General features: G+C 36.7%; 99 protein-coding genes, 6 tRNA genes and 1 other RNA gene (2 of these 106 cut by a window edge). 47 read left to right on the plus strand and 59 right to left on the minus strand.

The annotated features are described in order from the left end of the window. Together IPI31_18370 and IPI31_18375 are read left to right on the plus strand one after the other, a co-directional pair. On the plus strand, nt 1–521 hold the 3' portion of the coding sequence (locus IPI31_18370) for a T9SS type A sorting domain-containing protein (GenBank protein ID MBK7569790.1). Its footprint begins 2,344 nt before the window's first position; 521 of the gene's 2,865 nt are visible here — the last part of the coding sequence; its start codon lies off the left edge, out of view; it ends in the stop codon at nt 519–521. A 178-nt stretch (nt 522–699) separates the two neighbouring features. Next, on the plus strand, nt 700–1,317 hold the full coding sequence (locus IPI31_18375; GenBank protein ID MBK7569791.1) for a YdeI/OmpD-associated family protein: 618 nt from the start codon (nt 700–702) through the stop codon (nt 1,315–1,317). 364 nt (nt 1,318–1,681) lie between these two features. On the opposite strand, the gene IPI31_18380 is transcribed toward IPI31_18375, so the two are convergent. Further along, nucleotides 1,682–4,735 carry a M1 family metallopeptidase gene (locus IPI31_18380; protein ID MBK7569792.1) on the minus strand — a complete coding sequence of 1,018 codons (3,054 nt, stop codon included), beginning with the start codon at nt 4,733–4,735 and terminating at the stop codon, nt 1,682–1,684. A 176-nt stretch (nt 4,736–4,911) separates the two neighbouring features. Here IPI31_18380 and IPI31_18385 point away from each other — a divergent pair, with 176 nt between their 5' ends. The 4 genes from IPI31_18385 to IPI31_18400 all read left to right on the plus strand — a co-directional run bounded on the left by IPI31_18385 (nt 4,912) and on the right by IPI31_18400 (nt 8,915). Next, nucleotides 4,912–6,327, plus strand: a complete 1,416-nt coding sequence (locus IPI31_18385) for a tetratricopeptide repeat protein (protein ID MBK7569793.1) — start codon at nt 4,912–4,914, stop codon at nt 6,325–6,327. 417 nt (nt 6,328–6,744) lie between these two features. Beyond that, entirely contained in the window at nt 6,745–7,503 is a 759-nt protein-coding gene (locus IPI31_18390; protein ID MBK7569794.1) for a phosphosulfolactate synthase, read from the plus strand. Nucleotides 7,504–7,515: 12 nt separating this feature from the next. Beyond that, nucleotides 7,516–8,178 carry a DedA family protein gene (locus IPI31_18395; protein MBK7569795.1) on the plus strand — a complete coding sequence of 221 codons (663 nt, stop codon included), beginning with the start codon at nt 7,516–7,518 and terminating at the stop codon, nt 8,176–8,178. Beyond that, nucleotides 8,175–8,915: a shikimate dehydrogenase gene (locus IPI31_18400; GenBank protein MBK7569796.1), complete on the plus strand. Its 741-nt coding sequence runs from the start codon at nt 8,175–8,177 to the stop codon at nt 8,913–8,915. Before IPI31_18395 ends, IPI31_18400 begins: the two co-directional genes overlap by 4 nt. Nucleotides 8,916–8,942: 27 nt before the next feature. On the opposite strand, the gene IPI31_18405 is transcribed toward IPI31_18400, so the two are convergent. Continuing rightward, entirely contained in the window at nt 8,943–9,860 is a 918-nt protein-coding gene (locus IPI31_18405) for a hypothetical protein (GenBank protein MBK7569797.1), read from the minus strand. Between the two features lie 189 nt (nt 9,861–10,049). Next, nucleotides 10,050–10,361 carry a DUF3467 domain-containing protein gene (locus IPI31_18410; protein ID MBK7569798.1) on the minus strand — a complete coding sequence of 104 codons (312 nt, stop codon included), beginning with the start codon at nt 10,359–10,361 and terminating at the stop codon, nt 10,050–10,052. A gap of 81 nt (nt 10,362–10,442) precedes the next feature. Between IPI31_18410 and IPI31_18415 the strand changes: the two genes are divergently transcribed. After that, nucleotides 10,443–12,131 carry a L,D-transpeptidase family protein gene (locus IPI31_18415; GenBank protein ID MBK7569799.1) on the plus strand — a complete coding sequence of 563 codons (1,689 nt, stop codon included), beginning with the start codon at nt 10,443–10,445 and terminating at the stop codon, nt 12,129–12,131. A 759-nt stretch (nt 12,132–12,890) separates the two neighbouring features. On the opposite strand, the gene IPI31_18420 is transcribed toward IPI31_18415, so the two are convergent. The 24 genes from IPI31_18420 to IPI31_18535 form a co-directional block, all read right to left on the minus strand. Beyond that, nucleotides 12,891–15,290, minus strand: a complete 2,400-nt coding sequence (locus IPI31_18420; GenBank protein MBK7569800.1) for a T9SS type A sorting domain-containing protein — start codon at nt 15,288–15,290, stop codon at nt 12,891–12,893. 189 nt (nt 15,291–15,479) lie between these two features. Next, nucleotides 15,480–19,805, minus strand: a complete 4,326-nt coding sequence (gene rpoC, locus IPI31_18425) for a DNA-directed RNA polymerase subunit beta' (GenBank protein ID MBK7569801.1) — start codon at nt 19,803–19,805, stop codon at nt 15,480–15,482. Between the two features lie 30 nt (nt 19,806–19,835). Continuing rightward, complete coding sequence (gene rpoB, locus IPI31_18430) at nt 19,836–23,657, minus strand: DNA-directed RNA polymerase subunit beta (protein MBK7569802.1); 3,822 nt, start codon at nt 23,655–23,657, stop codon at nt 19,836–19,838. A gap of 110 nt (nt 23,658–23,767) precedes the next feature. Next, complete coding sequence (rplL, locus tag IPI31_18435; GenBank protein ID MBK7569803.1) at nt 23,768–24,151, minus strand: 50S ribosomal protein L7/L12; 384 nt, start codon at nt 24,149–24,151, stop codon at nt 23,768–23,770. A 44-nt stretch (nt 24,152–24,195) separates the two neighbouring features. After that, nucleotides 24,196–24,729 (minus strand): 50S ribosomal protein L10, encoded by a 534-nt coding sequence (locus IPI31_18440; GenBank protein ID MBK7569804.1) that lies wholly within the window; start codon nt 24,727–24,729, stop codon nt 24,196–24,198. Nucleotides 24,730–24,753: 24 nt separating this feature from the next. Continuing rightward, nucleotides 24,754–25,452 carry a 50S ribosomal protein L1 gene (locus IPI31_18445; protein MBK7569805.1) on the minus strand — a complete coding sequence of 233 codons (699 nt, stop codon included), beginning with the start codon at nt 25,450–25,452 and terminating at the stop codon, nt 24,754–24,756. Between the two features lie 21 nt (nt 25,453–25,473). Beyond that, nucleotides 25,474–25,920 (minus strand): 50S ribosomal protein L11, encoded by a 447-nt coding sequence (gene rplK / locus IPI31_18450; GenBank protein MBK7569806.1) that lies wholly within the window; start codon nt 25,918–25,920, stop codon nt 25,474–25,476. Between the two features lies 1 nt (nt 25,921). Then, a complete protein-coding gene (gene nusG, locus IPI31_18455; GenBank protein MBK7569807.1) occupies nt 25,922–26,470 on the minus strand; it encodes a transcription termination/antitermination factor NusG in 549 nt (182 codons plus the stop codon). A 20-nt stretch (nt 26,471–26,490) separates the two neighbouring features. Next, nucleotides 26,491–26,685, minus strand: a complete 195-nt coding sequence (gene secE / locus IPI31_18460) for a preprotein translocase subunit SecE (protein ID MBK7569808.1) — start codon at nt 26,683–26,685, stop codon at nt 26,491–26,493. Nucleotides 26,686–26,700: 15 nt separating this feature from the next. Continuing rightward, a tRNA-Trp gene (locus IPI31_18465) sits at nt 26,701–26,773 on the minus strand. Between the two features lie 43 nt (nt 26,774–26,816). After that, on the minus strand, nt 26,817–28,004 hold the full coding sequence (gene tuf / locus IPI31_18470) for an elongation factor Tu (protein MBK7569809.1): 1,188 nt from the start codon (nt 28,002–28,004) through the stop codon (nt 26,817–26,819). 76 nt (nt 28,005–28,080) lie between these two features. Beyond that, nucleotides 28,081–28,153, minus strand: a tRNA-Thr gene (locus IPI31_18475). A gap of 104 nt (nt 28,154–28,257) precedes the next feature. Further along, a tRNA-Gly gene (locus IPI31_18480) sits at nt 28,258–28,330 on the minus strand. Between the two features lie 123 nt (nt 28,331–28,453). Beyond that, a tRNA-Tyr gene (locus tag IPI31_18485) sits at nt 28,454–28,536 on the minus strand. 6 nt (nt 28,537–28,542) lie between these two features. Further along, nucleotides 28,543–28,618: transfer RNA gene (locus tag IPI31_18490), tRNA-Thr, on the minus strand. Nucleotides 28,619–28,756: 138 nt separating this feature from the next. Beyond that, nucleotides 28,757–29,056 carry an HPF/RaiA family ribosome-associated protein gene (locus IPI31_18495; GenBank protein MBK7569810.1) on the minus strand — a complete coding sequence of 100 codons (300 nt, stop codon included), beginning with the start codon at nt 29,054–29,056 and terminating at the stop codon, nt 28,757–28,759. Between the two features lie 37 nt (nt 29,057–29,093). Next, entirely contained in the window at nt 29,094–29,999 is a 906-nt protein-coding gene (locus IPI31_18500; protein MBK7569811.1) for a tyrosine-type recombinase/integrase, read from the minus strand. Nucleotides 30,000–30,060: 61 nt separating this feature from the next. Continuing rightward, on the minus strand, nt 30,061–30,258 hold the full coding sequence (locus IPI31_18505; protein MBK7569812.1) for a 30S ribosomal protein S21: 198 nt from the start codon (nt 30,256–30,258) through the stop codon (nt 30,061–30,063). Nucleotides 30,259–30,333: 75 nt separating this feature from the next. After that, the gene (locus IPI31_18510) at nt 30,334–31,473 is read right to left on the minus strand and encodes an acyl-CoA dehydrogenase family protein (protein ID MBK7569813.1); all 1,140 of its coding nucleotides are present in this window, start codon (nt 31,471–31,473) and stop codon (nt 30,334–30,336) included. A 30-nt stretch (nt 31,474–31,503) separates the two neighbouring features. Then, complete coding sequence (locus IPI31_18515) at nt 31,504–32,034, minus strand: adenine phosphoribosyltransferase (protein MBK7569814.1); 531 nt, start codon at nt 32,032–32,034, stop codon at nt 31,504–31,506. Further along, a complete protein-coding gene (locus tag IPI31_18520; GenBank protein MBK7569815.1) occupies nt 32,031–33,002 on the minus strand; it encodes a helix-hairpin-helix domain-containing protein in 972 nt (323 codons plus the stop codon). Before IPI31_18520 ends, IPI31_18515 begins: the two co-directional genes overlap by 4 nt. Nucleotides 33,003–33,154: 152 nt before the next feature. After that, on the minus strand, nt 33,155–34,660 hold the full coding sequence (locus IPI31_18525; GenBank protein MBK7569816.1) for an amino acid permease: 1,506 nt from the start codon (nt 34,658–34,660) through the stop codon (nt 33,155–33,157). Nucleotides 34,661–34,881: 221 nt separating this feature from the next. After that, complete coding sequence (locus tag IPI31_18530) at nt 34,882–35,025, minus strand: hypothetical protein (GenBank protein ID MBK7569817.1); 144 nt, start codon at nt 35,023–35,025, stop codon at nt 34,882–34,884. Further along, complete coding sequence (locus IPI31_18535) at nt 35,022–36,668, minus strand: sodium-dependent transporter (GenBank protein MBK7569818.1); 1,647 nt, start codon at nt 36,666–36,668, stop codon at nt 35,022–35,024. Before IPI31_18535 ends, IPI31_18530 begins: the two co-directional genes overlap by 4 nt. A 223-nt stretch (nt 36,669–36,891) precedes the next feature. Between IPI31_18535 and IPI31_18540 the strand changes: the two genes are divergently transcribed. From IPI31_18540 to IPI31_18555, 4 genes are all read left to right on the plus strand, one after another. After that, nucleotides 36,892–39,012, plus strand: coding sequence for a sodium-translocating pyrophosphatase (locus tag IPI31_18540; GenBank protein MBK7569819.1), 2,121 nt, complete (start codon nt 36,892–36,894; stop codon nt 39,010–39,012). Between the two features lie 152 nt (nt 39,013–39,164). Next, a complete protein-coding gene (locus IPI31_18545; protein MBK7569820.1) occupies nt 39,165–40,862 on the plus strand; it encodes a gliding motility-associated C-terminal domain-containing protein in 1,698 nt (565 codons plus the stop codon). 167 nt (nt 40,863–41,029) lie between these two features. Continuing rightward, the gene (locus IPI31_18550) at nt 41,030–42,727 is read left to right on the plus strand and encodes a gliding motility-associated C-terminal domain-containing protein (protein MBK7569821.1); all 1,698 of its coding nucleotides are present in this window, start codon (nt 41,030–41,032) and stop codon (nt 42,725–42,727) included. A gap of 241 nt (nt 42,728–42,968) precedes the next feature. Continuing rightward, complete coding sequence (locus IPI31_18555) at nt 42,969–44,291, plus strand: T9SS type A sorting domain-containing protein (protein MBK7569822.1); 1,323 nt, start codon at nt 42,969–42,971, stop codon at nt 44,289–44,291. 750 nt (nt 44,292–45,041) lie between these two features. Here the strand turns inward: IPI31_18555 and IPI31_18560 are convergent. The 4 genes from IPI31_18560 to IPI31_18575 all read right to left on the minus strand — a co-directional run bounded on the left by IPI31_18560 (nt 45,042) and on the right by IPI31_18575 (nt 51,301). After that, a complete protein-coding gene (locus tag IPI31_18560; protein ID MBK7569823.1) occupies nt 45,042–48,026 on the minus strand; it encodes a T9SS type A sorting domain-containing protein in 2,985 nt (994 codons plus the stop codon). 334 nt (nt 48,027–48,360) lie between these two features. Continuing rightward, nucleotides 48,361–49,680: an IS110 family transposase gene (locus IPI31_18565; protein ID MBK7569824.1), complete on the minus strand. Its 1,320-nt coding sequence runs from the start codon at nt 49,678–49,680 to the stop codon at nt 48,361–48,363. Nucleotides 49,681–50,264: 584 nt separating this feature from the next. Then, on the minus strand, nt 50,265–51,026 hold the full coding sequence (locus IPI31_18570; GenBank protein MBK7569825.1) for an MBL fold metallo-hydrolase: 762 nt from the start codon (nt 51,024–51,026) through the stop codon (nt 50,265–50,267). Then, entirely contained in the window at nt 51,023–51,301 is a 279-nt protein-coding gene (locus IPI31_18575) for a hypothetical protein (GenBank protein MBK7569826.1), read from the minus strand. Before IPI31_18575 ends, IPI31_18570 begins: the two co-directional genes overlap by 4 nt. A gap of 15 nt (nt 51,302–51,316) precedes the next feature. On the opposite strand from IPI31_18575, the gene IPI31_18580 reads away from it, so the two are divergent. After that, nucleotides 51,317–52,003 carry a PorT family protein gene (locus IPI31_18580; protein ID MBK7569827.1) on the plus strand — a complete coding sequence of 229 codons (687 nt, stop codon included), beginning with the start codon at nt 51,317–51,319 and terminating at the stop codon, nt 52,001–52,003. 148 nt (nt 52,004–52,151) lie between these two features. Here IPI31_18580 and IPI31_18585 read toward each other — a convergent pair whose 3' ends face one another. From IPI31_18585 to ruvB, 3 genes are all read right to left on the minus strand, one after another. Beyond that, on the minus strand, nt 52,152–52,304 hold the full coding sequence (locus IPI31_18585) for a hypothetical protein (protein ID MBK7569828.1): 153 nt from the start codon (nt 52,302–52,304) through the stop codon (nt 52,152–52,154). 307 nt (nt 52,305–52,611) lie between these two features. After that, nucleotides 52,612–53,949, minus strand: coding sequence for a T9SS type A sorting domain-containing protein (locus IPI31_18590; GenBank protein ID MBK7569829.1), 1,338 nt, complete (start codon nt 53,947–53,949; stop codon nt 52,612–52,614). 124 nt (nt 53,950–54,073) lie between these two features. Next, nucleotides 54,074–55,102 (minus strand): Holliday junction branch migration DNA helicase RuvB, encoded by a 1,029-nt coding sequence (gene ruvB / locus IPI31_18595; GenBank protein MBK7569830.1) that lies wholly within the window; start codon nt 55,100–55,102, stop codon nt 54,074–54,076. A 190-nt stretch (nt 55,103–55,292) separates the two neighbouring features. Here ruvB and IPI31_18600 point away from each other — a divergent pair, with 190 nt between their 5' ends. Beyond that, nucleotides 55,293–56,189, plus strand: a complete 897-nt coding sequence (locus IPI31_18600; GenBank protein MBK7569831.1) for a hypothetical protein — start codon at nt 55,293–55,295, stop codon at nt 56,187–56,189. Nucleotides 56,190–56,346: 157 nt separating this feature from the next. Here the strand turns inward: IPI31_18600 and IPI31_18605 are convergent, their stop codons facing one another. After that, nucleotides 56,347–57,747 (minus strand): amino acid permease, encoded by a 1,401-nt coding sequence (locus IPI31_18605; protein MBK7569832.1) that lies wholly within the window; start codon nt 57,745–57,747, stop codon nt 56,347–56,349. A gap of 111 nt (nt 57,748–57,858) precedes the next feature. On the opposite strand from IPI31_18605, the gene icd reads away from it, so the two are divergent. Together icd and IPI31_18615 are read left to right on the plus strand one after the other, a co-directional pair. Next, on the plus strand, nt 57,859–59,160 hold the full coding sequence (icd, locus tag IPI31_18610) for an isocitrate dehydrogenase (NADP(+)) (GenBank protein ID MBK7569833.1): 1,302 nt from the start codon (nt 57,859–57,861) through the stop codon (nt 59,158–59,160). 417 nt (nt 59,161–59,577) lie between these two features. Beyond that, complete coding sequence (locus tag IPI31_18615; protein MBK7569834.1) at nt 59,578–60,888, plus strand: amino acid permease; 1,311 nt, start codon at nt 59,578–59,580, stop codon at nt 60,886–60,888. A gap of 4 nt (nt 60,889–60,892) precedes the next feature. Here the strand turns inward: IPI31_18615 and IPI31_18620 are convergent, their stop codons facing one another. The 6 genes from IPI31_18620 to IPI31_18645 all read right to left on the minus strand — a co-directional run bounded on the left by IPI31_18620 (nt 60,893) and on the right by IPI31_18645 (nt 67,029). After that, nucleotides 60,893–62,017 carry a glycosyltransferase gene (locus IPI31_18620; protein ID MBK7569835.1) on the minus strand — a complete coding sequence of 375 codons (1,125 nt, stop codon included), beginning with the start codon at nt 62,015–62,017 and terminating at the stop codon, nt 60,893–60,895. After that, nucleotides 62,014–62,970 carry a glycosyltransferase family 2 protein gene (locus tag IPI31_18625; GenBank protein ID MBK7569836.1) on the minus strand — a complete coding sequence of 319 codons (957 nt, stop codon included), beginning with the start codon at nt 62,968–62,970 and terminating at the stop codon, nt 62,014–62,016. The genes IPI31_18620 and IPI31_18625 overlap by 4 nt, the downstream gene beginning before the upstream one ends. Next, a complete protein-coding gene (locus IPI31_18630; GenBank protein ID MBK7569837.1) occupies nt 62,971–63,510 on the minus strand; it encodes a DUF4199 domain-containing protein in 540 nt (179 codons plus the stop codon). 1 nt (nt 63,511) lies between these two features. Beyond that, a complete protein-coding gene (locus tag IPI31_18635) occupies nt 63,512–64,780 on the minus strand; it encodes a dihydroorotase (protein ID MBK7569838.1) in 1,269 nt (422 codons plus the stop codon). Nucleotides 64,781–64,792: 12 nt separating this feature from the next. Continuing rightward, nucleotides 64,793–66,823: a BatA domain-containing protein gene (locus IPI31_18640; GenBank protein ID MBK7569839.1), complete on the minus strand. Its 2,031-nt coding sequence runs from the start codon at nt 66,821–66,823 to the stop codon at nt 64,793–64,795. A gap of 132 nt (nt 66,824–66,955) precedes the next feature. Continuing rightward, nucleotides 66,956–67,029: transfer RNA gene (locus IPI31_18645), tRNA-Pro, on the minus strand. Nucleotides 67,030–67,236: 207 nt separating this feature from the next. On the opposite strand from IPI31_18645, the gene IPI31_18650 reads away from it, so the two are divergent. Beyond that, on the plus strand, nt 67,237–67,650 hold the full coding sequence (locus tag IPI31_18650) for a hypothetical protein (GenBank protein MBK7569840.1): 414 nt from the start codon (nt 67,237–67,239) through the stop codon (nt 67,648–67,650). A 54-nt stretch (nt 67,651–67,704) separates the two neighbouring features. Here IPI31_18650 and IPI31_18655 read toward each other — a convergent pair whose 3' ends face one another. Further along, entirely contained in the window at nt 67,705–68,313 is a 609-nt protein-coding gene (locus IPI31_18655; GenBank protein MBK7569841.1) for a hypothetical protein, read from the minus strand. Nucleotides 68,314–68,372: 59 nt separating this feature from the next. Here IPI31_18655 and IPI31_18660 point away from each other — a divergent pair, with 59 nt between their 5' ends. Continuing rightward, entirely contained in the window at nt 68,373–68,894 is a 522-nt protein-coding gene (locus tag IPI31_18660) for a hypothetical protein (protein MBK7569842.1), read from the plus strand. Nucleotides 68,895–68,947: 53 nt separating this feature from the next. After that, nucleotides 68,948–69,781: an SDR family oxidoreductase gene (locus IPI31_18665; protein MBK7569843.1), complete on the plus strand. Its 834-nt coding sequence runs from the start codon at nt 68,948–68,950 to the stop codon at nt 69,779–69,781. A gap of 154 nt (nt 69,782–69,935) precedes the next feature. Here IPI31_18665 and IPI31_18670 read toward each other — a convergent pair whose 3' ends face one another. Both IPI31_18670 and IPI31_18675 read right to left on the minus strand, forming a co-directional pair. Then, complete coding sequence (locus IPI31_18670; protein MBK7569844.1) at nt 69,936–70,415, minus strand: hypothetical protein; 480 nt, start codon at nt 70,413–70,415, stop codon at nt 69,936–69,938. A gap of 274 nt (nt 70,416–70,689) precedes the next feature. Continuing rightward, nucleotides 70,690–73,248 (minus strand): ATP-dependent Clp protease ATP-binding subunit, encoded by a 2,559-nt coding sequence (locus tag IPI31_18675; GenBank protein MBK7569845.1) that lies wholly within the window; start codon nt 73,246–73,248, stop codon nt 70,690–70,692. 221 nt (nt 73,249–73,469) lie between these two features. On the opposite strand from IPI31_18675, the gene IPI31_18680 reads away from it, so the two are divergent. From IPI31_18680 to IPI31_18695, 4 genes are all read left to right on the plus strand, one after another. Continuing rightward, the gene (locus tag IPI31_18680; GenBank protein ID MBK7569846.1) at nt 73,470–73,841 is read left to right on the plus strand and encodes an STAS domain-containing protein; all 372 of its coding nucleotides are present in this window, start codon (nt 73,470–73,472) and stop codon (nt 73,839–73,841) included. A gap of 3 nt (nt 73,842–73,844) precedes the next feature. Further along, a complete protein-coding gene (locus IPI31_18685; GenBank protein MBK7569847.1) occupies nt 73,845–74,765 on the plus strand; it encodes a ribonuclease Z in 921 nt (306 codons plus the stop codon). Nucleotides 74,766–75,266: 501 nt separating this feature from the next. Beyond that, on the plus strand, nt 75,267–75,461 hold the full coding sequence (locus tag IPI31_18690) for a hypothetical protein (protein MBK7569848.1): 195 nt from the start codon (nt 75,267–75,269) through the stop codon (nt 75,459–75,461). 1 nt (nt 75,462) lies between these two features. Continuing rightward, nucleotides 75,463–76,935: a T9SS type A sorting domain-containing protein gene (locus IPI31_18695; GenBank protein MBK7569849.1), complete on the plus strand. Its 1,473-nt coding sequence runs from the start codon at nt 75,463–75,465 to the stop codon at nt 76,933–76,935. A gap of 183 nt (nt 76,936–77,118) precedes the next feature. Here IPI31_18695 and IPI31_18700 read toward each other — a convergent pair whose 3' ends face one another. From IPI31_18700 to IPI31_18725, 6 genes are all read right to left on the minus strand, one after another. Beyond that, entirely contained in the window at nt 77,119–77,289 is a 171-nt protein-coding gene (locus IPI31_18700; protein MBK7569850.1) for a hypothetical protein, read from the minus strand. Between the two features lie 6 nt (nt 77,290–77,295). After that, complete coding sequence (locus tag IPI31_18705) at nt 77,296–78,651, minus strand: sigma-54-dependent Fis family transcriptional regulator (protein ID MBK7569851.1); 1,356 nt, start codon at nt 78,649–78,651, stop codon at nt 77,296–77,298. 126 nt (nt 78,652–78,777) lie between these two features. Continuing rightward, entirely contained in the window at nt 78,778–79,569 is a 792-nt protein-coding gene (locus tag IPI31_18710; GenBank protein MBK7569852.1) for a toxin-antitoxin system YwqK family antitoxin, read from the minus strand. After that, on the minus strand, nt 79,556–79,777 hold the full coding sequence (locus IPI31_18715; GenBank protein ID MBK7569853.1) for a hypothetical protein: 222 nt from the start codon (nt 79,775–79,777) through the stop codon (nt 79,556–79,558). The genes IPI31_18710 and IPI31_18715 overlap by 14 nt, the downstream gene beginning before the upstream one ends. 415 nt (nt 79,778–80,192) lie before the next feature. Continuing rightward, nucleotides 80,193–80,630, minus strand: an RNA gene (gene rnpB / locus IPI31_18720) — RNase P RNA component class A. 28 nt (nt 80,631–80,658) lie between these two features. Continuing rightward, complete coding sequence (locus IPI31_18725) at nt 80,659–81,645, minus strand: Smr/MutS family protein (protein ID MBK7569854.1); 987 nt, start codon at nt 81,643–81,645, stop codon at nt 80,659–80,661. 159 nt (nt 81,646–81,804) lie between these two features. Here IPI31_18725 and IPI31_18730 point away from each other — a divergent pair, with 159 nt between their 5' ends. Next, entirely contained in the window at nt 81,805–82,458 is a 654-nt protein-coding gene (locus tag IPI31_18730) for a methyltransferase domain-containing protein (GenBank protein MBK7569855.1), read from the plus strand. Nucleotides 82,459–82,475: 17 nt separating this feature from the next. On the opposite strand, the gene IPI31_18735 is transcribed toward IPI31_18730, so the two are convergent. The 3 genes from IPI31_18735 to IPI31_18745 all read right to left on the minus strand — a co-directional run bounded on the left by IPI31_18735 (nt 82,476) and on the right by IPI31_18745 (nt 86,712). Next, a complete protein-coding gene (locus IPI31_18735; GenBank protein ID MBK7569856.1) occupies nt 82,476–83,390 on the minus strand; it encodes a DUF2279 domain-containing protein in 915 nt (304 codons plus the stop codon). A gap of 232 nt (nt 83,391–83,622) precedes the next feature. Then, a complete protein-coding gene (locus IPI31_18740; GenBank protein MBK7569857.1) occupies nt 83,623–85,023 on the minus strand; it encodes a phosphoglucomutase/phosphomannomutase family protein in 1,401 nt (466 codons plus the stop codon). An 828-nt stretch (nt 85,024–85,851) separates the two neighbouring features. Continuing rightward, nucleotides 85,852–86,712, minus strand: coding sequence for an alpha/beta hydrolase (locus IPI31_18745; protein ID MBK7569858.1), 861 nt, complete (start codon nt 86,710–86,712; stop codon nt 85,852–85,854). Between the two features lie 283 nt (nt 86,713–86,995). Here IPI31_18745 and IPI31_18750 point away from each other — a divergent pair, with 283 nt between their 5' ends. The 3 genes from IPI31_18750 (at nt 86,996) to IPI31_18760 (ending at nt 89,341) form a co-directional block, all read left to right on the plus strand. Next, nucleotides 86,996–87,619 (plus strand): protein-L-isoaspartate(D-aspartate) O-methyltransferase, encoded by a 624-nt coding sequence (locus IPI31_18750; GenBank protein ID MBK7569859.1) that lies wholly within the window; start codon nt 86,996–86,998, stop codon nt 87,617–87,619. 170 nt (nt 87,620–87,789) lie between these two features. After that, the gene (locus IPI31_18755) at nt 87,790–88,602 is read left to right on the plus strand and encodes a hypothetical protein (protein ID MBK7569860.1); all 813 of its coding nucleotides are present in this window, start codon (nt 87,790–87,792) and stop codon (nt 88,600–88,602) included. 163 nt (nt 88,603–88,765) lie between these two features. After that, nucleotides 88,766–89,341: a hypothetical protein gene (locus IPI31_18760; protein MBK7569861.1), complete on the plus strand. Its 576-nt coding sequence runs from the start codon at nt 88,766–88,768 to the stop codon at nt 89,339–89,341. Nucleotides 89,342–89,694: 353 nt separating this feature from the next. Here the strand turns inward: IPI31_18760 and smpB are convergent, their stop codons facing one another. Together smpB and IPI31_18770 are read right to left on the minus strand one after the other, a co-directional pair. Then, nucleotides 89,695–90,168 carry an SsrA-binding protein SmpB gene (smpB, locus tag IPI31_18765; GenBank protein MBK7569862.1) on the minus strand — a complete coding sequence of 158 codons (474 nt, stop codon included), beginning with the start codon at nt 90,166–90,168 and terminating at the stop codon, nt 89,695–89,697. A gap of 647 nt (nt 90,169–90,815) precedes the next feature. After that, on the minus strand, nt 90,816–91,217 hold the full coding sequence (locus tag IPI31_18770) for a hypothetical protein (GenBank protein ID MBK7569863.1): 402 nt from the start codon (nt 91,215–91,217) through the stop codon (nt 90,816–90,818). 104 nt (nt 91,218–91,321) lie between these two features. Between IPI31_18770 and IPI31_18775 the strand changes: the two genes are divergently transcribed. The 6 genes from IPI31_18775 to IPI31_18800 all read left to right on the plus strand — a co-directional run bounded on the left by IPI31_18775 (nt 91,322) and on the right by IPI31_18800 (nt 97,136). Beyond that, on the plus strand, nt 91,322–92,242 hold the full coding sequence (locus IPI31_18775) for a zinc ABC transporter substrate-binding protein (protein MBK7569864.1): 921 nt from the start codon (nt 91,322–91,324) through the stop codon (nt 92,240–92,242). 21 nt (nt 92,243–92,263) lie between these two features. Further along, nucleotides 92,264–93,058, plus strand: coding sequence for a metal ABC transporter ATP-binding protein (locus IPI31_18780; protein MBK7569865.1), 795 nt, complete (start codon nt 92,264–92,266; stop codon nt 93,056–93,058). Nucleotides 93,059–93,062: 4 nt separating this feature from the next. After that, nucleotides 93,063–93,851, plus strand: a complete 789-nt coding sequence (locus IPI31_18785; GenBank protein MBK7569866.1) for a transporter — start codon at nt 93,063–93,065, stop codon at nt 93,849–93,851. Continuing rightward, nucleotides 93,848–95,131 (plus strand): metal ABC transporter permease, encoded by a 1,284-nt coding sequence (locus IPI31_18790; protein ID MBK7569867.1) that lies wholly within the window; start codon nt 93,848–93,850, stop codon nt 95,129–95,131. Before IPI31_18785 ends, IPI31_18790 begins: the two co-directional genes overlap by 4 nt. 241 nt (nt 95,132–95,372) lie before the next feature. Beyond that, on the plus strand, nt 95,373–96,224 hold the full coding sequence (locus IPI31_18795) for a metal ABC transporter permease (protein ID MBK7569868.1): 852 nt from the start codon (nt 95,373–95,375) through the stop codon (nt 96,222–96,224). Between the two features lie 459 nt (nt 96,225–96,683). Then, nucleotides 96,684–97,136 (plus strand): RDD family protein, encoded by a 453-nt coding sequence (locus tag IPI31_18800; GenBank protein ID MBK7569869.1) that lies wholly within the window; start codon nt 96,684–96,686, stop codon nt 97,134–97,136. A gap of 327 nt (nt 97,137–97,463) precedes the next feature. Here IPI31_18800 and IPI31_18805 read toward each other — a convergent pair whose 3' ends face one another. Together IPI31_18805 and IPI31_18810 are read right to left on the minus strand one after the other, a co-directional pair. Further along, nucleotides 97,464–98,126, minus strand: coding sequence for a metal-dependent transcriptional regulator (locus tag IPI31_18805; protein ID MBK7569870.1), 663 nt, complete (start codon nt 98,124–98,126; stop codon nt 97,464–97,466). Between the two features lie 296 nt (nt 98,127–98,422). Next, nucleotides 98,423–98,782 (minus strand): CoA-binding protein, encoded by a 360-nt coding sequence (locus IPI31_18810; GenBank protein MBK7569871.1) that lies wholly within the window; start codon nt 98,780–98,782, stop codon nt 98,423–98,425. 83 nt (nt 98,783–98,865) lie between these two features. Here IPI31_18810 and IPI31_18815 point away from each other — a divergent pair, with 83 nt between their 5' ends. Next, on the plus strand, nt 98,866–99,156 hold the full coding sequence (locus tag IPI31_18815; GenBank protein MBK7569872.1) for a hypothetical protein: 291 nt from the start codon (nt 98,866–98,868) through the stop codon (nt 99,154–99,156). Between the two features lie 1,584 nt (nt 99,157–100,740). Here the strand turns inward: IPI31_18815 and IPI31_18820 are convergent. Then, on the minus strand, nt 100,741–102,105 hold the full coding sequence (locus IPI31_18820; GenBank protein MBK7569873.1) for a pyruvate dehydrogenase complex dihydrolipoamide acetyltransferase: 1,365 nt from the start codon (nt 102,103–102,105) through the stop codon (nt 100,741–100,743). A 613-nt stretch (nt 102,106–102,718) separates the two neighbouring features. Between IPI31_18820 and IPI31_18825 the strand changes: the two genes are divergently transcribed. The 12 genes from IPI31_18825 to IPI31_18880 all read left to right on the plus strand — a co-directional run bounded on the left by IPI31_18825 (nt 102,719) and on the right by IPI31_18880 (nt 112,599). Continuing rightward, on the plus strand, nt 102,719–103,852 hold the full coding sequence (locus IPI31_18825; protein MBK7569874.1) for a hypothetical protein: 1,134 nt from the start codon (nt 102,719–102,721) through the stop codon (nt 103,850–103,852). Between the two features lie 187 nt (nt 103,853–104,039). After that, entirely contained in the window at nt 104,040–104,669 is a 630-nt protein-coding gene (locus tag IPI31_18830; GenBank protein ID MBK7569875.1) for a hypothetical protein, read from the plus strand. Between the two features lie 163 nt (nt 104,670–104,832). Further along, entirely contained in the window at nt 104,833–105,546 is a 714-nt protein-coding gene (locus IPI31_18835; protein MBK7569876.1) for an endonuclease/exonuclease/phosphatase family protein, read from the plus strand. Nucleotides 105,547–105,548: 2 nt separating this feature from the next. Further along, nucleotides 105,549–106,412: a GIY-YIG nuclease family protein gene (locus tag IPI31_18840; GenBank protein MBK7569877.1), complete on the plus strand. Its 864-nt coding sequence runs from the start codon at nt 105,549–105,551 to the stop codon at nt 106,410–106,412. A 54-nt stretch (nt 106,413–106,466) separates the two neighbouring features. Beyond that, nucleotides 106,467–107,303, plus strand: coding sequence for a Bro-N domain-containing protein (locus IPI31_18845; protein MBK7569878.1), 837 nt, complete (start codon nt 106,467–106,469; stop codon nt 107,301–107,303). 396 nt (nt 107,304–107,699) lie between these two features. Continuing rightward, nucleotides 107,700–108,425 (plus strand): hypothetical protein, encoded by a 726-nt coding sequence (locus tag IPI31_18850; GenBank protein ID MBK7569879.1) that lies wholly within the window; start codon nt 107,700–107,702, stop codon nt 108,423–108,425. 582 nt (nt 108,426–109,007) lie between these two features. After that, entirely contained in the window at nt 109,008–109,217 is a 210-nt protein-coding gene (locus IPI31_18855; GenBank protein MBK7569880.1) for a helix-turn-helix transcriptional regulator, read from the plus strand. Then, complete coding sequence (locus tag IPI31_18860) at nt 109,214–109,549, plus strand: HipA N-terminal domain-containing protein (GenBank protein MBK7569881.1); 336 nt, start codon at nt 109,214–109,216, stop codon at nt 109,547–109,549. The genes IPI31_18855 and IPI31_18860 overlap by 4 nt, the downstream gene beginning before the upstream one ends. Then, a complete protein-coding gene (locus IPI31_18865; GenBank protein ID MBK7569882.1) occupies nt 109,536–110,486 on the plus strand; it encodes a HipA domain-containing protein in 951 nt (316 codons plus the stop codon). Before IPI31_18860 ends, IPI31_18865 begins: the two co-directional genes overlap by 14 nt. Nucleotides 110,487–110,567: 81 nt before the next feature. Continuing rightward, nucleotides 110,568–111,215, plus strand: coding sequence for a hypothetical protein (locus IPI31_18870; GenBank protein MBK7569883.1), 648 nt, complete (start codon nt 110,568–110,570; stop codon nt 111,213–111,215). A 179-nt stretch (nt 111,216–111,394) separates the two neighbouring features. Then, the gene (locus IPI31_18875) at nt 111,395–111,742 is read left to right on the plus strand and encodes a heavy-metal-associated domain-containing protein (protein MBK7569884.1); all 348 of its coding nucleotides are present in this window, start codon (nt 111,395–111,397) and stop codon (nt 111,740–111,742) included. 104 nt (nt 111,743–111,846) lie between these two features. Beyond that, nucleotides 111,847–112,599 (plus strand): YcxB family protein, encoded by a 753-nt coding sequence (locus tag IPI31_18880; protein ID MBK7569885.1) that lies wholly within the window; start codon nt 111,847–111,849, stop codon nt 112,597–112,599. Between the two features lie 61 nt (nt 112,600–112,660). Here IPI31_18880 and IPI31_18885 read toward each other — a convergent pair whose 3' ends face one another. Beyond that, nucleotides 112,661–113,722: a hypothetical protein gene (locus IPI31_18885; protein ID MBK7569886.1), complete on the minus strand. Its 1,062-nt coding sequence runs from the start codon at nt 113,720–113,722 to the stop codon at nt 112,661–112,663. 140 nt (nt 113,723–113,862) lie between these two features. On the opposite strand from IPI31_18885, the gene IPI31_18890 reads away from it, so the two are divergent. Together IPI31_18890 and IPI31_18895 are read left to right on the plus strand one after the other, a co-directional pair. Next, complete coding sequence (locus tag IPI31_18890; protein ID MBK7569887.1) at nt 113,863–115,212, plus strand: 1-acyl-sn-glycerol-3-phosphate acyltransferase; 1,350 nt, start codon at nt 113,863–113,865, stop codon at nt 115,210–115,212. 53 nt (nt 115,213–115,265) lie between these two features. Then, on the plus strand, nt 115,266–115,343 hold the 5' end (the start) of the coding sequence (locus IPI31_18895; protein ID MBK7569888.1) for a bile acid:sodium symporter family protein. The gene runs 834 nt beyond the window's last position; 78 of the gene's 912 nt are visible here — the first part of the coding sequence; its start codon is at nt 115,266–115,268; its stop codon lies off the right edge, out of view.

A 115,343-nucleotide genomic window follows, 5' to 3' on the forward strand; every position in this document is an offset into this window, starting at 1 on the left:
TAATACTAGATGCAGATCAGTTATATTCAACGGCAGGAAACGGTGCAATATTTAGAATTAGCGACGCATACGATGATTGTACAGAATCGATTGGACAGGTAAACAGATTTGAATTACGAGATCTTGAAACCTTATTGGATGCAGATGTTTCTTGTCCAGGCCCATTTGTTGGAGCGGCGTATGGAGGGGTGTGTGTTCTTGTTCCTCCGGTTTCAATGGGATATTTTATTATACCATTTGAAGTAGATACACCACGTTTAGGAAATGTTCATGACATTTATTCCATTTATCCTAATCCTGCATCCACATATTTTATAGTGCAACAAAAAAATATCAATAATCAGGAAATTCACGACATAAATATTGAGATTTACAGCATGTTTGGCAACCTGCTTCAAAAAACCATAGTTTCAGAGGGACAATCCATTGATATTTCAAAATTACCTGTTGGTGTTTATAACGTTTTGATAAAAACCGATGGTTTAAAAACAGAGACAGAATCACTGATTAAAATGAAGTAACAAAAATTAACGTACAGTTTTAAATAATAACCCGTTGCAAAATGCAGCGGGTTATGTATTTTAAATTTTACCGCAATAATACGCATACTAATTTAAATATTTAAAATTGATGATCTTTGCTTATATTAAAGTCTTTATTTTAAACCTAAGTCATCATTATAATAACAAATATGCAACTATGCCAATCAAACCAAACCCAATCGATCTCTACATCTCCAAAGCACAACCCTTTGCTCAACCCATACTCACACACTTCCGCAAACTGGTTCACGATACCTGTCCAGATGCAGAAGAAAAAATGAAATGGGGAATGCCATTTTTTGATTATAAAGGACAGATGTTGTGTAACATGGCATCCTTTAAACAACATTGTGCCTTTGGATTCTGGAAGGCTTCATTAATGAAAGACGCCCAATTATTGGAAAATGCAAAATCAGAATCCGCCATGGGACATTTAGGCAAAATTACTTCCATGAAAGATATGCCTTCCGATAAAAAAATAATTGGCTGGATAAAAGAAGCGATGAAATTAAATGACGAAGGCAAAAGTGTACCCAAACCAAAACCCACAGAAAAAGATAAAAAAGAATTGATCGTCCCAAAACAATTACAAGCTGCACTCAATAAAAATAAAAAAGCAAAATCCACCTTCGAAAATTTCGCCTACTCCCATCGCAAAGAATATATTCAATGGATAACAGAAGCAAAAACAGAAACGACCAGAGATAAAAGAATTGCAACAACTATTGAGTGGTTGACAGAGGGTAAGGGAAGACATTGGAAATATCAGGGATGAAGTTCGGGGTTCTGAGTTCTGGGTTCTGGGTTCTGAGTTCTGGGTTCTGAGTTCTGGGTTCTGAGTTCGGAGTTCGGAGTTCTGAGTTCGGAGTTTGGGGTTCTGTGTAGCCAGATGTTTACAAGGTTTGCAAAAGTTTCAGGGTTGAGTTCCGATTAAAATTTTTTATTTTTTGATTGTTATTTTTTATTAATCATGGTTTAGATGGTTTGCAAAAGTTTGCAAGGTTGTGATCCGATTAAAATGAGTTTTAATTGTAGAGACACAATGCATCGCGTCTCTACAATTAAAAATGTTCAACCAACTAAATCCTATGTCCCATTTCCAATGTCCTATATCAGTCCTATATCGTATGTCCTATTTCCTAAATCTCTAGTTTCCGCATTAATTCAAACACATTCCCAATATCCAAATTCAACATAAAAGAAATTTTCTCTCCGTAGGGACCACCTTCAATTTGAGTTTTAATATCATCTGACCAAAGTAATGGGAAATATATTTCGAAAATATTGTTTGGCAAACGGATCATTACTCCGGCATCGTATAATAATTTTCCGGAAATATCGGGATCAATTGACCCTAAGGTTCCGAGATCAGCAAATAATGCAACAGGGATATTAAATGGCAATGGCACTTCAATATTTGCAGCAAATAATTTATCGTTGCTTGTAGCAATTCCACCGTTTAATCCGGGGGTTTTGAAAAATCCATCTGTCATGGAAATTTGTTGTGATTTAATTCCATTGTCGCTGTTGCGCGCAAAATAAATTTCATCATAAAGGTCGTCGTTGAAACCATTATTACCGGATAAGGTAAATACATCCTTTGCGTAATCACCATCAACAGAATAAATATTCATCAATCCTGCAAACAATCGCAGATCAACTCCATATTTCTTTTTTGGATATGTGTAAGTAATATTAAATTCCGTATAAAATTTAAAGGCATCGTCATTCATTTCACCCACCACTCTTAGTGAATGTGGCAATCTGGTAATTTGATTGGAAAGCCGATACGACAATTCCTGAACAAAAAAGGAAGAAAACCCGGTTGTATTTATTAATCCTGCATCATCCACAAAAAAATATTTATCCTCTTCCATAATAAATAAATTTCGGAATTGAATAGTATGTTTTAATTTGCTTTTAAATTCTTTTTTAGCAAGGTCAACTTCAATTTTTGTTTCAAATTTTCTAAACTGTGGAATTATATCCAGCGTATCATTTGGAGAAGTTACAGTAAAATCATCGTAACTGTAACTCATCACAGATTCTGAAATACGCAACCTATCGATAAATCCACTTTTCGGATAAATGTTTAATCCTATACTCCCCTGCCCTACTAAAGTTTCTGCGTTAAATGAGTACATAGGAGCAGCAACAAAATCAATTAAGGGTGTTGGCAAGATCATATTCCAAACACCCAGTCCCAACATAAATCCATCGTTTTCGTTGGAACCAAAAATGGGTAAATAATTTATCGTAGTTCGAGTTGGATCATCCACCCCAAAGCCGGCAAATTTTAATTGCAGGGGTTCAATTGTTTTAAATACACCTGAAGTTTTTATTGTATTATTTTCTCTTTCAGTTTCGGGAATTGTTTGTTGCGCATCAATTTTTAAATGCGTTACATTCCATTCACTTTTATAATTTACATAAATGGTCTGACTATTCGTAAATCCTCTGAACCAATCCGTTCTTAAAATACTGTCGCCATCCATTAAACTTAATGAAAAGGGAGCCGGGATATCAGATTTATTTTCAATATCCACTGCCATTGCAGTTTTTCCTTTTTGGAATTTTCCTATGCTATAATCAGGACCTCTATCTGAGTTAATTAATTTTTCGAAGAACCATGCATAATTTTCACCTGTTTCTGCTTCAAATAATTTTTGCATGTCACCGGGATACACATGTTTAAATTCGTAGGTATCATAATACGTATGCATTATGCGATCGAATTCATCTTTTCCTAAAACATCAGTTAAATAACGGAAAAAATATGCGGTTTCCATGTACATTACCAAACCATAATTAATTGGCGTAAATGCAGTAGATGGTGTATTAACTGCTTGCGATTTATTTTGTTTTATACACACCTGATTTATATTCCAAACTATATTATCATCTGAACTTGTATCCACACCAATTAAATTTGCAAGTACGGGTGGTACGCCAATAGCATTTCTTTCAGTGTAATAGGTATCCATATACCGATTTTCATAATAGGTATTTATTCCCTCATCCATCCAACCGTGAACACGTTCATTGCTTCCTATAATTCCGTAAAACCAATTATGTCCAACCTCATGCGTAATTACATTATCCAAAGATTCTGCATCCAGATCACCTGATAATACTGTTATAGTTGGATATTCCATTCCACCTGCACCTTCCACTTCCAGCGAACCATCAACTGCTTGTGCAACATTCCATGGATATTCACCAACATTTTCTGAATAAAATAAAACTGCGCGATTAATATATTCACAGGCTTTTTTCCATTCATCGGCATGTTCATCATTAAAATATGCATAAGTAGTAACTGTTCTTTCCGACTCCGGTAAAACAATTCCACTTTTCATTACATTAAATCTTTTGTCAGCAAACCACGCAAAGTCATGCGAATTTTTTAATTGATATTCAATTGTTTTTGTTTTTTCTGAGGATGGAGGAAATGAAAGATCGGTAGTATCAAATTTATTTCTTTCTGTTTCTCTTGCAATTTTATCTAAAAATGCAACTTCACTTTTTGTTTGCAGATCACCACTTGCCCCCACCACATAATTTTCGGGAACGGTAATAAAAACATGAAAATTTCCGAATTCACTGTAAAATTCACCCTGATCCAAATACGGTATCGGATGCCATCCCTGCGCATCATACACAGCCGGTTTAGGATACCACTGCGAGATCTGGTATTGTTGTCCGGTATGTCCCATTCTCGAAAAACATTTTGGGATCTTTACATGAAAAGTGGTTTTAATGCTAATTGTTTCGCCTGATTTAACCGGAGAGTTGAGTATTAATTTGGCGATATCGGGATTTTCTTCATCATATTCCAGTTTAACATCATCACCACCAACTTTAAAATTCAAATTATCAATATACCCTCTATCCTCCTCTTTTGCATATTGAAAAGTTTGGCTTCCCTGTTCAAATTTTTGTCGGGCGAAAGCCGTTTTGGTGTTTTTATAGGCATTTGGCCATAAATGTATCCAGATAAAAGCCAGGTCGTCGGGCGAATTATTAGTATAACGTATTGCCAATGAGCCATTCAGCGCATGGTTTACGTCATCCAGGGTAACATTTATCTCATAATCCACATTTTGCTGCCAATAACTCGTTGTTTGAGCTGAGACAGAACGCTGTAAATTAACGGTCAATATCGCTATAAGTAGTAAAACCAGTTTGTTCATCAAATAAATTTTGGGTTAAAGATAGAAGGAATTGTTTTTGCAGTGTTAATGTTATAGGTAGGCAAAAGGTTACAAATTGCCTGTTCTTTTCAATTTTGGGTCAGTTTTGTTTTATTTGGATTAAAGTTTTACAAAATCAACGAAACTTATTTTTGAAAAACTAAATTTGCATTAATATGATGAATGAGGATTTTAACGAAAGGGAAAACACAGAGATTGCGGAGTTGATTGAGTTGTTTGAAAAATGTTTAAGCAGCAACGAGCAGCACTATTTCGATGAAGACAGCCTGGAGCGCATTCTGGAATATTATGAAATGCGCAACCTCAGCGACCGTGCGGAAGCTGTGGTGGATTATGCCATTATGCAAAATCCTAACTCCTCAGACTTTCTTGTGCGCAAAGCAGAATTTTTACTCAACAGGAAAAAATACAAGGAATCACTGGAATTATTGGATAAGGCTTACCTTTTTGATACACGAGAAATTGACATTTTTCTTATTCGTTCCGACATCTATCTCGAAACAAATGAACCGGAAAAGGCAGCAGAAACACTTTTTGAGGCACTGAAAATTGCGGATAAGGAGGAACAGGATGTTATTTATGCCGAACTCAGCGATATTTACGAAATTCAGGAAGATTTCGAAAAAGCCTTTGATTGTCTTTCCAAAGCATTGGATATCAATCCAATAAATGAGGATGCACTTTTCAAACTTTCACATATTGTCGACATGACCGACAAATACGACGAAAGTATATCCATACATACCGCTATTACCGAAAAAGAACCTTATGCCTGGTTGGCGTGGTATAATTTGGGTAAGGCATATATGGGATTAAGCCTCTTTGAAAAAGCAATTGAAGCTTTTGAATTTGTGATGGCAATCGACGAAAATTTCGACCTTGTTTATCGCGATGCAGCAGATATTTATTATCGCCTTGACGATTTTAAGAAGGCAATTGAAATGTTTGAAATTGCGCATGAAAAATCGGGAGGATATGAAGATTATAGTTTCCGTATAGGTTTATGTTATGAACGCATGGAAAATTATAAATCTGCACGTTTTCAATTTCGCAAAGCTGCGCGTCAGGATCCATTTATGCATGAAGCATATTTTCGCATAGGGGAAACTTACCGCATTGAAGATCGTTTTGATGCCGCTTTGGTGAATTATAAAAAAGCATTAAAACTCGATGAGAGCAATGAGGATTATATCTGCACTATTATCAGTATTTATAAAATGCTTGACAGAGATCCAGAGGTAATTAATTATTTAAATTGGTTGGTTAATGTGCGTCCTGATATTTTAACTTACTGGTTGGATTATATTATTTATCTTCTTGATATTGAAAAATATGACCAGGTGATTGAAGTGACTGCCGAAGCAATAAACCGCTCAGGACATTATGCCGAATATTTTTATCTGCAAAGTGCCGCTTTATTCCTAACAGGTAAAGAACGCGAATCCATTTCCGTTCTCGAACATGCATTAACTTTAGATTATGTTCGTCACGCAATTTTATATGAAGTATGTAAAGATTTTGTGATGAACAAAAAGGTGCAGGATGTGATTAATCTTTATAATAATAATTAGGGAGTGGTGAGTGGTGAGTGAGTGAGTAGTATGGGAAAAAGGGGTGAGTGGTGAGTAGTGAGATCGACAGCCGAATGATTATGCTCCGCATTAAACTCCTTCAGACCTTTTAACCCCTACGAACGAACCCTGTCAACCCTGTAAACCTTGCCAACCCTGTAAACCTTGCCAACCCTGTAAACCCTGCCAACCCTGTAAACCTTGCCAACCCTGGCTTTCCCCCCTCAATTGATAGCCACACTGAAAAAGTGAGACCATCAAGTCGCTTGATTTTCGCACTAAACCCATTCAACCCCTTCAACCCTGCAAATACTCGGTTGCCTCAATTTTTTGGCGGTTTCATTCTCAATTCTCAACGCTCCATTCTCAATTCCTCTTGTTTATCACTATTTTTGCACCGCACTATTTTAACCGTGAATGAACTTTGAACTAAGCAGTCTTCCCCAGAGAAACGCGAAACCCCGCACACATGGCATTACAATGGTAATGGACAAGGGATTAAGCATCAGGGAAGCAGAAGACCTTTTAACTGTTTCTGAACCTTATATCGACTTACTTAAACTTGGTTTTGGGACTGCTTTTGTTACTCCGAAAATTGAGGACAAGCTAGCAGTTTATAGAAATGCCAATATTCCTACCTATTTCGGGGGTACTCTCTTTGAGGCTTTTGTAGCGAGAGATCAATTTGACGATTATTTGCGGTTGCTGGAAAAATATAAAATGCAATATGCGGAAGTGAGTGATGGTTCTATTGAATTGGAGCATGATGTTAAATGTGATTATATCTCCAAATTGGCAAAACACGTTACTGTTTTAAGTGAAGTTGGATCAAAAGATGAAACTAAAATATTAGCTCCCTACAAATGGATAGAGCTGATGAAAAAAGAAATTGAAGCAGGAAGTTATAAAGTGATAGCAGAAGCTCGTGAAAGCGGAACTGTTGGAATTTATCACAGCAAAGGTGAGGTGCGCAGCGATCTTATAGATGAAATTTTAACTGTAATTTCTGAAGATAAAATTATCTGGGAAGCTCCGATTAAAAGTCAGCAGGTTTATTTTATTAAATTATTAGGTGCCAATGTAAATCTTGGAAATATCGCACCTAATGAAATTATTCCACTCGAAACTTTACGCCTTGGATTAAGAGGTGATACATTTCATCACTTTTTGAAATAATAGCATTACTAAATGGAATCTATACATTGGTTTATTGATACCTTTCTGCATTTGGATAAATACCTCGCTGAATGGATCACTACATATGAAAATTGGATATATGTGATCATGTTCATGATCATTTTTATTGAAACCGGTATTGTTATCTGGCCATGGCTCCCCGGTGACTCTCTTTTATTTGCCGCAGGAACTTTTTGTGCAATTGGATCACTCAATATTTTTATTTTAATTCCACTTTTGATCATTGCAGCAATTTTAGGAGATACATCCAATTATTTTATTGGAAAATATTTTGGTGAAAGAGCAATGAAATTAAAATTTCGGGGTAAACAAATATTAAAAGCAGAACACCTGGATAAAACACATAAGTTTTATGAAAGACATGGTGCTAAAACCATTATCCTCGCTCGTTTTGTTCCTATTGTGCGCACTATAGCTCCTTTTATTGCAGGTATGGGAACCATGACCTATAAAAAATTTCTTACCTATAATATCGCGGGAGCATTACTTTGGATCCCATCCATTACAATATTAGGATTTGCTTTAGGACATAACGAATATGTGAAAAAGAATTTTGAAATTGTTGTTCTGGCAATCATTTTCATTTCTATAATTCCTATCATTGTGGAATTAATAAAAGGTAAAATGGCAAAATCAAATAAACCTGTTCCATGAGAAAATTTGGTTTAATAGGATATCCGCTTACCCATTCCTTTTCTGAAAAATATTTTGCAGAAAAATTTGAGAAAGAAGAAATTGAAGACAGTAATTATTCCTTATTCCCATTAGAAAATATTGAAGATGTAAGATTTTTATTCGAAGTGGAAAAAGATCTTCATGGATTAAATGTCACAATTCCATATAAAGAAACCGTAATACAATATCTAGATGACCTTGATAACACAGCACAAAAAATAGGTGCCGTTAATTGCATTAAAATAGATGAGATACAAAAGGTAGGATACAATACAGATTACGCTGCGTTTCGTGACTCACTAAAACCATTATTGAAAACACATCACAAAAAAGCATTGATACTTGGAACAGGTGGCGCATCAAAAGCGGTCAATTATGCACTTCAGGAATTAAATATTCAACCCGTTTTTGTATCTAGAAATAAATCGGAAAATAATTTTATTTATTCTGAATTAACCGGAGATATTATTGCGGAATATCCTGTAATAATAAATTGTACTCCAACCGGCATGTATCCTGCAATAAATGTTGCTCCTGAAATACCATATCAGTCATTATCAAAAAATAATTTGTTGTTTGATCTGATCTACAATCCAGAAAAAACACTATTTCTGCAACAGGGTGAGAAACAAGGAAGCATTATTAAAAACGGGTTGGAAATGTTGCAACTTCAAGCTGAATATGCCTGGGAGATCTGGAATACGGAACAGGAATAAATTGCACCTAAAATCCGGGCAAAAACATTATTTATTATCCTCGCTAAAATAACATTTTATAGAACTCACATTTCTCTGAAATTCCATATGGTAGGTAAATGTTATCATACCTCCGAAAATATAAGAATCATTATTATTAGGATCACCTCTTCCACCCTCAGGTTCTATCAAGTCGGGTCGGGTGCCATCAGAAGTATTGGAAAGTGCAGCAGCCATAACTGCTTTTTCGAGATCGTAGTGTAAAAAATAATAATCCGGATTTGGATAATAAGAACTCACATCGTCAATATAATCGGTTGTTGTTAGACGTGCTGCCATTTCAAAACCCAAAACCCAGTTATTGTAGGTCAAAATTCTGAAGCCTCCACCTAATGGAAAACAAACTGCAATTTTTGAATACTTTTTTCTATCGGGGTATTCCGGTAAACCCTGACCTTCAGTGCCTAACTCCTGTAAATTAACCCATTCTCCGTCATACTTGGCCTGCGGATTAAAATAAAACGCTCCTATTCCTCCATATATGTAAGGCGACCATCTTTTCTTTTTTATTCCAGTAAATCTATTCATCGACAATTCAATCATCCCTGATGCCTCAACAATTGGTGATCTGAAACTCAGATTTCTATAATGTCTGAATTCATTATCGCTGAGTGCATCATCTCCTTTTAACATGGAGGCAAGCGCATTAAATCGAAAAGCTGTACGGGGAATAATTTCTTGTCTGTAAACAATACCAAGTGCAGGCCTGGTAACCTCAGGGTCGATGTCCCAGAAAAATGCTCGTCCAACATCATCTGATCCGCCCAGGTCGCCCAAAAAGCTGGAAAAGCCCAAATTCACCCCAAACTCTCTGGATAATACAATTGGCTGTGCTTTCAGCAATGAATTATGCCAAAACATACCAATGGTAATCGCCAGAAACGTTATGAATGATTTTTTAGACATGTTGTGTTGATGCTTAGGGGACAACGAAAATCTAACATTTTTTAACAATAACAAAATTTGTGACCCTAAATACCAAATATTATTTAAGTTCCCCGCCAAAATGGTAAGGAAATTATAAAACGAAATTGCCGTGTTACTTATTTTTTCGTTGAATAGCTACTTAACCTTACTATGGTGTGTATAAGCTTATCAGGCCTTAGCGGTAGGACCAAAATTCATTGGAATACCCCCAAAACCTTCATTATCCTTGATATCACCATGCGTATTCTCAAATTTTGAAATATTATCAGTAAGTGCCTTTAAAAGCCTTTTGGCATGCTGAGGGGTCATCAGAATTCGGCTTTTAACCTTTGCTTTAGGCACACCCGGCATAACTCTGATAAAATCTATAACAAATTCAGCACTGGAATGTGTAATTATGGCAAGGTTGGAATAGATCCCTTCGGCAATTTCCTCAGAAAGTTCTATGTTCAGTTGATTTTTGTCTTTTAAATCGCTCATTTTCGGTTATTTACTTGTAAAATTATCGGTAAAATCGGGTTTCTCGAAATTGTTTTGCAATTTAGGCCAACCTTTTTTGCCATGTCGAAAAACAATATTCTATTACTGCTGAGTTTTTTATTGATAATAGCTTCCTTTTTATCTTGTAAAAAAAATGCTGCTGAAAATGAAACTATCATGCCCGACGATAGTGTGGTTGTAATTAAAAAGGTATTTTATCCACTGCACATCGACTCGACTAAAATAGCGGCGTTTATTAAAACATATCCTGTGTTTTCTTTTCATGCGGAGGAAATAAAAACATTTTACAAAAACAGAGATTCCAGATCGGCATGGTTTAATGAATATGGAATTGTAGAGCAAGGAGGATTGTTTATTAATTTGTTAGATCATTTTGATGAAGAAGGGTTAAAAGATTCTGTTATTTATTACTCCAAATTAAAAAAACAATATAACATTATTTCTGATCTCAATTACTCCTATTCGGGTGCGGATAGTTTGACAACACAATTTGAATTAATGCTTACTGCCGAATTTTTTATTTATGCGCAAAAGGTTTGGTTCGGATTAAATGAAAAAACTACAAAGGAATTAGATTGGTATATCACACGAAAAACCATTCCTTCTGTTTCCATGTTGGATTCAATTTTAGCGGGAGGAAAAAATTCGTTCACGGCGTTTGATCCTTTATTTCCCCAATACCCTTTATTAAAAAAGTATTTAAAAAAATACAAAGAAATTCCTGATTCCATAGTTTGGAATAAATTAATATTACCACAGGGAATTAAATTTTATAAAGAAGGTGATTCGGCATCCATTATACCCATCATTAAATTTCGTTTGAACATTTTAGGAGATCTGGCTGAAAATGACTCTAGTCAAGTGTTTGATGTTACCATGGGGGAAGCGGTCAAAAAATTCCAATCGCGGCACGGACTAAAACCGGATGGCTCCATTGGTGAAAAGTTTTTAGCGGAAATAAATGTCACACCTGCCGAACGCAAACAGCAACTGGAATTAAACATGGAACGCTGCCGATGGATACCAAATGAAACCGGAGAAAATTATATTTTGGTAAATATCCCTGCATATAAAATGTATATCTATGAAGAGGATACACTCAATTTTACAATTAATGTGGTAGTAGGAAAATCAACCACGAGCACAACCATATTTAATGATGAATTGGAATATGTTGTATTCAGTCCATATTGGGTTCCTCCACCAAGTATTTTAAATAATGAAATACTTCCTTCTTTAAAAAAGAATAAAAATTATTTGGAGAAGGAAAACATGGAAGCCTTCGACGGAAATGGCAAAACCATTGATGTGAGTAATGTTGACTGGAGCAGCTATTCAAAAATGCCCTACAGAATCCGTCAAAAACCCGGGGGAAATAATTCGTTGGGATGGGTGAAATTTTTATTCCCTAACGAACACAATATTTATTTTCACGATACTCCTTCGCGGTCGCTTTTTAAAGAATCGCAACGCAATTTCAGCCATGGATGCATACGATTGGAAGAACCCAAAAAACTTGCAGAATATTTATTGAGGAATGATTCTATTTATACACAACAAAAAATAGATTCACTTTATTATCTCGGCAAAGAAACCTACGTTAAATTGAAGGAAAAAACACCTGTTTTCCTTGTTTATTTCACAGCATGGGTTGATGAAAATGGCGAAATTAATTTCCGTAAAGACATTTATGGACATGATGTGAAGTTGGAGAAAACGCTGTTTGCAGAGGAGGAACACGCAAATTAGCAAAAGTAATTATTGTTCAAAATAATACTTACACCATTAAATTAATCGACTGCTTTTGTAATATTACCTTCCTGAAAGAATCAGCATAATTTTTTTACTTTTAAGAACAATAAAATTGAACGAAAGTGCCGTAGGCATGGCATATCGGTAACACCAAAAACAAAAGAGAAACCTAGTGCTGTAGGCACGGCATAAAAAAATGTTTTGGAAGTAGAAAAATTAGAAATTTATAATCAAAAACCAATTGCACGTGAAATTGAGTGTAGGTGTTTGACATTGTTTTTAATGTTTAAAAATTAATTAAAGGATAATTGTCAACTAAGGTAAGATTTTTTTAAAAATTTGTTGTTTGCAGCTTAGAGAGTAAATTTATGTTAGACTTGAAATTTTCATACGCCATTGGGCTTCGTTATATGTCATCCCTAACGGGATTTGGGTTTCCATCTTATCATAATGTTACCGATATTTCATCCGCCGCGGCGGATTTGGGTTTTCTATCGATGAATACTAACGGTTCCACTCTAATTGGCCTACTTCCGAATAAACACATTGTAAATATAACTAACCGCTAAAACCCCAAAGGGGCAACCGGATAAAATTTAGAGATATAACATTGATAATGCTCGTACCGATTTTTTCAGAAAATTAAAGAGTAACTGCACAAGACAAGAGAATTATTATTCAAAATAACACTGACACCATTAAATTGGTGAACTATTATTACCCTTTTACTTTCCGGAAAGCATCAGTATGTTTTTATTACTCTTTGATAAATGTTGCAACAAATTCACCTTCCTCAACTATTAGTTTCACCAAATAAAATCCTGTTTGGAATTTTTCAATATTAATTTCAAAGGGAGGTTTAGAATTAATATTTGAATAAATAATTTGCCCGGATATATCTATGATCTGAATATTTGCTTCTGCCGTCATTTTGTAATCAATAAATAAAATATTTTCCGCAGGATTTGGATAAATCATAAATAAGTTCCCGATTATATCCGCAGTATTCAATCCCTCATCAATTAATTTATCGCAATTATCATCCAAACCATTAAAAATTTCTTCTGCGCCGGGGTATATTAATGGATTTGAATCGTCACAATCTGTACTGTCAGAAACATATCCGATTAATCCGGTTGCGCAAGTAACAGTATCAATTAGTGGATTTCCATAACTATCATCATCAGCATCCAAATAAAGGGTGTGCACTGTTAGTCCTTCATCAATATTTCCATCGCAATTATCATCGGCTCCATTGCATGATTCTTCTGCTGTAGGATTAATTAATGGGTCCATATCGTTACAATCGGTGCTATCGATAACATAACCTGATAAAATAAAACAGGAACTGGAATCATTTAATAAATCACCATAAGTATCACCGTCTGTATCAGCATAATACATTGTAAATATTGCATCCTCATCAATTAAAAAATTACAATTATCATCCATTGAATTACAACTATCTAAAGCAGCTGGATTTATGAATGGATTTGTGTCATCGCAATCAGTACTATCGGAAACATATCCAATTAATGTGTAACAGGAAATAGAATCATTAAATAAATCACCATAAGTATCACCGTCGGCGTCAGCATAATACAATGTAAATATTGCATCCTCATCAATAAAGCCGTTACAATTATCATCAATTGAATTACAAATATCTAAAGCAACAGGATTTATGAATGGATTTGTATCATCACAATCTGTGCTATCCAATAAATAACCGAAGGGAATATTACAGGATATAGAATCGACTAAACTATTTCCAAATCCATCTTCGTCTGTATCTGCAAAATAAATGGAATGAAGACATTCAGGTTTGAGTTTTACAAGCCAATAATCTGCGCCACCATGACCTTCCGTAACGTCCAAATCATCAGAACTAGACCATCCGGAAACTAAATACCCATCAGATAATATTTTAATCGATTGTGCCCATTGAGACTCCGTTCCACCATATGTCGCTTCCCAAAGTAAATTTCCAGAAAAATCTAATTGAGTTACCCAATAGGCACTGTATGCAAGTTCTGGAATTCCTATAACATCCCCATCGTGAGACATTGTATATCCCACCGCTAAATAGCCAGTTGCCGTTTGTATTACATCCTCTGCAATATCCCAGTGTGATCCACCCAATGATTTTTGCCATTCTATATTTCCTAAAGAATTTAGTTGTACAACCCAAAAATCAAACGCACCTTTATTTTCTGTTAAATCTCCGTCGTTAGAGGAGGACCGGCCAGCCATTACAAACCCTCCGTCATCTGTTTGAATAATTGAATTTGCATAATCAAAACTCGAACCACCTAAATTTTTCTGCCATTCCAATTCTCCGATTGAATCTAACTTGAGTACCCATACATCGTTTTCCCCATAATTGTCATCCAAATCAAAATTATTGGAGTAGGAAGAACCTGCAACAATAAAGCCGCCATCAATAGTCTCTTTAATGTCTTCTCCATATTCATCTGCAGATCCACCGAAGGTTTTTGCAAATAATAGCATACCATCGGTATCAATTTTAATAATCCAGATGTCAGAATCACCATGTAATCCAGTTACATCATGATCGTATGAAGAGGCGGTTCCCGCGATTACAAATTCCCCATTGGAAGTCTCTTTAATCGATTTACAGCTTTCATTGTTTGAACCGCCATAATTTTGTTCCCAAATAATTAATCCATCAGGGTCTAACTTCACTACCCAAATATCATAGGTTTGATCCCAATCATCTAAATCAGGATCACCATAGTTATTACCTACATCACCCGTGCGGGAATTAGTATACCCTGCAACAATAAAATCTCCATCAGAAGTTTCAAGGATTGTAGAGGATAATTCATCAAGAAGACCACCTAAAGATTTTTGCCAAACAATATTTCTACTACTATCGAGTTTTACAACCCAATAATCGGTTCCTCCATGATTACCTGTTACTTCTCCATCAATAGAACGACTCCAACCTGTGATGATATATCCTCCATCAGAAGTCATTTGCGGTTCAAATCCATAATCAGAATTTGTTCCGCCTAAAGACCTCTCCCACTCAATCTCCGGATACAACCCAACCTGAGAAAAAATATTTTTATCCGGAAGAATAAATAAAATGGCAGCAAAAATTACTTTTAGAATATGTGATTTGAAGTTCATGGGAAAACTTTAGAAGGCTAAGTTAGAAAAAAATCGGGCAATGAATGCTACCTAAATTATGTATGGGTTCATAGACCGCAGGTCTGGCTGTTAATTGGTACATCGGTACATTTTCACATCGGTACATTTCTCCACCTGACATAAAAAAACCCGGAATCAACTTCCGGGTTTTTATTTTGAATAATTGGTTTATTCTACTTCTAAAGTTTTCACCTTGCGTTTCGCCGCTAATTCATCCACTTCATCTTTGTTGCCAACTATGAGGTTATGGAATCTACGCTGACCTGTTCCTGCAGGAATTTGATGTCCTACAATTACATTCTCTTTCAAGCCCATCAGATAATCTGTTTTCGCTGAAATAGAAGCTGTGCTCAACACTTTTGTTGTTTCCTGGAACGATGCTGCAGATATCCAACTTTGTGTTCCGAGTGATGCGCGAGTTATACCCAACAACAATGGTGTTGCTGTGGCAGAAACTGCATCGCGGTATTCAATTGGTTTTTTATCTGCGCGTTTTAATTGTGAATTTTCTTCTCTTAATTGACGTAAAGTAACAATTGCTCCGGCTTTCAATTTTGTAGAATCGCCTGCATCAGTAATTACTTTTTTATCAAAGATCTTATCATTTTCATCTAAGAAATCCAGTTTATCTACATTCGCATCTTCAAGGAATCTTGTATCACCGGCATCGGTAATTGTCATTTTCCTCATCATCTGACGCACGATAACTTCAATATGTTTATCGTTGATCTTAACACCCTGCAAACGATATACTTCCTGAATTTCATTCACGATATATTCCTGAACTGCATAAGGTCCTTTAATTGCAAGAATATCAGAAGGTGTAATTGCACCGTCGCTCAATGGTAAACCTGCATATACATAGTCATTCTCCTGAACAAGAATTTGTTTGGATAATGGAACCAGATATTTTTTGCGTTCACCATCGCGGCTTTCGATCTCAATTTCACGGTTACCGCGTTTGATCTTACCGAAACTAACAACACCGTCTATCTCTGCAACAACCGCAGGATTTGATGGGTTACGCGCTTCGAATAATTCGGTAACACGTGGAAGACCTCCCGTGATATCTCTTACTTTACCAAGTGCTCTTGGAATCTTCGCAATAGTTTGTCCTGATTTAACTTCTTCCTTTTGTTCCACAACAATATGTGATCCAACCGGTAAGTTATAATTCTTGATCTCTACACCTTTTTTATCTTTAATGATAAGCGTAGGAATTTTAGTTTTATCTCTGGATTCAGAAATTACCTTTTCACGGTGACCTGTTTGCTCATCACTTTCTTCGCGGTAAGTTATACCTTCAATGATATTTTCATATTCAACAAATCCACCGAATTCAGAAACGATAACTGCGTTAAACGGATCCCATGAACAAATTACATCACCTTTTTTAAGATCCTGTCCATCAACCGCGGTTAAAATAGAACCGTAAGGAACGTTGTTCGTGATCATTAATTTACCTGTTTTAGGTTCAATAATTTTCACTTCACCAGTACGTCCGATAACAATTCTTACTTTTTTACCTTCATCGTTTTTAGTATCAACAAAACGCAATCCGTCGAATTCTAATTTACCATCAAATTTTGCAACGAGTTTGGATTCTGTATCAACACTTCCCGCAACACCACCCACGTGGAATGTACGAAGTGTTAATTGTGTTCCCGGCTCACCGATGGATTGTGCGGCAATAATTCCCACAACATCTCCTGTTTGAGCTACGCGATTATTTGCAAGGTTGGTTCCGTAACATTTAATACAAACACCTTTTTTAGATTCGCAAGTTAAAACTGATCTGATCTCCACTTCTTCAATGGCAGTTTCATCAATTTTATTTGCAATTCTTTCAGATATTAAATCACCTGCATTTACAATAAGTTCATCAGTAAGTGGATCATATACATCATGAAGACTTGTTCTTCCGATTATACGTTCACTTAATGGTTCTACTATATCCTCATTGTCTTTTAATGCACTGATAGAAATACCTCTTAATGTTTGGCAATCATCCTCATTAATAACAACATCCTGCGCAACGTCAACCAAACGACGTGTTAAATAACCCGCATCGGCCGTTTTCAAAGCTGTATCCGCCAAACCTTTACGCGCACCGTGAGTGGAAATAAAATATTCCAATACACTTAATCCGCTTTTCAAGTTTGAAAGGATTGGATTTTCGATGATTCCACCCTCTCCTGAAGCACTGGATTTTCTCGGTTTGGCCATCAAACCACGCATTGCTGCAAGTTGACGAATTTGCTCCTTAGAACCCCTTGCTCCCGAATCCAACATCATGAACACAGAGTTGAATCCTTTTTTATCATTTGTAAGACTGGTAATTAAATCACCTGTCAAACGCGTATTTAATCTTGACCAGATATCGATGATCTGATTGTAACGTTCATTTTGTGTAATTACACCATACATGTGGTTGGAAATAACTTCATCCACTTCAGCCTGTGCTGCAGCAACTAATTTTTCCTTATTTTCCACTTCAACAAGATCGCTCAGGTTGAAAGATAATCCACCGGTAAATGCGGAACGGAAACCAAGATCTTTAATATCATCCAAAAACTTTGCAGTTCTCGGAACATCTGTTCTGCGAATTACTTCACCAATTACTTTTGCAATTGCTTTTTTAGAAAGTATTGCATTAATAAATCCTAATTCTGCAGGAACAACTTCATTAAATAAAACTCTTCCTACTGTAGTATCTAATAATTTAGTAACAAGTTTTTCATTTTCATCAAGAACAGTAACCTTACATTTAATATTAGCATGTAATTCTACTTTTCCTTCGTTGTATGCAATGATAACTTCTTCTGCAGAATAGAATATTTTTCCATCCCCTTTTACAAGATCATCTTTAGTACTTTTCTTTCCTTTAGATGTATAATATAATCCTAACACCATGTCCTGAGAAGGAACTGTTATCGGATTACCATTTTGCGGGTTAAGGATATTATGTGCAGATAACATCAACAATTGCGCTTCTAAAATAGATGCATTGCTCAATGGTACGTGTACGGCCATTTGATCCCCGTCAAAATCGGCGTTGAATGCAGAACATACAAGAGGGTGTAACTGAATTGCTTTTCCTTCAATTAATTTTGGCTGGAATGCCTGAATTGAAAGTCTATGCAATGTTGGTGCACGGTTAAGCATGATAGGATGTCCTTTCAAAATATTTTCAAGAATATCCCAAATTACAGGTTCTTTTCTGTCAACAAGTTTCTTTGCTGATTTTACCGTTTTTACAATTCCGCGTTCAATTAATTTGCGGATAATAAATGGTTTAAATAACTCAGAAGCCATGTCTTTTGGAAGACCGCACTCATGTAATTTTAATTCTGGTCCTACCACAATTACGGAACGTCCGGAATAATCCACACGTTTACCTAATAAATTCTGGCGGAAACGACCTTGTTTACCTTTTAAAACATCACTCAAAGATTTTAATGCACGTCCACCTTCTGCTTTAACAGCATTTGATTTACGTGAATTATCAAATAAAGAGTCAACAGCTTCCTGCAACATCCTTTTTTCGTTGCGAAGGATAACCTCAGGTGCCTTGATCTCTATTAATCTCTTTAAACGATTATTACGGATAATAACCCTACGATAAAGATCATTCAAATCGGAACTCGCAAAACGACCACCATCCAATGGAACCAAAGGACGTAATTCAGGAGGTATTACAGGTAAATATTGAACAACCATCCATTCAGGGCGATTTTCGTAGCGACCAACTGCTTCACGGAACATTTCTACAACACTCAAACGCTTTAACGCTTCTGCTTTTCTTTGTTGAGATGTTTCTGTGTTTGCCTGGTGACGTAAAGCTGCTGAAAGATCATCAAGGTTTATGCGTGATAACATAGTGAACACAGATGGTGCTCCCATATCCGCAAGAAACTTATTCGGATCATTATCATCCAGCATTTGATTTTCTTTTGGTAATGTTTCCAATACCTCAAGATATTCTTCCTCAGTGATGAGGTCGTGAACTTTATAACTTTTTAATTCACCATTTATCATCACGCCTTCTGCCATCGGGCCGGGCTGTATCACGCAAAAACGTTCGTAGTACACGATAGACTCCAATTTCTTAGAGCTCATACCCAACAAATAACCGATCTTATTCGGCAATGATTTAAAATACCAGATATGCACTACAGGAACAACCAATTTGATATGTCCCATACGCTCGCGACGCACTTTCTTTTCAGTAACTTCAACACCGCATCTGTCGCAAACTATGCCCTTATATCTGATACGCTTGTATTTTCCGCAATAACATTCGTAATCCTTTATAGGACCAAAAATGCGTTCGCAGAATAAACCGTCACGTTCAGGTTTATAAGTTCTGTAATTTATTGTTTCAGGTTTCAATACCTCACCGAAAGATCTTTCGAGAATGGAATCCGGGGAAGCCAGTCCTATACTGATCCTTGTGAAATCTGGTTTGATCTTTATATCCTTTTTGAAAGGCATATGCTGATTGTATTTAACTATGAAATAATATTATTCAAATTTAAGATCAAGTGCTAATCCGCGTAATTCATGAACCAATACATTGAATGATTCCGGAATTGACGGTGTTGGCATATTTTCTCCTTTAACGATAGACTCATAAGTTTTTGCACGTCCAACGATATCATCTGATTTCACAGTAAGTAATTCCTGTAAAATTGTAGATGCACCGTAAGCTTCCAATGCCCAAACCTCCATCTCACCAAAACGCTGACCTCCGAACTGTGCTTTACCGCCCAGTGGTTGTTGTGTAATAAGTGAATATGGTCCGATAGAACGAGCATGCATTTTATCATCAACCATGTGATTAAGTTTTATCATATAGATAACACCAACCGTGGCTTTTTGATGGAAACGCACTCCTGTTTCACCATCGTGAAGATAAGTACTACCTAATTCAGGTAATTCTGCCTTTTTGATATAGCTCTCAATTTCATTTAAACTTGCACCATCAAAGATCGGGGTGGCGAATTTAACGCCGAGTTTAATACCTGCCCAACCTAAAACGGTTTCGTAGATCTGCCCTAAATTCATACGTGAAGGTACACCAAGCGGATTCAATACGATATCTACCGGTGTTCCATCTTCCAGGAAAGGCATATCTTCATGACGAACAATTCTTGCTACGATACCTTTATTACCATGACGACCTGCTAATTTATCACCAACACGTAATTTACGTTTGTTTGCAATAAATACTTTTGCAAGTTTGATAACTCCGGTAGGTAGTTCATCACCAACGCTGATATTAAATTTCTCGCGTTTGTAACGACCTAATTCTTCGTTCACTTTAATTCCGAAATTGTGCAAGGTCATACGAACCATATCATCTGTTTCAGCTTCACCTGTCCAGTTGTACGGATCAATACTATCGTAACTAATTCCTTCTAAGATCTTAACATTGAATTTAGTTTTTGCCGGAATTAATTCTTCTCTGTATGCTGTTTTTACACCTGCTGATTTTTTCTCTTTAAGGATGGTTGATAATTTATCGATCAATATTGTCCTTAATTCGTCCAATGCACGTGAATGTTCCTTTTCTAATTTTTCAAGCGCTATTTTTTCTCTTGCCTTCGCGTTCTTATCTTTTTTAGCTCTTGCGAAAAGTTTTTTATCAATAACAGTTCCTTCAATTGATGGCGGAACTTTTAGAGATGCATCTTTAACATCACCTGCTTTATCACCGAAGATCGCGCGCAATAATTTTTCTTCCGGAGTAGGATCAGTTTCTCCTTTCGGAGTAATTTTTCCAATTAATATATCTCCTTCTTTTACATGCGCACCTAAACGGATAACACCATTTGCATCGAGATCTTTAGTTGCTTCTTCCGAAACGTTTGGAATATCAGAAGTTAATTCTTCTTCACCCAATTTTGTATCGCGCACTTCCAATTCAAATTCTTCAATCTGAATAGAAGTAAATAAGTCTTCGCGCACAACACGTTCAGAAATTACGATAGCATCCTCGAAATTGTATCCTTTCCACGGCATGAATGCCACTTTAAGGTTAGTTCCAAGTGCCAGTTCGCCACCTTCTGTTCCGTATCCTTCGCATAAAACTTCTCCTTCAGAAACTCTTTGTCCTTTCACAACAATTGGACGCAAATTGATACAAGTACTCTGGTTAGTTTTTTTGAATTTACGCAGTTTATAAACACGGCGATTATCTTCAAAACTTACCAATTGATCATTTTCGCCTTTATCGTAGCGGATGATGATCTCATTTGCATCTACATATTCTACAACACCGTTTCCTTCAGCATTTACGAGCATTTTTGAATCGGATGCAACTTTTTCTTCCAAACCGGTACCAACTACAGGTGATTGTGGCTTGATAAGCGGCACAGCCTGACGTTGCATGTTTGAACCCATCAATGCACGGTTGGCATCATCGTGTTCAAGGAAAGGAATTAAAGATGCAGAAACACCAACGATCTGATTAGGTGCAACATCCATGAACTGAACTTTTTCCGGTTCAAATTCGAGGAATTCACCTTGTTCGCGGCCTTTTATTTTATTGATCAGGAAATTTCCTTTTTCATCAAGAGGAACGTTTGCCTGAGCAATTACAAAATGATCTTCATCGTCGGCATTCATATAGGATATTTCACCTTTTATGTCTACTCTTCCATTTTCAACCTTGCGGTAAGGAGTTTCGATAAAGCCCATTCTGTTGATCTTAGCATGAACACACAATGTAGAGATCAAACCGATGTTTGGTCCTTCCGGGGTTTCGATGGTACACAAACGGCCATAATGGCTATAATGCACGTCACGAACCTCAAATCCGGCGCGTTCACGACTCAAACCACCTGGTCCGAGCGCGGAAATACGACGTTTGTGCGTTATCTCCGCCAATGGATTCACCTGATCCAAAAACTGGCTCAGCTGACTTGTTCCAAAGAAAGAGTTGATAACAGAAGACAAAGTTCTTGCATTGATCAATTCGATAGGGGTGAACACTTCGTTATCACGCACATTCATACGCTCACGAATTGTTCTTGCCATTCTCGCAAGACCAACACCAAACTGCGCATACAATTGTTCACCAACTGTACGAACTCTTCTGTTGCTCAAGTGATCGATATCATCAACTTCCGCTTTATTATTCGAAAGTTCCACCAAATAACGGATGATTGCAATGATATCATCTTTTGTTAAAACCTTGGTCTCAACAGGAATATGGTGGTGATTTAATTTCTGATTGATCTTATATCTACCAACTTCCCCAAGATCGTAGCGTTTATCGGAAAAGAATAATTTTTCGATAATACCGCGAGCTGTTTCATCATCTGGTGGTTCTGCACCACGCAATTGGCGATAAATATGTTGAACGGCTTCCAACTCAGAGTTAGAAACGTCTTTTTGTAAAGTATTGAGGATGATCCCGTAATCTACAGTAACATCATCGCGGGTAAGAATTACTTTAGGAACTGCAGTTTCCAATATCTGCGGGATATTATCTGCGCTGAGTTCAGTATCTCTTTCCAGGATAACTTCGTTACGTTCGATGGAAACAACTTCTCCTGTATCTTCATCCACGAAATCTTCGCGCCATGTTTTAAGAACACGGGCAGCTAGTTTTCTTCCGATGTGTTTGCGGAGCGTTTTCTCGTCAGCCTTTACTTCTTCAGCGAGGCCGAAAAGTTCCAATATGTCTTTATCAGAATCGTATCCGATGGCACGTAATAATGTAGTAACCGGGAATTTCTTCTTACGGTCGATATACGCATACATTACGTTATTAATATCGGTAGCAAATTCCATCCAGGCTCCTTTAAAAGGAATTACGCGGGCCGAAAATATTTTCGTTCCGTTTGGATGGATGGATTGTCCGAAAAATACACCCGGAGATCTGTGTAACTGAGAAACAACGATACGTTCGGCACCATTAATAATAAAGGTTCCTTTCGGAGTCATGTAAGGGATGTTTCCTAAGAATACATCCTGTACAATTGTCTGAAAATCGATATGTTCTTCATCGTTACAGGAAAGGCGGAGTTTTGCTTTAAGCGGTACGCTATAAGTAAGACCACGTTCCATACATTCCTCCATAGAATACCTTGGAGGATCTATAAAATAGTCAAGAAATTCCAGCACGAAAATACTGCGGGCATCTGTGATCGGGAAGTTTTCAGTAAACACCCGGTACAGGCCTTCAGACCTTCTGTTTTCAGAAGTTGTCTCCAGCTGAAAAAAGTCTTTGAACGATTTTACTTGTATGTCTAATAGGTCTGGATAAGTACCTGCTCTTTTTATTTTTCCGAAATTTACCCTTTCAGGTTTTCTGGTAATTGCAGTAGATTTTGGCATACAATATCAAAGCTTTGATAACACTAAATAAGTAAAAGACTATCCACCTGTACGGCGGATTAGTCTATTTTAAATTTTCCGAATTGAATCGGAACGAACTTTTGCAAAGATTATTTAATCTCTACTTCAGCACCAGCTTCTTGAAGCTGCTTAGCGATATCATCAGCAGTTGCTTTATCTACGCCTTCTTTAACCGGCTTCGGAGCAGCATCTACTAGATCTTTAGCTTCTTTCAAGCCAAGACCAGTTAGATCTTTTACGATTTTCACTACGGATAATTTAGCAGCACCTGCATTTTTAAGAATTACGTCGAAAGCAGTTTTTTCTGCTACAGCATCAGCACCGGCACCGGCTCCACCACCACCTGCAACCATTACGGCAGCAGCAGCAGCTGGTTCGATACCATATTCATCTTTAAGAATTTTTGCCAGTTCATTAACCTCTTTTACAGTTAAGCTTACTAACTTTTCTGCAAATTCTTTTAATTCAGCCATTGATTTAAGTTTTTATTGATTTAGAAAAATTGTTAATTAATTATTTATGATTTGTCTTCTCTTTCAGAGAGTGTTTTAACGATACCTGCAAGTTTTTTCTCACCTGATAATAGGGCAGAAATAACATTTTTAGCCGGAGATTGTAATAAACCGATGATCTCGCCAATAAGTTCTTCTTTGCTCTTAAGGTTGATCAGTGATTCGAGTGTGTCATCGCCAATGAATACATCTGCGCCAACATAAGCACCTTTTAAAAGTGGTTTTTCTTTCGCATTGTCTTTGCGGAATTTGCTGATAAGTTTAGCGGGTTCATTGGATGATTCGCTGAACATTACAGAAGTTTCGCCATGCAAGAGTTCGAATAGTTTTTCATATTTATCTCCATGAGCTTCAAAAGCTTTGCGGAGTAAAGTATTTTTAACCACTTCGTATTTTACACCTCTTTCGAAGCATAATCTTCTCAGTTTATTTACATCAGCCACGTTTAATGTGGATGCATCTGTAAGATAAAAGTTATCATATTTTGATACCTTTTCCTTAAGGTCCTCAATTACGGCTGATTTTTGTTCTTTGTTCATCTTGTATAAATTACGATGATAGAATTAATGAATATCTAATACTGTTTTCGGGTCAATGGAAATACCGGGACTCATAGTACTAGCCATTGTAATGCTTCTGAAATATGCTCCTTTTGCAGAAGAAGGTTTCAATTTTGCCAGAGCTTTGATCAGTTCTTCACTGTTCTCAGCTATCTGACTAACGTCGAAAGAAATTCTTCCTATAGAGGAGTGGATGATTCCGTATTTATCAACTTTGAAGGCAACTTTACCTTTTTTAACCTCGGTAATAGCGATTCCAACATCATTGGTTACAGTTCCTACTTTTGGGTTAGGCATTAAGTTTCTTGGTCCTAATACACGTCCTAATTTCGCGATCTTTGGCATTACGGAAGGAGTTGCAATAACTACATCCATATCGATCCAACCTGCAGAAATTTTATCTACATATTCATCGAGTCCAACGTAATCGGCTCCTGCTTTTCTAGCTTCGTCCTCTTTATCCGGAGTACACAATACAAGTACCTTTTTATCTCTACCGGTTCCATGAGGAAGGGCGGTTGTTCCTCTTATCGCCTGATCGGCTTTACGAGGATCGATTCCCAATCTCACATGCAGGTCTACTGATGCATTGAACTTGCAGGTTGTTGCTTTTTTTACAAGTTCAGCAGCTTCCTTCAACGAATATAGTTTGTTGGAGTCAACTAATGCCTGAACCTTTTTTCTGTTCTTTGTAAGTTTCACTTCTTATATTTTTTTAGTTGACTAATTATTCATCCAGGGTGCCTGTCCTGTAACATTTATACCCATACTGCGGGCAGTTCCTGCTATCATTTTCATAGCACTGTCGATTGTAAAACAATTAAGATCCGGCATTTTTTCAGCTGCGATGGTTTGCACCTGATCCCAGGAAATTGTTCCTACTTTATTGCGGTTTGGTTCAGCGGAGCCTTTTTGTTTTTTAGTGGCTTCCAGAATAAGGATAGCAGCAGGAGGTGTTTTAATGATAAACTCGAAAGATTTATCTTTATACACTGTGATCACTACCGGTAATACCTTACCCATTCTATCTTGAGTTCTTGCATTGAATTGTTTGCAGAACTCCATGATATTGATTCCTTTAGAACCTAAAGCAGGACCGATTGGTGGGGCAGGGTTCGCCTGTCCTCCTTTAACCTGCAGTTTTACATACGTTTGAATTTCTTTCGCCATATCAGCTTACTTTTTCTACCTGTGCAAAATTTAGTTCCACAGGTGTTTTTCTACCAAATATTTTAACAATAACTTTTACTTTTTTCTTATCCTCGTGCACTTCATCAACATTACCAAGGAATTCGTTGAAAGGTCCGTCAACAATTTTCACCGTTTCACCTATAATAAACGGTTCGTTCATTGCTTTTCCTTCTTCACTCATTTCGTCGATCTTACCTAAGATCCTGTTCACTTCATTTCTTCTGAGTGCAATTGGATTTTCTTTTCCCAAAAAGTGAATAACACCCGTAACATTTGTAACGGTTTGAATAATATCATGTGTCATTTTACCTTCTGTAGCTTCAATCAGGATATAACCCGGCAAAGAGTTTTTTTCATGAATTACCTTTTTGCCATTTTTGATCTTGTATATCTTCTCCGTAGGAACCACAATTTGTGAAACCACATGATCATAACTTAATCGCTTAAGTTGCTGATCGATATAGTCTTTCAACTTGCGTTCCTTACCACTAATCACCCTTAATACATACCATTTTTTATCCTCTGACATACAGTTACGCGATTAAGTGGTTAATTGAACAATCCATAATATAAGTCGAGCAATTCTTTAGAGGAAAAATCCATAAAAAAAACTACTATCGACAAAATCAGAAAAGTAACAAGCACCAATTGCGTACTTGCCTGAAGTTCTTGCCATGTTGGCCAACTTACTTTGAACCTCAGTTCCTGATATGCTTCGCTTATAAATGCTTTTAGCTTATTCATTTTTCATTTTTATTGCACGGGTGGAGAGGCTCGAACTCCCAGCCTACGGTTTTGGAGACCGCCACTCTACCAATTGAGCTACACCCGTATGGGCGGAAAATCCGCTTTTCCGGGCGGATTTTCCAATTTTATTATTTTAAAATTTCAGTTACCTGACCTGCACCTACGGTTCTACCGCCTTCGCGAATTGCGAAACGAAGATTTTTTTCCATAGCGATCGGATAAATGAGTTTAACTGTCATTGTGATATTATCACCTGGCATAACCATTTCCACTCCTTCCGGTAAAGTGATCTCACCTGTAACGTCAGTTGTACGGAAATAGAATTGAGGGCGATATTTATTAAAGAATGGAGTGTGACGTCCACCTTCTTCTTTTTTCAAAACGTAAGTTTCGCATTTGAATTCAGTGTGCGGAGTTACAGAACCCGGTTTGCAAATAACCATACCGCGACGCAGTTGGTCTTTTTCAATACCGCGTAATAATAAACCTGCATTATCACCAGCTTCACCGCGATCAAGGATCTTGCGGAACATCTCAACACCTGTTACGGTAGATTTCAATGATTCTGCTGTTAATCCGATGATATCCACTGATTCACCTGAGTTGATGATACCTCTTTCGATACGACCGGTTGCTACTGTTCCACGACCTGTGATCGAGAAAACGTCTTCAACTGGCATAAGGAATGGAAGATCAACTAATCTTGGAGGAATTGGAATATCTTTATCCACTGCAGCCATTAGATCAAGGATAGCTTGTTTTGAAGCAGCATCACCTTCTAACGCTTTTGTAGCAGAACCTTTGATAATAGAAATTGAATCACCTTTAAATCCGTAAAAACTTAAAAGATCACGAATTTCCATTTCCACAAGTTCCAATAATTCCGGATCATCAACAAGGTCAACCTTATTCATGAAAACAACAATTTCAGGAACACCTACCTGACGAGCAAGAAGAATGTGTTCACGTGTTTGAGGCATAGGACCATCAGTTGCAGCAACTACTAGAATAGCACCATCCATTTGAGCAGCACCTGTAACCATGTTTTTTACATAGTCGGCGTGACCAGGACAGTCAACGTGTGCATAGTGACGCGTTTCTGTTTGGTATTCAACGTGTGCGGTATTAATGGTAATACCTCTTTCTTTTTCTTCAGGTGCAGCATCGATAGAATCATAATCTTTCTTCGTTGCAAGTCCTTTCTCAGAAAGTACATACGTGATTGCTGAAGTAAGAGTGGTTTTACCATGATCTACGTGACCGATTGTTCCGATATTCACGTGTGGTTTGCTACGATCAAATGTTTCTTTAGCCATTTTTATAAAATTTAATTTAGGTGTATTATTATTTAGTTTTTAAAATAATCTGTTTGTTATGCTTTACTATTATTTGAGCCAATGACCAGGTTCGAACTGGTGACCTCATCCTTACCATGGATGCGCTCTACCAACTGAGCTACATCGGCGGTATTGATATCTGCTGAAAAATAATTTTCATTTGATATCAAAAGCCTGCTGATCCCATTTTCGACCTGGATCGAAAACTGATTTGCAGTCCACAATTGGTTTGAGCGGGAGACGAGACTCGAACCCGCGACTTTCAGCTTGGAAGGCTGACGCTCTACCAACTGAGCTACTCCCGCTTTTAATAATAATTTAATACATGCTGATAAAAATACGAAGACAGTGTTGCGATTAGAGATAGTAATCCCTAGCGACACACAGTATTCGGCGTATTTTATCAGTTTCAAAGAACTGATGGTTAGTGGGAAGAGGTGGATTCGAACCACCGTAGTCGTAAGACAGCAGATTTACAGTCTGCCCCATTTGGCCACTCTGGTATCTTCCCTCCGCCTGGAGCCAATGGACGGACTCGAACCGCCGACCTGCTGATTACAAATCAGCAGCTCTACCAACTGAGCTACATTGGCCACTATACCAAAAAAATAATTTCAAAGAATTTTAACCCCATTTTCCCCTGATTATTGGAAAATGAGTGCAAATATACGAAGCTTTTTAATTGAATGTGTAAAACTTTGAAAAAAATTGGAATGATTTTTTATTGCAGCTTATACGCGTTGCTTTTCTTTATGCTTTTTGATCTGCGTCAAAACGTTATCCAGCGCACCTTCGAACGATTCTTCAAAGCTTCCGCTATGCTCCTTAGAAAAGATTATTTTTCCCGGAAGATTTACTTTTATCTCCGTAACTTTTTCATGAATTCCACCATTAGAGGCATCCAGACGCAAAAACACCTGTAGGTCGGTTGCTTTTGGCTCCAGTTTTTCAATTTTAACCATTTTTTGGTCTATCAGGTCTAATAATCTCTGATCTGCATCAAAATGAATCGATTGTACTTTCACTTTCATATTCTTAATTTTTCTTTAGTATATATAAAATTGCAACTTACCCTTTTGGGTGTGCAAGATGATGTATGTTTTTTAATTGGTCGATGGTGTTGTGGGTGTAAACCTGCGTGGATGCCAGACTTGCATGACCAAGCAATTCCTTTATCGCGTTAAGCTCTGCTCCATTATTTGATAAATGTGTCGCAAAGGTGTGACGTAAAACATGCGGGCTTTTTCTTGTTAAAGTGGTTACGAATTGTAATACCTTGTTCACTATATTATATATCATTTTTGGATAAGGCTTTTTGCCGGTTTCTGTAATGATGAACGTTTTAGTGATTGAAAATAATTTATTACGACTGCTCAAATAGGTGTCTATTAATTGAAGCAGATCTTTACTGATAGGAATGATACGCTCTTTATTTCCTTTACCAAGTACTTTTACATTTCGTTGAGACCTGTCGAAAGAATTATCAGTAAGGTTCAGCAATTCCGTTCTCCGCATTCCGGTGGAATACAATAATTCGATAATAAGAAGGTCCCGGATCTTTATAAATCTCTCCACCTCTGTGTTTTCGGGATAAATGTTATCAATATTATCGAACACATTTTCCATATTTCCCTTTTCAACAAAAAGGGGAAGATTTTTTGGAGTTTTAGGAGCAACTACCTTTAGCATCGGGTTTTTGGTAACAGCACCGGTTCGCAAAAGGTATTTAAAATAGGTTTTGAGGGAGGATATTTTACGATTAACGCTTTTTGCGGTCATCTTATCATTCATGAGCGTAACTATCCATGTTCTGATCTGTTTATGATGCACATCAGTGAGATCGGGATCTGAACCGGGATATTGCTCCAATAAAAATGCGGAAAACTGTGAGATATCGTTCCTATAGGCCTCAATGGTATTGAGACTATATCGTTTTTCGAATTGTAAATATGCGTAAAAGCCCTCTTTTTGCATCAAATTAATTGAGTTTGTTCCTAAAAACAGGCAGTTACACCAAAATTACAAGGGTTTTGAATTAACCCTGATTAGCAACTGTTACAAACTGTTGTTTGTAGCGTGCTTTGATTATCTCTTGTCGGCGATCAATAGATGGCTTTGAAAAAGCTTGTCTACGGCGTAATTCCTTAACGATACCAGCCTTTTCAAATTTTTTCTTGTAATTCTTTAGCGCTTTGTCTATTGATTCAACTTCTCTTGCGTCGATTATTAACATTATTTTTTTTATTTTGGGACTGCAAAAATATGCATATGTATTTAAAAATCCTAATACGTGAAAAAAATGATTTAGTTACCTTAACACTTCACGGGCTATTACAAGCTTCTGGATCTCGGAAGTTCCTTCGCCGATAGTGCACAATTTGGAGTCGCGATAAAATTTTTCCACAGGAAAATCTTTTGTATATCCGTATCCTCCAAATATCTGAACAGCATCGTTGGCAACACTCACGGCCACTTCCGATGCATAATATTTTGCCATAGCGGAGGCGGTAGTAACTTTTTGGCCTCTGTTTTTAAGATCGGCAGCTTTCATGGTTAACAATTCTGCAGCTTCAATTTTTGTTGCCATATCGGCAAGCTTAAATGAAATTCCCTGAAAACTGGAAATGGGCTGATCGAACTGATATCTTTCTTTGGAGTAATTTAATGCTGCTCTGTATGCACCCTTGGCAATTCCAAGGCTTAATGCCGCAATGGAAATTCTTCCACCATCCAATACTTTCATGGCTTGTTGAAACCCATCTCCCACTTCACCCATACGTTGAGCGTCAGATATAACAAAATTATCGAAGATCACCTCAGTGGTTTCGCTGGCACGCATGCCGAGTTTATTTTCTTTTTTTCCGGCACTGAATCCCGGAGCACCTTTTTCAACGATGAAGGCAGTACAATTTTTTGGAGTTCGAGGTGCACCTGTTCTGGCAATTACCACCATCACATCACAAGATTTACCATGGGTGATCCAACATTTGGTTCCGTTTATAACCCAATTTTCGCCTTCCTGTTTAGCGGTGCACTGCATATTGCCGGCATCGCTACCAGTATTGGGTTCCGTTAAACCCCAGGCGCCTATCCACTCTCCGGAGGCCAGTTTTGGGAGATAAAAAGATTTTTGATCTTCATTTCCGAAAGTGAGAATATGACCGGTGCACAATGAATTATGTGCAGCTATGGAAAGGCCAATAGAGCCACAAACAGCCGAAATTTCATCAATTATCTTAACATATTCCTTGTAACCAAGTCCGGCCCCACCGTATTTATGCGGCACAAGAACACCCATGAGACCCAATTCTCCTGCGAGCTTAAAAAGTTCTACAGGAAAATGCTGAGATTCATCCCATTCCATCATTTTCGGTCGAATATGTTTATCTGCAAAGTTTTTTGCAGATTCGGTAACCATTGCTAAATTATCTATAACATCCATTTCCATATTCCTGAAATTAAAAAGAGTGTAAAAGTATCAATAGGTAGCCAATGAAACAATATTATCGGAATAAGGTTTCAATTTATTAATGCCGTGAAAGAAGGAAAGTTCGATTACAAAAGCAAAAGCGGCTACATGTGCATTTTGCATTGTGATGAGTTCTGCGGCAGCATGAGCGGTTCCGCCGGTGGCGAGAAGATCGTCGTGCACAAGAATATTCCATCCGCGTTTTATATCCATGCTGTGTATCTCTACGGTTGCTGATCCATATTCAAGATCATAGGAAAATTCCACAGTTTCGCCTGGTAATTTTCCCTTTTTGCGTACAGGAATAAAGGGAACGTTCAATTTATTGGCAAGTAAAAATCCATATAAAAATCCGCGGCTTTCAATCGCAACAACGGCATCAATTTTCAAATGAGCAGTTTTTCTTATCATTTCATCAACTATCTCATTAGAAAGGACCGGATCGGCCAAAAGAGGGGTAACATCTTTAAATACAACTCCTTCCTGAGGGAAATCTGCTACATCGCGGATAGCGTCTTTAATTTTTTGTTCAATATTCATAATATCAAATACGGTTTCAATTTATCAAATAAGGAAGGATACATTCCTTTTACTTTCATTAATTCGGTAATTGCGTAAAATTTCCCTGTTGTAATTCTGTAATCAATTATCGACTGTGCTAATTCATCCGAAATATACACATGATTTGCGAGTTGTTCAAATGAAACGGTGTTGATATTAATTTTAATTATATGATTTTTGTCAACTGTTAAAAATGTTCTTGCATTTTCCAGTGATTGCATATCGATTCCGAAAACACTGTTCAGTTGATCAATGGAATAAATACCGCCAGCGGTTTCGCGAAATTTTATTATTCTGATTGCATTATCAGCAGAAAATCCCAGTTGCATAAATTGTTCTTTTTGAGCAGTATTAACTTCAATTAATTCTTGTGCATCTGAAATTACAAACGGCGTTTTTATTACATTGTTTTTTGAATAGTTATTTGTAGTATCAATTAAAATAAATGCTTCCAACCTATCATAATCTTCCTGTTTGAATCCATACGTTTTTAAAAGGTCTTCCTTTTTTTTGAATTTTCCACCTTTATTGCGATAATTCAAAATTCGTTCAGCCATCCATGATGAAATTCCCAATTGTATCCATTGATCTGCAGAAATTACATTTGGATCAAATTCAAATAATTCAATATTTTTTTTCGTATTTGTTTGATAGTCCTTTTTTGTTGGATAAGAATATTGATTATAATTATATTTTTTGTAGGGATTTTTGTATTCAAAACTGTCGGCATAACCGGATTCAAATTCCATTTTATCTTCTACCTGCACACTTGCAAAAAGTGTTTGCAAGGAGTCGTTTTGAATTAATTCGGCATTGCTGAAAAATTGTTTTTGAAAGGCCGGCAGAATGGTAATTAATACAATTGCCAAAGCGAGATAAAGTGCTACATTTCTTTCCTTTTTGGAAAAAATGAAATAATTCCGGGTTAGTTTTTTAATATTCCGCATCACAGTATTCTGTTGAACAGTAAATAAATAACCCCCGTTATTATTTGATCCAATAATTAAAGATAATTACAAAAATATAATTTACAAATTAGTAAAAAATTATACTTTTTTAATTTTTGTCTACTTTACTATTTATACCATAATTGTTGGTCTTATGATTCCGTAGCATCCTTTTGATTGAGTTTGCTGTGATGACGGCCATAAGCAAAATAAATAACAACACCTATCAACATCCAAATTCCCAAACGCAACCAATTTGGCCAGCCGAGGCCATAGATCATTGCTGTGCAAACAATTATTCCTAAAATTGGCACTAACGGAACAAATGGAGTTTTGAACTGGCGAGGAATTTCCGGATTTTTCACTCTCAACATCCAAACACCTGCGCAAACTAATATAAATGCAAATAGAGTTCCAATGCTTGTCATATCACCAACAATATCACCAGGGATAAAGGCAGCAAAAAGTCCTACAAATACACAAAAAAGAATATTTGATTTATAAGGAGTTCTGTGTTTTTTATGAATGTCGGAAAATATTTTCGGAACCAAACCATCGCGACTCATAGAATAGAATACACGAGATTGCCCCATTAACATTACGAGAATTACAGATGAAAATCCTGCAAGAATTGCCACTGTTACCAATTTACCAAGCCAGGAATAACCTTCCATATATGTTTGAATGGCATAGGTGACCGATGCCTCCTTTCCATTTGTTCTAAAATCTTCGGTAGAAGCAACGCCTGTTAAAACGTAGGAAAATAAAATATATAATATTGTACAAATTACAAGTGATCCTAAAATTCCCCATGGCATATCTTTTTTAGGATTTTTAGCCTCCTGCGCCGCAGTTGAAACTGCATCAAAACCAATAAAGGCAAAAAACACAACGCCGGCTGCTCCCAAAATTCCCAACAATCCTCCGAAGTTGTGCGTTACTCCCTGATCGTCAACATATTTTGTTGCTTCGGGAATAAAAGGAACATGATTTTCCGGATTAATAAATCCCCAACCAAAAACAATAAATAAAATTACAATTGCAACTTTTGTAATTACGATCAAACTATTTACAAAAGAAGAACCTTTCATCCCTCTGATCAATAACCAGGTTAATGCTGTGATAATAAAAATTGCCGGCAAATTAATAATGCCGTGAACCACACTTCCGTCTGCTGCAGTCATGGAATTAAAGGGAGAATGGCACCATTGATAGGGAATTTCGGTACCAAAATATCCAAGCAATTTATTTAAATATTCACTCCAGGCAATACCCACTGTAGCGGCACCCAGCGCATATTCCAGAACAAGATCCCAACCAATTATCCAGGCAACTAATTCGCCCATAGTAGTATAAGAATAGGTGTAAGCACTTCCTGATATAGGGACCATGGATGCAAATTCTGCGTAGCACAATCCCGCAAAGGCACATCCAATTCCTGCAATTATAAATCCGTAGGTTACAGCAGGTCCGGCATTATTCGCAGCTGCTGCAGCAGTTCTTACAAATAATCCGGCGCCAATAATAGCACCAACACCTAATGCTATAAGCGCCCATCTTCCAAGTGATCTTTTTAAGGTGGTTGAATCATCAAGCGGATCCGCTGCCTCCGCTAACAATCCTGTCAATGATTTTTTTCTGAATAATGGATTAGCCATAAATAAAATTAGGGTGAAATTATTTTAGCTTACAAACATAAATTATTTATCCTAAAAAACAATTTTCTTCTCTGCAAATACATGTGTTACAATGAAAAAATTGAGATTGATTTTAATTATCACTGCAATAAAATAAAATATTTAACTACAATAATTATTGATATTTCTTAAGATTATAATCGATTTTCCAAATTGGCAATCGCCAAATCAAAATAAATAAATTATCTCTTTACATCATCATTATCCTCATACGAATCGGGTTCCGATTTAGGTGGTGTTTTTAATACCTTCCAAAAGAAATAAGTTGTAACAATGGCTACAACTGAGATCGTTGAGATCATCATAATTAATGCTTCGCTACTCATTCTATCCTCCCTTGTTTTACGCGTTTACGATATGCGATAAATACTAAATATCCAATACCTAAAAATACTGCCAGCAATAATAATCTGGCACCGGTAATATATAATAATTTTTCATCCAAAACTGCCACCGTTTCAAGGTCGCCGGCGGTTTGAGCCGCAGCTATCTGCTCTCTCAATCCTGAATTGGTAATTTGTTTTATAATAGAACCATTATCCAGTTGCCAACCATTATTAAAAGCTCCCACCCAATCGTTTCCTTTCGGAGTAATTAATGCTCCTAAAAATACAAATAACAACATAAAGGGAGTCACCCATTTAATAATAAATCGAAATACTTTTGGAATTCTGATATCACTTCCGGAAGTTATTTCCGCCCATCCCCTGTTCATTCCAAATACCCATGAAAATAAAATGATCTCTGCAAGAGCAAATACCACTAGCGATACTGTTCCTGCCCAATAATCATATTCATCAAATACTCCCTGATTAAAAAATAAAACAGTAGGTAAACCAAGAATTAATACAATTGCACCAAAACTCCATGCACCTTTTTGACGACTCCATCCAAATTCATCGCGCATAAATCCCATCCACGGTGTACCCATTGCAAGAGAAGATGTTATACCTGCAAAAAATAATAATCCGAACCAGAATACTCCACAAATAATTGCGAGTACAGTTCCCCATTGTTCAAACAAATATGGCAAGGTTCTGAATCCAAGTCCCAGTCCACCACTTTGTGTAAGTTCCACAACTCTGTCAATTCCTAAATATCCAACAGAGATCGGAATTATTATTGCTGCGCCTAAAACAACTTCCACAAATTCGTTCATCCATCCGGCACTCATTGCATTTAATGCTATATCATCTTTTTTACGAACATAGGATGCATAACATTGAATAGACCCCATTCCTACAGAAAGTGTAAAAAATATTTGTCCTGCTGCTGCGAGCCATACTTTAGGATTCCATATTGTAGAGAAATCAGGTGTCCATAAGAAATTTAAACCCACTGAGCCTCCATTGGTAGCACCATGTGAACCTGACTGGAGTGAAACTCCCATTATAGCCAGGAAAACACCGAATACAATTAAAAGCGGCATTCCAATTTTTGCAACCTTTTCCACTCCTCCGCTCAAACCTTTGGAGAGTATCCAGGTATTTAACAATAAACAAATTACCCAAAAAATAATCGGTTCCATTGTTCCTAGCGAAACATAATTGGTAAAAAAGGAGGCAACCTCATCCTGACTTTGGCCACTAAAGGATCTTGATACAGAATGCCACACCCAGGAGAGAGTCCAGCTTTCCAAGTAACAATAATATGCTGCTACAGCCAAATTTGTAAAAATTCCGAATACACCAATATATTTCCAAAATTTCCTTTTATCCATATTATTCAGAATAAAAGGAGTAGAGTGATTACCGCTTACTCCACCAAATCTTCCGGAGGCCCATTCCACCCATAACAGCGGAATTCCCATTAATAAAAAACAAACCAGATAAGGGATGATAAAAGCCCCGCCACCATTCTGGATCGCCTGAACAGGAAATCGTAGAAAATTACCCAAACCAACAGCATTACCTGCCATCGCCAGAATAAGTCCAACCCTCGATCCCCATGCTTCTTTTTGTTGTGTCATATGCCTATTTGATTGATAATTCGGGCTCAAAATACGACATTTTGAAATTTTTAGTAAAAAATGAAATGTTAATGGTAATTTATTGATAAAAAAATGCTGTTAAAGCCTATAATTAAGGAGGTTTTCGAAAAAAAAATAAAAAAAATGTCTAAAAGAAATGTAGATGTTTTTCTTTCCAAGTGCTTATGCCTACCTTTGCCGCCTCTTAAATTAATCCAATTCTATGAGTCTTATTGTCTATTTGATCCCCGTTCTCGGAATTTTTGCATTGCTTTATATGGGTATTGTTGCTGTTTGGGTCAACCGTCAGGATAGCGGAAACGACCGTATGAAAACAATAGCAGGGTATATTAGTGAAGGTGCGATGGCATTTTTGAAAGCCGAATATCTGATCTTAGGTGGTTATGTTGTTATAGCATCCGTTTTATTAGGATGGTTATCAACCACAAATGAAAGAAGTGATCCTACTATTGTAATAGCCTTTATTATAGGAGCGATATTTAGCGGTCTTGCAGGATTTATCGGGATGAAAATTGCTACCCGTGCCAATGTGAGAACCACTCAGGCAGCCCGGACAAGTTTATCAAAAGCATTACGCGTTTCCTTTGCCGGAGGTTCAGTTATGGGTTTAGGTGTTGCAGGTTTGGCTGTTCTAGGACTTGGCTCCTTATTTATAGTACTGTATTTTATGTTTGTTGACGGAGGTTCCGTAAATGGACCTGAAATGGAAAAAGCACTGGAAGTTTTAACAGGATTTTCGCTTGGTGCTGAAAGTATTGCATTATTTGCCCGTGTGGGTGGTGGAATTTATACAAAGGCAGCCGATGTGGGTGCCGACCTTGTTGGAAAAGTAGAAGCAGGAATACCTGAAGATGATCCAAGAAACCCGGCTACAATTGCCGATAACGTAGGTGATAACGTTGGAGATGTGGCAGGAATGGGTGCCGATTTGTTTGGTAGCTATGTGGCTACAGTTCTTGCTACCATGGTTTTGGGCAGAGAAATTATATCGGATGATACCGTTGGCGGAATGGCTCCCATGATCTTACCTATGGTAATTGCCGGTATGGGAATTCTCGCTTCTGTAATAGGAACTTTTTTTGTGCGAGTTAAAGAAGGTGGAAATGTGCAGAAGGCATTGAACATGGGAAACTGGGCTTCCATTGCAATTACAGCCATTGCCAGTTATTTTATTGTAATGAACATAATGCCTGCTGGCGAAATGCATATGGGTGATTCGCTTATAACTTTCACTGCTTTAGATATTTATTTTGCAATTATTGTTGGATTGGTTGTTGGAACCCTGATAAGCATTATCACAGAGTTTTATACTTCCATGGGAAGACGACCGGTTATGTCGATTGTTCGTCAATCCTCCACCGGACATGCTACGAATATTATTGGTGGATTGGCAATGGGTATGCAATCGACCATGTTGCCGATTCTGGTTTTAGCCTTTGGAATTGTTGCTTCCTTTTCGTTTGCAGGAATATATGGTGTTGCGATTGCAGCGGCAGGTATGATGGCTACAACGGCTATGCAACTTGCCATTGATGCATTTGGTCCTATTGCTGATAATGCAGGTGGAATTGCTGAAATGAGTGATCTTCCTAAGGAAGTACGCGAAAGAACAGATGTGCTTGATGCCGCTGGAAACACTACAGCTGCGATTGGTAAGGGATTTGCCATTGCTTCTGCAGCATTAACTTCTTTGGCTTTATTTGCTGCTTTTGTGGGTGTAGCTGATATTGATGGAATTGATATTTATAAAGCACCTGTTTTAGCAGGTTTATTTGTTGGGGGGATGATACCTTTCTTATTTTCATCCATGGCGATCAAAGCAGTTGGAAATGCGGCAATGAGTATGGTGGAGGAAGTGCGCCGTCAATTCCGTGAAATACCGGGAATTATGGAAGGCACTGCTAAACCTGAATACGAAAAGTGTGTTGCGATCTCCACTCAAGCAGCATTGCGTCAGATGATCCTACCTGGTTTGTTAGCTTTGGGAACACCAGTATTAATTGGATTTGGACTAAAAGGAGTTTTCGATGGTGTGAGTTCCGCAGAAATTTTAGGTGGAGTTCTTGCAGGTGTAACTGTTAGCGGAGTGCTAATGGCCATGTTCCAAAGTAATTCCGGTGGTGCTTGGGATAATGCTAAAAAATCGTTTGAAAAAGGTGCAACTATTAGCGGTGAAATTCATTATAAAGGTTCTGATGCACATAAGGCTTCCGTTACGGGAGATACCGTTGGTGATCCTTTTAAAGACACTTCCGGTCCTTCCATGAATATTTTGATTAAGTTGATGAGTATTGTAAGTTTAATTATTGCAGCTTATTTGTAATTAATAGAACAATATAATTTATAGTTAAATAATTTAATTGATCAGCATTTTTTACCGTGAGGTGACAAGTGCTGGTCATTTTTTTTTATTTTTATATTGCAATTAGAAGGATACGTAACTTACCGTATCTTTAAACAATAAAACCACGCAATATGAATTTCCGCTCTTCACTTTTCATTTTTGTTTTAATTACTTTATTTATTTCCGACCAAAATCTTTTTGCTCAGGCAACGGAGTCATGGTATATCCGCAGAACTCCACCTGAACCCTGGACATGGGCGCCGATATTAAATTCCAATATGACCGAAATGGATGAAGTGTTTGGTGTTGATGAATGGCATTCAGCCTATTTTGATGAAGTTGATCCTATAGAAGCATTCGGGCCAAGTTCCTGTTTTATTTTTTTGGAGGGAGGAGATGATCATGCTGATGAGTTAAATGTTTTTCTCAGCGATAATATTACCCTTATTGAGGATTGGGTTTTTGCAGGAGGAAGTTTGTTTTTGAACGCCGCTCCTAACGAGGGTGGCAATATTGATTTTGGGTTTGATGGTGTTACGCTCATTTATCCGTCATTTACCAGCACCGGAACAGGGGTAGACCTTGCACATCCAATATTTAATGGTCCCTATACTCCCGTAGGCAGCAGCTGGAATGGTCCTTATTTTGGGCATGCCACCATTGACGGACCTGATTTAATTCCTTTGATTACAAATGAATTTTCAGCCGTGGTAATGGCAGAAAAATCGTGGGGTGCAGGTAAAGTTATTTTTGGCGGCATGACGGTTACTGCATGGCATGACCCGATTCCGGATGCGGTTAATATGCGGTTGAATGTTATGAAATATCTGGCCTCCTATGCCTTTCTTGATTTTAGTTATGCTGATGATATTTTTTGTTCCTATGATACTGAGATCTATTTCCCGATCTTTTCTCCGGGAGCCGATACAGGAACCTTTGCTGCAGAACCTGACGGATTGGTTATTGATGAAATTACGGGAGCAATTGATATTGACGCATCGCTTCCCGGAACCTATTCTATCAGTAATAATTTTTTGGGAATAGGATGTAAAAGTGACTCCGCACAAACTACCATCTCTATTGTAGAACCACCGGTTGCAGATGCAGGTGAGGATGTTACAATTTGCAGATATGGAACAACACAACTTGAAGGTAGTGGAGGTGAAACCTATGTTTGGGTTCCTTCTGTATATCTCGACGATGAATACAGCGCAACACCAAACGTGATAAATCCACCAAATGAAATGTATTATGAATTAGTTGTTACCGATATAAATGGTTGTACTGATACGGATGATGTTTCTGTTTTATTGTTTCCCGACCCGATCATCGATGCCGGAGAAGATCAATATATTTTATTGGGAAGTTATGTTATGATCACCGCAAGTGGAGGTGAAAGTTATACCTGGACTCCTGTTGAAAGTTTATCTGACCCTAACATTTATAATCCCTTGAGTTATGCCACTGAAAACACGACTTATTATGTTTATGGAACAGATGAAAATGGATGCACCGGAATGGATTCCGTACATGTTATTTTAAGAGATGATGCAATTATAGGAATTCCCAATGCATTTTCTCCGAATAGTGATGGAATAAACGATTTTTTTCAGGCAATTGCAATCGGAACAGTAGCTTCCTTTGACCTTACAATTTATAACAGGTGGGGAGAATTGGTGTATCAGAATAATACTGATCTCACTAAGGGTTGGGATGGTAAAGTAGAAGACAAGGTACAACCCATTGGAAGTTATATTTATAAATTTAAGGCGATAGACGGTGAAGGTACTCCACTTAATTATCAAGGTAATTTTACTCTGGTGCGATAAATTTTCAACAGGATGCGAACTGATTAGGGGGTAGTTAAATTGGTTAGTTTATTGTCATATTCGGTTACTCAACAATAATTTTTTTATAAAAAGTTTTGACTTCTCAAAAAATGTTTAACTTTATAGGGATAATCTATGAAAAAAAGTCAAAATCTAAATACACCATTATGAAAAAAGTTCTCCTCTCATTATTTTTCTTAGTTAGTTTAAGTTGCACAGTAAGTGAATTATTTTCTCAAACTGAGGTGTGGTATTTACGCAGAACTCCACCGGAGCCATGGACCTGGGCACCAATACTCAACGATAATATTACAGAGATGGATGCCGTTTTTGGCGCCGGAGTATGGAATTCAGGATATTACAGCACTGTAGATCCAGCTGTGGCATTTGGCCCAACTTCCAAATTTGTGTTTATGGAGGGAGGTGATGATCATGCCATCGATATGGATGATTTTTTCACTGCAAACATGACTACTATACAAAATTGGGTTTATGCAGGCGGACATTTATTTATGAACGCAGCACCAAACGAAGGTACAGATATGGATTGGGGTTTTAATGGTGCAACTCTGGTTTATCCTGATTATACTTCAACCGGTTACGCTGCAGCACCCTTACATCCAATCTTTAACGGGCCTTATGTTCCAACTGGACTAGTTTGGGATGGCAATTACTTTGGTCACTCCACGGTAGAGGTTCCATGTGGATTTGTTTTAATAGATAATGGTGGATCTTCTTCATTAGCATCAGAAATGACATACGGTTCAGGAATTGTGATCTTCGGTGGAATGACCGTTACATCATGGCATGATCCAGCTCCGCATGCTTCCAATATGCGTAAAAATATTTTACATTATCTTGCAAATACTGCTGAGCCTTTCTTTGTAAGTACTTATTTTGAATATAGTGATACTGTATACTGTCAGTTTGAGGACAATCAATTTCCGATCTTCGATGTTGGTGCTGATACCGGAATATTTGCAGCATCTCCTACCGGTTTAGTAATTGATACAATTACAGGAGAAATTGACCTTGGGGCTTCATTGCCAGGCGTATACGAAGTAACCAATACCGTAGTCTTTGCAGGTTGCGAATATTTATCTTCTTTCGAAATTACAATTGCAGGCACTCCTGTAGCTGATGCAGGACCTGATCAACAGGTTTGCGTAGGCAATAATGTGCAGCTTGACGGTTCCGGCGGTTTTACTTATTTGTGGTCTCCTCCATCATACCTGGATGATCCAACTTTAGAAGATCCTTGGGTTATAACTCCTGCAACCAATATGTATTATTCACTTATTGCCTATAATGAATTTGGTTGTCCTGATACCGATGATGTTGTTGTTACACTTTTTCCTCTTCCTCTAATAGATGCTGGTGAAGATCAGATCATGGTTTTAGGTGGATTTGCACAGTTAAATGCCACAGGAGGCGTATCTTATACATGGACACCAATTGAAACATTATCTGACCCACTTATTTCAAATCCGACAGCTTTTCCAGAAGATACTACTACTTATATGGTTATTGGAGTTGATGCAAATGGTTGTCAGGATACTGATTACATTACCATTTTTGTTATTGAAGAATCAGATATAGCAACTCCAAATGCTTTCACACCGAATGGTGATGGAGTAAATGATCTTTACAGACCAAGTTTTGTCGGATTGGGAGAAATTACCGACTTTTCCATTTACAGTCGCTGGGGATCGATCTTGTATTTCAGTAACGATCCAAATCTCGGATGGGATGGAAATTACAGAGGTCTGGAACAGGAAGTTGGAACCTACGTTGTGATTATAAAAGCTACTAATCAATTTGGCGATGTTGTTGTGAAAACAGGAACTTTAGCACTTCTCCGGTAAATGAATTAAGAGAAATCATAAAGCCATTAATTATAGTAAGGTCTGTAATTAATGGCTTTATTTTTAGGCTCAAAAAGCTAAATAACTAATCCTGTTAAGTACTTTCCATAAATATTAAGTTACATAATTATTGTAAATTCAATTTAATACCTATTTTTATATTACAAAAAATAAAATCCTTCTATACACACAATTTTAACTTCACTCAAAAATTAAAAATAAAAAAACCTTTATGCTCACAATGAAAACGATTTTAACGTGTTTGGCAGTTCAGTTTGTGTTCGCCATTCCATTAATTGCGCAAGTTGATTGCGATAACACATCAACCGGTAATATTCCAATAAATGACCTCGGTACTGGATTTTATTTCGGTGCACAGGGTGGTTTGTATCCCGGTGGGTCAAATGTTATGCCTGCAGGACATGCAAAGGCAGGTAAAACTATTGGCAACTCCATTAAACCGCTTAATGCCGATGGAGCAGTTGACTTTGAAAATGGAGTGGTTGTTTTTGCAGGCTTTGGTGCTTCCACAGCCGGAAATACCTTTAATACTTTTAAATCTACTGTAAATGGTACACCTGATCTTTATAATCCATGTTTGAAATTTGTGAATTTATGCATGGGAGGAAAGGGATTAGAAACCATGATTCCTCCTTTTCATGACTGGTATTGGGAATATCTAACTGACTCTCTTATTCCTGATGCAGGCCTAACCAGAGCTCAGGTGCAGATCGCCTGGATAAAAACCGCTTCGAAAGATGATTCCATTCCTGAATTTCCTCTACAGGCAGATGCTATTTATGAAAAATATATTCCTTCTATTCAACGATTAAAGGAAAATTTTCCAAATCTGAAAATTCTTTATATAGGAAGTCATGCTTATGGTGGATATGCGGGAGAAGATTCAGATAATGCTGATCTTGCAGGTGAACCTGCTGCATATTACGGTGGTTTTTCAGTTAAATGGGTGATTGAGGATCAGATCATGGGTAATCCGGAACTTGCATTTAAAGGTGCCGGTTTACAGGCGCCATGGTTAAGTTGGGGACCTTATTATTGGGCTGACGGTGTTAATCCAAGGGCAACGGATGGTTTGAGTTGGGTATGTTCTGACTACGAACCAGATGGCGGTGGATTTCATCTTGCGGAATCAGGTAAAGAAAAAGAAGCATCAATGTTGATCGATTTCTTATATTATAATTCCAGTTCAAAAAATTGGTTCAGAAACGGACCGGCTTGGGCAGCTTGTGATCCTGCAATGAGAAATGCAGATGGTTCTGCGATCTTTAATGAGGAGTCGTCAAATTATTTTGAAGATGAATTAACAGTTTACCCTTCACCAAATACAGGTAATTTTTATATCTCCTATTATAATACTTCTGAAGAACCTCGTTTTATAAAAGTAGTTAATAATCAAGGACAAATTGTTTTTGAGGAAACAATTTTGAAAGGTATTGGCGATGTATCTGTTCATGTTCAAATAGATGATTTACCTGCGGGAATTTATCATATTAAAGCCGACGGAAACGGAATGCAATTAGCAAGATCGATCGTGGTTAATTGAGATTGAAATAAATTTAATAAAAAGAGCACTTGAGAGATCAGGTGCTTTTTTTTTTCGTGAATCGTGAGGCGTGAATCGTCAATCGTGAATCGTGAGTCCGTGGAGTACGCCGTGGTTGTGTGTTTTTCACCAACCACCGGCTTTCGTGAATCGTGAAGCGTGAAGCGTGAGTTTTGATCCTACTCGGAGCATATTCACTATTCACCACTCACCATTTCCTGGTGGATTGGAAGTTTTAATCCCTGCAAGATCAAACTCATTACTCCCGTCCGACCGGGTCATCCGGGCGGGCATAACTCATTACTCATTTTCGTGAATCGTCAATCGTGAATCGTGAGTCCGTGGAGTACGCCGTGGTTGTGTGTTTTTCACCAACCACCGGCTTTCGTGAATCGTGAAGCGTGAAGCGTGAGTTTTAATCCTGCTCGGATCATACTCACCACTCACCATTTACTGGTGGATTGGAAGTTTTAATCCCTGCAGGAACAAACTCATTACTCCCGTCCGACCGGGTCATCCGGGCGGGCATAACTCATTACTCATTTTCGTGAATCGTCAATCGTGAATCGTGAGTCCGTGGAGTACGCCGTGGTTGTGTGTTTTTCACCAACCACGGGCTTTCGTGAATCGTGAAGCGTGAAGCGGAGTTTTGATCCTGCTCGGATCATACTCACCACTCCCCATTCACCCAATTAAAAAAGGCGCTCATGTAAAACAGAGCGCCTTTTGAAATATTTACTTTTAGTTTATTTAATGCTGTATAATGATCCGTTTATTTTGGATCGTTCCTTCATTTTTTACACTTAATGTATAAATTCCTTGTGGAAATTGTGAAGTATTAATTGTGTAAGATGTATTTGCAATTGCATTTAAATTTTCTGTCAATATCATCTCTCCAATTGCATTTGATAAAACAAGTTCTACATCACCTGAAATATCGTTGAAGAAAATACTAACACTTTCATTTGCAGGGTTAGGGAAAATTCCTGAAATAATTAATTCTTCTTCAATTGCATTTTGGGTTGTATCTTCTGTTGTATCAATAATTCCATCTGCTAAGTCGTAAAGAAATAAATCATCTAAAGCAGCTTCAACTAAACTTCCACCATTCAAGTTATCTGGGTCAACATAAAAACTATCCGAGGCAATAAAAATAAAGGAAACATCTTCTGTGAGATCCACATAATCTAAAACACGAACAGTATTTCTTCTCCAGGTATTATCTTCCGTATGAGTTCGTTCTACTCTAATCCAGTCTGAACCGTTATCAGTGATATATACTTGCCAAACATCATTTCCTGGATTTGCACTTGTAGGAGACGCATTTGAATATCTTCTATAATATGTAAATACGGGATCAACATAATCTGTCAAATCAAAAAATGGTGCTCTAATAGTTGAATTACCTTCATCAACATCTTCTGTTCCTACACCATCAAACAGACCAGCGTTACCAGTAAATGCACACAGGTTTCCTGATCCAGCAGTATGATCTTCACCAGTTTGAACCTCATAACCTGTAGCATCTGTAGATGGAATTGGCGTATTTACATCCCATAAACCAGTATGAAACCCATCAGTTCCAAAGGGATCCACTTCCCAACTTCCAAACTCATTATCAAAATCTTCAAACTCAATTAATTCGTAACCAACAATTGCAAAATATGGAAGGTTTGGTTCTACTGCAAGATCAGCATTCATAGGTAATACAACTCCACCGCAACCATTAGTATCTTCTACTTTAAAATAATATTCAATAATTGTTCCCTGGTCTTGCGCAGGTATAGTTCCCTGATAGGTAGTTCCGGCAATTTCGGTCATTATAGTTTCTGTATAAGCACCGGCTCCAGTAGTTCTGTAAAATAAGGAAGCAGAACCTATGTATTCAGGAAAATCAACTTCAAGATCAGTTTCCACTACTAACGGTACATCCACTTCTACAGGTGCTGTAAATTCAGTGTGGTCTAGTCCTATATTACCAATTAAGGTAATACCATGCTCACAAAAAGCATCGGTAATTATATCATCATTTGGAGTTCCGTCACCAAGATCTGCATTATCATCATCAGCAATTAATGCTTCCAATAAAACATCTCTGTATATCTCCCCTTCATTACCATCGGCACCATCCACTGTTGCGCTAAAAGTTTGTAACCAAAGGGCAGTCATAGTTGTAAGATCTCCACCAAAATTCTCATTTACATCCCACCAAGCACCGGCAATTATCTCACCATCTGCATGCACCTCACCAACAAGGTCTTCAGGATAAACTTTAGGTTCTACGTCGTACCTGCGCACATTTGTTCCTGCGCCACCTAAAAATCCCTGACCTAAAATAGGATTATCTGTAACAGTCATCCCCCATAGATCAGCATAACCTTCGTTCATGGCGCCATTTCCCATCCCACCCGGATCTCCAAGATCAAGATAAAGATCAGAATTGATACCATGACCATATTCGTGCATTACCACATCGTTAAATAAACCTGTGGAAGGGCATCCACCGCCATCTTCATAAAAATTTGTGCTTGATCCGTCGTAAAAAGCATTACAGGTTCCATCATTTCTTTCCACACGAATCAGCTGATCAACGTCAAGATCAGTAAAAGTGGGGAAATAGAATTTCATATGATCGTGAACAATATTTTGCCAATAATAAGCTGAAACCTCCGAAGGCATTGCTCCGGATTCTTCATCAAATTCGATGAGATTAACACCGGGATTCAAGATGATATCAATGCTTTCAATATTTGTTGCGCCGGTTCCCTGACTTACTCTTGCATATTTACCGATAAGGTCGATAGTTGCAGGAGTTGGGCTTGTAACGGTGTTTACGGTTAGAAGACCATTAGCATCTGTAAAATATTCCTCACCATCAATTTCAACACGTAAGTATGGAAGTCCTCTGTTAATAGGAGCTACCAAAGGATTATCCGTAATATCACTATTCACCTGCACATCAGCTGACATTAAAAAAGAACCACATTCTTTTACCTCATTTTGGCGATAATATACTTTACCGGTATTTGCATCCACCAAAGAATAGTATTTACCAGGAATGTTATTAGCATTAATGGTATTTACGGTAACCTCATAAACCAGTTTATATTCTAAACCGGCTTCTCCTGAAACAGGAAGTATTTTTAAATCTGGATTAACAGTAATTTCGTTAACCGGAATTGCAAAATCTGCGGAAGCATATGATTTAATGCCCTCAGAACTTATTCCTGGTACTGTAGAAATAGAGATGCCATCATAAACATCTAATCCAAACATGATCACTTTACCTGCTAAACTCAAACGAACAGTAGCCTCACTCCATAAAATGTCGAGACCATTATATTGTTGAATGTAAGTAACATAATGATACTTTTCAGTTGTATTATTTGCTAAAAGGGCAAGATCACTGCTTTTTACATTAAACCCTTTCAATTCTGTTGTCAAAAAATTAAGTGCTTGTAATTCAGGGGTTGCACCGCTTGCAACAATTGGAGTTCCGAATGCGCGATGTGGTGTTCCGGTTTGTTCATTAAATTCAACCCACCAATCGCCATGCGCTTGTTTAAAACTCTGCCATGCATCACTTTTTCGCAATTCGGTTTGAATTTGCTGATTTGGCAATCGTTTTGTGTTTTGAATAAATGTTTTTGTGTAAGGGTCTTTTTGGTGTGCAACCTGGGCGTTAATTGCGGACAGAAAAACAACTGCCGCGAGGAGTGTAAGCACTTTCTTCATAGATTGACGTGTAGGTTTAATTGTTTAAAATTTGAGTATAATAAGCAGTGGTCGTTTTTCAAATTTGGGCGTTAACAAATTTAACGCTCTACAAAGATAATTGTTCAGGTTGTCATTGTCAAGTCACATTTAAACGACACACCTTCATTTACTGGAAATCAGTAATCTTTCAAAATTACTTTAAATAGTTTTAAAGGTGTTCTTCTATTGGTAAATCCATCTCAGTATAATTAAAATATGATTCACATCAATTTTGCCACCTTTTGTTCTTAAGTAACTCTATTCTAATCAGTTGATTTTCAATAAATTTGAATATTACCATACTGCCATAATTTTAGGATGTTGGGATAGGTACCAGTATCATTCCTAATCTTACTGCTTGTTTGTTCATCCTCTTCAGCTGCTGTTGATTTTGCCGTTTGATATATTCAGCATTGGGGAGTGGATTAAACTCCATTTTATGTTTAAGCATATTGTAAAAAATGACTGCTAATTTTCTTGCGGTGGCTACATTCGCCTTCCCCGCTCCTGAACGAGCTTTGATGCGGCGGTAGAAATGAGCAAGCCAATGATCACTTCTTTGTATTGAATTTGCTGCTATTTTAAATAACTGACCGGCGTAATTTCGCTTTTTGTCCCTGCGTGTTTTTATTACCTTACCACCCGTTATTTTATTATTCGGTGCTAAATTTAGCCACGATGTAAAATGTTTGGCAGTGGGCCACTTGTGTACGTTAAACCCGATTTCGCTTAGTATCTCAACAGAATTCTTTTCGGTTAATCCATAACATGCTGTAATATCAACACCCAAAATACTTTTCAATACATCTTTTGGATCACTCATTTGGGGTTCTTGTAATTGAGGTTGGACTTGTACACTCTGAATATTTTCGGCTAATTTTTGTTTTAATAGAGCATCAATTTTAACACTACATTCGTTGATCATTTTTTGATATATATAATATAAATCAAAACTCTGACGGAGTTCAAAAATATGTTCGTCTTTCCAAACTCCTAGCAGTGATTTTATAATCTCGGGCTTCTTGCTTTTTTTAATTCTTCCATCACAATATTTGGCAAGTAATTCCGGATTTCTTTCTCCATTAATGATTCCTCTAATAATTTCCTGCCCTGATTTACCTGTGATATCAGTGATGACATGTTGCACTTTAATGTTCATTAATTCCAATGCCTTATGCATTCTGTTTTTATGGGTGGCCGCCATGTCGGTTAAATTTTTCCTATGCCTTACATATGACCTTAATGTACGGGTATAATTATCCGGTTGAAAACTGGAACTTAATAATCCGCAACTATGTAATTGTCGAATCCATTCAGCATCCTTTACGTCAGTTTTTTTTCCATGAACATTTTTTACATGCCGGGCATTAACAAGTACCACATCAAATCCGGCTTCTTCTAATATGAGAAATAAACTCACCCAATAAATACCGGTAGCCTCCATCGCCACAGTATCGACTTTGCATTTCTTAAGCCATTTTGAAAGAGCGTAGAGATCCTCTGTATGTGCCCCAAACGATTGAATTGGCTCGTCTTCTAATTCAGGATTCACTGCAACAAAATGTTCTTTACTGGCAATATCTATCCCTGCAGCATAAGGATGAATAATTTTGAATGCCTTTTTTGTTTTCATAATTAATTAATTTTAAGTGAACAATTAATTATAAGTGACTCTGTTCGCATTCTACTGATTATAGTAAGCTCTTAAACGGGGTTAGCATTAGCTACCACCAAAAGGATTGTCAAAAGAATGCAATACCAGACTTGACCTCGTGCTCTAAGCAACAACAAAAGGTTCGGTTTTAGGACAGAGCCACTTTTTTTTACGAAAGTTACTTCATTGGATTGGTAAATGTGTTTACTAATGACTTGACCAAAAGGTGGCGCCAAAAGTCAAGGGCTTCACCATGCAGCTTTATGTCCCTAATGCTTGCCACCCGGAGCGAAAAAGGCGCCACGACAAACTAATAATTATCTGCTTCGAAATGGAATTAACTCTTTAATCAATTTAAGATTTTACATAATGAGGGCGCTTATTTTCGCTCAAATCCTACTACCATTGGAGATTTTATTTTGATGTGGCGGCGCATAAGGGACATTAAAGCCACATGCTGATGCCCACTGTCAGCTCCATAAATTTTAATGGCGGATCAAAAATCCTGTATTATGGATGGAATCTTAAATCCCAATCAAGCGCGATCTCTGAGTTTGGTCAACTTATAACTCGATCTGCAGGCCATCATAGGCAATAAATACATTTTCGGGCAGTTCTTTAGTAACCTCAGCATGTTTTCCCATTTGGTGGGAAAGATGAGTGAGATAAGCCTTTTCAGGTTTCAATTCTTCTATCAATTGCAGGGCTTCTTCCAGATTAAAATGTGAAATGTGTTTTTCTTTTCGCAATGCATTTAATATCAGTACTTTACATCCAAAAATTTTACTTTTCTCTTCGTTTGAAATAAAATTTGCATCAGTTATATAGGTAAAATCCTCAATTCTATAACCGAAAACCTTCATTTTATAGTGCATTACTTCAATGGGAATGAAGGTTATTTCCGAGATATTAAATGGAGTATTTGTAATTGGGCAAAAGTTGATCTTTGGCAATCCGGGATACCACACATCATTAAAAACATAGTGATATTCTTTTCGCAGGGAATTTTCAGTTTCGGCTGTAACGTATATATCCATTGCCTTCTGCTGAAAATGGTTGTAAGCTCTCACATCATCCAGTCCGGCAGTATGATCGCGATGAGGGTGTGTAAAAATGATAGCCTCCAGAGTATCGACCTTTTCGCGCAACATTTGCTGTCGAAAATCGGGGCCTGCATCAAAAACAAAGTTTTTATTATTGATCTGAAGTAAAATGGAAGTTCTTAATCTTTTATCGCGGGAATCGCCGCTGGAGCACACCTCACAATGGCAACCAATCATGGGGACGCCACCGGAAGTGCCTGAACCTAAAATAGTTATGATCAAACTTTAACTGTTTGTGTTTGCGATGCCATTTCGTGATAAAAGTCGCGTGATGATTCACTTAGTTCGTTTTCATCCACGCCTATCTTACCGATTATTTCCAGTAGGTTGTTAATTCGGGCCTCTGTTTCGTAGTATCTGTTGATCACGATCACCTTCCTGCTTTCTAAAATACAATATCCCGCAGTAAAATTTCCACGTTCGTAACGAACTATGTAACCGGACTCTTTTAACAGGTCCTCCACCTTCTTCAAAGTATGTATTGTATATTTAAACATGAATATTTACGTTATTTGCAAATTATAACGTCAAAAGTAAGCAGCTATTATTGGGATAAAAAGATAAGTAATGCACATAATATGAGGATAAATATATTAATCACGATTTTAATGATCTCTTTTTCTGTTCGCGCTCAGATAAATGCGGGGGAAAAAGACGACAACACATTTCACGTTTTTGAAGGTGGAATCTCTGCGGGATTTAATTTTTCGCAGGTGGATGGTGACAATTATGCTGGATTTAATAAACTGGGTATCAATGTTGGGCCAATTGTTCATGTCAATTTTTCACCGAACTGGAATGTAAGTATGGAAGTTCTTTTTTCTCAAAAAGGAAGCAGAACCAAACCTGATCCAAATAATTACAATACGTATTATCTGGCAATGAATTATGTTGAAGTTCCGATAATGGCAAATTACAACGACAAGAACCGACTTATTTTTCAAGCCGGTGCAGCTTATGGAAGATTATTTTCTGTAAAGGAGGAAATAAATGGAATATTAAATAATAATACCGAAGCAATTTACACGGATGAAATAAGTTATATTGTAGGAGGAACATTTTTATTGGGAGAGAATAAACATTGGGGAATTAATGCGAGATATCAGGGTTCAATTACAGCTGTTGGTGATTCTCCAAATCCGACAGTGGTGGGATTGGTTAACAGGTTGTTGACTTTGAGAGGGGTTTATTATTTTTAGTTCTGAGTTCTGACATGTAGTAGATCTCCTGCGTCGATCACTACATGTTTCAGTTCTGGGTTCTGAGTTCTGAGTTCTGGGTTCAGAGTTCTGCGTTCAGAGTTCTGCGTTCTGTGTTTTCCGTTTCGATTAGTATAAATTTACATGGTTAGCAAAATTTTAAGGGTTGAGATCCGATTAATGCCTGTCCGTCAACTGACGGATTTTTTATTTTTTGATTGTTATTTTTTATTCCCCTCAGGTTCGGGCCCCATCTCTTATCTTCCCCATAGGGGAAGACGTTTCCTTTACGTTTTTTCATAGTTTCTGCAAAATAAATTACCTCGCAATTTCTTCCGGCTAATTCTCCAAATGTTCTTTCGATAGATCAAGAGCCTCCACGCCATTGGAGTATTTAATTTTCAGTAAAAAGAAAATTTTCATGGTGGTGTTCCGTGAATTATTAATTTACTACATCGCTCCATTCGAAGCAATTTCTTTCGGCTAAGAATCCGATTAATGTTCTTTATTCCTTGTTCTTTATTCGATATTATTTTTTATTTCCTATTATTACCATAAAAAAAGGGCAACAATTATTTGTTGCCCTTCTAATTTATAAATTATTTTTTTTATCCCTGCTTAATAAATCGCAAGGTTGATATTTTATTATTCATCATCACTTTCGCAAAATAAATTCCATTTGGTTTTCCACTCATATCAATTAATACTGAAGTTGAAAAATTTTCCTCGTGATAAAATTTATCTACAATTTGTCCTAATTCGTTCAGAATTGTAATTTCTGCAGGGTAATTTTCATTGGGCAGTCCGATATAAAATTCATCATATCCGGGATTAGGTGAAATGGTGAGATTATTTATTGTTGCTACCTCAGGTTTTTCTCTCAAACCACCAGCCAGTGTATCCAACCAGGGAATACAATTTTCCCAAACTGCACTATTTTTAGTAAATTGTTTACCTACATTACCATAATACATAACATCAAGAATATCCAATGCATCTTTTGAATCCTGTTGATCGCTCAGGTGATAACCATCTGAAGCGGAGTATGATAATTCGCAGATGTATTTTTTATCATCGTAATCGCGTTTTGCATCACCATCGCACCAAAAATTCGGACCCCACATTATATATGGTGCTTTGGGATTAGCTCCTTTATATTGCAGCATTGGATTAGTGTTATTGATCTGCTCTTCCACGAGCCATTTTACTGTCCAGCTATTTTGATAGGAGGTTGGTTCAGCAAGTGAATAATACTCCACAATGGTTGTATCGGCATAACCTCCAAAGTGGCGTGAACTTATATACATAATTTTCAAGTTGGGAAAATGTTCCTTTGCTTTATTTATGAAAATAATATCCAGTGCTTTGGTTTCTAAAGCTTTGTCAGGAAAGATGGGTGGAACGGTCAAACCTTTCGAATTAAAATACATCCATCCAATTTGAACTTGTTCAGGAGTATAACCAACGTCATAAACTTTTTGAACTAAACTTTCCCAATAACTGTCGGAAGTGGAATCGATTGTTGCATAACCGATATCTTTTCCACCTACACAAAGGTTCAAAGCATCAAGACAGGGATTGAGGTCGTATTTATCTGAAGGTGTGCGAACATGCTCAACAAATTTGTTGTAAATATGGCCGGGAACTGATGGGCCGAATCCTGCAACCAGAACTACTCCATCTCCAAAGTTTATATTGCCATCACCATCTAATGGTTTTATTCCATTTGCGATAGTTTTTCCACTTTTCAAATGGGGTCCTGTAAGTTCATTGGATCCACCCGGATATAATCCGGCCTGGTAACCCAAATAATATCCAGTTTGGAGGTCGAGAAAAGGGGTTAAGCCTGTATTCGGAAAATCGCAATTGCTTTGAGCAGAAAGTTGCATGGTATTTATTCCGAAAAAAGCAAGGCTTGGAATTAATAAGTACTTCAGTAGTTTCATTTTAGACGGTTTGTTTTTGATGGGTTATGTTTTGATAGGATTATTTGCAAAGATATTAATAATTTTTTCGACAAAATTGTTTATTTATAGACGAACAAATAATAACATAGGATGCTTACCCCATTTATTCGAATAATTTATAATTTGCTGAGGGAGGAATTTTATTGAGATGTTTGTAGGCTTTTTCGGTAGCTTCTCTCCCTCTGGGGGTGCGTTTTAGGTAGCCTTCCTGTATCAAAAATGGTTCGTACACCTCCTCTATGGTTCCTGGTTCTTCCCCTACAGCTGTGGCGATGGTTGTTAATCCTACTGGACCTCCTCCAAATTTATCTATTATATCGGTAAGGATTCTGTTATCCATTTCATCAAGCCCGTGTTCATCTACGTTCAACGCATTCAACCCGAATTTCGCAATTTCCATATCAATGATGCCTTTGCCTTTTACCTGAGCAAAATCTCTTATCCTTCGCAATAAATTATTTGCGATCCGCGGTGTACCGCGACTTCTGCGGGCAATTTCATAGGCTCCGTCGGAGGTAATTTTGGTATTGAGAATATCGGATGACCTTTCCACTATCTGTTGGAGGACATCTGTTTTGTAATATTCGATACGTGATGTGATACCAAAACGTGAACGCAATGGAGAACTTAACATTCCGGAACGTGTAGTTGCACCAACGAGTGTGAATGGATTAAGGTTGATTTGGATAGATCTTGCATTAGGACCGGATTCAATCATGATATCGATCTTAAAATCCTCCATAGCCTGATAAAGATATTCTTCTATTACGGTGCTTAAACGGTGAATTTCATCTATAAATAATACATCCCTTGCTTCAAGACTTGTTAAAAGTCCGGCCAGATCACCCGGTTTTTCCAATACCGGTCCTGAGGTGATCTTCATATTAACCCCTAATTCATTGGCAACGATGTATGAAAGAGTAGTTTTTCCTAATCCAGGAGGGCCGTGCAATAAAACATGATCAAGTGCATCCCCTCTTTGTTTGGCTGCAGTTATAAATACTTTTAGGTTATCCACTAACTTATCCTGTCCCTGAAATTCAAAAAATCCTTGTGGACGAAGCACTTTCTCCAGCTCTTTTTCGGAGTTTGACAGGTTATCTTCAGTAGGATCTAAATTAGGATTTTGCACTTGGGATCAAAGATAGTGTGTATGTTATTCAAAACATACCTTTATATTTTCCACATTGTGAGGAGTATTTCCACATAAAATATATATCTACTTTTATAAATTATTTTAGAAATGCTTGATTTCAAAGGGTTTTAGCCCAAATGAAATACTTGGCAAATTATTTTCAATAGACAATACAAATTATAAAATTATGAAAAAGTATCTTTTAGTGTTCGGACTTATGCCTTTCTTATTCGCATGTAACCAAGGTAAAATCGATGATCTTACAAAACAAAACAGCGATTTGTCAAATCAAAGCGCAGAATATAAATCTGGTTGGGATGCAGCAGTAAATGAAATAGGAGAGTATATGGGGATGATGAACGAAATTGACTCTTCATTAATGGAGATCAAAAGAACAGAAGGAATTATTAATTCCAATCTGAACAGCGAAGGCAGATCAAAACAACAACAAAAAGATGAAATGATCGCCAGCATCAAAACTTTGAATGAACTAATTCAGAAAAACAAAAAATTAGTTGCTGAACTTGATAAAAAATACAAAAACAGCAATTTCAAAGTAAAACAATTGGATGAACAAATCGCGATGTTGAACGAACAGTTAACAATTAAGGAATCTGATCTACTTGCCTTAAAAGGTGAACTAGAAAAAGCAAATTACCAGATCGTTTCTTTAAATACAGAATTAACAACTGTATCTACTGCTAAACAACAATTAGAAGTTCAAACAACTGAACAAGCGAACGTAATTGCTAAACAAACTGAAGATCTGAACACTGCATACTATATTGCAGGATCATACAAAGAATTAAAAGAACTAGGAGTTGTTGATAAAGAAGGTGGATTTATAGGAATAGGTTCAAACAAAGAATTAGTAAACAATTTTGATGCAAGTGCCTTTACAAAAGTTGATATCAGAAACTTTAAAGAATTATCTATCAACTCTAAAAGTGCTAAAGTTATAACTACCCACTCTACTTCTTCTTATACAGTTGTAGAAGGTGATAAAACAATTGAAGAAATTAAAATTGATAATCCGGATGAATTCTGGAAATCAAGTAAGTTTCTGGTTGTGCTGACAGATTGATACTTCTAATAATGGCTGTAAGAGAAGTATTATCTAAGAACAGGGATCCATTTGGATCCCTTTCTTTTTTTAAGGAAATTGAACTGCATTAATATTAAAGATAAAAAAAACCAACAGTGTAAATGCTGTTGGTTTTTTTATTAAATTAAAAAATATTTTAAGCTTCTGTTTTTGCATATTGTTTTTTCAAAAAATAATAAACCGGAATACCAATTAAGAAGAAACTTAATCCAGTTAAACTTACCTCAGGAGCTGTTATTACTGTATTGATGGTAAGACAAATACAGAACAAAACAAAAATTGCAGGCACATAAGGATAACCAAAAACTTTTGCTGTGATCTTACCTTTTCTCTTCATTATAATCAATCCTAAAGCACCGGCACCATAAAAAATAAAGGATGCAAAAATAAGCATATCGGTAAGCTGGTCGAAGGTGCCGGAAATAACTAAAATGCTGCACCATATCATTTGAAAAAAGAGTGATATATGCGGAGTATGAAATTTAGGATGCACCTTCCCAAAACTTTTAAAAAATAATTGCTGAGATGCCATGCGATGATAAATTCGAGGCGAACTCATTAAACTTGCATTTGTAGCCCCGAAGGTACAGATCATAATGAGAATAGAAATTATTGTAAATCCGATACCAGGCAGAATTTCTTTTGCAACTTCGGCAGCAGCGATCTGATTGCCGGCATTATTAATTTCAATAAAATTATTTATAGGCATTACGCGCATATATACATAATTTACCACTACATATATTATCATTACAGCTGCTGTTCCACCTATAATGGCAATGGGAATATTCTTTTTGGGATCTTTTACTTCTCCTCCCATATAGGCAAGATTTATCCACCCGTCGTACGCCCAAAAAGCCATAAGCATTGCTGTGAACATTGCTGAAATAAGATTAAAATCTTCAGGTTTGATCATGGGATTTGTTGCTGCATCAATTGCACCCGCATCTCCCCCCAATAAAAAACCAATTACAATTAAAAATACAATTCCGGCAATTTTAGTGTAAGAAAAAATATCATTTAACAATCCTCCTTTTTTTACACCAAAATAATTTATTACAGTTAATACGATGATGGTGAATATTGCGAATATTTTAACTCCGGAATTTTGAAATGGGAATATATAATTAAAAAGTTTTACATCCTTTAATCCTTCCGTTGGATCCTTGAAATTAAATAAATTATTAACTGATTCTGAAAATACAAATGCTATGGAGGATATAGATGCCGACTGAATTACAAAAAAACAGGTCCATCCGAATAAAAACGCAAAAAACTTTCCATAAATGATCCTGAAATATTCAAATTGACCACCACCCTCCTCAGTTAGGGTTGCCAAACCCGAATAACTGAATACGCCAAACATGGATACTATACCTGCAAGTATCCATGCCAATAAGATCAAATTATTATCCATCAATGTTGCACTCATCGGGGCTATTTTTTTGAATACCCCTGAACCGATCATGGAACTAATAACTAAAAGTATGGCAGTGGATAAGCCCAATGCCCTTTTGAGTTGTGGTTTTTCATTCATCGTGTAACATTACAAAAAAATATTATTGTTCTCCTGCAATCTGCAAATGGATTAATTACCTTTGCAGCCTGTAAGCCAACAAAGGCGGACATTAAAAAAAATAAAATCAACATGGCGGGTCAAAAAATAACAATTCAGAATGGAAAATTAACTGTACCGGATAATCCGATAATACCATTTATAGAGGGAGATGGAACAGGTCCTGATATCTGGAAGGCATCTGTTAAGGTTTTTGATGCTGCTGTTGAAAAAGCCTATGGCGGAAAACGCAAAATAGAATGGATGGAGGTGCTTGCAGGAGAAAAAGCCTTCAATCAGACCCAAAATTGGCTTCCGGATGCAACACTTGATGCTTTCAGAGAATATTTAGTTGGGATCAAAGGTCCGCTTACCACACCGGTTGGTGGCGGAATGCGTTCACTAAACGTTGCTTTACGCCAGATCCTTGATCTATATGTGTGTTTGCGCCCTGTAAGATATTTTACGGGTGTTCCTTCCCCGGTAAAACATCCCGAGTTAGTGAGTATGGTGATTTTCAGAGAAAATACCGAAGATATTTATACGGGAATCGACTGGCAGGCAAACGGTGATCTTGCATCCAAATTTTTAGTTTGGCTCAAGGAAAATGCTCCCAAAGAATTTGAGAAAATTCGTTTTGGTGATAAACAAAAATCTGAGGAATGGCAAAAACAATTGGAAAGTGTGGGTGCACCTCAAAGAGATGTTGATGCAATGGTGGGTATTGGAATTAAACCTGTTAGTTTTTTAGGAAGTGAACGTTTAATTTATTCCGCTATTGATTATGCAATAAAATTCAAACAAAAAACAGTTACCATAGTACATAAAGGTAATATCATGAAATATACCGAAGGTGCATTTCGCGATTGGGGTTATCAGGTAGCTAAAGAAATGTTTGGAGCAGTTCCATTGGATGGCGGACCATGGCATATTATTCCGGAAGGCAAACCGGGTGCGGGAATTATTATTAAAGATGCAATTGCAGATATTACATTACAACAAGTGCTTACAAGACCGGAAGATTTTGATGTGATCGCAACATTAAATTTAAATGGTGACTATTTAAGTGATGCTCTTGCAGCCCAGGTTGGAGGAATTGGAATTGCTCCCGGTGCAAATATTAATTATATAACCGGACATGCAATTTTTGAAGCTACACATGGCACTGCTCCAAAATATGCCGATCAGGATAAAGTAAATCCGGGATCAGTTATTTTAAGTGGATGCATGATGCTCGAATATATGGGTTGGCAGGAAGCAAATGATCTTATTTTAAAAGGAATGGAACAGGCAATTTCCAACAAACGTGTAACCTACGATTTTCATCGTTTGATGGATGGTGCAACGTTGTTGAAATGCAGTGAGTTTGGGGAGGAGATCATTAAAAATATGTAGGGAATTGAGAGTTGAGAATTGAGAATTTGAACAGCCAAAAAATAATTGACAATTGATAATTGACAATTTGAACAGCCAGACTTAGGCGAGAATTAAATATTTCAAGCTTTAAAATGGAATCTGAAAACAGATCCTATTTTTTTTGACCAAAATTAAAATGATTTGGAAGCGGGACGCTTCATTGAACTTTACACAAGCGTAACGCTTGCGCTATTTAATTGATAAAAAAAAACCGGCTACGCCGGTTTTTTTTTCAATTAAATTTAAATCAATGGCTTTTGTTTTTTGGGAAATCAATTAATTGGGAGACTTACTCCTTCTGCTTACTCCTCACTCCTTACTCCTTTCTCCTTACTCCTTTCTCCTCCCTCCTTTCTCCTCCCTCCTCCTCTCTCCTTTTCTCCTTAACTTTACCCCATGTCCATCCAGCCCAAACTAAAACAATTCGACCTTACAATGATAGTGGTGAGTTTGGTAATTGGGGTTGGGATATTCAGGACTCCGGCTTTGGTTGCAGAGAAATCGGGGAATGAATTAATATTTTTTGCGGTATGGATATTTGGTGGAATTATTTCTATTTGTGGTGCATTAACTTTTGCGGAGATCGGTGCGCGCTTGCCTGCTGCGGGTGGATATTATAAAATATTTTCGTATGCTTATCATCCTGCATTTGCATTTATGCTCAACTGGAGTCAGGTTATAATTAATGCGGGAAGTAGTGCGGGCGTTGCAATAATTGGCGCGGAATATATAACACCTGTATTATTTCCGGAAGCAGCTGATCCCGGTTTGATCATTAAAATAATTGCCGTTAGTATCATCACTTTACTTTTTGCGATAAATTATGCCGGAATTAAAATGGGTGCAAGAACTCAAAATGTGTTGAGTGTATTGAAGATAGTTATGATACTTGTATTTTGTTTCGCAATTTTTGGAAAACATGCTGAAGAAACTACCATATCAAAATCCATTGGTGAAATAAATTATATTCAGGCATTTGGAATTAGTTTAATTTCCATATTTTTTACTTATGGCGGATATCAACAAACAGTAAATTTTGGAGCAGATGTAGAAAATGCAAAACGCAATATTCCCAGAGCTATATTTACTGGAATAGGCATCGTAATATTTTTATATCTCCTGCTCAATTTTGCCTATGTTAAAGTATTGGGATTTGAACAAATGCAAAACTCTCCTTTGATCGCAAAAGACCTGGCACAGGCTTTTCTTGGCCCTGTTGGAGGAACAATAATTTCTGTAGTATTATTTACTTCCGTTTTGGGATTTTTAAATACTTCCGTTATGAGTAATCCTAGAGTATATTATGCTATGGCGGAGGATAAAATTCTTCCTCCCATATTCAAAAAGGTAAATACAAAAACGCAAGTTCAAGAATTTGGGTTGACATTTTTTATAAGTGTTATGATAGCCTCTGTATTTTTATTGGGAAGTTTTGAGAATATTGTAAATTATGTTTTATTTATCGACAGTATAAGTCTTGCGAGTGCTGCAGCTGCAATTTTTATTTTACGCAGGAAGTCAGAAAAAGATTACAGCGATTTTAAGATGAAATTATATCCCATCGTTCCATTACTTTTTATTGTAACATTGTTATTTGTAACCTACAATACCATACTTGATGATAGCACAACTGCACTTTATGGTTTTCTGATATTTATTGGGGGCTTGCCTTTGTATTATCTGATGAGAAAGGTAATAATAAAATAAAAGTTTACTTCGATACATCAACAATGGTTTTTACCATTCTATCCCAACCAAATCTTTTCTTTTCTTCTAATATATTGGAAATAAAATCATGCTTTCTATTTAAGGTATAAAAATCCACAATGGCATCGGCAATTTTGTTTACATCAACATCTACAACATATCCCACCTGTTGATCGGGTACTAATTCACTTAATCCCCCAACATTGGTAACAAGCATCGGCACTTCAAAGTGATAGGCAATTTGTGTAACTCCGCTTTGTGTTGCGTTTTTATAAGGCTGAACAACGAGATCAGCTGCACAAAAATAATTTTTTACTTCTTCGTCCGATATAAATTTGGGAAACGAATGAACACTATCTGTTAATTGAAGTTCTTTTATTAATTGTTCGTAGGGTTTTTCATCCTCATAAAATTCACCTGCAATGATCAATTGGATTTTGAGTTCCTTTATACGCAAATCGGCAAATGCTTTTAATAATAGGTCAAGCCCTTTATAAGCGCGTATAAATCCAAAAAACAAGATATAATTTTTAGAAACATCGAGACCCAATTTTGAACAAGCGATTTCTTTGGAGACTTTTTCACCAAAATTATCAAAAAGCGGATGAGGGTTTTTGGCCCTTAATTTACTTCTGTTAAATTGAGCAAGGTCTCTCAGAACACTATCGCTCATCACAACAAAGGCATCTACATTTTTAATAAAATATCTCGTAAAAGAACGGTCGTAAAACTTTTGTTCATGTGGAATAATATTATCGGCAATACAAACTACTTTCGTTTTTTTATTTTTTTTAACTATTCCTGCTATAGTTCCAAAACATGGTGCCATAAAGGGCATCCAATATTTAATAATAAGAATATCCGGGGCAATATCTTTAATTTGATTCCCCACTTTTCTCCAGTTAAAAGGGTTTATAGAATTTACTTTACGGGTAATTTTAATTTCTGGTGGTGGTGGAGAATCGGAGTATTGAGTTTTACCGGGAAATAATATGGAAGGATATTGCAATGTGAAAGTGATGATCTGTGTTTCATGACCTTCAATAGAAAATTGTTTTATTAATCGTTCATTAAATGATGCCAAACCACCGCGATAAGGCCAGGCAGTTCCAAGCAGAACAATTTTCATTTTAAACCAACTCTTTTATCCACCTGATAATCGTTTCTGTTTGGTGAATTACGTGAAATAAGTTCTCCCAAAAATCCGGCTACAAATAATTGTACTCCAACTATTATTGCAACAAGAGCAATATAAAATAAGGGCTGATCAGTTACTTGCCGGAATTTCTCCCCTGAATTCATTTTCATGATCTTATCAATAATAAGCCAGATGGTAATAATTCCTCCCACCAAAAATGATAAAAATCCCATCGTGCCAAAAAGATGCATAGGTTTTTTACCAAATTTTGAAACAAACATGATGGAGGTTAGATCTAAAAAACCTTTCATAAAACGTTCCCAGCCAAATTTTGAAGTTCCGTATTTTCTTGCCCTGTGTTCCACTATCTTCTCTCCTATTTTATAAAAGCCCGCGGTGTTTGCAATTTGCGGAATGTAGCGATGCATTTCACCATACACTTCTATACTTTTTACCAGGTCTTTTTTATATGCTTTTAATCCGCAATTAAAATCGTGCAATTTTATTCCGGTTATTTGTGCAGTTGTCCAGTTGAAAAATTTAGAGGGAATGGTTTTCGAAATTGGATCATGCCTTCTTTTTTTCCAGCCGCTGACAAGATCGTATTTTTCATCGGCGATCATTTTATATAAGCCCGGTATTTCGTCAGGACTATCCTGCATATCAGCATCCATTGTAATTACAACATCTCCCTCTGCAAGAGCAAATCCTTCATTCAAAGCGGCCGATTTTCCATAATTTCTACGGAATTTAATTCCTTTTATATTGGAATTTTTTTCTTGTAATAAGGTGATCACATTCCATGAATTATCCCTGCTGCCATCATCTATAAAAATAACTTCATACGAATAATTGAACTCCTGCATGATCCGTTCTATCCAGGCGGTTAATTCCGGAAGGCTTTCCTCTTCATTTAATAATGGTATGATTACGGATATCTGCATTTAATTAGTGCGTTGTGTGAAAATAGAAGCTATTAATGACATAATCAATCCAAAAAACAAATATCCTATCACCGAAATAAGAAACATTCCGAAGGGAGTAAAAATTCTCCTCGTGAAGGTCATTCTATCCTCCAGATCCTCACCGGAATACCCCTGACTTTTAAGTGAATTTTCTGCAATAGTTATCATCTCACTTAATATTTCAGGTGCGATGAACATATAAAACATTAATGTAAAAACTGAAAAAATAGCCATTACAATTAATACAAAAATAACCCCAGTACTGAACGCGCGATTAAATGGCATTATACCATCGAATATTTTGGAACGCACTTCAAGTTGAGTAAATAATACCGCAAAAAGCAATAATACGTATTCTACCAAAGCAATTTGTGTAGTAGTGATGGAAATCGAATCCCCTGAAAAATGTGTCCCTAACATTATACCCATCAACAACAAAACAAATATCAGTGCATTGCGCACAATAATGGGTTTGCGTGAACTTCTAACAACCTGAGTTTCTCCTGCCTGCACTTCCATTTTATAATATATTGATTTTGTTTTTATTGATAACTGCAAGTGCTTTCCCTTTCATAGGTTTTCCTATAAATCCGGAATTTAAGGAGCGCGAACGGATATCTGATCTTTCAAAATTCCATTCCACTTCCTCATCAAAAATGGTGAGTTCTGCTTTGTTTTTTTCTTTAATGGAAGGAATTTCCAAACTCAAAATATTTCTTGGATTTATCGCAATTTTATTTATAAGTTCTTCCGTAGAAATTCTATTTTGCATCATCAGTTGAGCAGCTCCAAAACAGGCTTCCATGCTTCCCATTCCAAATGCAGCGTATTCAAATTCCACGTCCTTCACATCATTTTCATGTGGTAAATGGAAACTGCAAATTACATCTATGGTTCCATCGGCAACTGCCTGTTTTAAAAGTTCTATATCATGTTTTGTGCGCAGAGGAGGATTTACTTTATAATTTGTGTTATAATCAAACAATTCATTTTCATCAAAATATAATTGATATGCACTCACGCCAGCGGTAATCTGTATTCCTTTATTTTTGGCTTCTCGTATATGAGGTAATGAAGTTGCGGAAGAAATTATTCCGATATGTATTTTTGAATCCGTGTATTCTGCTAATTTAATATCGCGTATCACCATGAGTTCTTCCAAAACTTCGGGAATTCCATACATCCCCAATTGCACACTCATATTTCCTTCGTTCACATTTGCATTTCCAACAATTTTATGATCGTTCGGAATATTAATTATTACTCCGTTAAATGGTTTTACATACAACAAACTTCTCAAAAGAATACCTGCATCCCGAATTGCATAGTCAGCATCGGTAAAAGCAATTGCCCCTGCATGATGCATGTCGTATATCTCCGTTAATTCTTTTCCTTCCCTATGTTTTGTTATCGCCCCATAAGGATAAATATTTGCAAGCTCGGCAGAAGCTTTATTTATTACGTATTCAATTTCAGATTTAGAGTGTAATGCGGGCTCCGTATTTGGCATTAAACAAACGGAAGTAAATCCACCTGCAAGAGCTGCCTGAATTCCGGTTTGTATCGTTTCTTTATACTCATGTCCCGGATCACCAAAAGCTGTGAGCATGTCTATCCACCCGGGAGAAATACATTTACCTTCGAAATTATACACCTTTTCGTTTTCAGAAGGGGATAAACCATCACCAATTTCAGTGATCAGGCCTTGTGCAATACGAATATCTTTAACTAACTTATTAAAAGGTGAGGTTGGGTCGATGATCTTTACTCCCTGAATTATGAAGTGCATAGTTTTTATTTACTACGGCAGCAAACGTATTAATGCTATTTCTGCTGCTAGGAATATGAGTACAAATATAATACAAAATTTCCACAAGGGAGTTCCTTCATTCATTTGGGCAACCACATTGGTGAAATCTCGCTCAATATCATCCATAATATTAAAATTAGGCGCATCATACATTTCCTTTAAAACATCGGAGGTATAAAACCGCAGATCCGACTCACTCCGGTCGTAATTGAGTGCGAGCAATTGTCCTGTTGCCGGAGCTGACCCGGGAATAATATTGTAAATGCCTGCTTCATTAGTATACGCACTGAGGTTTATGGCAGTGGAATTACCCGATTTCCTTATTTCAGGAATAAATTCGTTGGTAGCACTTTTCACTTTTAAAGTTTGATCTCCATTCAGTTCAATGCCTTTTAGATCTATCCATTTGGATTCACCGATCGTAGAGAAGAGTTCCGCACCTTTTTGGGTATTAAGTGCGATCTTATACATCAATGGGACAAATAATCCGCCCTGAACGGGAAGATCAGTTACAGTTCTGTTAAAGGGAACAGCACTTAAAAATATTGCGCCTTTATTTACCTGGCAAACAGTGAACATGGGTTTCTTATCTGCAAATAATAATATAGGATCAGAACTGCTGCGGGAAAAAGATTCAATTCCAAAACTTTGATCAGCATAGGGCAATGCAAGATTTTTCGGGATCTTTTCAAAAACACCATCGAAAATAAAATTGCGTGTATCTATCTCTGTTACATTTCTTTTGCTTTTAATAAGTGAGCCATACGTTGCAGCATTCTTTTTCTGCAAAAAGCCATTTAATGCAGTGATATCCATATCCAATGACGGCAATATCAAAATATTACAGCCGCGTTCCAGTTGTGCGGATAATGCCTGTTCCAATCCGCCGGAAATAGTTTTTAATTCATTTAATATAATCAGATCATATTGGTCCAACTCACTAAACCCAATTTGATTTACTAAATTATTATTTAAAAGAAATAATGGATTATTTCCATACAATGATTGAATAAAAGAATTTTGTTCATTTCCATTTATAGCTAAAACCGGAATTTTACTCACTGGTTTAAAAGTAAAATATAAAATATCGTCAAAAGTTACGGGGTAGTCTTTAATACTTAATTCACCAGAATACCAGACATCATCATTTACTGTAAAGCTCAGGGTATCTGTAATTTCTCCATTTACCGGAATGGAAACGTCGGTGAGTGATTTAATTTCATCATTTAATTTTAATGTTACCGGGGCATTATTTATTTCTTCCTCACCATAATTTTTTATTCTGATACATAATTGCGATTGTTGATTTAAAAGCTGCACAGGAGTTAAAAACCAGGCAGAGTCTATAGTTACATTGCGTTTATCATTACTTTTTAATTGCACCAAATTTATCTGAACAGAAGTATCATTTTCCAATTTGCCCGAATTGGTTTGAAAGTCGCTCAATTCGTAAACGATCCTGGAAACATTATTATCCTCACGCTTTAGAATATCACTTTGCCTTTTAAATATTTCGTTGAGCTCCTTCACCTCCGGACTTGATTTTACCTGTGCGATCATATTCAGCATTTCATCCTTGCTTAACAATTGTTGATGTTTTGCCTCCATATCATTTGTGAGGAGTTGAAATTTATCATCAACCGTAAATCCATTAACTATTTCTTCCGCTTTTCTTTTTGCCACCTGGATCAACTGTTCATCGCCGTAAGATGATTCCATACTGAAAGAATTATCAATATAAATACTTACGGCTCGTTTATTTGTTTTATTATCTGCGTTGGTGGAAGGAATAAATGGTTGTGCAAATGCGAAAACTAAAAATGTAAGCGCCAATAATCTCGAAAAAAGTATGAGAAGATGTTTGAGTTTATTTTTTGTTGCAGTTTCCTCCTCAATATCCTTTAAAAATTTTACATTAGAAAAGTATATCGTTTTAAATCTGCGAAAATTAAACAGGTGAATGATAACCGGAATAACAAGTGCAATGAGTCCTAATAAAAATGCCGGATATACAAAATTCATATTGTGATCAAGTTGTGCAATTAACTGTGCTTCAGTTGTTTTTAGTATGTTTGGTTACCTGTTTGGCTGTAAATTAAATAAAATTAACATGCTCGTAAAAAATAAAGCTGCCCAACAGCAGCTGTATTCCAGTCGGGATGACAAGATTTGAACTTGCGACTCCACGCCCCCCAGACGTGTACTCTACCGGGCTGAGCTACATCCCGAAACAATTCAGCTGTAAAAGTAGGAATCAAAAACGACATTTAATATGGAAAAATAATTTTCCTATCCCTTTAATGATCAATGAATTGTGTAGTTTTAGGCATTCCACAGGGCTTTTTATTCTAAATTTTGGCAGGGTAAATCTATAGCTTGGCATGGTTTTCGTAAATTGTTCCGTATTCAAAATCTAACTAAAAAAAATTATTATTATGAAGAAACTAATGTTCACACTTTCCCTCGCCCTCTTTGTATTTGCGGGCAACATATACGCACAGGCACCTGCTGCAGGAACTTCAACGGATGAGTCAACAGTAAAAACAAAAACTCCGGGAACCCGCGCAACCACTTTAACTAAAGGAACTAAAAGCAAGGCTGCTGCTAATGGTAAAGTATCTTCTGCAAATAAGGCTAAAGTGTTGAAACACAAAGATGAGATCAAGGCTAATGCTGATACTAAAGAGGAAGCTAAAGATTATGTTAAAGAACAACATCAAAACGGTGGTGAAGCAACACAAAAAGATAAAGTGAAATCGCATAGAGCTGAGATAAAAGCAAAAGCAGACAGCAAAGAAGAAGCAAAATCTAAATTGCAAAGAAAACACGAAAAAAATAAGACTGAATAATTAAGTTGGTTAAGGAGTGAAAGAAATCCTCTCTGAGAGATCAGGGGGGATTTTTTATGCGTGGTGAAATAGAAACGCTAAAAAAAGATACACCCATAAAAAATCGATGGTATGCCAATAGTTATTTAATAATTTTAACCGCGAACGTTTTAAAGGATCTGAAAAATATAACAAAGCCTTAACATTATCTTGCGTATTAATATGTGACCGAACTATAGATACAATTAAAAAAATTATTCCGACAGCTACGTGTATCACATGCAATCCGGTTAAAATATATAAATACGAAACCGAAGGAGAACTTTGCAGGTCAAGCCCTTTGGACATTAATTCCGACCATCCCAGTATCTGAAAAGAAACAAAAAAAATAGAAAAAATTAATGCCGCATACATGGATCGTTTTAACTTTTTGGGTTTGTCGAGGTCGTACATTCTTAATGCTCTGCGCAGAAGCAGACTAACACCTAAAATGGAAACAGTGCTTAACCAGAATACCTTAGGCAATTTAAATTCGGTCCAATTGGAACCCATTGTAAAAATATATCCATAGGACAATGCAAGAAATAAAACAACTATGCCTGCCAAAAGAAAATTGACAATTATAACACTTGGGTTCTTAATGATTTGCCTTTGACCGGAGGACATATTCCTTGAGTTAGCCATAGTGCAAAATTAACACTGTATAACTATTAAAAGTTTAACTTTACAACTTTATACAAAACATGAAAAAAGTATTGATATTCTCCTTATTGTGCACTTTAGGTGTAACTCTTTTTGCTCAGAATGGCTCCAAAAAGAATAAACATCACTATTTTGTATATATTGATGATACTTCTTTTGTGACCTCCATGCCAGAGCAGGGGGCAACACTAACGGCTTATTTTAAGAACGATACACTTTATAAAATAAAAACCTGGTTTGGATTTAATTTTGGTGATGTTACACGAGAATACTTTTATTGGAACGATACTCTGAACCTGATTATAGAAACTCAAAAAATGTATGCTTCCACAGCAGTTCCCAAAATTAACCCTGACTCAGTAAAAGCGCATTATACGGGCAGGTATATCTTTAAAAAAGGAAAACTTACCGATATTTCTCAAAAAGGGAATTATAGTATTTCAGATACCCCTTCTACCAAGGCGGAGACGGAGGCCACCTTTCTTATGCTTTCTGATAAATACAGAAAGGTTGCCTATGCAAAAGCCAAGAAAAAGAAAAACCGAACAAAAGTGACCGAATAAAGCGTCAAATCTTTGTATTTTAGCGGCTCATAAATTCACATAAATTACTACTTATGGGTAATGATCTTTTGAAAGGAAAGAGAGGAATTATTTTTGGAGCCTTGGATGAAAGTTCAATTGCGTGGAAAGTTGCTGAAAAATGTCATGAAGAAGGAGCAATTTTCACCCTTACCAATGCCCCTATCGCAATGCGCATGGGCGCAATTCAGCAATTAGCAGAAAAATGTAATGCTGAGATCATTCCGGCCGATGCAACTTTAGTGGAAGATCTGGAAAAACTGATCGACCGCTCTACAGAGGTTCTGGGTGGAAAGATCGATTTCATATTACATTCTATAGGGATGAGTCCCAATGTGCGCAAAAGCAGAGCATATACTGATCTGAGTTATGAATTTCTGATGAAGACCCTGGATGTTTCTGCCGTGAGTTTTCATAAGGTTTTACAATCTGCTTATAAAAAGGATGCTATAAGCGAATGGGGAAGCGTTTTAGGATTAACTTATATTGCTGCACAACGAACCTTTCCGAGTTATAGTGATATGGCTGAAGCGAAAGCAACCTTAGAAAGCATTGCCAGAAGTTTTGGATATCACTACGGAAAATACCGCAAGGTTCGTGTAAATACGGTTTCTCAATCGCCAACCTGGACAACTGCAGGTAGCGGAGTAAAGGGATTTGATGCTTTTTATAATTATGCCGATAAATTATCGCCTCTTGGAAATGCAAGTGCTGAGGCTTGTGCCGATTATTGCATCTTCCTTTTCAGTGACTTAAGCAAAATGATCACCATGCAGAATTTATATCACGATGGTGGGTTTAGTTCGGTTGGTGTGAGTGAGGAAATTATGGGGATGATGGGAAGTAAGGAGGAGACTGGTAGTTTGTGATTTGATTGCTGCGGGAATAAAGAAAGCAAAGGTGTATAAGGTGCAAAATTTCCCGCAGAGGACGCAGAGGTGCAGAGATTGCAGAGGTTTGTAGGATTTGGTTTTCCCTCAGAGATTGCAGAGCTGCAGAGCTATATGCGCCAATTGGCTATGATCACATTTTGGCATTAGTTATTTTAATTACTGATTTTAATTCATTATGAAGTTTTTTTATTTTATGATTGTTCATGGATAAAAAACCACTTTCCAGTTTTTCTATCTCTTTTTCTGATTCAAGAATGATAAGTTTAAGTTTTGGTATCATGCTGTTCTTCTTCCCATTTGCTGTTTTGAGTTCCACGGTCATTTTAAAAGGATCAATATAGTTTATTCTTGTCTTGAATAAAGATTCTCTTATTATTTCGATATTCCTGCTTGATGACTCTAGGTTTATTTCTTTAATTTTTGAACCTGTCAGTCCTGTTACGAAAATTGCAAGTCCGAGTAACGGACCTGCAAAAGTCCAAATGTCAGGATAAATTTCACTTAAGAATAAATAAATGAAAAAGGTAATCAGAATAGCACCAATGAAAATTTCAAAGACAAATAAAGGTCTTAATGGAATCTGGTTTTTATAAAGGATTACTTTATTCATATAATTAATGCCAACTACGGTGTTAATATAGCTTGGGGGCTTTGAGTTTACTTTTTATTATTTATTGTATTATTTCTTCCATCATTATTTCTATTTCACTAATTCATTTTTTTTATCCTCTTAAATTCGCTCAATCCGCGTCATCAGCGCATGCCTGCCGACAGCGGTAGCGGCAGGCAGTGTTTCACTTTTTACGCATAATTGCAACAGTATATTAAAATAAAAACCGCTCTTTTCAGAACGGTTTTTAATTATTTATTTAAACTAATGAATATTAAACTTCCTTCTCTTCTTTCTTCTCTTTTTTCTTTTTCTCTTTTTCAGGATTTATCACTAATTCATTTTTTACTTTATCATATTCAACAACTAAAGTATCACCAGCTTTAACTTTTCCGGAAAGGATGGTTTCTGCAAGCGGATCTTCGAGATATTTTTGAATAGCGCGGTGTAAAGGTCTTGCTCCAAATTGTGGATCATATCCTTTTTCACTTAAAAAATCTTTTGCACTATCATCCAGTTGTAATTTATAATTCAATAATTCCAATCTGGATTTTACATCGCGTAAAGTGATATCAATGATTTTAAATATATCTTCTTTACTTAATGCATTAAATATCACAACATCATCAATACGATTTAAAAATTCGGGAGAGAAAGTTCTTTTTAAAGAAGTTTCAATTACTCCCTTCGTATTTTCTTCTGCATTTACCTGACGGGCTGAAGTATTAAATCCAACACCTGCACCGAAATCCTTTAATTGTCGCGCACCAATATTGGAGGTCATGATAATAAGTGTATTTTTAAAATCCACTTTTCTACCTAAACCATCAGTTAAAATACCATCATCCAATACTTGTAATAAAATATTAAAAATATCCGGATGGGCTTTTTCAATTTCATCCAACAGAATTACAGAGTAAGGTTTACGACGAACTTTTTCTGTTAATTGTCCGCCTTCCTCATATCCAACATATCCCGGCGGAGCACCAATTAAGCGACTCACACTGAATTTTTCCATGTATTCGCTCATATCAATTCTCACCAAAGAATCTTTAGCATCAAATAAATATTCGCTCAACACTTTTGCCAATTCCGTTTTACCAACTCCCGTTGGTCCTAAGAAAATAAATGAACCTATTGGTTTTTTCGGATCTTTTAATCCTACTCTGTTTCTCTGAATTGCTTTTGTAATTTTTGAAATTGCTTCATCCTGTCCGATAACACCTTTGCGCATTTCGTCTGCCATTCCAACTAACTTGGTGCCCTCGCTTTGTGCAATTCTTTTTGTTGGAATTCCGGTCATCATCGCAACCACTTCTGCAATATCATCTTCCGTAACAGGATAACGTTCCGATTTAACTAATTCTTCCCAACTATGTTTTGCTTTTTCAAGATCTTCCAGTAAACGTTTTTCGGTATCGCGCAATTTTGCGGCTTCCTCATAACGCTGACTTTTTACCACCTTATTTTTTTCTTCTTTAATGGCTTCAATTTGTGCTTCCAGACTAACGATATCTTCCGGAACGTGAATATTTTTTAAATGTACACGTGCACCAACTTCATCCAAAACATCAATTGCTTTATCCGGTAAAAAACGATCTGTAATATATCTAGTGCTTAAAGAAACACAAGCATTAATTGCTTCATCAGAATAAACAACATTGTGGAATTCTTCGTACTTCGATTTTATATTTCCTAAAATTTCCACTGTCTCTTCCGGACTTGGCGGATCTATCAATACTTTCTGGAACCTTCTGTCGAGTGCTCCGTCTTTTTCAATATACTGACGATACTCATCCAAAGTTGAGGCACCAATACATTGTAATTCGCCGCGGGCAAGAGCCGGTTTAAATATATTGGAAGCATCGAGCGATCCTGTTGCACCACCGGCACCAACTATTGTATGAATTTCATCGATAAATAAGATCACATCGCGATTTTTTTCCAATTCGTTCATGATCGCTTTCATGCGTTCTTCAAATTGTCCGCGATATTTTGTGCCTGCAACCAAAGCTGCAAGATCAAGCATTATGATACGTTTATCGAATAAAACTCTGGATACTTTTCGCTGAATAATTCTCAGTGCCAATCCTTCCACAATTGCAGTTTTACCAACGCCGGGTTCACCAATCAAAATAGGATTATTCTTTTTCCTGCGTGATAATATTTGAGAAACACGTTCAATTTCCTCCTGACGACCAACAATTGGGTCAAGACGACCTTCTTCTGCGGCACGTGTAACATCTCTTCCGAAATTATCCAGAACCGGAGTTTTGGATTTTGCGGCACCCGGTTTACGTGGAACATTAAATCCGCGTTCTCCTTTTTCCTCCTCCTCAAAACCATCATCTTCCTGTTGATTTGTTGGCGGAATATCTTTTTGCCCTTGCAGGTCCTGACGAACATAATCCAATTCTTGGCGGAAAACGTCGTAATCCACGTCAAATTGTCCTAAAATCTGCGTTGCGATATTGTCTTTGTTTTTCAGAATAGATAACATGAGGTGTTCTGTGCCAATAGTTTCACTTTTTAGCACTTTTGCCTCAAGAACCGTGATCTTCAGCACTTTTTCCGCTTGTTTCGTGAGTGGAAGCGACCCGGAATTAAATGGCATTCGGGCACTTTTATCCTTTATAGCATCCTCCACAGTCTTGCGCAGCACGGCTATATCCACTTCCAGGCTCAACAGAACCTTAATTGCCAACCCATCACCATCTCTAATCAAACCGAGTAACAGATGTTCTGTTCCGATATGATCGTGGCCCAGCCTGAGGGCTTCTTCGCGGCTGTAAGAAATTACTTCCTTTACTTTAGGAGAAAATTTTGCGTCCATAGTACTTTTCTTTTCAATAATTAAACCATCCCGGCAGTCCTGACATAATAACAAGGAAAGTTGATGTTAAATGTTCATTGAATTGTCGTATTATTGTCAACGTTTCAATTAAAATAAAATTCCAACCTTTGTTCCTTTCTCAAAAGACAAACAAATTTGGAAAAAATTTTAATTAGTTACCTTCGCGGAGACAATTATATTTTTACACTTAACAAAGAATTATGAAGTTTACAGTAGACAAAAAAGAAAGATATTGCATTTTTAAGCTGAATCAGCCCAAATTGGACTCAATTATATCGGCAGATCTGAAGAGTGAACTGGTAATTTTGAACCAGGAAGGCTACCGAAATCTGATCTGCGACCTCAGCGAAGTAACTTTTATCGATTCTTCCGGTTTGAGTGCCCTTTTGATCGGCCACCGCTTGTGTAAAGAGAGCAAAGGCACTTTTGTACTAATAGGATGTAGTGAATCGACCATGAAATTGATCAAGATATCTCAACTTGACACCATTTTGAATGTAGTTCCAACAGAAAGTGAAGCAACGGACTTTATTTTGATGGAGGAAATTGAACGGGAAATAGACAAGGAATAATCCATGTCGTTTAGTGTTACGGTTATCGGGAGTAATTCAGCTGTGCCTTCACATGGCCGGCATCCGAGTGCACAAATATTGACGATAAACGACAGGTTATATCTAATTGATTGCGGGGAAGGCACCCAAATGCGTTTTAATGAAGTTGGAATTCGTTGGATGAAGATCAACCAAATATTTATTTCGCATTTGCACGGCGACCACTATTTCGGACTTATTGGAGTTATTTCCACCTATCATTTATTAAAACGGACACGACCACTTGACATTTTTGCACCTTCCGAGTTGCTTAATATTTTAATGTTGCAGCTGGAAGTTGGTCATACCCTTTTGTGTTACGAATTAAATTTTCATGTACTTGATCCGAAGGAAGGAAAAAGAATTTATGAAAATGAAGATATTACTGTTGATACCATAGTGTTAAAACATAGAATAGATTGTCTTGGCTTTTTATTTAAAGAAAAACAACGCGACCGAAAAATAAACAGGGATAAATTAACGGAGTATGATATACCTGTTGAATTAATTCCCGATATAAAAAAGGGAATGGATATTTTTGATGAAAAAACGGGAGAAAGAATTTTAAATAAAGACATTACCATAGATCCTGTTCGCGTTCGCTCCTTTGCATATTGTTGCGATACCGCTTTTAATACAGATATGCTCGACCAAATAAGAGGTGTTGATCTTTTATATCACGATTGTACATTCGACGAACAAAGCACACAGCGCGCTGCCGATACTTTTCATTCTACCACCATGCAGGCAGCAGAAATTGCAAAACTTTCGGAAGCGAAAAAATTATTGATTGGTCATTTTTCTTCGAAGTATGATAATTTAAATCCATTATTAGTGGAAGCGAAGAAGGTATTTGAAAATACTGTGTTGGCAATTGAAGGGAAGACGTTTGTGATAGAGAGATGAATCAGCAGTGACTCACCATTTAATATAATTTGTTAATTTATCTTCATCAAGAAAACAATCTATTATTGAGTTATTTATTTAGTCCCTGTAAGGACACTGCTGCGACAGAAAGGTGGTGAATATTGAGAGATGAGAACCAATGCGTAAATGTACCAATGTGCAAATGTACCAATTAACAGCCAACTGCCGGACCGCCAATGCACCAATGTGCTAATGCCTGCCCGAAAGGGAAGCGGGCGGATGCTAATTAACAGCCCGAAAACATTTATATTAATCTAGTTAATTTTTGCCTGCTTCCAGTCCCCCGGAGGATTGAACATTAATTAGATCCTCCACATAATACCTATGTAAAAAGCCTTCGATTTATTTAGCTTTCCTGAATTGGTTTGTTAGTTTTCAAAGTTGCCAGATATTGGAAACTGGATATGGGATTAGTCATTTGGTAATTACTATAAAAAACTGTATATTTCAAAATCTAATCACCACCCTAAATTTCATGCTATGAAAAACAGTTACCTTTTTACCCACCCCACAATTAACAATATTTTAGGAACAATTATAAACGATATTGAAGTAAATAATTTTTCATCAACTCAACTTCCTGTTGACCTTTCTGATTATGTAAATGGCATATATCTTTATAAACTTAGTCTGAATGACGGGACAATTTTTATCGGTAAAGTATTAAAATATTAATATGAACCTGAGTTGTTATTTGATTTCGATATTCATATTGGCAGGTGGATATTTACGAGCTCAAAACCAAGCTGCTAATTGGGTTTTTGGTGATTCGGCTTTATTATCTTTTTCTGATCTTACCATTAGTGCCGATACTGTAAATTTTGTAATCGCCCAGGAGGCGAGTGCATCAATTTCTGATACTTCCGGAAATTTATTGTTTTATACTGATGGAAAATATGTCTGGAACCGAAATCAGGAATTAATGCCTAATGGATGTTGCTTAGATATTGATCAATATTGGGACGAAGCATCAAGTGTAACTCAAGGTGCAATAATACTTCCCAGAAGTGGTTATAATAATCAATATTATATTTTTTTATTATCAATTGAAGGAATTTCTTATAATATTATAGATATGAATTTAGACGGGGGGATGGGAGATATATCTGTCAAAAATCAAGTTGTCATTATCGATACGTTAACCGAAAAAATGACAGCAGTCCAACATGGTAATGGTCGCGACTGGTGGTTGATAGTTCATAAAGATGGGGTTACAGATTCAACGGATCTTTTTTATAAGGTATTAATCACACCCGATGGAGTTACGGTTTTTACTCAAAATACCGGTGTTAAAAGAGATGGACCAAATCAGGGTCAAATGGTGTTTTCTCCAGAAGGCGATAAAATTGCACTCGCAGACAAACAGGGTTTGGAAATTTTAGATTTTGACAGATGTCTTGGCGTATTGACTCCTCATTTTTTTATCCCTATAGATTCAATTTCTTCGGAAATGTTATATGGTTGTTCCTTCAGTCCGGATGGAACTAAACTATATGTTTCTTCACTGGGTACAGGGGATTTTTCAAAAATATATCAGTATTGTTTTAATTGTAATGAACCTTTTTTGGAATCAAAAAAAAATGTTTTTGAACTTGTAGTTGAGATGCCTTTTTTCCCTTTGTTTTGTATTGGCCAATTGACACCCGGTCCTGACGGAAAAATATATTTTGTAATTAGTTACACAGAAGGGCCAAATCCTGGATTCTGCAGCTATAATATGAATCTTAGCACAATTGAATATCCTAACGAAGAAGGAATTGCATGTACGATAGATACTAATTCAGTTTATCTAAATGGAAGACGGACCATTCTCGGCCTCCCCAACTTCCCTAATTACATTCTCGGCCCCTTAACCGGCAGTGAATGTGACACCATCGTGGTAGGAATTAATATTGAAGAAATTAATAATTTTAATGTTTACCCAAACCCCACAAACGGCTTTGTTTATTTTGATGTGGAAAATAATTACGATCAATTTCATTTAACCATAACCAATTTATTAGGAACGATTATTATTGATGAAGAAATAAATAATTTATCATCAACCCAATTTTCAGTTGACCTTTCTGATTATGGAACTGGCGTATATCTTTATAAACTTAGTCTGAATGACGGAAAAATTTTTATCGGTAAAGTATTAAAATATTAATATGAACCTGAGTTGTTATTTGATTTCGATATTCATATTGGCAGGTGGATATTTACGAGCTCAAAACCAAGCTGCTAATTGGGTTTTTGGTGATTCGGCTTTATTATCTTTTTCTGAACCCCTAAATAAATAGCGTCAGCCGCGGCTGATGCAATGTTCATTGAAGCGTCCGCTTCCCCACACTTACAAAAGAACATCCACGATCCAAATCAAACCTGCTGCTATAAGAACGATTACAATTATTCCGATAATTATATTTGATAATTCGGAGGTAATTGTTGGAGTTTCCTGTTTTGATTCTTTCAGGATATTGCGATCAGGAATCTGTTCCTTTTTAGATTTATACTGAGACATATTTTATCAATCGCGTTTCAAATTATACTTTTCGATCTTGTTATATAAATGACTGCGCTGAATATCCAATTCTTCCGCAGTTTTAGAAACATTCCATCCATTTTTATTCAGGCGGTGCAGAATAAATTCTTTTTCAATATGATCTTTAAAATCCTGGAATTTTTCGAAACGTTCGTAGAGGTCTTTCGGACTGCCACCACTTTTTGGAGATTGGGCGTAATTAATTACATCTTCTTCGGTTATTTTTTGTTCACTTAAAATAACAAGTCGTTCTATTACATTGCGCAGTTCGCGAATATTTCCCGTAAAATTCACATTCATGATCTCCATCATTGCTTTCGGAGTGATCACTTTTTTAGGAATACCATAATCCTCACAAATTTCTTTTACGAATCGTTCTGATAATAATGGAATATCATCAGTTCTGTCATTTAATGACGGAACATGAATTAATATTACACTTATACGATGATATAAATCGATACGAAATTGATTTGCATCCACTTCTTTTATCAGATCCTTATTTGTTGCAGCAACTACACGCACGTCAACAGGAATTTCCTTATCACCACCAACACGCGTAATTTTATTTTCCTGCAATGCACGTAACACTTTTGCCTGTGCACTCAGGCTCATATCGCCTATCTCATCTAAAAATAAAGTTCCGCCGTTCGCTTGTTCAAATTTTCCTATTCGCTGTTTTATAGCGGAAGTAAATGCACCTTTTTCATGACCGAATAATTCACTCTCTATTAATTCGCTTGGTATCGCTGCGCAGTTCACTTCAATAAGAGGACCGTTAGCGCGATTACTTTTTTCGTGTATCCAACGCGCTACCAATTCTTTTCCGGTTCCGTTATCACCCGTAATTAAAACACGGGCATCGGTTGGTGCAACGCGTTCGATAGTTTCTTTAATTTTTACGATCGCCGGTGAATCGCCGATTATTTCGCGCGTTTTTGTAACCCTGCGTTTGAGCACCTTGGTTTCGGTGATCAGATTGGATTTATCCAGAGCGTTTCTGATGGTGATCAGTAAACGATTGAGATCTGGTGGTTTTGCCACATAATCAAAAGCACCTTTTTTAACTGCCTCCACAGCGGTTTCCAAAGTTCCATGACCGCTTATCATTATGAATGGAACATCGGCATGGGCAACCTGCGATTTTTCGAGTACTTCCATTCCGTCCATTTTCGGCATTTTGATATCACAGAGTACGATATCATAATCTCCTTCCTGAATCATTCGAAAACCTTCGGATCCATCACTGGCTTCATCAACCACATATCCTTCATATTCCAAAATCTCACGCAGTGTCTTGCGGATGCTTTTTTCATCATCTATCAATAAAATATTCGCCATGTAATTATAATATTTTTTGGTTTTTGAGGAATTTCATTTAAAACAAAACCCCCGATCAGTCTAAAAAACTAAACGAGGGTAAATATAATTTATTGGACACAATTGAGGAAATTTTTGTATATTTTTTCAGAAATTTTCTGTTTTTGACAGATTTCCTGCTTCATCATACAATTTCCAGGCACCGGTTTTTTTATCTTCTGTATAATTCCCTTGGGCTTTCATTTTTCCGGAGTCGTAATATTCGGTCCAGAGACCTGTTTTTAAATTATTCGCAAATTTTCCTTCACTGAGCAGAATTCCCTGCTGATTATAGATCTTCTGGATGCCGTTTAACATTTCATTGGAATAAAATTGTTCCATGGCAATTTTTCCATTGGAAAAATACCAGCGCGTGGCACCATCTTTTTTTCCATTGGAATATTGCACCTGACTTTGTATTAATCCACTCTCACTGTATTCGGTGCATGTGCCATGAAATTTTCCTTCTTTATAACTATTGCTTGATTTTAGTATTCTGCCGGTTTTTGCACTGAAATATTTTTTTTGTTCGCCATCCAGTTTATCATTTTTAAAGTTTTCCTGTACGAGCACAGCACCATTTTTATCACACTCAAGATAAACGCCATTTTTAATTCCGTTGTCATATTCCGCCATAGAAAGCAAAACACCGTTAGGATAATAAATGTACCATTTACCTGTTTTTTTGTTATTCATTAAATAACCATCCTGGGTGGTGATATCGTTTTCCAGTATGGTAAAATGTTTTAAATTTTTTGCAGCGTCCACCACCTGAACAATGGTGTCGATCTTAATTTTTGGAGTGGCTTCAGGCGGAATAAAAGTCACCTGATTTTGTGCATAAATTGTATGGGAAATAAAAAATACCATTCCCAAAAAATAGAATCTAATTGGTTTCATCTTCTGTATCATTGTTGTTCTTGATTTCGTTATGTTCCGATGTTTTTTCAGCATTGGTTTTTTCATTGTTATCAATTATTTCTCCTCTGCAACATTCATCCACCGTTGTTTTGCAAACCGCACATTGCCCATGTCCATGCACCCATATAATTCTTGAAATTTGTCCGCAATATGGGCAAAGTATTATGTCTTTGTCAATCTCCAACACTTCTTATAATTTTTAATTTCTACTTTAAGTCAATTTTCAAGTAAGAAAAAATCCAGCCTTGAAAATCGATAATAATTTATTCAATTTAGGTTATAATCTTAGTCATGGTGATCCCGAATAAGAAAATCTATGATACTCAATTTACATCCCTAAAGATTATAGATGATTTTCTATTCGGGATATCCCGAATAAGAAAATCTATGATACTCAATTTACATCCCTAAAGATTATAGATGATTTTCTATTCGGGATATCCCGAATAAGAAAATCTATGATACTCAATTTACATCCCTAAAGATTATAGATGATTTTCTATTCGGGATAAATCCAACTAACCCCGAATAAGAAAATCATAAAATCAATCTACATCCCTAAAATTTTTTTGTGATTTTCTATTCGGGGTAAGTTGGATTAAAATTTCTGCAAACTCATAAGCCGGATTCTGTTTGACTCACCTAGCTTCAGCAAAAGTGAATAAATCACCTTACCTCTACATGGTAAATTTTTCTATCATTTATCTGGTCCCAAGGTCGCCCATGGGATCTTGCTGCCTACCCGCCGAAGAATTAAAGCGAGCAGCTTTTCTTTTACTCCGACATATTTGGCATTGTAACACGCAGGGTTTACCCGCATTCATTATTACTAACAAATGCTGTGCGCTCCTTATATCTTTCGATATAAAGGCAACACATTTTCACCATCGCGTCCGCCGTGGCGGAGAGGCTGTTATTTTCTGTGGCACTTTCCAGTCGCGATCATCACTGATCGTTTTTCCACCCGTTAGGTGGTGCGTTGCTCTGTGTTATCCGGACTTTCCTTCCGTCGGCTGACGGACGATAGACCGGTTTGCAGAAATTATTTTAAAGAACGTTTTAATATTATTAACTCAAAAATATCTCCGTTGCGCCAAAACCGAAACGGGGATTGTAATCGTTGTTATAACTGTCAATTTCAGGATATTGTTTCAATATTTTTTCTACTTCCTGTTTCAAAACACCCTTTCCAATCCCGTGAACAACATAAATTTTATGCAAGTTATAACGAATTGCTTTTTCGAGGAAATTTTTGCAATGATTTAACTGATAACGCAAAATTTCTCCGGATTCCAGATTACGATATCCGGGAACCAGGTTTTCCGCATGCAAGTCAATAAAATCGGGCAATTCTGATTTTGTGATCACCTCATTTTCTTTGGTAACAGCCTTTTTAGTTGTAAAAAGATCATCCTTTTCCTTTTTGGGAATAAATTTTACCGGTTTGGGTTTGGCAAAGGGAATATCTTTTAATAATTCGATAGTGAAATAGCCCTTGGTTTTAAATTCCTCCGATTCGATTTTTGCGAAAAATATTTTTGCCTTGAGTTTTATTTCTTTGGTAAAATGAAATTGAAATTCGGGTTGCACATTGCGCGGCCAGAATGCAAAATCGAACCAGGGAGTATCGTTGAGTTGATCTGTTTTAAATTCGTTTAACTTCAAATTCGCGTACTTATTTATTTCTTTTCGGATGGTGTTTTCTTTATCCTGGTTTAGGTAAAAATGATATTCCACCAAAAGATCTGTTTCTGTATTATTTAATAAAAAAAGATCATATCGTTGTGTCTCCCCATGGAAATTTTTAATTGCCAAAAATTGCAGGTGAATACCCTCTTCATAAGGTGAATTTGAGACGGAGTCTTCTCCTTTCTCCTTTTCTCCTCTCTCCTTTCCCGCACCCCCAAAGTCGCTTACCCTTTCAATATCATTTTTATGCACCTGAACAATTTCCCCTTCCACATCCACAAAAGCAGTGCTGCCATCATAGTATAGTATGATACCCGTTTCACCGCTTTCGAGAATAACCACCTTTTCGCCCTCAGGTATTTTCATTGTTTGTTTAATTTTACAACTTTAGCGCAAAGTTACGGATAAACGTAGAGGTTTTGCCACGAACCTGCCTGTCGGCAGGGACACTAAGGCACGAAGGTTTCACGAAGAAATAGTGAAATTGTAATTTATAATAAAATGGGTACCATAATATAGATAGGCATGAAGAAAACATTAAAATGGAATATTGCTCAAAAGGCCGAATTAAAATGGTGGGAGAATTATTTGAAAGGGAAGGATGTGGAACAATATCACACTTGGAAAAAAGCGTATTGGCAGAAATTATTGGATACCATTAAAGAAAGTTGCCCGGTAAACCCCGGTATGGATGTTTTGGATGCCGGTTGTGGACCTGCGGGCGTATTTATGAATTTAGCCGAATGCAAAGTGGATGCTGTTGATCCTTTGGTGGATGAATATGAAAAAAATCTTTCTCATTTTAAAAGAAGTAATTATCCCTTTACCACTTTTTATAGTCTTCCAATTGAGCAATACAAAACAGACAAAAAATACGATATCATTTTTTGTATGAACGCCATTAATCATGTGGCGGATATTAATTTCAGTTATGACCTGCTCGCATCCATGGTGAAACCCGGAGGAAAAATTGTTGTTACCATTGATGCACATAATCATGCATTTTTTAAACATTTATTTCGTCTTGTGCCGGGAGATATATTACATCCTCATCAGTATGATCTGAAAGAGTATGAAAACTTTTTGACAAACCGAAATTTTAAAATATTGCAGTCAGAGAAACTTAAAGATGAATTTTTCTTTGATCATTATATGCAGGTTGGGGAATTGAAAGATTAAAAAATGAATTATATAAATTAAAAATAAATCGGATAAAATTTTACTTTCCCATTACCATTTATTTCCAATGCCGGGGCTGGGAATTTGAATAAATTAAGTACATTAAATACATAGTGAAGCATGAGTGAATTTGTTTTTATCTGGGAGAAATCGATATCGAAGGATAAATAATATTGACGATATCTTTCAATATCATCAGAATAATCGATAAGCATATCAGGATCACAAAATTCGGGGGAGATAGAGGCGTCGGGGCACCAGATATTATCGTAGCCTCCTAACATTCCCTGAGCTCCGTAACCGGCGCTTATCATGAGCCATTTCGGAAATTTTGTTTCGGGTTTCATGAATTGTGAAGGGTTCACACTCATCCAATAAGTGGAACCATTATAATCTTTTAATATTTTTTCGGGACCTGTTGCGCCGAATAAGGCATCTGCTCTTTCCTGTACTAAAAGATCTTCTTTGGAATAATCGACAAAATGTGCGGAGTATTTAAAAACGATGCGTTGTTCGTCCCATAAATAATTTTGACCCATGCTTACTGCCGCACCTAATGAATTGGCAGCAAAATCGCCGATGGAAAATCCCCATTTTTCTGAAAAGGCATCAAATACTTCAATGGTCAATTGTAAAACGGAACCGGATACTGCTCCCACCCAATAGGTATTTTTATCTTGCATACCTGTCCAGTTGTAAAAACCGGTGGTGAGATTTGTTTCAAAGTATGCGGTATAAAAATGACCGAATTTATCGTGTTGTAACCATTCGCCTTCATCGTCGAACAAATGAAATTTGCTGTGCGGATAATCTTTATACCAATAATTATATAAGGCAACTGTTGCGCCGCTGTATAATGCAACTTCTGATGCGAGTACTGCGGTGAATCGTGTTTTATTAAATGTTTCTGCAGGAGTTAGGAATTCGCGCATGAATTTGGTGGAATCGGATTGCGCGTGTGTGTTGCTTGCGGAGGATAATAATATTATCAATGTCACGCAAAGTCGCAAAGGCGCAAAGGTTTTTTGGAGGGAAATTATTGCTCCGGATTTCCACAGAGTTCCTTTCAGGTAACTCTGTGGGGACACACGAGAGATGAACCCTCCCGGAAGTGTCCCCACAGAGTTACGCGCAGCGAACTCTGTGGAATGCGGAGTCGAAATATTATGCAAGCAAAATTCCTTTAACAGTTGCTAAAATATCATCTGTCTCTTTCTGATTCGGCGCTTCTGCATAGACACGCAATAGTGGTTCGGTTCCGCTGGCGCGGATCATCATCCAGCTGTTTGCGCTGAGATGAAATTTGTAGCCGTCTATATCTTCCACTTTTTCTACATTGTATTTTCCAAATGATTTATAGATTCCGTTTTTGCAATTGGTAATGATCTGATTTTTTAAAGTGTCGGTGATATGTAAATCGTTTCTGTCGAAATAAAAACTACCGGTAATTGCATATACTTCATCGATTAATTGTTTTAATGTTTTACCGGTTTTTGCCATGAATTCAAATATCAATAATCCGCACCAGATTCCGTCGCGTTCGGGAACGTGACCTTTAACTGCAATTCCTCCACTTTCTTCTCCGCCCAATAAAACATCTTCCACTATCATTTTTCCGCAGATGTATTTGAAACCAATTTTAGTTACTTCATAATCTAAATTATAATGTTCGCACAAACGTTTTACTTTTTCACTTACGCTGAATGCGATAACAACTTTACCGTTGTAATTTTTATATTTATGTAAATAGTGAATTAACAATAAAATAATATGATGCGAATCCACAAAATTTCCTTCATCGTCATACATTCCGATCCTGTCGGCATCACCATCGTTTGCCAAACCGCAGGCAAGGGAATTATCATTTTTTAATAAATTACTTAACTCTGTTAAATTGCGATGGATGGGTTCGGGAGCCTGACCTTTAAATCCGGGATTTTCGTCGCAGTGCAGAGCAACTATATTTTTTAATATGCGCAAAGCAATTCTTTGTCCGGCACCATACATTGCATCGTATCCAATTTTAATTCCCGAATTATTAATTGTTTGCAGATCGAAACTTTTTTGCACGTGTTCGAAATACATGTCTTCGAGATTTACCCAAACTAATTTTCCCGCTTTTTCAAATTCTTCCAATGAGGTGGAAGGAATTTCATAAACATCCGGAATCATTGTTTCTACCAAAGCAATATCTTCCGGAATTGTTGGTCCGCCATAACCACTTTTTAATTTGAATCCATTGTATGAAGGTGGATTATGACTTGCTGTTATTACAACTCCCGCAGTTGCATTTAATTTATTAGCACCAAGACTTATCATTGGGGTAGAAATAAAATCTTTTGCGAGGAAAACTTTTACTCCTTCGGCACATAAAACTTTTGTTGTTACTTCCGCAAATAATTCACCTGCGAAACGACAATCGTGACCAACCACAACGGAGGGTTCGTTGCTGATTTGTTTTACCCAATCGGCAGTTGCTTTTGCAACACGTGCAACATTATCGGTGGTAAATTCTTTTGCTATGATGGCTCTCCATCCGTCGGTTCCGAATTTTATCTGGATCATAATTAATGTCTGGTTTAATTGAGTGCTAAAGATATAAATAAAAAAACGGGTCGCATTTATTTTCCTAGGAGAACTATTCTATTCCAATATAATTACAAGCGCTTTAATAGTTTAAATATTTATTTAGAAACAAAAATCTAGCTCCGGTTGATCAATTGCGGTTCCATCAATTTTGCCACCTTTTGTTTGACCAAAAGGTGGAGCCAAAAGTCAAGGGCTGCATCAGGCGGATTAAATGTCCCTAATGCTTGCCACCGGAGCGAAAAAGGCGCCATCCTCCGCAGCGGAAAATTATGTGTTCCAAATGGAAATTAATGCTTTAATCATATCCCATCTTCTCAAAATAATGGCGCTTATTTTCGGTCAAATCCCGCTACCATTTGAGCTTTTATTTTGTTGTGGCGGCGCATAAGGGACATTAAAACCACCTGCTAATGCCCGCTGTTAGCTCCGTAAACTTTTTTGGAGGATCAAAATCCTGTATTGTATATGGAATCTTAAAATTAACAAAGACCGATTTTTTGAAAATTTTATCACTCCTCAACTTTTAATCAAATACCAAAAAAAACCACCTGCTGTTGGCAGATGGTTTTGAAAAATATTTTTGTGGTAATTTAATTTTAATTTGACGATACCGCCGCGTTAGGGATTGTAGCGGAAACCCCACAGCGAGGAACGAGCGAGGAGTTGCAGCGGAAAGCCCGGCCCGCAGGGAACGCCCCGCCTCCTAGCTAAAAATTATTTAAGGTGTACGATTATAGATATCAAATAATCTATACTGTAAAAATACAATCTTCAGGGAGTCGGGCAGGCCCAATTAATTACACATCAATCCGCCGACTTCTCGTAAAACGCTTTAATTTGTTTAAAATATTCGTCGCGGTTGCTGCTGAAATTTTTATCGTTGTCTACTCCTTTTACGGTGTAAATAGTTGTTACTTTTTTCTTCATGGCTTGCAATTCGAGCATATCGGCAGGAGTCATGATATTTCCCTGTTCACCAATGATCAATAAAATTGCGCGCAGGTGATCACCTTTATCTATCAATGCCATTTTTGGTTCTAATAAAGACACATTGTAACCTATTGGCATCATGATACGAGTTCCTGATTTTTGTTCGTAACGATTTTGTACTGTTTCGAAAGTGGAATAAGGATTATCTGCAATTACGCGATGCACTTTTAAATTGTTTGCACCAACACCAAGTGATAAACCACCACCAATTCCCCAGCCATAAAGATCTACTGATAAAAGTGCGTGATATTTTTTAACATATTCCACTGCCGCAGTTAAGTCGGTTGCAAATTGTTGATAGATAAAAAATTTAGGGCTCACATTAAAATCGCTGCTTTTTCCAAAACCGCGGTAATCGTACATAAATACATGAAAACCTAATCCGAGAAATTTACCGGCCTGTTCGAGACCATTTGCCATGTTCTGATTTCCATCGTGACTGATGATAACCGCTTTTTTAGAGGATTTATCATTTTTTTCACCCGGATATAAATGCCATGCATATAAACTTGCTCCATCGTCGGTGGCTATGCGAATTGTGTCGAAAATAAGACCGTAATCAGCCGGAGTAATATCATACGTTCTTTGCGCATTAAGTCCGAGTGTTTGTTGTCCGTTTAAAACGGAGGTAATGAGAATAGCTACCGGTAAAAAGAGTTTTTTAAGCAACTTCATAATTTTTTGAACTGGTTTTTGATTTAAATAATTTTGTGTAACCGCTGATTTTCAAAATTCGTGCCTGTAAAATTAATTACCCGTTTTTTATTTCACGCAGTAAAATCCCGATTGTGGATAATTATTGGTCAAAAGTGGAAAGCAACAAGAAAAAAGGGTTTTCATTTGCATGCGGAATAAACGAAAAGTGCGTTAGAACTTCTGAATTTCCGTTATTTTTTGTAATTTTTTATCTCAATTCAGCCACGTGAGTCAGAAATTTGATACATATAGACATAAGGGAATGCGCCAGGAGTTAACAGACACTCTTCGACATAAAGGTATAAGCGATGAAAGGGTTTTAGCGGCAATAAATGCGATTCCACGACATAGTTTTATGGATGAGGCATTTTTGGAGCACGCTTATGAAGATAAGGCCTTTCGGATCGGCGAGGGACAAACTATCAGTCAGCCTTACACCGTTGCCTATATGACCGAGTGGCTTGAGCTGGAACCAGGTATGAAGGTGTTGGAGGTTGGCACAGGAAGCGGTTATCAGGCCTGTGTGCTCGCCGAGATGGGTGTAAAGGTATTTTCGATAGAACGGTTTAAGAAGCTCCACGACACGGCAAAACAGCAGATCAGTTTATTGGGGTACAGCAAATCGATAAAATTGTTTTTTGGGGATGGATATGAAGGAATACCAGAAAATGCCCCTTACGACAGGATAATAATTACTGCTGCAGCGAAGGAGATACCTCAAAAATTATTGAAACAGTTAAAGGTTGGGGGTATAATAGTGTTACCATTGGGAAAGGATGATGATCAGCTCATGATAAAAATGACCAAAACTTCCGAAAACGATTATCGCAAAGAAATGGGTGATAATTTCCGTTTTGTTCCCATGCTTCCGGGTAAGATCTTTTAGAAACGGGTTTGTTCTCTAAAAAAACATTTACTTTTTTTTCCACCTGCATGCAACCAGGCACTGTATATCAAAACCTACTACTCAAAGGAAAGCGGTTAAAAACTTTGTCCGTTTAAAAAGTAACCAACTGCATACTGACCTATTTTTGCATCGAACAAAACCAATGTAGTATGAAAAAAACAATTCTGATAATTGCTGTTATAGCAACAACATTAAGTGCTTCGGCACAAAATTTACCTAAGGCGGGTTATTCCGGTTTAGGATTTAACGTTACCGGACTGTCGAATGTAATGTTCGGAAACTTCGGATCCTCCGCACTTTCCGGTGCACAAATTTCGGATCCTGCTTTTGTATTGGAAGGATATCCGGTAACCCTGGATGATCTTATACCTCAAAATATGTTGATGTATAAAAGATATTACGATAACGGACTTGCAAGTCGTTTTTCTTTGGGAATAAACAGTATTTCTGCCAAAAGTTTTATGGGTGATTCAACAGGTTTTCCACTGGAATATTCCGAAACTGAAGAAAAAGTTTCCGGTTTAACCTTTGGAATAGGTGCTGGTTTGGAAAAACATATGGAAACCAATGCAACAAAAGTTGACCCCTTTTTAGGTGCCGAGATCAAATTCGCTATGCTTACAGGAGTTGATTATTCAGCTACTACGGATATTACGGGCGACGGTTATTCCTCTACTTTTACTCAGGATGTGGCATATCCGGGAGGAATAGGATTTGGTTTGAATCTATTAGGAGGTTTTAACTATTTCTTCAGTGATAATATTTCCATCGGCGGTGAAGTTGGTTTAGGTTTCGCTATGATGAACTCCGGTGGAGAGTGGACTAACGATACAGAATCTAAATTTACCGTAGGTGGGGTAACAACTACAACAACAGTTAACGACCGTGGTGAATACAAAAACAGTATGAGTGGCATTAATGTGAACAGTTACGGTGGAGTCAACCTTATTGTATATTGGTAATTATTATTTAATCTCTTTATTATGATCCCGGCCTTTGTGCCGGGATTTTTTTTGTTGATTGCAACTATTTTGAACGCTTTTCAATCTTTGTAGCTGTTATTAACTACCTTTGCGCCTGTTTAATAAAAAAACCCTCAAAAAGGGATATCAGTAAAAACGAAATATGAAAAAATTATTATCAATAACAACTCTGGCTATAATTGCAGTATCTGCACTCACCTTTTCAGGCTGTAAAAAAGGCGAAAACGACCCATTTTTAACCTTTCATTCACGCGATGCCCGTCTTACTCAAAATTGGAAACTTGTGAGTTTCAATGGAACTTCGGTGGAAACAATTGATGGCGTGGAAACAAATATTGAATATACTTTCGACGGAACAAATTTATATACTACTATAAATGGAACCACCAGTTCAGCAACATACGCTTTCACTATGGAGGTTAAATCGGATGGAGAGGTATTCTCGGTAGAAAGCATGAATGATATTAATACCGGTGATCCATTGTCGCAGAGTTCTAAAACCAGCTTTTGGTATTGGGGTGATGATAATAAAAACAAAACCGCAGTTTATCTCGACCTAACAGGAATTTATTCAGGAATTTTAGTTTACGACATTCCGCGCCTAGCATACAACGACATGAATCTTAATGTGTCGTACTCCGATAATTATACCTTGGGCGAATCGGCGGGTTCACTGAATTTGAACTACGATCTGGAGTTTGAGGTAATTTTACCTTAAGTTAGTGGGCAGTAAACAGTGGGCAGTGGGCAGTTTGTAACATTGGAGATTTTTGCTCCGAAATTAATCTTTACTATAATTGATACTAGTTCTATAGCTCCCTTTGGGGCTGGCGGCTCGTGGGAAGTGGTGAGTGGTGAGAATTACTCCGAATTAAACTTAATCTACCGGATTCACGAATCACGATTGACGAGTCACGAAAATGAGTAATGAGTTATGAGTTATGAGATTGCTCCTACCTGGATGAAACTAAATTATCTCCCCTAAAAAATTACGAAAACTTAGAAATAGGTAATGGATTTCCAATTTAACCGAATACCCCAATTATCAATTATCAATTGTCAATTGTCAATTCATTTGTATTTCAACATCGTTCTATCCAGATCTCTTTGTTCGTCTTTCTTTTTGATGGATTCGCGTTTGTCGTAGACTTTTTTTCCTTTGGATAAGGCGATTTCCACTTTGGCAAATCCGCGGTCGGTGAGAAATAAACGCAATGGAACAATGGTATATCCACGCTCTTTTACTTTTGCCAATAATTTATTGAGTTCTTTTCTGTTGAGTAATAATTTGCGAATGCGCAGTGGTTCATGTTGCCAGATGGTTGCCTGTTTAAATTCCGAAATACTTAAATTTTTGATCCACAATTCATCTCCCTTAAAAAAACAAAATGCATCACTCAAATTCACCTTTCCATCTCGAATACTTTTTATTTCGCTTCCATGCAAAATGATCCCAGCCGAATATCTATCCAGTATCTCATACTCAAAGGTTGCCCTTTTATTGCTGATGTTAACGTTGTTGTAGTCTTTTTTTTCCTTTGCCAATTTGTTTCGGGTTCTGAGTTCTGAGTTCTGAGTTCTGGGTTCTGAGTTCTGGGTTCTGAGTTCTGGGTTCTAGGTTCTGAGTTCTGGGTTCTGAGTTCTGGGTCCTGGGTCCTGAGTTCCGGGTTCAGAGAAGTTTACATGGTTTCTAAAAGTACCAGGGTTTTGATCTGTTTAATGCCTGCCCGACCACTGGCGGGTTCTTTATTCTTTGTTCTTTATTCGATATTTTAAAAAGTTTAGAGGGTTTGCAAATGTTTCATGCCGTCGATCCGATCATCTTCACCACGGACTAAAGTCCGTTGTTACAAGATCTATCGTCCCTTCGGGACTTTGGATTAACTATACCCTAAAATTAAAAGTTCCGGTCTTGCTCTTCTTTACCTGTGAACTAGTTATATCCTATATCACTTTCCCATGTCCTATGTCAAGTCCTGTGTCCCGTGTCCCGCATCCCATGTCCCGATACGCTCCACGGACTAAAGTCCGTTGTTACAAGATCTGCCGTCCCTTCGGGACTTTGGATTAACTATACCCAAAAATTAAAAGTTCCAGTTTTGTACTCCCTAACATTTGAAATAAGTCAAATCCTATGTCACTTTCCATTGTCCTATGTCAAGTCCCGTGTCCCGTGTCCCGTGTCCTTTATCCTATGTCCTTTGTCCCAAAACCTCGATCACCTCATTCAGTTTCGCTTTCTTTAGAATCTTCTGCCCCGTCCTGCCATCCGCTATAACTCTATCGCCGACCTTGGCTATAAAAGAACAAATGATCGCATTTCCTTGCACTTCCTCCAAAGTTGCATAAAAATCAACAGAACTCCCAACCAAAACGGGTGAGCGATGATAAACTTCAATAAAGGTGCCTATACCCTCCTCATCTTCTTCTTTCATCTCCAAAACAAAAAGCCTTGTACTCCATTCTGCATCTTTGGTAAGATAAAAAGTTGCATATAAGGGATGAACCATACCGCTCTCAAAGGCCGCTATTTCGGTGCTTTGAACCACCTTGGTAAACACTTTTATGTCGCCGGGAATAAATGGATTTTTCACTTGAGGGGCTAAATTAAGCACTTTCGATTTGGAAATTTTTTACATTATGCAAAATTATTTTTTAGATTAGTCTAAATTTTATATCTTTGCGTTAAAATATCAAAATGAGAAGAATACTTTTTGCAATAATTATAAGCGCAACAATAGCCGGATGTGGCAATAAAACGCAGGAAACGGATGATAAAAAGACCAATATCGTTACAACCACCGGCATGATAGGCGACGCAATTGAAAACATAGCTGGCGACAAGGCAACGGTAACAGCTTTGATGGGTCCGGGGGTTGATCCGCATTTATACAAAGCATCGCAAGGCGACCTCACCAAATTACGAGGATCAGATATTATTTTTTATAACGGATTACACCTGGAAGGTAAAATGCAGGAAATTTTTGATCAGTTGGCAAAAGAAAAACCGGTATTTGCAATAAGTGCATCCATAGATGAAAAAAAATTGCGCAGTGTGGCTCAGGTTTCGGGAATCAGCACCCATGACCCACATATATGGTTTGATGTTATGATGTGGAGCGAATGTGTGGAAGAGATAGGTAAAAAACTTTCTGAAACAGATCCAACCAACGCGGCATTTTATAAAGAAAATACCCGAATATATATTGAAAAATTAAAACAATTGGATGAGGATGTGAGAAATAAAATATCTTCCATTCCGCCTGAAAACAGAATTTTAATTACCTCTCATGATGCATTTGGATATTATGGAAGAGCATATGGAATTGAAGTAAAAGGTTTACAAGGAATTTCCACTGCAGCAGAATTCGGATTAAAAGATATTACCGATATGGTGAATATGATAATTGAATTAAAGGTAAAAGCAGTATTTGTAGAAAGTTCGGTGAGCGAAAAATCGATCAATGCAGTGCGGGAAGGATGTAAACAAAAAGGCCATGATTTAAAATCGGGTGGTACATTATTCAGCGACGCCATGGGTGCAAAAAATACGCCGGAAGGAAATTATATCGGTATGGTGCAACACAATACCAATATTATTTACGAAGCCTTAAAATAAACACGAACTAAAAATATACCGATGCAAAATATTATTAAAGATCCTGTTTTAGAAGTTCACGATCTCACTATTTCTTACAATAAAAAACCTGCTATCTGGGATATCGATTTTATGATACCCGAAGGAAAATTAGTGGGTATAATTGGTCCGAATGGCGCGGGGAAATCAACCCTTATTAAATCGATGATGCAATTAATTCCACACGACAGCGGATATGTAAAATTATTTGGTAAAGATCTGAATGAAGTTCGCGATCGCGTTGCTTATGTTCCGCAACGAGGTAGTGTTGACTGGGATTTTCCAGCAAGTGTTTTAGATGTAGTGATGATGGGCCGTTATGGCAAACGAGGAATATTCGGCAAACTTGGAAAAAAAGATAAGGAACTCGCAATGTTGTGTCTGGAAAAAGTGGGAATGCATCAATATATCAACCGACAAATTTCCCAATTATCGGGGGGGCAACAACAACGTGTATTTATTGCACGCAGTCTTGCTCAGGAAGCCGATCTGTATTTCATGGACGAACCCTTTGCAGGAATTGATGCAACCACCGAACAAACAATTTTTGAACTTCTATTAAATATGCGGAGCGAAGGAAAAACAATTCTGGTTGTTCATCATGATCTTCAAAGTGCTTATGAATATTTCGATTGGATCATTTTAATTAATACGCAATTAATTGCATCAGGACCAAAAGAAGAAATTTTTGTTCCGGAATATTTACAAAAAACCTATGGTGGAAAATTATCTTTATTAATGAATGTAGGCCATCTGTTAAGTGAAATGGAAGCTCCTATTCGCGAGAAAAAAAAATAAAAATATGACACGACAATTTAAAAAAATAATTATTCTTCTGCTTGTGTGTTTTTATGTTTCGCATATGCATGCACAAAATGAATCCATTATTACCGATCGCCCTGATCAAACGGAAAGTGCTGCACTTACTCCTATAGGATATTTACAGGGTGAACATGGTTTTGCAGTTAATTTTTTAGATTTTAATAATGAGTATTCCATTGCATCAACGTTAATGCGTTATGGGATAAATGAATATTTTGAATTGCGTATGGAAATAGCTCCTGTTATTAACGATGCGAATGAATCTGAATTTGGAATTAATCCTGTAAGTATAGGATTAAAATCAAAATTAATAACAAAAGAAAATTTTGCTTTATCCCTAATTACGCATATTCAATTATCAAAGATCGCAACAAAAGGATTACAAACAAATTATGCAGCTATCGCAACAAGATTAACCGCTGCACACAGTATTAATGATTGGTGGAATATTGGATATAATGCAGGTATAGAATGGGATGGTTTCACACCAAATCCATATTATATTTATACTATCACTTCAGGATTTTCCCTTGGTGAACATTGTGGTGTATTTGCGGAAGCTTATGGCAATATATTTTATTCCAATCCGGCAAGCGATATTATTTACGATCCACTTGATCAACATTTTGTAGACGCAGGTTTTACTTATAGTCCAAATCCTGATCTGCAATTTGATATTTCAGGAGGAACTATTTTACAAACCGGTATAACAGATCTATTTATTTCCACCGGTGTAGCGTACCGATTTAATACAAGAAAAAACAAATGAAAACCTTTTTCGATTTCTTTTCTTTTTCCGACCCCAACGTGCAGTTTGTAGTTATAGGTATGATATTACTAGGAATAGGAACGGCAACAATTGGAACCTTTGCATTTCTGCGGAAAAGAGCATTAACGGGTGATGCAATTGCACATTCGGTTTTGCCGGGTGTTTGTCTTGCATTCATGATATTTGATACCAGAAATTTATGGGTTTTACTTGGTGGCGCATTTGTAACAGGTTGGTTGTCGATAATATTCGTGGACCTCATCACGAAAAAAACAAAATTAAAACCGGACACAGCGATTGGATTAACACTCTCTGTATTTTTTGGAATAGGAATTTTATTGCTCACTTTTATTCAACAAAGCGGCAATGCATCACAAAGCGGATTAAATAATTTTTTATTTGGCAAAGCTGCGGCAATGAGTACGGATGATATCAGAACTATGGCAGTGGTGAGTTTATTTATTATTGTTGTAGTGGTAATTTTCTTTAAGGAATTCCGCTTGTTGAGTTTCGATCCCGACTATGCAAAATCCACCGGATTACCGGTCAACTTTTTACAACTCACCTTAACCACCTTAACTGTTCTGGCCGTGGCTGCAGGTATTCAGGCAGTTGGTGTGGTTTTAATGGCTGCATTATTAATTACACCTCCTGCTGCAGCGAAATACTGGACCGATAAATTGGGCAAAATGATCTTGCTGAGTATTTTATTCGCAGTGATAGGAAGTGTTACAGGTGCTTATGTATCCTATGCAAATAATAAAATGCCAACCGGCCCCTGGATAGTTACCATGACATCTATAATTGCGGTGCTGAGTATTTTATTTGCCCCAAAAAAAGGTGTTATACCAAAAATGATCATCCGCAAAAAATATCAGAATAAAATGTTGCGCGAAAATATTCTGAAAGAATTATATCACCTCGAAGAAAAAAATCCCGGTAAAAAATCATTTACACTTTCCGATATTGCAACCGAACGCGAAATGAAAACTTCCAATTATGTATTTGGTTTGCGGATGTTATTGCGCAAAGATTTTGTAGTGAAAATAAATGAAGCCTATTATTTAACAGAAAAAGGTTTGGAGGAAGGAAAAAGAATAACCCGTATTCATCGTCTCTGGGAAATGTATCTAACCGAAAAACTCAACATCGCCAGCGACCACGTCCACGACGACGCCGAAGCCATCGAACACATCATCACCCCCGAAATCGAAAAACGCCTAATAGAATTACTCGACAAACCGGAGAAAGATCCCCATGAGAAAATAATCCCTTATTAAAGTAAGTATTAAAGGTATGAAACAATTAAGTCGTAAAAAGGAGAAAGGAGAGAGGAGAAAGGAGTTTAAATTTCTTGCGAAATTTTTTAAAATCCCAGCTGATGTTTTCCTATGTCAATTTTCCCTTGTCCTAAATCAAATCCTATGTCCTATGTCCTATGTCCTATGTCCGACAATAATCTTTTTGCAATCGAAAATTATCAATACACAAATATTTAACAACCGAAGCTTAAACTAAACCATGGATGCATTTTGGATAATAATAACAGGTAGTCTCGTAGCAATAACCTCCGGTTTATTAGGTTGTTTTTTAATATTGCGGCGAATGGCAATGGTAGGCGATGCAATTTCGCATGCGGTGTTGCCGGGAATTGCAATAGCCTTTTTAATTTCCGGTTCGCGCAATTCGGTTCCTATGTTGATTGGTGCAGCGGCATTCGGAATGTTGTGCACTGTATTAATTGAATTATTTCACAAAAAAGCAAAATTGCAGGAGGATGCAAGTATAGGAATAAGTTTTACCTGGTTGTTTGCAATTGGGGTAATATTAATTACTTACTTCGCTGACAAAGTAGATCTCGATCAGGAATGTGTTCTATATGGCGATATCACTTTTATTAATTTTGAAACATGGTTGAATATTCCCACAGCGGTTTGGATGTTGGGAGGATTATTTACTATAATAATTGCATTTATTGTAATTGGATATAAGGGTTTATATCTCACCACTTTTGATCCCGATTATGCAGCAACAATTGGCATTTCGGTGGTGCTTTGGCATTATTTATTAATGGGAGCTGTTTCACTTACTACGGTATTATCTTTTGAAAGTGTGGGTGCCATTTTAGTGGTTGCATTTTTAATTGTGCCAGGAGCCACAGCGTATTTACTTACCCATAAATTAAAAACAATGTTATGGCTCGCAGCAGGTTTTGGAATTGCAGCCAGTGTGAGCGGATATTATTTTGCTGTAATATTAAATGCATCAGTTTCAGGCGCTATGGTAACAATGTTGGGAATCTTTTTTGTGGTTGCATTTATTTATTCAGTTTATTTAAAACGAAGAAGCCGAAAATTAATAATGGAGGGTTGAGAATGGAGAGTTGAGAATGGAGAGTTGAGAATGGGCCTTCGCTTTTTATTGGAATGTTTTAGTCCTAATAAATGAACAATGCATACCCAGGTCGCTCTCCCAGATCCTATTTCCAATCTTATTTCCTACTTCCTATTTCCATTTTTAGCCGGTAAGGCGGTAAGCACGGTAAGGGTGCGGGAAGAAATTTTCGATGGAATGATATTTTAATTTCCTATTGAATATTTTTTTTGCCGCAAAGGAAGGACGCGAAGGTTGCGCGAAGAAATTCTTGAAAACTAAAAGTTCAATATTTTCCATTATTTTTTAAAGTAACAATCAGAAATTAAAACATAATTATAGATCAAAGTAGTCCTGTGTCCCTTTCCCATGTCCTTTGTCAAATCCTGTGTCCTGTATCCTATGTCCTATGTGTGTCATTTGTCAATTTCTACTTATATTAGCACCAAAACCACACATATGGAAAACCAAAATCCTCTCGACAGTCTTAATATCGAAAACGAATCAAACTACGAACTTGCAGCAACATGGAAGCGACTTGTAAATTTTATTTTAGATTATCTCGCAATAATGGGAATCGTGATCGGCATTATTGTAATAGCTCCTACTATAGGTCCTGATGGATCACCGGGAAAATTTTATTTCTTATTTTATTGTATATTCTTTCTTTATTACGCAATTATGGAAGCTGTTTTCGGAAGAACTATCGGCAAATTTATTACAGGAACAGTAGTGATAAGAGAAACTGATCTCGAAAAAATAACAGCAAATCAGGCACTCGGAAGAAGCATCTCCCGCTTCGTTCCATTTGAACCATTTTCCATGTTAGGCTCCCAAATCGGCTGGCACGACAAATGGTCAAACACCATGGTAGTGGATGTGAAATCTTTGGTGAAAGGAAACAACTATTAGCAGTTGAGAATTGAGAGTTGAGAATGGAGAATGGGTGCTTTGATTTATACCGGAATATTTTAGTCCGTTTTAATAAATTAATTTAATTGAAACAAATTTTAATTTTCTCAAGTGAGAACGCAACTCATTTGGTGAATGGTGCCCGCCCGGATGACCAGGTCGGACGGGAATAGTCAGTGATGAGTAAACTTTATTTTTCCCATGTTACTCAAATTAATCAACCAGAAACTAAAGGTTCTATTTTAAAATAAATCCTGTCCTTCCTCATATTGCCCTTGTCCTATATCAAGTCATATGTCCTATGTCATATGTCCTAGGTCCTATGTCCTATGTCCCTATTTTGCGTACCAACAAATTCGCCGCAACCTTCTGCGATACCACTAATTCTTTTTTATTGTTGATGATTATGATCTTGCTTTGATCGTAGTCCTCGTCGTCTTTAATTTTTATTTTGGTATTTAACACGAGGTCGATCTTATTTAGATATTGAAGAAATTGTGTAGAGTGATCAATTACTGCAGCGATGATTCCTATGTCACCTTTTTGCATTTTATCGAGCGTAACATCTTCGTGATATGCAATATTTCCCTCCTTGTCAGGAATAGGATCTCCGTGCGGATCGAATTTCGGATTTCCAAGAAAATTATCAATGCGATCGGTCAAAATTTCCGAATTAATATGTTCCAATTGTTCTGCAAGTTCATCCACTTCGTCCCAACTAAATTTTAAAGTATCCACCAAAAATGTTTCCCACAATCGATGTTTGCGAATAAGGTCTTTTGCCAATTTTTTTCCCTTATCCGTAAGCGAAACACCATAATATTTTTCGTAGTGAATTAATTTTTTTCCCGATAATTTTTTCAGCATATCCGTAACCGATGCCGCAGTGGTTGCCAATTTTTCAGAAATCGCATTCGTAGAAACATTCTCCTCCTGCATCTCCGACAATTTAAAGATGGCCTTTAAATAATTTTCTTCTGTGTGGGAGATGGAGGGTTTCAATTGAGTTGTTTATTTTGATTAAAGTTGAATGTGTAAAGGTAATTAAAGAATTTTGAGAGGTAGAAATCCCGTTGCAGTTGGCAGTGGCAGTTGGCAGTAGTAACATTGGAGATGGTTCCTCCGAATTAAACTTATGAGGATTAGAGAAGTAAACTCCTACTCATTCAGTGATAATCCTCCTTCGCTACTGCGACCTGCCTACTACCACTGCCAACTGCCACTGCCTACTGCCACTGCCTACTACCACTGCCAACTGCCACTGCCTACTGCCACTGCCAACTCCTCTAAAACGTCCCCGTAGACAACATCACCAAAGTGCAACCCTCCACCGTCTCAATATTATGCTCCTTCGCCAGATCTTCCAGTTCCTCGTTTTCTGTTCCGGGATTGAATATTATACGTTTAGGATTTAATGCTATGATCTTTTCGTAGTATTCTTTTTGATTATCCGGATTGAGGTAGAGTGTAACCGTATCAATATTTTCCAGCAAAGGAAATTCCTTTAGGATAGGCATATCATCAATCTTCGATTCTCTTTTTCCCACAGCAACCACTTCATGTCCGTGCGCTTTGAGTTTACGTGCCGCCATATTTCCATAACGTTCGGGGTTGGGAGATGCGCCTAATACCAATGTTTTTTTCACAATATCTTTTTTATTTAAAAAATAGTTATATCTTGCTTGTTGAAACAACCAGCTGTAGTAAATCGTTCAAAAAAACCACAGCTATGCAATTAGAAACTATTACAACTATTGAAAAAGAGCAAATTCCATTTCTGGAATTAAATTATCACGATGTACTTCAACATCCCGATTATATAAATCGCAGAAAACATATTTTATATGATGCAATGATCCTGGGTAATAATTACCACACAAAAGTAAAGATCATCTTCGAATGCAAACAAGGAATTTTCCAGGTAGAAACCACCGTCTGGACCGCCACAGAAGATTTTGTTTTATTAAAAGGCGGAGTTTATCTTCCGGTAATGTGCATACACGATGTAATAATCGCGTAGCAATTGACAATTGATAATTGACAATTTAGGCTTTTAGTTGGAATGATAATTTAATTTCCAACCAGTGCCGTGGCGAGGTGTTTTTCACCTGCCACAGATTTCGGAGAGAAATTTTTCATGTTATCATCTGCCTAATTTTAAGTGATCTGTTATCTTAACTTTTAAATGAAATATTTTTTGCCGGGAAGGCGGAAAGTTCGGGAAGTATGCGGGAAGAAATTATTGTTGGAATTTTATTTTAATTTCCTATTGAATATTTTTTTTGCCACTAAGGCGCAAAGTTTCGCGAAGAAATTTTAGTTGGAATTATATTTTAATTTCTAATTAAACATTAAAATATTATCATAAAGTTTTTTCGAATAATATTTTAATAAATTTTCAATGGAATAGATTAGTTTCCGGGTGGTCAACGAGCCTCATCAGGTGGTGCCATTGCCCTTAGACGCAGCCACAACAAAATAATCTTTTAATGTTTCTAGAATTTAAGCGAAAGCAGCGCCACCACTTTGAAAAGTATATTTTTAAATGCCAGATTAAATAAAAATTCGAAAGCATAATCATCCGGTTTATTCGTGGCGCCTCTTTCGCGGAATGTGGCAAGTCTTAGGGCAATGTGTGCCGGCTGATGAAGCTCTTGATTTTTGGCGCCACCTTTTGATCAAGCAAAAGGTGGCAAAGTTTCATGAGGACGAATATCATCACTTGATCTCAAAACTTAATCCGAAGCAATAAAACCAATTTGCCGGGAAGGCGGAAAGTTCGGGAAGTATGCGGGAAGAAATTTTTGCTGGAATTTTATTTTAATTTCCAATTGAATATTTTTTTGCCGCGAAGACGCAAAGGGCGCAAAGTTTCGCGAAGAAATTTTAGTTGGAATTATATTTTAATTTCTAATTAAACATTAAAATATTACCATAAAGTTTTTGCGAAAGATATTTAATAAATTTTCAATGGAATAGATTAGTTTCCGGGTGGTCAACGAGCCTCATCAGGTGGTGCCATTGCCCTTAGACGCAGCCACAACAAATTGATCTTTTAATGTTTCTAAGGGTTAAGCGAAAGCAGCGCCACCACTTTGAAAAGTATATTTTTAAATGCCAGATTAAATAAAAATTCGAAAGCATAATCATCCGGTTTATTCGTGGCGCCTCTTTCGCGGAATGTGGCAAGTCTTAGGGCAATGTGTGCCGGCTGATGAAGCTCTTGATTTTTGGCGCCACCTTTTGATCAAGCAAAAGGTGGCAAACTTTCATGATAACAAATATTATCACTTGATCTGAAAACTTAATCCGAAGCAATAAAACCCATTTGCCGGTAAGACGGTAAGAACGGAAAGGAAACGGGAAGTAATTTTAGTTGGAATTATAATTTAATTTCCTATTGAATATTTTTTTGCCACGAAGACTCGAAGATCACAAAGGTTACACGAAGAAATTTTCGCAATGCAAAAGTTTAATATTTTACATGCTACTTTAATATATCAATTAGAAATTAAAATAATATTAAAAGACAAAGTAGTCCTATGTCCCCTTCCCATGTCCTATATCAAGTCGTATGTCGTATGTCCTAGGTCCTATGTCCTCCTTAAAGTAACATGCGAACCGGCTCCTCCAAATACTGCTTAAGCGTCTGCATAAACTTCGCCCCAACACTTCCATCAACAGCGCGATGATCGCAACTCATGGTAACCTTCATAACGTTGCCGACAACAATGGCTCCGTTCTTAACAACAGGCACCTGATTAATTCCACCCACGGCAAGAATACACGCATCCGGTGGATTTATTATTGCAGTAAATTCTTCAATTCCCATCATACCGAGATTGGAAATTGTAAACGTATTTCCCTCCCACTCACTTGGCTGAAGTTTTCTGCTTTTTGCACGCGCAGCAAGATCATTTGTTTCCATTGCAATTTGCACCAGCGATTTATTATCCGCAAAACGAATTACCGGAACAACAAGTCCGTCGTTAATTGCAACTGCAACACCAATATGAATATGTTTATTCATTTTAATTGATTCTCCTCTCCAGCTCGAATTAACCTGCGGATGCTGACGCAATGCCATTGCACATGCTTTTACCACAAGATCATTAAACGAAATTTTCACCGGACTCACATCATTTAATGCTTTACGCGACGCCATTGCCTCATCCATATTTATCGATACCGTTAAATAAAAATGCGGGGCGCTGAACATACTTTCCGAAAGTCGTTTTGCAATTACCTTGCGCATTTGCGAAACCGGAACATCTTCCGAACTTTCTTCGCCAACAAATTCATGCAGCGGCATTATTTCCATTTTTTGTTCTGCCTTTTCTTTTTCTACAACCTGCGGAACAAAATTTTCTATATCTTTTTTTATTATTCTTCCCTCAGGACCACTTCCCGAAACATCACTTAATTTAATTCCTTTATCACCTGCAATTTTTTTAGCGAGTGGCGATGCTTTAATTCTTTCATCGTCGCCGGATTTTATTTCAGAAACTTTTTCTGTTTCTTTAACAACAGTGTCGTCTTTTTTCGGAGCCTCCTCTTTTTTATCTTTATTCTCTTTCAGATCAGTTTCTTCAACTTTATCTGCTACTACTGTATCTTCCGTTTCTTCTTTTTTAGCCTCTTCTTTTTTAGGTTCTTCTTTCTTTTCCTCCGTTTCCGTTTTTTCTTCCGCCTTTGGTTTGCTTTCATCTAATAAAGCCTGAAAATCTTCTCCCGGAGCACCAACAATTGCAATAACCTGATCCACCTGCGCACTTTTTCCCTTCTCCACCCCAATGTATAAAAGAGTGCCCTTCACATAATTTTCCAGTTCCATGGTCGCCTTATCGGTCTCCACCTCTGCAAGAATATCCCCGCTCTTCACCGTATCACCCACTTTTTTATGCCATTCCACAAAGGTCCCCTCAGTCATCGTATCACTCATCCGGGGCATTCTAATTACTTCAGCCATTACAATATATTTTAGTGCGAAAATAGGAAAGTATGAGGAGTTTTGGAAACGGGCTACCGATGTGCAGTAAGTATAAGGGGCCTGCCCGACTGACCTTTCGTAAATCTTAAATATTAATAATGGTTTTGGGATTTGAAAATTATGTTGGAGTGACAAATCTTTGTAAGGTCAGGCGGGGCGTGTCCCGTTGGGCCGCGCTTTCCGCTGCAACTCCTCGCTCGTGCCTCGCTGTGGGGTTTCCGCTACAATCGCTCACGCGGGGTAAACGGTTGAATTGAAAATTGATTTCTTATTTGAAAATAAGGTTTAATTATACCTTTTTGAATTCTGCTATAACAAAATAATTGAGAATTTAATGTGGGAGGGGTGGTTTGTGGAAAAATAAGGGGAGTTGTTACGTATAAATAGTGAATGTGAGGTTAAAAACTAAAATATAAATCGAAAAATTGTTAGTGGTATTTTAGAAAAGGTATTTTAGTGCCTGAACAGAATGTTAAGCATAAATTTATTCTGTAATCCATCGGAATTTAGATGGCTTGGAGCAGGTTTATGGAATAAATATGCTCCAATAAACTAGTTAGCTGTCAGCTTAAAGACGACACTCACAACGATAATGAAAACGGCAGTTGAAGATAAACTTAACAGAATAGCTGACATATGGAATTACTTCATATTGGACTTCAAATTTTTCTCAAATAAAATCAAATTCAACGAGGACGTTAAAACAAACTATTTTGGTGATATTCTCGGATACTTCAAAGACACTCTTGACATAGTATTTACAAATAACAAATACTCTAACTATACCGACAAGTTTTCCTTTACGATAAGTTTCTTACAAGCAGTTTATATTCAACAAGATTTTATTCAAGAGATGTTAGAGATTTTCAAAACAGGAGTTGATAAAGGAGGGTTGAAAAAAGACCCTACATATTACATTAATAGAGAATTACGTAATGAACTCGTTGGACATCCTATAAGAAAGTTTGAAGACAATTTGATTTCATCAACACTTTTTAGTTATCAGGAAAAAGAGGACGAAATTCAGTATCTAAGGTATCACAAAGATAACAATTTTATATTCGAGAGTAAAACCTATAAAATTGCTGAAATTCAAGAAAGACATCGAGAATTTCTCGAAATGAATTTTGACGTAATACTTTTAAAACTCAAATCAATATTGGAAGAGTATTTATCGGAACTTGACAAACTTGAAAATGTTATAGACAAACACGACTTCAAAACCGTATTGAAACTTGTTGAACTTTACTTTGAAGTCATTTTCAAATCTGATTTCATTTATGACAAAGCCTCATTAAGTAAAATTTATTACCGCAGAAATGAACATATACGCTATCAAAATTTTATTGACAAGTTTTACAAGGACCTGCGGACTGCAATTACGGAGAAAAGAAACTCGGTGAAAAATATTTTTGAAAGAGAAGTAATTGATAAGATTTCTTTCGACAGTTTATCAATACCTAAAATAGAGATTGTATTTACAAATTCAAGCGACACAGAGGACTTTACAAAGCAACGGCAGGAAACTTATAATTATGAAATTGGTAAGATTGCAACTAAAAGAAATTCAAAGGACTTTGAATTATTCGGTGGAATACTTAAAGAAAAATGTAAAGACAACGAATTGGTTTTGGGTGAACTTGAACATATGGCAAAGAATATCTCAGATGAAATTGAATATTATACCTCTTTAAGCCTAATATGTTTAGAATTGAAAGTAGAATAGGTAGCCGAACCGCTAACAAGCACATTTGCGCCAGCCGGGCGACGACCACCTCAGAATAATTTTCGATATCCTAAAACTTCGTATTTTTATTAAAGATTTTCGATTGCCTTCCCCGCCGTCGCAAATCTGCTGCACGTTATGGGCAATTTAACACCGACAGAAAATGAACATACACAACAATAGGACTTTGAAAAGATTTGCATTTGGCATTAAAGAGAATACAAAAATCTTAAGTGTAATTGGACTTGCGTTTTTTCTTATTGCTGCTGTTTTTGGAATATTTTGGATTATCAATCCTAACAAGAACTCTTTAGAGCCGACAATTTTCATTCTTGGTGCTTGCTCGACAATTTTCTTTGGTTTACCGCAATTGGCAGAATTTATATTGCCGACAAGAAAACCCATTCGACATATGACATATGACGAATTAATTCAGTTTATTCAAAGCACTGATCCAGTAAATGATTGGCATAGTATAGACAGAGAACTAGTTGAAGAAAGATTTTTGAAAGAAGATCCTCGACTAAGAATTGTAACAAAAATAATTGATGACGGAATTCATAATGATGACTTTAGAGAAGAATGGGCGAATAGACATCCCGACCCCAATGCCAAAAGTTACTACTATAATATTTTATTTGATGGAAATTTTATTCATAGACTTATTTTAGTTTCTGTAGACGGCCACAGAGCGACACTTCCAATTCCTAATTTGCAAACAATGCGAGTAAACTCCTTTGACTTTAAAATTGCACAAATATTTGACAGTTTAAACACACTTGAGGACTATATGAGACGCTCACAAATTAGAACATAAACTGCCCATTTCCTGGGTTTTGCGTCAGGCGGACTGACGTGCAAACTTGGAGCTTTGTGCTCCTAATGAACTTTAGTAATAAATTGAAACTTTGTGTTCCGAAACCCGCCAGAACGCAAAGCCCGAAAACGTTATACCTAATACTAAAACTACACAATAATTAATGAAAATAGTCACGTGGAATTGTAATGGCGCTTTAAGGAATAAGTATGAACATCTTTCAGAACTTAATGCAGATATTTATTTGATACAAGAATGTGAAAATCCACAAACAGTAAAACACGATAAATATACATCTTGGGCGGGAAACCATTTATGGAAAGGTGATAATAAAAATAAAGGGCTTGGGATCTTTGCAAAAAACAAAACCAACCTTGAATTAATTGACTGGAGCTGCACTTACAAAAACCATGATGTAAAACACTTCTTGCCGTGCCTAATAAATAACGATATTCAAGTAATCAATATTTGGACAAGTCAAAACAAATCACCAAACTTTGGTTATATAGGACAATTATGGAAATATTTAGAAATAAATAAGTCCCATTTTAGAAAAATAATTTTAGCGGGTGACTTTAATAGCAACACCATCTGGGATGAATGGGATAGGTGGTGGAATCATTCTGACGTTGTAGATGACCTATCCAAATTGAATATCCATAGCTTGTATCATCGCTATTTCAAAGAGGAACAAGGAAAAGAATCAAAATCAACTTTTTTTCTACATAGAAATAGAGTAAAACCTTACCACATTGACTACATTTTTGCATCACAAGAAATTGAAAATAAAATGCTTAATTTTGAAATAGCTGACATGGATAAATGGTTGATGTATAGTGATCATATACCTGTTGTTTGTGAAATAAATAATATATAATCATGAAATTCGGTAAGACAATTAAAATATTCCTAATAGACGGAGATCCCAATGGAAGGATGAGCTGTGAACTTTCCAATTGGTCAGGAAAAGCATATAAGATACCAAGAATTAAAATAAAGGACTGCACTGACCGTGATGACTTGATAAGCACAGGAGTTTACATGCTATTTGGAAAGGATGAAGAAGGTAAAGACCAGGTTTATATTGGTGAAGCAGAATCTATTTTAAAACGACTAAATCAACAACTGACACAAAAAGACTTTTGGAACGAAGCAATTGTATTTATAAGCAAAGATGAAAATCTAAATAAAGCTCATATTAAATATTTGGAAAACCGCCTACACGACATTGCAAAAGCTGCCAACCGTTACAAGATTGACAATTCTATTATCCCGACTCAATCCTCAATTTCCGAATCAGATAGAGCCGAAATGGAAGAGTTTATCGATTATATAAAAATGCTAGTTAATACATTGGGGCATAAAGTTTTTGACGAAAAACGGGAATTTAAACCAAAGCAAAATCAGGAAACATTTTTCATAAAGTCAGCTCGCGGTGCTGATGGCCAAGGCGAACCGACTTCGGACGGATTTGTGGTATTTAAAAACTCTAAAGCAGCGGCAACAATAGTGAATTCAATGACTTCAAACTTCATCACCTATAGAGAAAAACTTATTCAGGAAGGTGTACTTTTAGATAAAGGAGAATACTTTGAATTTTCCGATGATTATATTTTTAGCAGTCCATCAACAGCTGCGGTTATGGTAATGGGCCGAAATGCAAACGGACTAACCGAATGGAAGAACATAGACGGTAAAACACTGAAAGAATTTGAAACAAATGATAGAATTGTGAAGGCTTAACCGAACAGCAAATTATTCCCGGATACTGGAATTTGGGTTTAAAAAATTTAATCTATGAAAAAAAACATAATAAAACTATTTGAACAAAAGCAGGTGCGAACCCATTGGGATGATGATGCCGAAAAATGGTATTTTTCAGTTATTGATGTTATTGAAATTTTAACCGGTAGCCCCCGGCCTAGAAAATACTGGAATGCCTTAAAAACCAAGCTGAAAGCGGAAGGTAGTGAGTTGTCCCAAAATTTGGGACAACTGAAAATGCAGTCGGATGACGGCAAGTATTACAATACAGACGTGGCTGATACAGAGCAAATTTTTCGGTTAGTGCAATCCATCCCATCCCCAAAAGCAGAACCATTTAAAGTTTGGATAGCCAAAATTGCCCGTGAACGAATTGATGAAATAGAGGATCCGGAAATAGGTATTGACAGGTTGATGGAAACATATTTGAAAAAAGGTTACACTAAAGAATGGATTAATCAACGACTGAAAAGTATTGAAATTCGAAAGGAACTCACAGATGAATGGGAAAGCAAAGGTGTAAAAAAGGGTCAGGAATTTGCTGTTTTAACAGATGAACTTACTAAAGCCTGGAGTGGATTTAGCACTAAACAATACAAGGCATATAAAGACTTAAAAAAAGAAAACCTGAGAGATAACATGACAAATTTAGAATTGGTGCTCAATATGCTCGCAGAGGCTTCTACAACAGAAATATCAAAAGATAAAAACCCAAAAACATTTAATGAACATAAAATTGTAGCTCAAAAGGGTGGAAAAGTTGCAAAAGCTGCTCGTGTACAATTAGAAAATACTACCGGTAAAAAAGTAGTTACAAAACAAAATGCTAAAATTTTGGCTCCAAAAACGAATAAAAAAATAAATGGATAGAAATCAACTGTCCGAATTCTCCGAACAGTACAAAATGCATACTATATAATTCGCAAAACTGGAATAAAAACCACGTCAACAGCAAGTGATAAATGATCTAATGACCTGATTTAAAATGCAACAATTAAAAAATTCCTCATTCGTCTAGAATAACAGCAGAAATGGATACGTTAATACAGGGTGCTGAAACCATTTCCGATTTATTCGAAAGTATAAAAGGCAAGTTTTGAAAATACAATGATCTCACACGCCATTTTTTCATTCCTCTTGTTAACACTACTCCTCTCCTGCTCAAACCCTCAGGACAACAAAACCATTTCATCTCCCTCAACCGACTCTGCCCATATCCTCACCATCGATGAAAAACAAGAGATCCTATACGAAAAAAGGAGAGTCATGCGTGAAGAGGAAATAAAAGACAGTATATTTTGCGACAGGGCCTTAATTGAGGCTTTGATAATTGCTCAGGAAAATATCCACCAGAAAACATTTCACACCGAATTTGATGTGGTTCTTGATAGTAATTTTAACGTGAAGGTAGAGATCAGTCTGGACCATCATTTTTCAAAAACCTATCAGCACCTGATCATTCGACGGCTTGCTCCGACTGATTTTTATATTGACATTTATGTAAAAAAGGATACAATTTTCGAAAATGTTTTCTCCGAAAAACAATGGAGAATGGGATTTATAAATGATACCATTCAGGATATTAATGGAGACGGATTTAAAGACGTAGTTATAGTCTGGCATGCTCTAGGTGGTTGTTGCTTAGGAGAATCCAATAATATTTATTTGCTCGAAAACAATAAATATACATTTTCAGATATGTTTAAATTTTTTAATCCAACATTTTCACCGAAGGAAAAAATTATACGCGGAGTTGGTTACGGACATCCAGGCGAAACAGAAATGTATAAATATAAGTGGAATGGAAATAAGATCGACACCATGGAATACGTATATTTTGAAAGAAATGACACGTATGAACTTACAGGAAAAATCATAGTCTCCAATCGACTTCCTTATGATGAAAATTTTAAAGTAATTAAAAAATTGGATGAAGTTCCTGCAGAGTATAAAAAAATTTATGGTTACGATTGGTTTAACAATGATTTATAGTATCACAAATAGTTAAAGGGGCGGAGCATTTGCAATAATGCTACTTACACGTGCCCCGGCAGTGTCTCCATAAAACAATGATCACGAATAAAATAAAATCTTCCAATGGGACGCTGGCCGGATTGGGGCAGATACCTCCGAATGCAGCAGAGTTCCTTCGGTAACTCTGCTGCGAAATCTTCAGTGAAAAGCGCCCGGCATTTTCGACGATTCTAATGAGCAACCTCATCGATACAAATCCAGCAGCGTCTCACCATTTTATTTTAATTGAAAATTAATTTACTAGTTAAAAATAGAGACACATTTTGAGATATTATTTATTCCCTGTGAAGACACTGCTGGGGCACGGCGGGAAAATGATGCGAGCGTGCGCCCCGACAGTGTCTCCATAAGACAATGATCACGAATAAAATAAAACCACCAATGGGACGCTGCCGGAATTAGGAACATTAACAACCTTCTCAAAAAACCAAGCAACACCTATTATATGCAATAACATATAAAATAAACTTTTCATCAATAATTATATCCATTTACATATAATTTCCTATATTTGCTTAATTTTATATCCAAAAGCATATAATGAAAAGTTTAGCGGATTTTGTCAAAGACCGTAGGAAAGAAGTAAACCTTACACAGGAAGAGTTCGCAGACCGAGCCGGAGTTGCGCTTACTGTGGTACGTAAGATCGAACAGGGTAAAACTAATCTAAACATGGACAAGGTAAATCGGGTTTTAAGGATGTTTGGACATGAACTGGCTCCTGTTAACAGTAAAAATGGAAATGTATGAGGCAGGGAAAGGTATTTTATAAGGATAATTTAGCAGGTATAATTACGGAAACGAATGATGGCGATTATGTATTTGAATATAATGATCGATATGTAAAAGAGCATCCAAATGATTTTATTTCATTCACCTTGCCCGTTACAAATATACCTTTTACAGAAAATAGACTCTTTCCATTTTTTGAGGGTTTAATACCTGAAGGGTGGTTGTTGGATATTGCATCAGAAAACTGGAAGATCAACAAAAATGATCGCATGGGATTACTTTTGGCATGTTGCAAGGATTGTATCGGAGCCGTGAGCGTACTTCCAATAAAACAAAATGACGAAGCGTAGATGTTTATATTGTTATGAAGTGCTTGAGCACAATTCAGATTTTCATGAATTTTGCTCCATGGAATTTTTTGGTACACCTATAGCTCCAAAAATAGAATATTCATTAAACCAAATTTCCGAACTCGCCAAAAATGTTGTTGAACGAAGTATTGCGGTTCCCGGTGTTCAGGCAAAATTGTCATTGTCGTTAATTAAAAAAAATAAAGAGAATTCAGATACAAGATTTACAATTGTTGGCGCATTTGGCGGACAATATATTTTTAAACCGCCTTCTGATCGATTTCCGGAAATGCCGGAAAATGAACATGTAACCATGCGGATGGCAGAAACCTTTGGAATTCGTGTTGTACCTTCATCATTGATCCGTTTATCGTCCGGAGAACTTTCCTATATTACAAAGCGAGTTGACAGGGATGAAACCGGACAAAAGATACATATGCTCGACATGTTTCAGATCACGGAAGCTTTTGATAAATATAAAGGTTCCATGGAGAGAATCGGTAAGGCATTGGACATTTATTCAGCCAACACATTGCTTGATAAAACATTTTATTTCGACTTAACTCTTTTTAGTTTTCTATCAGGGAATAATGATATGCACCTGAAGAATTTTTCTATGATCAAAAGTGCATCGGGTTGGGTATTGGCTCCTGCATACGATCTATTAAATGTTGCCATTGTGTTTCCGGAAGATAAGGAGGAACTTGCATTAACACTGGTTGGAAAGAAAAAGAAATTGAAGCGCGAACATTTTGAACAGTTCGGTGCAGGTTTGGGATTAAACCCTAAACAGATCAATGGTGCTTTTTTGCGATATATCAAAATTAAATCAGCTGCAATAGATTGGATCGATAAATCATTTTTGTCGAAAGAAATGAAAACAGCTTATAGAGAGTTGATTGAAAAAAGGTATAAACAACTAGGATTAATTGAATAATAAAATCCCATCGAAAACACCGAAATCGGGTTATATTGATCTGAATTTGCATTTTTAAATACTACAACGGAAATATTAATCATGAAACAATTTATGTTTTTTGCACTCCTTATTAATTTCCTGAGTAGTTGCACCGATCAGAATTCAGTCACTGAGCACAAAAAAGAATTTGAAGGCAAAATTATTTATTTAACAAAGTTGGAATCAAAATCCACAAAGTTTACAACCGACGAATTTCAGAGTTTTTTTGGAGATACCATGACTTTATATATTAAAAATGGTAATTATCGCATGAGTTACAGCGGGAAAGATGTAAAAGACATTTATTACATAAATAAAGACAATAATCAGTATACCTTACGACATGGAATTGATACACTGTACGTGGGCGATTGCAGCATGGAAGAAAAACATCTAAAGAGCACCAAAATAAAAGAAAATGCGGAATTTATTTTACAGAGACAATGTGATCTTCTGATCAACGAGACAGAAGATTGGAAAACTTTTTATTGGTTCGACCCAAGTTTATATATTAATCCCGATAATTTTACAAATCACGAATTCGGACATGTTAATACCTATTATTCCAAAGCAAGATCACCATGGTTGAAATACAAATATGAAGGAAGGAGTTATAACCTTTCACATCAGGCAATTTACATAAGTGAGGAAAAAATAAATGATGATACTTTTGAACTACCCAAACTGCCGAGAGGAATATTAAAATAAATATTAAGCAAGCAACTTGATCTGCTTGGGCAGTGTATCCACAAAAACATACATTTTACCAAAATTAAACCTTCAGTGGGACGCTGCCTCAATTGGGAGCACACGTTTCTGCTTTTAGTGTGCAACTTTCCTTCTATTTATCTTAAATCACGTATTTTTACCTAAACTTTGAACTATAAATGAAAAATCTAATAATACTGATACTATTAACGCTTAGTGTAAATATATCTTTTTCGCAAACTGCCAAAAAGGAAACCATTGTAGTAAAAACTTCCATAGTTTGCGATCACTGTATGCAGTGCGAAAGCTGCGGGGCAAATATTTATAATTCCACACTCACCATTCCTGGAGTTAAAAACATTGATGTGAGTCCTGAGGCTAATACGATCACCGTTACCTATAAAACCTCAAAAACCGACCCTGATAAAATTCGTGCGGCAATTGCAGCATCCGGGTATGATGCCGATCATGTAAAGGCTGATCCTTCTGCTTATATTAAACTTGATGGATGTTGTAAAGCGAAATAAACGTATTGCAGAACTTTAATAATAAACCATTACAGGCTGCTTACTTAAGTATTTGATAAATAAAGTATTGTTACCTTAGATGCAAATATTCTCAACCTAATTGCATGGGATCTAAAAATTTAGGAACTGTAATTATAATTTTTTCTTTGCTCGTAGGTACAATAGCAATATTATATTTAGCTACGAGAATATTGTGGTTCACCGTTCCTGCAAATTTGATGTGGCTTCTTATCTTTGCGATACTATTAATGATATTTCTCACAATATCAGCCATAAGATATGGCAAAAAAATATATGACGATACAAATGTTGAATCGAGATTCGACAATGTTGATAATACAGTTTTAACTGACAAAATAATCGTAAAAGTCACAATTCAAAAAAAGGAATACATTAAACTTTCTTATATTCTCTCTTATTCAAACTTATTGATCGTATTTCTTTCCATAGCCGGAGTTTTTATGTTGGGGCTTGTATTACAATATTTTCTTTTTCCTGTGGAAGCAGACGATTTTCCCTTTTTACCTTTATTAATATTTGTTTATGCTCTGATATTCACTCCGCTTTCTGTTTATTATAATTCTATAAAAAACATGAAGACCATGGCTCTGTTAAAGGAAACTGTTTATTATACCTTCAGCTCCGAAGACCTCCACATGAGATGTGAAAGCATTGACACTAATATCAAGTGGAATGTAATAAAATCGATCAAAGAATTAAATGATTGGTACATTTTGTATGTCGGAAAGAACAGAGGTTATTTTATCCCAAAATCTCAATTTAGTTCAGGACTTGATGAATCAAATTTTCGTAATTTGTTATTGAGCAAAACAACCATAAAGAAAGATTTGAAATAATTCGAAAGTATGATAATCATATTTTATAAATGACGCTTCATCAAATAAATTATTATCTGCTTTATCTTTTATCCAACACTCCACCAATACAGTAATGACAACCATCAAACCCATCCGCTATTGCTTGTTCTAAAGTGTCGTAATCTACTGTATGTTCCGAAGTCATATGATCTATCCATTTACATTCCCAGTGATGCACTTCACGCGATGTCGGGTTTATGTTTGCAATATACTCTGAGCGAAACATAGCATAATGATAAAATGCCTTTACATCATCATGAGTCGAATCGTTATCGAGTTCCAATATATGTAATTGTCCATTTATTCCCGGCGCAATTCCGTCACTTAGATCCCAAAAAGTAATTCCCTCAATTTCTTCCCCCCAGGTAAATAAATCGGTTCCTATTAAAATTTTTTTAACTCTCATAGCACCTGTATCCAACCATTTAAAAACATGTAATCCGCGGGCCGCATTTTCATTTGGATTCATAGAAAAAGGAAAGGCACTCTTATTGGAAGTCAAAAACAAATGTGTTTCTTCATTTTCTGTAACAAATACTCCTCCTTGAATTCCTGATAACATAAGGGGTTCTTCATTTTCCTTGTGGAGAGGAATAGTATCCACCAACATCAATTCAAAACTATCACTATTAATAGTTAATTGATATGCGAATAATTCAGAAACATTATCGAATGCAGAACTATATAAAAATCCATCTGATTGATTTACAGCACACCAGGAAGCATGGCCATCCTGCGAGGGAACTATATCACTGCCAATAAAAGTTAATGTATCTGCATTAAAACAAGCAATACTTGCTGTGCGATTATCATCGGAATTTTCAAGTCCTACAAATAAATAACCATTATAAAAATCAAGATCACCAAAGTGATCGTAATTCACTGCAAGTTCAGCCGGAATTGGGATATTAAATATACCTCTGCTAATATCATCTGTAACATCATTCAGATCAACCCCAACCGGAATTTTCCAGATACGGGATTTTTGACTAATAAACCAATGATCGGCATTATGTGTTACGCCTTGCAATTCCTCACTCCAAATTGTTTGAGAGTCGGAAGGATAATTATTCAATTGCCTGAAAAAAAGATTATCTGCCATTAAATTAATTAATTAATTGATTGATTGATCAAATTTAAAATACTATATAATTATAACCAAATGTGATTGCTTCGACATTACTTCGTAATGTCTCGCAATGACTCACAATGCCTCGAAAAGTTGTAAATTAGCCCCACCTTATGCTTTACGCCATATTAAGATTCCTATTTAAAATAACAGGAAGAGTATTCTTCAGCAATATTACTATTCGAAATAAAGAATTAATTCCGAGATCAGGACCATTAATTGTAGTTGCCAATCACCCAAGTGCTTTTATGGATCCCATAGTTATTGCAACTATTTTTGAACGAAATTTATATTTTCTAGGGAAAGGGATTTTGTTTAAATCTAAATTAGGAAAATGGATATTACCTAAATTTAATACGATACCTATTTACCGGCGCGCTGATGACCCCTCGGAAATGAATAAAAACGAGGATACCTTTCGTACATGTTATCAGTATCTGGAAAAAGGTGCTGCAATTTTAATATTTCCGGAAGGCATTACAAAAACCGAAAGAAAATTGGGCGAATTAAAAACCGGTGCAGCCAGAATAGCTTTGGGTGCAGAGGCAAAAAATAATTTTAAACTGAATGTTCAGATCATTACTGTTGGATTAAATTATGCAAATCCACATAAATTCAACCGCGGCCTTTTCATCAATATCGCTCAACCAATATCAATTTCAACATTCCAAAACGAATATGAAACTGATAACGTAAACTCTGTGCTAAAAGTAACAGAAATGATAAAAGTGCAACTGGAGCAAAATATCATTGCGATCGGCGATCAAAAGATTGATGAACTTTCACGGGACATTGAATATTTATACAAATATAAACTTGTTAGGGATTGGGGTGATGATCAGCATTCCGGATTTCTGTTAACCAAAAATATAATTGCTGCAGTAACATATTTTATAAATACAGAACCGCTGCGTGCTGAAAAAATGGCCATACGAATTAAACAATATCTTCGCAATGTAGCAGCCACCGGATTAAAGGATGAGCACCTAATTCTGGAAGATAAAAAAAAGATGTCATTAGGCAAAATTATATTTTCGTTGATTGGTATTATAGTCGGGTTGCCTTTTTTTATTTATGGATTTATCAATAACATCCTTCCTTTTATAATACCGGGTTGGATCGCTGCCAAAGTTGCCTCACGTAAAGAATTTATTGGCTCTATTGGAATGGCGATGGGATTACTTACTTTTATTATATTTTATACTTTGCAGATAATTTTAGTGGGTAAATTTTTTGATCATTTTTGGATCACATTATTTTATGCTCTGAGTTTACCCGTTTCCGGATTATATGCATTCGGCTATTTTCACACAATTAAAAAAATAAAAGCGCGTTGGCTTTTGCTCTATATTTTTAATAAAAAATCAGTATTTATTGCCAATCTGATCGCCGAACGCGAAAATATAATTGCCGAATTTGACATTGCCAGAGCAGAGTTTGCTGCCTATCGTGAAACAAAATAAACTTGTCCAAATAAATTTTTATCTTACTTTTACCCTACCTAAATCATCATGGCATGTGTGAAGAAATAGATGGCATACAACTGAATTTTGCGAGCGACAAATTATTTTTGCTCAATCTTTTATTGGCTTTT

The sequence above is a fragment of the Bacteroidota bacterium genome, assembly GCA_016706865.1.
Taxonomy (GTDB): domain Bacteria; phylum Bacteroidota; class Bacteroidia; order Chitinophagales; family BACL12; genus UBA7236.

What these genes read in the sequence shown, in the direction of transcription:
- IPI31_18375 (MBK7569791.1), top strand. Translation starts at nt 700, where the DNA reads ATGCCAATCAAACCAAACCCAATCGATCTCTACATCTCCAAAGCACAA.
- IPI31_18380 (MBK7569792.1), bottom strand. Translation starts at nt 4,735, where the DNA reads ATGAACAAACTGGTTTTACTACTTATAGCGATATTGACCGTTAATTTA.
- IPI31_18385 (MBK7569793.1), top strand. Translation starts at nt 4,912, where the DNA reads ATGATGAATGAGGATTTTAACGAAAGGGAAAACACAGAGATTGCGGAG.
- IPI31_18390 (MBK7569794.1), top strand. Translation starts at nt 6,745, where the DNA reads ATGAACTTTGAACTAAGCAGTCTTCCCCAGAGAAACGCGAAACCCCGC.
- IPI31_18395 (MBK7569795.1), top strand. Translation starts at nt 7,516, where the DNA reads ATGGAATCTATACATTGGTTTATTGATACCTTTCTGCATTTGGATAAA.
- IPI31_18400 (MBK7569796.1), top strand. Translation starts at nt 8,175, where the DNA reads ATGAGAAAATTTGGTTTAATAGGATATCCGCTTACCCATTCCTTTTCT.
- IPI31_18405 (MBK7569797.1), bottom strand. Translation starts at nt 9,860, where the DNA reads ATGTCTAAAAAATCATTCATAACGTTTCTGGCGATTACCATTGGTATG.
- IPI31_18410 (MBK7569798.1), bottom strand. Translation starts at nt 10,361, where the DNA reads ATGAGCGATTTAAAAGACAAAAATCAACTGAACATAGAACTTTCTGAG.
- IPI31_18415 (MBK7569799.1), top strand. Translation starts at nt 10,443, where the DNA reads ATGTCGAAAAACAATATTCTATTACTGCTGAGTTTTTTATTGATAATA.
- IPI31_18420 (MBK7569800.1), bottom strand. Translation starts at nt 15,290, where the DNA reads ATGAACTTCAAATCACATATTCTAAAAGTAATTTTTGCTGCCATTTTA.
- rpoC (MBK7569801.1), bottom strand. Translation starts at nt 19,805, where the DNA reads ATGCCTTTCAAAAAGGATATAAAGATCAAACCAGATTTCACAAGGATC.
- rpoB (MBK7569802.1), bottom strand. Translation starts at nt 23,657, where the DNA reads ATGCCAAAATCTACTGCAATTACCAGAAAACCTGAAAGGGTAAATTTC.
- rplL (MBK7569803.1), bottom strand. Translation starts at nt 24,151, where the DNA reads ATGGCTGAATTAAAAGAATTTGCAGAAAAGTTAGTAAGCTTAACTGTA.
- IPI31_18440 (MBK7569804.1), bottom strand. Translation starts at nt 24,729, where the DNA reads ATGAACAAAGAACAAAAATCAGCCGTAATTGAGGACCTTAAGGAAAAG.
- rplK (MBK7569806.1), bottom strand. Translation starts at nt 25,920, where the DNA reads ATGGCGAAAGAAATTCAAACGTATGTAAAACTGCAGGTTAAAGGAGGA.
- nusG (MBK7569807.1), bottom strand. Translation starts at nt 26,470, where the DNA reads ATGTCAGAGGATAAAAAATGGTATGTATTAAGGGTGATTAGTGGTAAG.
- secE (MBK7569808.1), bottom strand. Translation starts at nt 26,685, where the DNA reads ATGAATAAGCTAAAAGCATTTATAAGCGAAGCATATCAGGAACTGAGG.
- tuf (MBK7569809.1), bottom strand. Translation starts at nt 28,004, where the DNA reads ATGGCTAAAGAAACATTTGATCGTAGCAAACCACACGTGAATATCGGA.
- IPI31_18495 (MBK7569810.1), bottom strand. Translation starts at nt 29,056, where the DNA reads ATGAAAGTGAAAGTACAATCGATTCATTTTGATGCAGATCAGAGATTA.
- IPI31_18500 (MBK7569811.1), bottom strand. Translation starts at nt 29,999, where the DNA reads ATGCAAAAAGAGGGCTTTTACGCATATTTACAATTCGAAAAACGATAT.
- IPI31_18505 (MBK7569812.1), bottom strand. Translation starts at nt 30,258, where the DNA reads ATGTTAATAATCGACGCAAGAGAAGTTGAATCAATAGACAAAGCGCTA.
- IPI31_18510 (MBK7569813.1), bottom strand. Translation starts at nt 31,473, where the DNA reads ATGGAAATGGATGTTATAGATAATTTAGCAATGGTTACCGAATCTGCA.
- IPI31_18515 (MBK7569814.1), bottom strand. Translation starts at nt 32,034, where the DNA reads ATGAATATTGAACAAAAAATTAAAGACGCTATCCGCGATGTAGCAGAT.
- IPI31_18520 (MBK7569815.1), bottom strand. Translation starts at nt 33,002, where the DNA reads ATGCGGAATATTAAAAAACTAACCCGGAATTATTTCATTTTTTCCAAA.
- IPI31_18525 (MBK7569816.1), bottom strand. Translation starts at nt 34,660, where the DNA reads ATGGCTAATCCATTATTCAGAAAAAAATCATTGACAGGATTGTTAGCG.
- IPI31_18530 (MBK7569817.1), bottom strand. Translation starts at nt 35,025, where the DNA reads ATGAGTAGCGAAGCATTAATTATGATGATCTCAACGATCTCAGTTGTA.
- IPI31_18535 (MBK7569818.1), bottom strand. Translation starts at nt 36,668, where the DNA reads ATGACACAACAAAAAGAAGCATGGGGATCGAGGGTTGGACTTATTCTG.
- IPI31_18540 (MBK7569819.1), top strand. Translation starts at nt 36,892, where the DNA reads ATGAGTCTTATTGTCTATTTGATCCCCGTTCTCGGAATTTTTGCATTG.
- IPI31_18545 (MBK7569820.1), top strand. Translation starts at nt 39,165, where the DNA reads ATGAATTTCCGCTCTTCACTTTTCATTTTTGTTTTAATTACTTTATTT.
- IPI31_18550 (MBK7569821.1), top strand. Translation starts at nt 41,030, where the DNA reads ATGAAAAAAGTTCTCCTCTCATTATTTTTCTTAGTTAGTTTAAGTTGC.
- IPI31_18555 (MBK7569822.1), top strand. Translation starts at nt 42,969, where the DNA reads ATGAAAACGATTTTAACGTGTTTGGCAGTTCAGTTTGTGTTCGCCATT.
- IPI31_18560 (MBK7569823.1), bottom strand. Translation starts at nt 48,026, where the DNA reads ATGAAGAAAGTGCTTACACTCCTCGCGGCAGTTGTTTTTCTGTCCGCA.
- IPI31_18565 (MBK7569824.1), bottom strand. Translation starts at nt 49,680, where the DNA reads ATGAAAACAAAAAAGGCATTCAAAATTATTCATCCTTATGCTGCAGGG.
- IPI31_18575 (MBK7569826.1), bottom strand. Translation starts at nt 51,301, where the DNA reads ATGTTTAAATATACAATACATACTTTGAAGAAGGTGGAGGACCTGTTA.
- IPI31_18585 (MBK7569828.1), bottom strand. Translation starts at nt 52,304, where the DNA reads ATGAAAAAACGTAAAGGAAACGTCTTCCCCTATGGGGAAGATAAGAGA.
- IPI31_18590 (MBK7569829.1), bottom strand. Translation starts at nt 53,949, where the DNA reads ATGAAACTACTGAAGTACTTATTAATTCCAAGCCTTGCTTTTTTCGGA.
- IPI31_18600 (MBK7569831.1), top strand. Translation starts at nt 55,293, where the DNA reads ATGAAAAAGTATCTTTTAGTGTTCGGACTTATGCCTTTCTTATTCGCA.
- IPI31_18605 (MBK7569832.1), bottom strand. Translation starts at nt 57,747, where the DNA reads ATGAATGAAAAACCACAACTCAAAAGGGCATTGGGCTTATCCACTGCC.
- icd (MBK7569833.1), top strand. Translation starts at nt 57,859, where the DNA reads ATGGCGGGTCAAAAAATAACAATTCAGAATGGAAAATTAACTGTACCG.
- IPI31_18615 (MBK7569834.1), top strand. Translation starts at nt 59,578, where the DNA reads ATGTCCATCCAGCCCAAACTAAAACAATTCGACCTTACAATGATAGTG.
- IPI31_18620 (MBK7569835.1), bottom strand. Translation starts at nt 62,017, where the DNA reads ATGAAAATTGTTCTGCTTGGAACTGCCTGGCCTTATCGCGGTGGTTTG.
- IPI31_18625 (MBK7569836.1), bottom strand. Translation starts at nt 62,970, where the DNA reads ATGCAGATATCCGTAATCATACCATTATTAAATGAAGAGGAAAGCCTT.
- IPI31_18630 (MBK7569837.1), bottom strand. Translation starts at nt 63,510, where the DNA reads ATGGAAGTGCAGGCAGGAGAAACTCAGGTTGTTAGAAGTTCACGCAAA.
- IPI31_18635 (MBK7569838.1), bottom strand. Translation starts at nt 64,780, where the DNA reads ATGCACTTCATAATTCAGGGAGTAAAGATCATCGACCCAACCTCACCT.
- IPI31_18640 (MBK7569839.1), bottom strand. Translation starts at nt 66,823, where the DNA reads ATGAATTTTGTATATCCGGCATTTTTATTAGGACTCATTGCACTTGTT.
- IPI31_18650 (MBK7569840.1), top strand. Translation starts at nt 67,237, where the DNA reads ATGAAGAAACTAATGTTCACACTTTCCCTCGCCCTCTTTGTATTTGCG.
- IPI31_18655 (MBK7569841.1), bottom strand. Translation starts at nt 68,313, where the DNA reads ATGGCTAACTCAAGGAATATGTCCTCCGGTCAAAGGCAAATCATTAAG.
- IPI31_18660 (MBK7569842.1), top strand. Translation starts at nt 68,373, where the DNA reads ATGAAAAAAGTATTGATATTCTCCTTATTGTGCACTTTAGGTGTAACT.
- IPI31_18665 (MBK7569843.1), top strand. Translation starts at nt 68,948, where the DNA reads ATGGGTAATGATCTTTTGAAAGGAAAGAGAGGAATTATTTTTGGAGCC.
- IPI31_18670 (MBK7569844.1), bottom strand. Translation starts at nt 70,415, where the DNA reads ATGAATAAAGTAATCCTTTATAAAAACCAGATTCCATTAAGACCTTTA.
- IPI31_18675 (MBK7569845.1), bottom strand. Translation starts at nt 73,248, where the DNA reads ATGGACGCAAAATTTTCTCCTAAAGTAAAGGAAGTAATTTCTTACAGC.
- IPI31_18680 (MBK7569846.1), top strand. Translation starts at nt 73,470, where the DNA reads ATGAAGTTTACAGTAGACAAAAAAGAAAGATATTGCATTTTTAAGCTG.
- IPI31_18685 (MBK7569847.1), top strand. Translation starts at nt 73,845, where the DNA reads ATGTCGTTTAGTGTTACGGTTATCGGGAGTAATTCAGCTGTGCCTTCA.
- IPI31_18690 (MBK7569848.1), top strand. Translation starts at nt 75,267, where the DNA reads ATGAAAAACAGTTACCTTTTTACCCACCCCACAATTAACAATATTTTA.
- IPI31_18695 (MBK7569849.1), top strand. Translation starts at nt 75,463, where the DNA reads ATGAACCTGAGTTGTTATTTGATTTCGATATTCATATTGGCAGGTGGA.
- IPI31_18700 (MBK7569850.1), bottom strand. Translation starts at nt 77,289, where the DNA reads ATGTCTCAGTATAAATCTAAAAAGGAACAGATTCCTGATCGCAATATC.
- IPI31_18705 (MBK7569851.1), bottom strand. Translation starts at nt 78,651, where the DNA reads ATGGCGAATATTTTATTGATAGATGATGAAAAAAGCATCCGCAAGACA.
- IPI31_18710 (MBK7569852.1), bottom strand. Translation starts at nt 79,569, where the DNA reads ATGAAACCAATTAGATTCTATTTTTTGGGAATGGTATTTTTTATTTCC.
- IPI31_18725 (MBK7569854.1), bottom strand. Translation starts at nt 81,645, where the DNA reads ATGAAAATACCTGAGGGCGAAAAGGTGGTTATTCTCGAAAGCGGTGAA.
- IPI31_18730 (MBK7569855.1), top strand. Translation starts at nt 81,805, where the DNA reads ATGAAGAAAACATTAAAATGGAATATTGCTCAAAAGGCCGAATTAAAA.
- IPI31_18735 (MBK7569856.1), bottom strand. Translation starts at nt 83,390, where the DNA reads ATGCGCGAATTCCTAACTCCTGCAGAAACATTTAATAAAACACGATTC.
- IPI31_18740 (MBK7569857.1), bottom strand. Translation starts at nt 85,023, where the DNA reads ATGATCCAGATAAAATTCGGAACCGACGGATGGAGAGCCATCATAGCA.
- IPI31_18745 (MBK7569858.1), bottom strand. Translation starts at nt 86,712, where the DNA reads ATGAAGTTGCTTAAAAAACTCTTTTTACCGGTAGCTATTCTCATTACC.
- IPI31_18750 (MBK7569859.1), top strand. Translation starts at nt 86,996, where the DNA reads ATGCGCCAGGAGTTAACAGACACTCTTCGACATAAAGGTATAAGCGAT.
- IPI31_18755 (MBK7569860.1), top strand. Translation starts at nt 87,790, where the DNA reads ATGAAAAAAACAATTCTGATAATTGCTGTTATAGCAACAACATTAAGT.
- IPI31_18760 (MBK7569861.1), top strand. Translation starts at nt 88,766, where the DNA reads ATGAAAAAATTATTATCAATAACAACTCTGGCTATAATTGCAGTATCT.
- IPI31_18775 (MBK7569864.1), top strand. Translation starts at nt 91,322, where the DNA reads ATGAGAAGAATACTTTTTGCAATAATTATAAGCGCAACAATAGCCGGA.
- IPI31_18780 (MBK7569865.1), top strand. Translation starts at nt 92,264, where the DNA reads ATGCAAAATATTATTAAAGATCCTGTTTTAGAAGTTCACGATCTCACT.
- IPI31_18785 (MBK7569866.1), top strand. Translation starts at nt 93,063, where the DNA reads ATGACACGACAATTTAAAAAAATAATTATTCTTCTGCTTGTGTGTTTT.
- IPI31_18790 (MBK7569867.1), top strand. Translation starts at nt 93,848, where the DNA reads ATGAAAACCTTTTTCGATTTCTTTTCTTTTTCCGACCCCAACGTGCAG.
- IPI31_18795 (MBK7569868.1), top strand. Translation starts at nt 95,373, where the DNA reads ATGGATGCATTTTGGATAATAATAACAGGTAGTCTCGTAGCAATAACC.
- IPI31_18800 (MBK7569869.1), top strand. Translation starts at nt 96,684, where the DNA reads ATGGAAAACCAAAATCCTCTCGACAGTCTTAATATCGAAAACGAATCA.
- IPI31_18815 (MBK7569872.1), top strand. Translation starts at nt 98,866, where the DNA reads ATGCAATTAGAAACTATTACAACTATTGAAAAAGAGCAAATTCCATTT.
- IPI31_18820 (MBK7569873.1), bottom strand. Translation starts at nt 102,105, where the DNA reads ATGGCTGAAGTAATTAGAATGCCCCGGATGAGTGATACGATGACTGAG.
- IPI31_18825 (MBK7569874.1), top strand. Translation starts at nt 102,719, where the DNA reads ATGAAAACGGCAGTTGAAGATAAACTTAACAGAATAGCTGACATATGG.
- IPI31_18835 (MBK7569876.1), top strand. Translation starts at nt 104,833, where the DNA reads ATGAAAATAGTCACGTGGAATTGTAATGGCGCTTTAAGGAATAAGTAT.
- IPI31_18840 (MBK7569877.1), top strand. Translation starts at nt 105,549, where the DNA reads ATGAAATTCGGTAAGACAATTAAAATATTCCTAATAGACGGAGATCCC.
- IPI31_18845 (MBK7569878.1), top strand. Translation starts at nt 106,467, where the DNA reads ATGAAAAAAAACATAATAAAACTATTTGAACAAAAGCAGGTGCGAACC.
- IPI31_18850 (MBK7569879.1), top strand. Translation starts at nt 107,700, where the DNA reads ATGCGTGAAGAGGAAATAAAAGACAGTATATTTTGCGACAGGGCCTTA.
- IPI31_18855 (MBK7569880.1), top strand. Translation starts at nt 109,008, where the DNA reads ATGAAAAGTTTAGCGGATTTTGTCAAAGACCGTAGGAAAGAAGTAAAC.
- IPI31_18860 (MBK7569881.1), top strand. Translation starts at nt 109,214, where the DNA reads ATGAGGCAGGGAAAGGTATTTTATAAGGATAATTTAGCAGGTATAATT.
- IPI31_18865 (MBK7569882.1), top strand. Translation starts at nt 109,536, where the DNA reads ATGACGAAGCGTAGATGTTTATATTGTTATGAAGTGCTTGAGCACAAT.
- IPI31_18870 (MBK7569883.1), top strand. Translation starts at nt 110,568, where the DNA reads ATGAAACAATTTATGTTTTTTGCACTCCTTATTAATTTCCTGAGTAGT.
- IPI31_18875 (MBK7569884.1), top strand. Translation starts at nt 111,395, where the DNA reads ATGAAAAATCTAATAATACTGATACTATTAACGCTTAGTGTAAATATA.
- IPI31_18880 (MBK7569885.1), top strand. Translation starts at nt 111,847, where the DNA reads ATGGGATCTAAAAATTTAGGAACTGTAATTATAATTTTTTCTTTGCTC.
- IPI31_18885 (MBK7569886.1), bottom strand. Translation starts at nt 113,722, where the DNA reads ATGGCAGATAATCTTTTTTTCAGGCAATTGAATAATTATCCTTCCGAC.
- IPI31_18890 (MBK7569887.1), top strand. Translation starts at nt 113,863, where the DNA reads ATGCTTTACGCCATATTAAGATTCCTATTTAAAATAACAGGAAGAGTA.